This window comes from Marinobacter alkalisoli, assembly GCF_045449795.1.
Taxonomy (GTDB): Bacteria; Pseudomonadota; Gammaproteobacteria; order Pseudomonadales; family Oleiphilaceae; genus Marinobacter.
Map to the genome: position 1 here is coordinate 1 of NZ_JBJJLB010000028.1, position 88,581 is coordinate 88,581.

97 protein-coding genes are annotated in these 88,581 nt (G+C 58.4%); 43 read left to right on the forward strand and 54 right to left on the reverse strand.

Translation table 11 applies throughout. The annotated features are described in order from the left end of the window. The coding region (tssI, locus tag ACJO3M_RS13755; protein ID WP_407001961.1) for a type VI secretion system tip protein TssI/VgrG at positions 1–1,010 on the reverse strand (1,010 nt) is incomplete at its 3' end. Positions 1,011–1,619: 609 nt separating this feature from the next. Between tssI and ACJO3M_RS13760 the strand changes: the two genes are divergently transcribed. Beyond that, positions 1,620–2,540: a formylglycine-generating enzyme family protein gene (locus ACJO3M_RS13760; RefSeq protein WP_407001963.1), complete on the forward strand. Its 921-nt coding sequence runs from the start codon at positions 1,620–1,622 to the stop codon at positions 2,538–2,540. A gap of 367 nt (positions 2,541–2,907) precedes the next feature. On the opposite strand, the gene mmsB is transcribed toward ACJO3M_RS13760, so the two are convergent. The 5 genes from mmsB to ACJO3M_RS13785 all read right to left on the reverse strand — a co-directional run bounded on the left by mmsB (position 2,908) and on the right by ACJO3M_RS13785 (position 8,545). Continuing rightward, entirely contained in the window at positions 2,908–3,795 is an 888-nt protein-coding gene (gene mmsB / locus ACJO3M_RS13765) for a 3-hydroxyisobutyrate dehydrogenase (protein ID WP_407001965.1), read from the reverse strand. A 63-nt stretch (positions 3,796–3,858) separates the two neighbouring features. After that, the gene (locus ACJO3M_RS13770) at positions 3,859–4,944 is read right to left on the reverse strand and encodes an enoyl-CoA hydratase/isomerase family protein (protein WP_407001967.1); all 1,086 of its coding nucleotides are present in this window, start codon (positions 4,942–4,944) and stop codon (positions 3,859–3,861) included. Between the two features lies 1 nt (position 4,945). Further along, the gene (locus ACJO3M_RS13775; protein ID WP_406988605.1) at positions 4,946–5,725 is read right to left on the reverse strand and encodes an enoyl-CoA hydratase; all 780 of its coding nucleotides are present in this window, start codon (positions 5,723–5,725) and stop codon (positions 4,946–4,948) included. 53 nt (positions 5,726–5,778) lie between these two features. Further along, complete coding sequence (locus ACJO3M_RS13780; RefSeq protein WP_407001968.1) at positions 5,779–6,945, reverse strand: acyl-CoA dehydrogenase family protein; 1,167 nt, start codon at positions 6,943–6,945, stop codon at positions 5,779–5,781. Between the two features lie 103 nt (positions 6,946–7,048). After that, positions 7,049–8,545 (reverse strand): CoA-acylating methylmalonate-semialdehyde dehydrogenase, encoded by a 1,497-nt coding sequence (locus tag ACJO3M_RS13785; protein WP_407001969.1) that lies wholly within the window; start codon positions 8,543–8,545, stop codon positions 7,049–7,051. A gap of 164 nt (positions 8,546–8,709) precedes the next feature. Between ACJO3M_RS13785 and ACJO3M_RS13790 the strand changes: the two genes are divergently transcribed. The 4 genes from ACJO3M_RS13790 to ACJO3M_RS13805 all read left to right on the forward strand — a co-directional run bounded on the left by ACJO3M_RS13790 (position 8,710) and on the right by ACJO3M_RS13805 (position 11,628). Beyond that, positions 8,710–9,582 (forward strand): AraC family transcriptional regulator, encoded by an 873-nt coding sequence (locus ACJO3M_RS13790; RefSeq protein ID WP_406988600.1) that lies wholly within the window; start codon positions 8,710–8,712, stop codon positions 9,580–9,582. 167 nt (positions 9,583–9,749) lie between these two features. Beyond that, a complete protein-coding gene (locus tag ACJO3M_RS13795) occupies positions 9,750–10,178 on the forward strand; it encodes an SRPBCC family protein (protein ID WP_407001970.1) in 429 nt (142 codons plus the stop codon). A 207-nt stretch (positions 10,179–10,385) separates the two neighbouring features. After that, positions 10,386–10,754, forward strand: coding sequence for a hypothetical protein (locus tag ACJO3M_RS13800; RefSeq protein WP_407001971.1), 369 nt, complete (start codon positions 10,386–10,388; stop codon positions 10,752–10,754). A 151-nt stretch (positions 10,755–10,905) separates the two neighbouring features. Next, entirely contained in the window at positions 10,906–11,628 is a 723-nt protein-coding gene (locus ACJO3M_RS13805; RefSeq protein ID WP_407001973.1) for a YebC/PmpR family DNA-binding transcriptional regulator, read from the forward strand. Between the two features lie 64 nt (positions 11,629–11,692). Here the strand turns inward: ACJO3M_RS13805 and ACJO3M_RS13810 are convergent, their stop codons facing one another. The 4 genes from ACJO3M_RS13810 to ACJO3M_RS13825 all read right to left on the reverse strand — a co-directional run bounded on the left by ACJO3M_RS13810 (position 11,693) and on the right by ACJO3M_RS13825 (position 15,357). Further along, positions 11,693–12,319, reverse strand: a complete 627-nt coding sequence (locus tag ACJO3M_RS13810; protein ID WP_407001975.1) for a CAP domain-containing protein — start codon at positions 12,317–12,319, stop codon at positions 11,693–11,695. 254 nt (positions 12,320–12,573) lie between these two features. After that, positions 12,574–12,924, reverse strand: coding sequence for an FHA domain-containing protein (locus ACJO3M_RS13815; protein ID WP_407001976.1), 351 nt, complete (start codon positions 12,922–12,924; stop codon positions 12,574–12,576). Positions 12,925–12,940: 16 nt separating this feature from the next. Beyond that, entirely contained in the window at positions 12,941–13,702 is a 762-nt protein-coding gene (locus tag ACJO3M_RS13820) for a PP2C family protein-serine/threonine phosphatase (protein ID WP_407001978.1), read from the reverse strand. Next, positions 13,702–15,357, reverse strand: coding sequence for a serine/threonine-protein kinase (locus ACJO3M_RS13825; protein WP_407001979.1), 1,656 nt, complete (start codon positions 15,355–15,357; stop codon positions 13,702–13,704). Before ACJO3M_RS13825 ends, ACJO3M_RS13820 begins: the two co-directional genes overlap by 1 nt. 213 nt (positions 15,358–15,570) lie before the next feature. On the opposite strand from ACJO3M_RS13825, the gene ACJO3M_RS13830 reads away from it, so the two are divergent. The 3 genes from ACJO3M_RS13830 to ACJO3M_RS13840 all read left to right on the forward strand — a co-directional run bounded on the left by ACJO3M_RS13830 (position 15,571) and on the right by ACJO3M_RS13840 (position 18,631). Further along, a complete protein-coding gene (locus tag ACJO3M_RS13830; protein WP_407001980.1) occupies positions 15,571–17,025 on the forward strand; it encodes a phospholipase D family protein in 1,455 nt (484 codons plus the stop codon). Between the two features lie 182 nt (positions 17,026–17,207). Continuing rightward, on the forward strand, positions 17,208–17,609 hold the full coding sequence (locus tag ACJO3M_RS13835) for a PA2779 family protein (protein ID WP_406988584.1): 402 nt from the start codon (positions 17,208–17,210) through the stop codon (positions 17,607–17,609). 17 nt (positions 17,610–17,626) lie between these two features. After that, entirely contained in the window at positions 17,627–18,631 is a 1,005-nt protein-coding gene (locus tag ACJO3M_RS13840) for a PA2778 family cysteine peptidase (RefSeq protein ID WP_407001981.1), read from the forward strand. A 4-nt stretch (positions 18,632–18,635) separates the two neighbouring features. On the opposite strand, the gene ACJO3M_RS13845 is transcribed toward ACJO3M_RS13840, so the two are convergent. Beyond that, positions 18,636–19,304 (reverse strand): class I SAM-dependent methyltransferase, encoded by a 669-nt coding sequence (locus ACJO3M_RS13845; protein ID WP_407001982.1) that lies wholly within the window; start codon positions 19,302–19,304, stop codon positions 18,636–18,638. A gap of 129 nt (positions 19,305–19,433) precedes the next feature. Here ACJO3M_RS13845 and ACJO3M_RS13850 point away from each other — a divergent pair, with 129 nt between their 5' ends. From ACJO3M_RS13850 to ACJO3M_RS13860, 3 genes are all read left to right on the forward strand, one after another. Continuing rightward, positions 19,434–20,456: a helix-turn-helix domain-containing protein gene (locus ACJO3M_RS13850; protein WP_407001983.1), complete on the forward strand. Its 1,023-nt coding sequence runs from the start codon at positions 19,434–19,436 to the stop codon at positions 20,454–20,456. 258 nt (positions 20,457–20,714) lie between these two features. Then, positions 20,715–22,526: a choice-of-anchor D domain-containing protein gene (locus ACJO3M_RS13855; RefSeq protein WP_407001984.1), complete on the forward strand. Its 1,812-nt coding sequence runs from the start codon at positions 20,715–20,717 to the stop codon at positions 22,524–22,526. An 88-nt stretch (positions 22,527–22,614) separates the two neighbouring features. Further along, positions 22,615–23,439, forward strand: a complete 825-nt coding sequence (locus ACJO3M_RS13860; RefSeq protein ID WP_407001985.1) for a DUF6160 family protein — start codon at positions 22,615–22,617, stop codon at positions 23,437–23,439. A 39-nt stretch (positions 23,440–23,478) separates the two neighbouring features. On the opposite strand, the gene ACJO3M_RS13865 is transcribed toward ACJO3M_RS13860, so the two are convergent. The 5 genes from ACJO3M_RS13865 to ACJO3M_RS13885 all read right to left on the reverse strand — a co-directional run bounded on the left by ACJO3M_RS13865 (position 23,479) and on the right by ACJO3M_RS13885 (position 27,384). Further along, positions 23,479–24,471: a CobW family GTP-binding protein gene (locus ACJO3M_RS13865; RefSeq protein WP_407001986.1), complete on the reverse strand. Its 993-nt coding sequence runs from the start codon at positions 24,469–24,471 to the stop codon at positions 23,479–23,481. A gap of 78 nt (positions 24,472–24,549) precedes the next feature. Beyond that, a complete protein-coding gene (locus ACJO3M_RS13870; RefSeq protein ID WP_407001987.1) occupies positions 24,550–25,344 on the reverse strand; it encodes an ABC transporter permease in 795 nt (264 codons plus the stop codon). Continuing rightward, on the reverse strand, positions 25,344–25,955 hold the full coding sequence (locus tag ACJO3M_RS13875) for an ABC transporter ATP-binding protein (protein ID WP_407001988.1): 612 nt from the start codon (positions 25,953–25,955) through the stop codon (positions 25,344–25,346). Before ACJO3M_RS13875 ends, ACJO3M_RS13870 begins: the two co-directional genes overlap by 1 nt. A 36-nt stretch (positions 25,956–25,991) precedes the next feature. Further along, positions 25,992–26,405, reverse strand: a complete 414-nt coding sequence (arfB, locus tag ACJO3M_RS13880; protein WP_406988570.1) for an alternative ribosome rescue aminoacyl-tRNA hydrolase ArfB — start codon at positions 26,403–26,405, stop codon at positions 25,992–25,994. A 55-nt stretch (positions 26,406–26,460) separates the two neighbouring features. Further along, the gene (locus ACJO3M_RS13885; RefSeq protein ID WP_407001989.1) at positions 26,461–27,384 is read right to left on the reverse strand and encodes a GGDEF domain-containing protein; all 924 of its coding nucleotides are present in this window, start codon (positions 27,382–27,384) and stop codon (positions 26,461–26,463) included. A 206-nt stretch (positions 27,385–27,590) separates the two neighbouring features. Here ACJO3M_RS13885 and rluF point away from each other — a divergent pair, with 206 nt between their 5' ends. Continuing rightward, positions 27,591–28,496 (forward strand): 23S rRNA pseudouridine(2604) synthase RluF, encoded by a 906-nt coding sequence (gene rluF, locus ACJO3M_RS13890; protein WP_407001990.1) that lies wholly within the window; start codon positions 27,591–27,593, stop codon positions 28,494–28,496. A 26-nt stretch (positions 28,497–28,522) separates the two neighbouring features. On the opposite strand, the gene ACJO3M_RS13895 is transcribed toward rluF, so the two are convergent. The 8 genes from ACJO3M_RS13895 to ACJO3M_RS13930 form a co-directional block, all read right to left on the reverse strand. Further along, entirely contained in the window at positions 28,523–28,867 is a 345-nt protein-coding gene (locus tag ACJO3M_RS13895; protein ID WP_407001992.1) for a YdbL family probable chaperone protein, read from the reverse strand. A gap of 29 nt (positions 28,868–28,896) precedes the next feature. Further along, positions 28,897–29,079 (reverse strand): YnbE family lipoprotein, encoded by a 183-nt coding sequence (locus ACJO3M_RS13900; RefSeq protein WP_407002057.1) that lies wholly within the window; start codon positions 29,077–29,079, stop codon positions 28,897–28,899. A 29-nt stretch (positions 29,080–29,108) separates the two neighbouring features. Further along, positions 29,109–30,626 carry an intermembrane phospholipid transport protein YdbH family protein gene (locus ACJO3M_RS13905; RefSeq protein ID WP_407001993.1) on the reverse strand — a complete coding sequence of 506 codons (1,518 nt, stop codon included), beginning with the start codon at positions 30,624–30,626 and terminating at the stop codon, positions 29,109–29,111. A 23-nt stretch (positions 30,627–30,649) separates the two neighbouring features. Beyond that, complete coding sequence (locus tag ACJO3M_RS13910; RefSeq protein WP_407001994.1) at positions 30,650–32,218, reverse strand: carbon-nitrogen hydrolase family protein; 1,569 nt, start codon at positions 32,216–32,218, stop codon at positions 30,650–30,652. A gap of 72 nt (positions 32,219–32,290) precedes the next feature. Continuing rightward, the gene (gene thpR, locus ACJO3M_RS13915) at positions 32,291–32,833 is read right to left on the reverse strand and encodes an RNA 2',3'-cyclic phosphodiesterase (RefSeq protein WP_407001995.1); all 543 of its coding nucleotides are present in this window, start codon (positions 32,831–32,833) and stop codon (positions 32,291–32,293) included. A gap of 10 nt (positions 32,834–32,843) precedes the next feature. Next, positions 32,844–33,272: an organic hydroperoxide resistance protein gene (locus tag ACJO3M_RS13920; protein WP_407001996.1), complete on the reverse strand. Its 429-nt coding sequence runs from the start codon at positions 33,270–33,272 to the stop codon at positions 32,844–32,846. A gap of 58 nt (positions 33,273–33,330) precedes the next feature. Further along, entirely contained in the window at positions 33,331–33,816 is a 486-nt protein-coding gene (locus tag ACJO3M_RS13925; protein ID WP_407001997.1) for a MarR family winged helix-turn-helix transcriptional regulator, read from the reverse strand. A gap of 74 nt (positions 33,817–33,890) precedes the next feature. Beyond that, positions 33,891–34,208, reverse strand: a complete 318-nt coding sequence (locus ACJO3M_RS13930; RefSeq protein ID WP_406988556.1) for a putative signal transducing protein — start codon at positions 34,206–34,208, stop codon at positions 33,891–33,893. Positions 34,209–34,404: 196 nt separating this feature from the next. Here ACJO3M_RS13930 and ACJO3M_RS13935 point away from each other — a divergent pair, with 196 nt between their 5' ends. From ACJO3M_RS13935 to ACJO3M_RS13950, 4 genes are all read left to right on the forward strand, one after another. Beyond that, the gene (locus ACJO3M_RS13935; RefSeq protein WP_407001998.1) at positions 34,405–34,974 is read left to right on the forward strand and encodes a DJ-1/PfpI family protein; all 570 of its coding nucleotides are present in this window, start codon (positions 34,405–34,407) and stop codon (positions 34,972–34,974) included. 51 nt (positions 34,975–35,025) lie between these two features. Then, positions 35,026–35,406: a ribbon-helix-helix domain-containing protein gene (locus ACJO3M_RS13940; protein WP_407001999.1), complete on the forward strand. Its 381-nt coding sequence runs from the start codon at positions 35,026–35,028 to the stop codon at positions 35,404–35,406. Between the two features lie 88 nt (positions 35,407–35,494). Beyond that, a complete protein-coding gene (locus tag ACJO3M_RS13945; protein WP_407002000.1) occupies positions 35,495–35,998 on the forward strand; it encodes a C40 family peptidase in 504 nt (167 codons plus the stop codon). 18 nt (positions 35,999–36,016) lie between these two features. Next, complete coding sequence (locus tag ACJO3M_RS13950; protein ID WP_407002001.1) at positions 36,017–36,643, forward strand: porin family protein; 627 nt, start codon at positions 36,017–36,019, stop codon at positions 36,641–36,643. A 15-nt stretch (positions 36,644–36,658) separates the two neighbouring features. Here the strand turns inward: ACJO3M_RS13950 and ACJO3M_RS13955 are convergent, their stop codons facing one another. Continuing rightward, on the reverse strand, positions 36,659–37,267 hold the full coding sequence (locus ACJO3M_RS13955; RefSeq protein WP_407002002.1) for a LysE/ArgO family amino acid transporter: 609 nt from the start codon (positions 37,265–37,267) through the stop codon (positions 36,659–36,661). Between the two features lie 88 nt (positions 37,268–37,355). Here ACJO3M_RS13955 and ACJO3M_RS13960 point away from each other — a divergent pair, with 88 nt between their 5' ends. Further along, positions 37,356–38,231 (forward strand): LysR family transcriptional regulator ArgP, encoded by an 876-nt coding sequence (locus tag ACJO3M_RS13960; protein WP_407002003.1) that lies wholly within the window; start codon positions 37,356–37,358, stop codon positions 38,229–38,231. Between the two features lie 36 nt (positions 38,232–38,267). On the opposite strand, the gene ACJO3M_RS13965 is transcribed toward ACJO3M_RS13960, so the two are convergent. Further along, positions 38,268–38,747: a cupin domain-containing protein gene (locus tag ACJO3M_RS13965; RefSeq protein WP_407002004.1), complete on the reverse strand. Its 480-nt coding sequence runs from the start codon at positions 38,745–38,747 to the stop codon at positions 38,268–38,270. Between the two features lie 160 nt (positions 38,748–38,907). Here ACJO3M_RS13965 and ACJO3M_RS13970 point away from each other — a divergent pair, with 160 nt between their 5' ends. Genes ACJO3M_RS13970 through ACJO3M_RS13980 form a run of 3 tightly spaced genes read left to right on the forward strand, consistent with a single transcriptional unit; the run spans position 38,908 to position 41,033 of the window. Next, entirely contained in the window at positions 38,908–39,555 is a 648-nt protein-coding gene (locus ACJO3M_RS13970; protein WP_407002005.1) for a sigma-70 family RNA polymerase sigma factor, read from the forward strand. After that, positions 39,552–39,788 carry a mycothiol system anti-sigma-R factor gene (gene rsrA / locus ACJO3M_RS13975; RefSeq protein WP_407002006.1) on the forward strand — a complete coding sequence of 79 codons (237 nt, stop codon included), beginning with the start codon at positions 39,552–39,554 and terminating at the stop codon, positions 39,786–39,788. The genes ACJO3M_RS13970 and rsrA overlap by 4 nt, the downstream gene beginning before the upstream one ends. 24 nt (positions 39,789–39,812) lie before the next feature. Then, the gene (locus tag ACJO3M_RS13980) at positions 39,813–41,033 is read left to right on the forward strand and encodes a MerC family mercury resistance protein (RefSeq protein WP_407002007.1); all 1,221 of its coding nucleotides are present in this window, start codon (positions 39,813–39,815) and stop codon (positions 41,031–41,033) included. On the opposite strand, the gene ACJO3M_RS13985 is transcribed toward ACJO3M_RS13980, so the two are convergent. After that, positions 41,023–43,911: a BACON domain-containing protein gene (locus ACJO3M_RS13985; RefSeq protein WP_407002008.1), complete on the reverse strand. Its 2,889-nt coding sequence runs from the start codon at positions 43,909–43,911 to the stop codon at positions 41,023–41,025. The two genes, ACJO3M_RS13980 and ACJO3M_RS13985, sit on opposite strands and share 11 nt — an antisense overlap. A gap of 302 nt (positions 43,912–44,213) precedes the next feature. On the opposite strand from ACJO3M_RS13985, the gene ACJO3M_RS13990 reads away from it, so the two are divergent. Continuing rightward, a complete protein-coding gene (locus ACJO3M_RS13990) occupies positions 44,214–44,633 on the forward strand; it encodes a DUF2721 domain-containing protein (RefSeq protein ID WP_407002009.1) in 420 nt (139 codons plus the stop codon). Here the strand turns inward: ACJO3M_RS13990 and ACJO3M_RS13995 are convergent. From ACJO3M_RS13995 to ACJO3M_RS14010, 4 genes are all read right to left on the reverse strand, one after another. Beyond that, positions 44,624–45,205: a CPBP family intramembrane glutamic endopeptidase gene (locus tag ACJO3M_RS13995; protein WP_407002010.1), complete on the reverse strand. Its 582-nt coding sequence runs from the start codon at positions 45,203–45,205 to the stop codon at positions 44,624–44,626. The two genes, ACJO3M_RS13990 and ACJO3M_RS13995, sit on opposite strands and share 10 nt — an antisense overlap. Positions 45,206–45,244: 39 nt before the next feature. Then, positions 45,245–46,099 (reverse strand): crotonase/enoyl-CoA hydratase family protein, encoded by an 855-nt coding sequence (locus ACJO3M_RS14000; protein WP_407002011.1) that lies wholly within the window; start codon positions 46,097–46,099, stop codon positions 45,245–45,247. A 106-nt stretch (positions 46,100–46,205) separates the two neighbouring features. Then, positions 46,206–46,604, reverse strand: a complete 399-nt coding sequence (locus tag ACJO3M_RS14005) for a DUF2784 domain-containing protein (protein WP_407002012.1) — start codon at positions 46,602–46,604, stop codon at positions 46,206–46,208. 1 nt (position 46,605) lies between these two features. Then, a complete protein-coding gene (locus ACJO3M_RS14010; RefSeq protein ID WP_407002013.1) occupies positions 46,606–46,932 on the reverse strand; it encodes an antibiotic biosynthesis monooxygenase family protein in 327 nt (108 codons plus the stop codon). Between the two features lie 242 nt (positions 46,933–47,174). On the opposite strand from ACJO3M_RS14010, the gene ACJO3M_RS14015 reads away from it, so the two are divergent. After that, on the forward strand, positions 47,175–47,381 hold the full coding sequence (locus ACJO3M_RS14015; protein WP_406988534.1) for a cold-shock protein: 207 nt from the start codon (positions 47,175–47,177) through the stop codon (positions 47,379–47,381). A 62-nt stretch (positions 47,382–47,443) separates the two neighbouring features. Here the strand turns inward: ACJO3M_RS14015 and ACJO3M_RS14020 are convergent, their stop codons facing one another. Further along, positions 47,444–48,577 (reverse strand): AI-2E family transporter, encoded by a 1,134-nt coding sequence (locus ACJO3M_RS14020; RefSeq protein WP_407002015.1) that lies wholly within the window; start codon positions 48,575–48,577, stop codon positions 47,444–47,446. A gap of 30 nt (positions 48,578–48,607) precedes the next feature. Then, a complete protein-coding gene (locus ACJO3M_RS14025) occupies positions 48,608–49,279 on the reverse strand; it encodes an SDR family oxidoreductase (protein ID WP_407002016.1) in 672 nt (223 codons plus the stop codon). Between the two features lie 127 nt (positions 49,280–49,406). On the opposite strand from ACJO3M_RS14025, the gene ACJO3M_RS14030 reads away from it, so the two are divergent. After that, positions 49,407–50,426 carry a 2-dehydropantoate 2-reductase gene (locus ACJO3M_RS14030; RefSeq protein WP_407002017.1) on the forward strand — a complete coding sequence of 340 codons (1,020 nt, stop codon included), beginning with the start codon at positions 49,407–49,409 and terminating at the stop codon, positions 50,424–50,426. Here the strand turns inward: ACJO3M_RS14030 and ACJO3M_RS14035 are convergent. Continuing rightward, complete coding sequence (locus ACJO3M_RS14035; protein ID WP_407002018.1) at positions 50,397–51,449, reverse strand: GlxA family transcriptional regulator; 1,053 nt, start codon at positions 51,447–51,449, stop codon at positions 50,397–50,399. The genes ACJO3M_RS14030 and ACJO3M_RS14035 overlap by 30 nt on opposite strands. Positions 51,450–51,608: 159 nt before the next feature. Between ACJO3M_RS14035 and ACJO3M_RS14040 the strand changes: the two genes are divergently transcribed. Both ACJO3M_RS14040 and ACJO3M_RS14045 read left to right on the forward strand, forming a co-directional pair. After that, positions 51,609–52,175, forward strand: a complete 567-nt coding sequence (locus tag ACJO3M_RS14040) for an OsmC family protein (protein WP_407002019.1) — start codon at positions 51,609–51,611, stop codon at positions 52,173–52,175. Positions 52,176–52,274: 99 nt separating this feature from the next. Then, entirely contained in the window at positions 52,275–53,144 is an 870-nt protein-coding gene (locus ACJO3M_RS14045; RefSeq protein WP_407002021.1) for a M90 family metallopeptidase, read from the forward strand. On the opposite strand, the gene ACJO3M_RS14050 is transcribed toward ACJO3M_RS14045, so the two are convergent. Beyond that, entirely contained in the window at positions 53,083–54,006 is a 924-nt protein-coding gene (locus tag ACJO3M_RS14050) for a LysR family transcriptional regulator (RefSeq protein ID WP_407002022.1), read from the reverse strand. The two genes, ACJO3M_RS14045 and ACJO3M_RS14050, sit on opposite strands and share 62 nt — an antisense overlap. 111 nt (positions 54,007–54,117) lie before the next feature. Between ACJO3M_RS14050 and ACJO3M_RS14055 the strand changes: the two genes are divergently transcribed. Continuing rightward, on the forward strand, positions 54,118–54,558 hold the full coding sequence (locus ACJO3M_RS14055; protein WP_406988522.1) for a DoxX family protein: 441 nt from the start codon (positions 54,118–54,120) through the stop codon (positions 54,556–54,558). Positions 54,559–54,599: 41 nt separating this feature from the next. After that, positions 54,600–55,412, forward strand: a complete 813-nt coding sequence (locus tag ACJO3M_RS14060; protein ID WP_407002023.1) for a DODA-type extradiol aromatic ring-opening family dioxygenase — start codon at positions 54,600–54,602, stop codon at positions 55,410–55,412. Here ACJO3M_RS14060 and ACJO3M_RS14065 read toward each other — a convergent pair. Beyond that, positions 55,373–55,612, reverse strand: a complete 240-nt coding sequence (locus ACJO3M_RS14065) for a hypothetical protein (RefSeq protein WP_407002024.1) — start codon at positions 55,610–55,612, stop codon at positions 55,373–55,375. The two genes, ACJO3M_RS14060 and ACJO3M_RS14065, sit on opposite strands and share 40 nt — an antisense overlap. 3 nt (positions 55,613–55,615) lie before the next feature. Further along, complete coding sequence (locus tag ACJO3M_RS14070; protein ID WP_407002025.1) at positions 55,616–56,281, reverse strand: DNA-3-methyladenine glycosylase I; 666 nt, start codon at positions 56,279–56,281, stop codon at positions 55,616–55,618. A gap of 89 nt (positions 56,282–56,370) precedes the next feature. Between ACJO3M_RS14070 and ACJO3M_RS14075 the strand changes: the two genes are divergently transcribed. Next, on the forward strand, positions 56,371–56,547 hold the full coding sequence (locus tag ACJO3M_RS14075) for a DUF2897 family protein (RefSeq protein ID WP_407002026.1): 177 nt from the start codon (positions 56,371–56,373) through the stop codon (positions 56,545–56,547). A 17-nt stretch (positions 56,548–56,564) separates the two neighbouring features. Here ACJO3M_RS14075 and ACJO3M_RS14080 read toward each other — a convergent pair whose 3' ends face one another. The 3 genes from ACJO3M_RS14080 to ACJO3M_RS14090 form a co-directional block, all read right to left on the reverse strand. After that, a complete protein-coding gene (locus tag ACJO3M_RS14080) occupies positions 56,565–57,080 on the reverse strand; it encodes a copper chaperone PCu(A)C (protein WP_407002027.1) in 516 nt (171 codons plus the stop codon). Between the two features lie 77 nt (positions 57,081–57,157). After that, positions 57,158–57,496, reverse strand: coding sequence for a zinc ribbon domain-containing protein YjdM (locus ACJO3M_RS14085; protein ID WP_407002028.1), 339 nt, complete (start codon positions 57,494–57,496; stop codon positions 57,158–57,160). Positions 57,497–57,566: 70 nt separating this feature from the next. Beyond that, the gene (locus ACJO3M_RS14090) at positions 57,567–58,082 is read right to left on the reverse strand and encodes a histidine phosphatase family protein (protein WP_407002058.1); all 516 of its coding nucleotides are present in this window, start codon (positions 58,080–58,082) and stop codon (positions 57,567–57,569) included. A gap of 343 nt (positions 58,083–58,425) precedes the next feature. On the opposite strand from ACJO3M_RS14090, the gene ACJO3M_RS14095 reads away from it, so the two are divergent. The 6 genes from ACJO3M_RS14095 to ACJO3M_RS14120 all read left to right on the forward strand — a co-directional run bounded on the left by ACJO3M_RS14095 (position 58,426) and on the right by ACJO3M_RS14120 (position 65,382). Further along, on the forward strand, positions 58,426–58,878 hold the full coding sequence (locus tag ACJO3M_RS14095) for a YaiI/YqxD family protein (protein ID WP_407002029.1): 453 nt from the start codon (positions 58,426–58,428) through the stop codon (positions 58,876–58,878). Positions 58,879–58,977: 99 nt separating this feature from the next. After that, the gene (locus ACJO3M_RS14100) at positions 58,978–60,768 is read left to right on the forward strand and encodes an ABC transporter ATP-binding protein (protein ID WP_407002030.1); all 1,791 of its coding nucleotides are present in this window, start codon (positions 58,978–58,980) and stop codon (positions 60,766–60,768) included. 96 nt (positions 60,769–60,864) lie between these two features. Further along, positions 60,865–61,638: an ABC transporter ATP-binding protein gene (locus tag ACJO3M_RS14105; protein WP_407002031.1), complete on the forward strand. Its 774-nt coding sequence runs from the start codon at positions 60,865–60,867 to the stop codon at positions 61,636–61,638. Beyond that, on the forward strand, positions 61,628–62,560 hold the full coding sequence (locus ACJO3M_RS14110; RefSeq protein ID WP_407002032.1) for an ABC transporter substrate-binding protein: 933 nt from the start codon (positions 61,628–61,630) through the stop codon (positions 62,558–62,560). The genes ACJO3M_RS14105 and ACJO3M_RS14110 overlap by 11 nt, the downstream gene beginning before the upstream one ends. Then, entirely contained in the window at positions 62,550–64,580 is a 2,031-nt protein-coding gene (gene fhuB / locus ACJO3M_RS14115; protein WP_407002033.1) for a Fe(3+)-hydroxamate ABC transporter permease FhuB, read from the forward strand. The genes ACJO3M_RS14110 and fhuB overlap by 11 nt, the downstream gene beginning before the upstream one ends. Next, positions 64,567–65,382 (forward strand): (2Fe-2S)-binding protein, encoded by an 816-nt coding sequence (locus ACJO3M_RS14120; RefSeq protein ID WP_407002034.1) that lies wholly within the window; start codon positions 64,567–64,569, stop codon positions 65,380–65,382. The genes fhuB and ACJO3M_RS14120 overlap by 14 nt, the downstream gene beginning before the upstream one ends. Before the next feature lie 172 nt (positions 65,383–65,554). Here the strand turns inward: ACJO3M_RS14120 and ACJO3M_RS14125 are convergent, their stop codons facing one another. Continuing rightward, positions 65,555–67,732 carry a TonB-dependent siderophore receptor gene (locus tag ACJO3M_RS14125; RefSeq protein ID WP_407002035.1) on the reverse strand — a complete coding sequence of 726 codons (2,178 nt, stop codon included), beginning with the start codon at positions 67,730–67,732 and terminating at the stop codon, positions 65,555–65,557. Positions 67,733–67,961: 229 nt separating this feature from the next. Between ACJO3M_RS14125 and ACJO3M_RS14130 the strand changes: the two genes are divergently transcribed. Further along, entirely contained in the window at positions 67,962–69,050 is a 1,089-nt protein-coding gene (locus ACJO3M_RS14130) for a PQQ-dependent sugar dehydrogenase (protein WP_407002059.1), read from the forward strand. Positions 69,051–69,063: 13 nt separating this feature from the next. On the opposite strand, the gene ACJO3M_RS14135 is transcribed toward ACJO3M_RS14130, so the two are convergent. Further along, positions 69,064–69,477: a GFA family protein gene (locus ACJO3M_RS14135; RefSeq protein ID WP_407002036.1), complete on the reverse strand. Its 414-nt coding sequence runs from the start codon at positions 69,475–69,477 to the stop codon at positions 69,064–69,066. A gap of 132 nt (positions 69,478–69,609) precedes the next feature. Here ACJO3M_RS14135 and dkgB point away from each other — a divergent pair, with 132 nt between their 5' ends. Continuing rightward, positions 69,610–70,419: a 2,5-didehydrogluconate reductase DkgB gene (gene dkgB, locus ACJO3M_RS14140; RefSeq protein WP_407002037.1), complete on the forward strand. Its 810-nt coding sequence runs from the start codon at positions 69,610–69,612 to the stop codon at positions 70,417–70,419. 40 nt (positions 70,420–70,459) lie between these two features. Here dkgB and ACJO3M_RS14145 read toward each other — a convergent pair whose 3' ends face one another. Next, a complete protein-coding gene (locus ACJO3M_RS14145) occupies positions 70,460–71,230 on the reverse strand; it encodes a glutathione S-transferase N-terminal domain-containing protein (RefSeq protein ID WP_407002038.1) in 771 nt (256 codons plus the stop codon). Between the two features lie 263 nt (positions 71,231–71,493). Between ACJO3M_RS14145 and dacB the strand changes: the two genes are divergently transcribed. The 3 genes from dacB (at position 71,494) to ACJO3M_RS14160 (ending at position 74,500) form a co-directional block, all read left to right on the forward strand. After that, complete coding sequence (dacB, locus tag ACJO3M_RS14150; protein WP_407002039.1) at positions 71,494–73,080, forward strand: D-alanyl-D-alanine carboxypeptidase/D-alanyl-D-alanine endopeptidase; 1,587 nt, start codon at positions 71,494–71,496, stop codon at positions 73,078–73,080. Between the two features lie 205 nt (positions 73,081–73,285). Further along, complete coding sequence (locus tag ACJO3M_RS14155; protein WP_406988486.1) at positions 73,286–73,660, forward strand: DUF4398 domain-containing protein; 375 nt, start codon at positions 73,286–73,288, stop codon at positions 73,658–73,660. Positions 73,661–73,687: 27 nt separating this feature from the next. Continuing rightward, positions 73,688–74,500: an OmpA family protein gene (locus tag ACJO3M_RS14160; protein WP_407002040.1), complete on the forward strand. Its 813-nt coding sequence runs from the start codon at positions 73,688–73,690 to the stop codon at positions 74,498–74,500. Positions 74,501–74,568: 68 nt separating this feature from the next. Here ACJO3M_RS14160 and ACJO3M_RS14165 read toward each other — a convergent pair whose 3' ends face one another. From ACJO3M_RS14165 to ACJO3M_RS14185, 5 genes are all read right to left on the reverse strand, one after another. Continuing rightward, positions 74,569–75,336 carry an SDR family oxidoreductase gene (locus tag ACJO3M_RS14165; protein WP_407002042.1) on the reverse strand — a complete coding sequence of 256 codons (768 nt, stop codon included), beginning with the start codon at positions 75,334–75,336 and terminating at the stop codon, positions 74,569–74,571. Positions 75,337–75,353: 17 nt separating this feature from the next. Then, positions 75,354–76,043 (reverse strand): histidine phosphatase family protein, encoded by a 690-nt coding sequence (locus ACJO3M_RS14170; protein ID WP_407002043.1) that lies wholly within the window; start codon positions 76,041–76,043, stop codon positions 75,354–75,356. Beyond that, positions 76,043–77,107: a phosphotransferase family protein gene (locus ACJO3M_RS14175; protein ID WP_407002044.1), complete on the reverse strand. Its 1,065-nt coding sequence runs from the start codon at positions 77,105–77,107 to the stop codon at positions 76,043–76,045. Before ACJO3M_RS14175 ends, ACJO3M_RS14170 begins: the two co-directional genes overlap by 1 nt. Before the next feature lie 61 nt (positions 77,108–77,168). After that, positions 77,169–77,987 (reverse strand): SDR family oxidoreductase, encoded by an 819-nt coding sequence (locus ACJO3M_RS14180; RefSeq protein ID WP_407002045.1) that lies wholly within the window; start codon positions 77,985–77,987, stop codon positions 77,169–77,171. Positions 77,988–78,376: 389 nt separating this feature from the next. After that, positions 78,377–79,588 carry an acyl-CoA dehydrogenase family protein gene (locus ACJO3M_RS14185; protein ID WP_407002046.1) on the reverse strand — a complete coding sequence of 404 codons (1,212 nt, stop codon included), beginning with the start codon at positions 79,586–79,588 and terminating at the stop codon, positions 78,377–78,379. Positions 79,589–79,709: 121 nt separating this feature from the next. Between ACJO3M_RS14185 and ACJO3M_RS14190 the strand changes: the two genes are divergently transcribed. Continuing rightward, a complete protein-coding gene (locus ACJO3M_RS14190; protein WP_407002047.1) occupies positions 79,710–80,603 on the forward strand; it encodes a LysR family transcriptional regulator in 894 nt (297 codons plus the stop codon). Positions 80,604–80,612: 9 nt separating this feature from the next. Here the strand turns inward: ACJO3M_RS14190 and ACJO3M_RS14195 are convergent, their stop codons facing one another. After that, positions 80,613–80,969, reverse strand: coding sequence for a hypothetical protein (locus ACJO3M_RS14195; RefSeq protein WP_407002048.1), 357 nt, complete (start codon positions 80,967–80,969; stop codon positions 80,613–80,615). A gap of 177 nt (positions 80,970–81,146) precedes the next feature. Here ACJO3M_RS14195 and ACJO3M_RS14200 point away from each other — a divergent pair, with 177 nt between their 5' ends. Together ACJO3M_RS14200 and ACJO3M_RS14205 are read left to right on the forward strand one after the other, a co-directional pair. Then, positions 81,147–82,307 carry an isocitrate/isopropylmalate dehydrogenase family protein gene (locus ACJO3M_RS14200; protein WP_407002049.1) on the forward strand — a complete coding sequence of 387 codons (1,161 nt, stop codon included), beginning with the start codon at positions 81,147–81,149 and terminating at the stop codon, positions 82,305–82,307. A 77-nt stretch (positions 82,308–82,384) separates the two neighbouring features. Further along, complete coding sequence (locus ACJO3M_RS14205) at positions 82,385–83,644, forward strand: aspartate aminotransferase family protein (RefSeq protein WP_407002050.1); 1,260 nt, start codon at positions 82,385–82,387, stop codon at positions 83,642–83,644. A 72-nt stretch (positions 83,645–83,716) separates the two neighbouring features. Here the strand turns inward: ACJO3M_RS14205 and ACJO3M_RS14210 are convergent, their stop codons facing one another. From ACJO3M_RS14210 to ACJO3M_RS14220, 3 genes are all read right to left on the reverse strand, one after another. Further along, on the reverse strand, positions 83,717–84,286 hold the full coding sequence (locus ACJO3M_RS14210; protein WP_407002051.1) for a YceB family lipoprotein: 570 nt from the start codon (positions 84,284–84,286) through the stop codon (positions 83,717–83,719). A gap of 87 nt (positions 84,287–84,373) precedes the next feature. Next, positions 84,374–84,565: a CPXCG motif-containing cysteine-rich protein gene (locus ACJO3M_RS14215; RefSeq protein WP_407002052.1), complete on the reverse strand. Its 192-nt coding sequence runs from the start codon at positions 84,563–84,565 to the stop codon at positions 84,374–84,376. A gap of 7 nt (positions 84,566–84,572) precedes the next feature. Further along, positions 84,573–85,799 (reverse strand): pyridoxal phosphate-dependent aminotransferase, encoded by a 1,227-nt coding sequence (locus ACJO3M_RS14220; protein WP_407002053.1) that lies wholly within the window; start codon positions 85,797–85,799, stop codon positions 84,573–84,575. Between the two features lie 259 nt (positions 85,800–86,058). Between ACJO3M_RS14220 and ACJO3M_RS14225 the strand changes: the two genes are divergently transcribed. After that, positions 86,059–87,042, forward strand: coding sequence for a D-2-hydroxyacid dehydrogenase (locus ACJO3M_RS14225; protein ID WP_407002054.1), 984 nt, complete (start codon positions 86,059–86,061; stop codon positions 87,040–87,042). 222 nt (positions 87,043–87,264) lie between these two features. On the opposite strand, the gene ACJO3M_RS14230 is transcribed toward ACJO3M_RS14225, so the two are convergent. Beyond that, the gene (locus tag ACJO3M_RS14230; protein WP_407002055.1) at positions 87,265–88,353 is read right to left on the reverse strand and encodes a fatty acid desaturase family protein; all 1,089 of its coding nucleotides are present in this window, start codon (positions 88,351–88,353) and stop codon (positions 87,265–87,267) included. A 31-nt stretch (positions 88,354–88,384) separates the two neighbouring features. Beyond that, the coding region (locus ACJO3M_RS14235; RefSeq protein ID WP_407002056.1) for a hypothetical protein at positions 88,385–88,581 on the reverse strand (197 nt) is incomplete at its 5' end.

Consider the following 88,581-nt stretch of genomic DNA (forward strand, 5'->3'; position numbering starts at 1 on the left):
TCTTCTTCCAGCGCCTGGGGCTGTTTGCCGGTGTGGGTGATGGCGGTCAGCAGCCATTCCCGGTTCAGGGTCTCGCTGTCGTGGTCGGTCAGGGCCACTTTGGCGCCGGCGGTGAAATCGGCGCGGTTGCTCTTGCCACTGGCGGTGCTGGCGTCGTTTCTCAGGGCGTCCAGCCGGGCTTCGGTGAAGGGCTGGCCGCTGGCGTCCTGTTTGAAGCGGCCGGGGTAGTCGTAGTGCTGGTAATCCTCGCGGTGCTGGACATCACCCGCGGCACTGTCGTGCATCAGGGCATAGGCCGGGTTCCTGAAGGTGTAATCCTTCATGGCCACGGCACTGGCGCGGACCCGCTCCTGATGGGCGAAACGGAACACGCAGGGGGTTTGGGTGCTGCCGCCGGCTTTGCCGTTGTAAGTCACGGACTCGAGCCTGGGGGCGTCGCCGTGGTGATCGGCGATGATCAGGGCCGGCTGTTCTTCGCCGTCGACCGAGCCGTGGTGGTAGCGGTAATGCCAGCCTTCCTCGGCGGCCAGTCGCTCTACAAAATCCAGGTCGCTTTCCCGGTGCTGGACGCAGTATTCCCGTTCTTCCGGGTTACGCTTGAGATCGAACACGGTATCGACGATGCCCCGCTCTTCCAGCAGGGTGCGTACGATGGCGTCGGTGGTCTGGGTCTGGAAGATGCGGCTGTTGTGCATCAGGCCCAGGCGCCACAGCGGGGGCTGGATGATGAGTTCGTAGCGGGTGCGGCGGTGGCCAGAATCACCGCGGGCGAATTCGTTGACCACACCGGTGAAACGTCGCAACGGCGCGCCATCCTGCCAGACCACCAGGTCCACGGCCTGTTCCAGCACATCGACTGCCGCGACCGACGGATCGGTGCTGGCTAGCGCCAGCTTGCCGTGAAACAGCTCGGACAGGTTTTCGGTCAGCTCGAAGCCGACAACGGAAAAGTGATCAGAGGAAAATTCGCCAATGGTGGCGGTGAACTGCAGTCCGCTTGCCTGGGGCATATCTTCAATCCTTGAAGGTATGGTGAAGTCCTGAATCGGACAGCTATCTGGCAACCCACTCCGTGGTTAACCCGTCCGATTTTCGATTGCAGGAAAACTACCAGCACTGGCCCTGAAAATCCAGTAACCAGTGCCGGAATTGAGGAGGATGCCCTCCCCGCACCGGAGTTTACTCCGGCTTGTACCGGCGCTGGATGCTGGAGAAATCCAGCGCGACTGCCAAATACCCCCCACTGTCGGGCGCTCCAGACGTATGGAATGTCATCGCACCAAGCCTGATTGGGCCGATCTACCGTAAACTCACGGGCCAGGTGGCATGGGATATCCGGTTGTTCAATGGTGGCCTGCTAGTATGCGTGATGGCCTGACTGCTTCCTGTTCAAAATCAGGACAACAGGTACGTCCCTTTCTGGTCATCAGACGCCTCGTTTATGGTGGTACCTTACCACCTATGTCGGCGTCAGGAATCATTGAACCACTACGCCAGCCACTGGGCCGGGTGGACAGTTGGGACCGAATCTTTATACACGGCAATTCTGTTAAACATATAGCCTGCTGATAGAATTGCCAATGAAACAAGGATTTTTATCCCCCTTGCACGGAGCAACCATGCGTTACGTACTGCCCCTCATCGTTACCAGCCTGGTAGTAGGCTGCACATCAGTTGCCAGCGAAAGCCTCAGCGAATCGGAAGTGGAAGACATCCAGGCTCGGGTTCAGGAGCGCCATCCTGACCTCTCATCGTCGCAGCGAACGGCTGTTACGGAACTCGTGGTTCGAGCACTGGACAATATGGTCTTTGTTGAAGGTGGTACCTTCATGATGGGGGAATTTGGTGTCCCATGTGAGCCGGGGTCAAATGACATTTGCCATTCAGACCTATTTCCTGACAACGACTACAGTCACGAAGTTACTCTGGACGATTATCATCTTTCAAAGTATGAAACCACTTTAGGCGACTTCGATCTGTACCGGGAAGTTATAGGCAAAGAGCCATACGCTCCAGAGTTGAGGGAACGGGAAGATCGCCAGCACCTGTTTGAACCTGACCTGCCAGCCTGGACAAAGACCTGGCAGGAGGCCAAAGATTATTGCAACTGGATTGGGTTACTTGCCAGTCAGCCAATAGATTTGCCCACTGAAGCCCAGTGGGAGTACGCTGCTCGAAATCGCGGCGAGCAGGTGCTGTTTGCCACCAATAACGGAGAGCTCGTCAGAGGTGTTAACTCTCCGCCAGATGATGGCAAGAGACGTATGCTTCCGGTTGGCAGCTACCCCCCTAACCCTCTAGGTATATACGATCTAACAACCAACTCCGCAGAGTGGATAAATGACTGGTATTCGGAAAGCTACTATGAACATAGCCCCAGTTTAAACCCTACCGGCCCTGAAACCGGTGATACAAAGGTCATCCGATCGGGCGGGTATCGAACGGCCCCAGAGGCCAATACCACGATACTTCGAGATCATCGCCCTCCCGTCGAGCCCCATTATTACGAAGCCCAGGGTTTTAGGTGCGCCCAAGGCTAAGCACTGAGACGGGCATCACCCTGGCCCGGGCAAAACCGCCCACAAAGAGGCCGAATGTAGAGCTGCAGTCTCAAACCGCTTCGGATTCACAAGGCGTTGTTTGACCGCAGGGGGAATCCATGTAGATTGCTTAGTGGGCTTTATTGCCAAGCGGGACATGATCCACTGATGGAACTGCAGTCCGCTTGCCTGGGGCATATCTTCAATGCTTGAAGGTATGGTGAAGTCCTGAATCGGACAGCTATCTGGCAACCCACACCGTGGTTAACCCGTCCGATTTTCGAATGCGGGAAAACCACCAGCACTGGCCCTGAAAATCCAGTAACCAGTGCCGGAATTGAGGAGGATGCCCTCCCCGCACCGGAGTTTACTCCGGCTTGTACAGGCGCTGGATGCTGGAGAAATCCAGCGCGCCGTTGCCCTGCCCGGCGTGAAGCTCGAACAGATTGCGGGCCAGGGAGCCCATGGGGATGGCGGCGTGGTTTTTGACGGCGTTGTCAAAGGCGAGCCCAAGATCCTTGTTCATCAGGTTCACCAGGAAACCACCCTCATAGCCACGGGATGCAGGAACGCCTTCCATCACTCCCGGCCATGGGTTGTACACGTTCAGTGCCCAGTTACCACCGGAGCTCTGCTTCATAATTTCGGACAGAACGGCAGGGTCCAGTCCGTTTTTCACGCCCAAAGCCAGCGCTTCGCTGGTGCCTGCCATCAGGATCGCCAGCATCATGTTGTTGCAGATTTTGGCCACCTGACCGGAGCCGTGCTCACCAGCGAGGAAGATGTTTTTGCCCATGGCCTCGAGAATCGGCTTGGCCTTGTTGAAGGTCTCTTCCGCGCCGCCGCAGATGAATGTCAGGGTGCCGGCCTTGGCGCCACCAACGCCACCGGACACAGGAGCATCGATGAACGGAATGTCGCGGGCTTTGGCTTCTTCGGCCACACCACGGGCGGTTTCTGGCGCAATGGTGGATGAATCAATCACCAGGGTTCCTGCCGGCAGGTTGGCCAGCAGGCCATCGTCACCCAGGTACACCGTTTCCACGTGCTGACCGGCGGGTAGCATGGTAATCACGCATTCGGCGCCCCTGGCCGCTTCGTGGGCGGTGTCTGCGGATTTCGCGCCTTCGGAAACCAGTGTTGCGACGGCGTCCTTCGACAGGTCAAACACGGTGACGTCATGTCCCGCCTTGACCAGGTTGCTGGCCATGGGGCCGCCCATGTTGCCCAGTCCGATGAAGGTAATCGTTGCCATATCTCTTCCCCTTTCTTGTTGTATTCAGTCAAACGGGCCCGCGCTTTATGCCGGCCTGCCTAGCTATCGAGTGAAAAAGTCGTCGATCCAGGCGCTGTCCATTTCCGACACCGAGGCATAGCGCCAGCGGGGCTGCTGATCCTTGTCGATCAACAGCGCGCGGATACCTTCGGCAAACTCGCCCTTTGTCAGGCAGTTGCGGGAGATCGTCAGCTCCTTGTCCAGAACTTCCTTCAGGCTGTCGTGGCGAACGTTGTTCAGGTGTCGCCAGCACAGAGCCAAGGAGGTAGGCGATGCCGTTGCCAGCGACTTGGTCGCCTTGGCCAGCCAGCCGCTGCCACCGGACAACTCGTTCAACTGGGCGATGATCTCTTCGAGGGTGTCGGCATCCGTCACCCGGTTGATGTCATCGAAGTGGTTGCGTACCGGCGATTCCTGTCGAGCATCGGCGCTTTGCTGTTCGAACTGCCTCAGCACGCTGCTGACCACGGCGTAACTGTCCTCGTTCTGCCAGTTCCGCTGTTTCAGGGCGTCCACCACCCCGGCCTTGAGATCGTGCCGGATGAAGCGGTCCGCCAACCCGACAAACAATGCGTCCGCGCCATTCATTCGGGCGCCGGTCAGGCCCAGGAACAGACCCGTGCGGCCCGGTGTGCGGTTGAGAAACCAGCCGGCAGCGACGTCCGGATACAGACCAATGCTGCTCTCGGGCATGGCCAGTTTCGAGCCCTCGGTGACTACCCGGTGGGACGCGCCCGCCATGATCCCCATACCGCCGCCCATGACAATGCCATGGCCCCAGCACACAATGGGCTTGGGAAAGGTATGGATGAGGTAGTCCATTTCGTACTCTTCCTCGAAGAAGGTGGCGCCCTCACTCACTCCTGCCCCGGCACCCTTGGGCTCGGTCATGCTGCGGTACAGGGCCACGATGTCGCCGCCGGCGCAGAATGCCTTGTCGCCCTCGGCTTCCAGCCACACCGCACAAATGCTGCTGTCTTCCGCCCAGCGCTTGAGCTGCGGTGTCAGCAACCGGATCATTTCCAGAGACAGGGAGTTGAGTGCCTTCGGCATGTTCAGCCGGGCCACGGCAATGTGACTGCCGTCGGCGGTGGGCCACTCTTCGAAAACCATTGCTTGATCAGTCATATCAACGGTTCTTCCATTCCGGTTTACGCTTGTCCAGAAAAGCGTTCACGCCTTCTTTCTGGTCCTCGGTGGAGAACAGCTCGATGAACAGTTCCCGTTCCATGCGCCAGCCATCATCATGGCTGCGGCCATCACGAGCACTCATCACCAGTGTCTTGCAGCGGGCAGTCGAGGACGGGCTCTGTTTGCAGGCCATCTCCGCCAGTTCCAGGGCTTTCTCCAGTCCCTGACCGGTGGGCACCACCTCTTCCACCAGTCCGATCTGCAGGGCCTTGTCCGCCTTGACCCGTTCGCCGCACAGAATCATCCGCTTGGCCCAGCCTTCACCCACCAGCCAGGGCAGGTTCTGGGTGCCACCGGCACAGGGCAACAGGCCAACACCGGCTTCCGGCAGCGCCATCTGGGCATGCTCTTCGGCAATGCGGATGTCACAGGCCATGGCGCATTCAAGGCCGCCGCCCATGGCATAACCGTTCACCGCGGCAATGGATACACCACGGAATCCGGACAATGCCGCAAAGGCTTCACCAAACGCCTGGGCCATCTCGTTGGCACGGGCTATGTCGCCGTCAGCGAAGGATTTCAGGTCGGCGCCCGCGGAGAAGAACTTCTCCCCCTGCCCGGTCACCACCAGGGCAAAAATGTCACGGTCTTCGTTCAGTTCACGGATGGTTGCCGTCAGCGCCGCCAGGGACTCTTTGGTCCAGGTATTCGCCGGCGGGTTGTTGATGGTCAGTACCGCAATGTGTCCGCGTTTTTCGAGCTGAATCAGATCGCTCATGGATCTCTCCTTATTAATTGGCTCCGCGCCTTATTGAATAGCTTCCGCAACTCTTATTGGATCGCTTCCGCAACACCGTCATCCAGCAATCGGCGGGCGACAATCAGGCGCATGATTTCGTTGGTGCCTTCCAGAATCTGGTGTACCCGCAGATCCCTCAGGTAACGCTCCAGCGGATATTCACGGATATAGCCGTAGCCGCCGTGCAGTTGCAGGGCATCATTCACCACATCAAAACAGGCGTCGGTGGCGAACCGCTTGGCCATGGCACAGTGCAGCGTCGCTTCGGGGTCACCGCTGTCCAGCTTGAAAGCCCCCAGGCGCACCATCTGCCGTGCCGCCACCAGGTTGGTACCCATATCGGCCAGTTTGAATTGCAGGGCCTGAAACGCCGCCAGGGGTTTGCCGAACTGCTCGCGCTCATGCATGTAGTTGCGAGCCCGCAGAAGTGCCGCCTGGGCGCCGCCCAGCGAGCACGTGGCAATGTTCAGGCGACCGCCATCAAGTCCTTTCATGGCGATGGCAAACCCATCACCTTCGTTCCCGACCCGGTTGCTGGCAGGGATGCGAACGTTCTCAAGGCTGATCATGCGGGTGGGCTGACTGTGCCAGCCCATTTTCTCTTCGTTCTTACCGTAGGAAATGCCGTCGGCATCGGCGGGAATCACAAAGGTGGATATGCCTTTGGAGCCGGAATCCGGGTCACCGGTACGGGCCATCAATACCAGGATATCGGTAGCGCCGGCGCCGGAGATAAACACCTTGCTGCCATTGATAACATAGCTGTCGCCATCCCGGACGGCCTTGGTCCGCAAACTGGCCGCATCGGACCCGGCGCCGGGTTCGGTCAGGCAGTAGGATGCCAGCCACTCACCAGTGGCAAGTTTCGGCACAATTTCCTGTTTAAGGTCGTCCGAGGCAAAGCTGGCAACCATCCAGGTGGCCATGTTATGGATGGTGATAAAGGCTGCAGTGGATGGGCAGGCCGCGGCCAACTCTTCCACGATTACCGAGGTGTCCAGCCGTGAAAGCCCCATTCCGCCGAGGGCTTCCGGTGTGTACAGGCCCATGAAGCCCATTTCGCCAGCTTCTTTCAGTACATCTTTCGGAAAGATGTGCTCGTCGTCCCATTGGGCAGCATGGGGCGCCATGGATTTCTCCGCGAACGCCCGGGCCGCCTCACGAAACGCCAGCTGGTCTTCAGTCAGGTTAAAGTCCATCGTTACGCTCCAGTCTGAGAGGCTTGTTGTCAGTGGGAGAAACTTTCTGTGCCACTACAGGGCCGGAAACGGGGTCCGGCCCAAACACCCACCTTCAACGCTGTTAACGCAGCTGGATCGAGAAGTTCGCTTCGGACGTCGCTGTCGCCTCTTTGGAGAACCAGCGGGAAGTCACGGTCTTGGTCTCGGTATAGAAACGCACCGCCTGCTTGCCGTAGGCATGCTGATCGCCGTAGAACGAGCCTTTCCAGCCGGTGAAGGAGAAGAACGGCAGGGGTACCGGAATGGGAATGTTCACACCCACCTGGCCCACATCGATCTCGTGCTGGAAGCGACGGGCGCACCCGCCGGAATTGGTAAAGATCGACACACCGTTGCCGTACGGGCTGTTGTTGATCAGCTCGATGGCTTCACCCAGGCTGTCCAGTTCCACGCAGGACAGCACCGGCCCGAAGATTTCCTCGTTGTAGATGTCCATGTCCGGGGTCACGCCGGAGAACAGTGTCGGGCCAATCCAGTTACCATCGGGCAGACCGTCAACGCTGCAGCCACGGCCATCCAACTGCAGCTTGGCGCCCTGGGCTTCACCGGTGGCTATCAGGGATTCAATGCGATCCTTGGCCTTGGCGCTGATGACCGGGCCGTAGCTGGCACCGGAATCGTTCCAGGCACCCGGACGAGCCTTCGCCATGGCCTCCTTCAGTTCCGGAATCCACTCCTGTGCTTCGCCCACGAACACCGCCACGGAAATCGCCATGCAACGCTGCCCGGCCGCGCCAACAGAGGCGCCCACCAGGGCATTGATCACCTGCTGCTTGTCGGCATCCGGCAGGATCACCATGTGGTTCTTGGCGCCGGCGAAGCTCTGTACACGCTTCATATTGCGGGTACCGGTTTCGTAGATGTATCGACCGACCGGCACGGAACCGACGAAGGACACTGCCCTGATGGCCGGATCGGTCAGCAGTACGTCGACCTGTTCCTTGCCACCGTGGACCACCTGCAGAACGCCCTTGGGCGCGCCGGCTTCCTCAAACAGTTCAGCCAGGCGCATCGGTGTCATCGGGTCCTGCTCGGACGGCTTCAGGATAAAGGTGTTACCGCAGGCAATGGCCATCGGGAACATCCACAGTGGGATCATCGCGGGGAAGTTGAACGGGGTAATACCGGCACAGACACCCAGCGGCTGGATCCAGGAATGGGTATCCACTTCCCGCGCCACGTTCTCGACCGTCTCGCCCATCATCATGGAAGCCACGTTGGCGGCGTGCTCCACCACTTCAATGCCACGCCAGACATCGCCCTTGGCGTCGTCAAAGGTTTTACCGGTTTCCTTGGACAGAATTTCGGCAATCTCGTCGTGGTGCTCTTTCAGCAGCGCCTGGTAGCGCAGCATGACCCGGGCACGCTCGGATACTGGCACTTCTTTCCAGGTCTTGAACATTTCGCTGGCGCTGTCGATGGCCTTACGCATTTCCGTGTCGGTCGTGCACGGGGCCTTGGCGATCACTTCGTTGGTCGCGGGATCCGTGACATCAATCCATTCACTGGCCTGGCTCTGAACAAATTCACCTGCAAGATACAGTGGTACGTTCTTCATCGTATGTTCCCTGCTTGTTGTTGTACGGGTGGGAGCCGCCCGACCTACAGGTGGACGACCATGTTTTAATTGATGCTAGCACAGGAATTCAGACTGCACCGATTGACTAAATTTCGTTCGTGATGGATTATCTTTCGATCACGCACCAATAAATCGGCACGTCCATGACTCAGACCTCCCAGTGGCCGGTACCGGCAGACAGCATCCGCTATGTGGTTCCCGCGCCAATCATACGACTATTGTCTACCTATCCACTCACTCGGGACCTGTACCCGCTGGCGTTTGGCCACTATCGGCGGGCCACGGGGCATCACATGCACCGGGAGCACCACCACGACAATCTTTTGATTTACTGCACCGAAGGCCAGGCCTTCCTCAATGTCGAGGGAGAAGCTTATACCGTGGAAGCTGGCGACCTGTTGTTACTACCCGCCGGCGCGTCCCACCGCTACACCGCTGACCCGGACAATCCATGGACCATTCACTGGGTGCACTACACCGGGCCACTGGCAGAGGATTTCCGCCATTACATGGGATTCGATAACACCCGGATACGACACCTGGGCCGCCAGCCACGCCTGCTGGTGGACTTCAACGGCTTGCTGTCTGTGCGGCAGACGGGGTTTCGCACCCGGGGTCTGATCCACGCGGCCAACCGACTCCGCCAGTTACTGGCCGCCGTGCCACTGAATGCCGACGAAACCAGCCATGAACGCAAGACGGAGCTGGATACCATTCACAGTTATATGAGGGAGCACCTGGACGAGCGGGTATCACTGGAGCAGCTGGCCGACCTTGCGGGCCTGTCTCCGGCCCACTTTGCCACACGCTATCGGGAACAGACCGGCACCTCCCCCATCCAGCACTTCCTGCACCTGAAAGTGGAGCGGGCCTGCCAGATGCTGGACACCACCAGCCTGAGTTTTGCCGATATCAGCCGGCGCCTGGGGTATGACGATTCCTATTACTTCTCGAGACTGTTCAAAAAAGTCATGGGGCAGTCCCCGAGAGACTACCGGCACACCAGCCGGCACTGAGGGCCGGAGCCCCGGCAACGTGCGATTCAGGCCAAGGTTCGGTCCACCGGCATCTACGACTTTTGTTGTAGCCTCCGGAACGATAGGCTAGTGTCCATTGACAATAGTTTGTCGGATTACGGCTTCATCTAATCCGACAGCAACTTTTTATAAGAAAGAGCGACTCCATGGCCATGTATACCATTGAAATAGATGAAACCTTTGACGTACCCCGAAACCGGGTTTTTGCACTGTTCGCCGACCACGGCCGCTTTGGTAAACTGCTGGGCGCACCGGTCAAGCGCATCCAGGACAGCGACCAGGCCGATCCCAACGGCATTGGCTCTGTGCGCAAAATCGGCATTGGTCCACTGAGCCTGGAAGAGACCGTGATCGGCTTCGAGCCGGACTCTCTGATTGAATACACCATCACCAGCATGAGCCCGATCCGTAACCACATGGGCCGCATCCGCTTTGAGGATGCCGGTGAAGGCGTAACGCGGGTGAACTACACCATCACCTTCGAGGACATTGTTCCCTTTACCGGCAAGGTGGTCAGTGCCGCACTGGAACAGGGTATCCGCAAAGGTATCAAGCGCGTCCCCAAACTGGCGTAACCAGGCGCTCAGGCGGCCGGTCACTGCCGGCCGTAAGTAGTATCCGCATTGTCATATCAGGCCTCCAGATCTATCCCCACTATTCTTTTCCTGCAACACATGTGTACAGTTGTACACACAATAGAGCGCGGCCAGGAAGGCCCGTAACAAAAAAGCACCCATAGGGTTCCATTTTTTGTTTGTTTCTCTGAATAAGGAGGCTCAACTATGAGCATCAACACAAATCGTTTGATTGGTTTGACCCAGGAACGGGCGATTGAACTGAAAACCGGCGTCACTGACCTGCACGTTGGCTGGCAGAATGAATACAGCCAGCAGGAACAGAAGGACCCCATGGGACACAATCACCGGGCGCCAGTCGTAACCTGGAAAAAAGACGACGTGACTTACCAGTTCGTCCCCAGGCTGGTATTCCGGGTCAATGTGACCGAAACACCGTGGATCAGACGGGTTCTCGGAATGACTGACGATCCCGCCTACATCGTCGACAAGGAAGAGCTCACCACGGCCATCGAGCACCAGTTGCTGAGCCGGGGCCGGGAAAACCTCAACCAGAGGGAAGCCGCCGAGGCGTAATCCCAGGTGGCACACTGAGGGGGACAGCAGGGTGATGCTGTCCCCCTTTTCATCACTTCCCGCCGTCCTGACTCCTCTACAAGAAAGCTGTAACCCGATCCGTTTGTTGGGTAGAATCCGACCCTTTCCGAACGATCAATGAGGCAGTGCAATGGGCAGAGCCTATCAAAACCGCAAAGATTCCATGGCCAAGACGGCCGCCGCAAAAACCAAGGTCTATAGCAAATACGGGCGCGAGATCTACATGTCCGCCAAGTCCGGCGGCACCGACCCGGACGGCAACCTGTCCCTGCGTGGACTGATCGACCGTGCCAAGAAAGATCAGGTGCCGTCACACGTCATTGACAAGGCGCTCGAAAAAGCCAAGGGTGGCGCCGGTGAAGACTATTCCCCGGCCCGCTACGAAGGCTACGGCCCCGGCAATTGCATGGTGATTGTGGATTGCCTTACCGACAATCCGAACCGCACCTTCGGTGATGTTCGCCTCGCGTTCACCAAGACCAAATGCAAAATCGGGACCCCTGGCGCCGTTGCCCACATGTTCGACCACTGCGCCATCTTCGCCTTCAAGGGCGACGACGAGGAAGCAGTATTGGAAGCGCTGATGGACGCCGATGTGGACGTCACGGACATCGAAAACGAGAACGGCCTGATTACCGTGTTCACCCCCAACACCGAATACGCCAAGGCCAGACAGGCGCTGGTGGATACCATCGAGGACATTGATTTCGAGGTGGACGAAATCCAGTTCCTGCCCAAGACCTCCACACCGGTGGAAGGTGATGATGTGGCGATGTTCGAGAAGTTCTGCGACATGCTGAATGACCTGGACGATGTCCAGAACATTTATCACAACGCGGAATTGCCCGAGTAAACACAGGGCCACAAAAAAGCCCCGCTGATCTCACGAGCAGCGGGGCTTTTTTATGTCTGACCGGTTATCGCGGCGTTGCGAACACCTGGGTCCAGTAGTTTTCGTAATCGGCGCCGGTGGCGTCCACCCGATCAACCGCGAATTGGCTGAAACGGGAATCCATGATGTTACGACAGTGTCCCGGGCTGTCCAGCCAAGCCTGAACAACGGTATCCACATCGTCATAGCCGGCGGCAATATTCTCACCGACAACCGACCACTCGTATTCCGTTGCCGTCACCCTGGCACCCACACGCAGACCGTCGGAACCTGTGTGGCTGAAGAAATTGTGGTCAGCCATATCATTACTGTGATGAGTGGCCGCGCCTTCAATCGGGCAGTTGTATGTCAGCGGTTCGGCGGCGGCAAATTGCTCTGAACCACAGCTTCGGGCTGAAGCACGGGCGGCATTCACCTTTTTGAGCATGTCAGCCTGATACTGGTCCACCTCGCATCCGGCGATCACTACGGTCTCAGCGTCTCCGGCTTCAGCGCCTCCGGTCTGAGTTTCCTGAGAGATTTCGGAGTCATTGGCCACCGCCGAGGAACGACCGCTGTCCGAGGAGCTGCTGCTTCCGCCGCCCCCTCCGCCACAGGCTGTCAGGAATACCGCAGACATCAAAAGCGCAGAAGCCGCCAAATAACCGTTCATAAATCACCACAATTCGCGTCAATAATGTGGTGAATATACAGAAGAGACTCGACGGTGTGTGTGACATGTGCATAAGAACTACAACACATTACAAAGGCTTACCGCACGGATATAGACACCAGCAGCCTGCTTACACATGACACAATAAGACAAGGGCACGGCGGACACACATCCACGGGAACAGCCATGCAACAACCCGGAGGCCACCGGGCTGATTTCGCGATTCGCGGAACTTGTGGTGAGGGACTGGGCCGTCAGTCCAGTATGTAGGCGGTTTTTTCGAGGGCGTTTTCGTTCTCGTCAACAAAACGGAACTCATTCCAGCCGATACGGACAACGTCGTGACTGTTGAGGCGCTGGCGCTCATCAATGCGGATTTCGTTGACGAATGTGCCGTTAGTGCTGTCGCTGTCGGTGATGTAGTAGTCCACGGTTCCCTCAAGGTAGACATTGGGGACGGACTCAATCACCGCGTGGTGACCACTGACGGAAATTTCGTCGATGCGAATGTCATTGTCGGCCTTGCGGCCGATGCGAATCTCCGGCTGATTCACTTCAAACGTGTTAACCACCACGTTATCAACCAGCTGTGAAAGTGATGCCATACTACAGGCTCCTCGGCTAGATCAGGGTCAATACAACAACGGAAACATTATCAGCAGCCTGGTTATCCAGACTGGCGGCGACCAGCGCTTCCACCGCGCTTTCCGTGCGCTCATGCTTCTCCAGGATGCCCGGCCATTGCTGGTCCGGCAGGGCATTGGTCAGGCCATCGGAACACAGCAGCAGCCTGTCTCCGCAACCTACTTCAAGACACTGGCAACTCGCCTCCACCGACGTCGAAGCGCCCAGCGCCCGGGTCAGTACGTTACGGAAGGGCACGTACGGTGCATCCGCTTCGGTAATACTGCCATCGTCCAGCATGTTCTGGACCACGGTGTCATCGCGGGTGAGACAGTCGACATGACCGTTGCGCAGCAGGTAGCACCGGGAGTCGCCAACGTGGGCAATGTGGGCTTTGCCGTCAATGACCCACGCCATCACCAGGGTTGTCCCCATCTTGTCCAGGCTGTCATTGCCTGCCCGGCCGGCAATGATACTGTCGTTGGCGCGAGTCACGCTGTCCCGGAGCATCATGGCGATGGTGTCGTCCCCCACGTTCGCGTAACTGGAGGCCGGCTCCGCCAGCCTGGGCGCCATCGAACCCAGCACGGTGTCCACCGCCAGCCGGCTGGCAATTTCCCCGCCATAATGTCCGCCCATACCATCAGCGACCAGCAGCAATGCCTGGCGCCCATCGTGACTCAGGCGCCAGGCCACCACGTCCTGATTGGAGCGGCGGGCAGTGCCGATGTCACTGAGACCGGAAATATCGTAGAGCATCAGGATGCTTCCTCTCTTGCTTCCCGTACCGCGAGCCGGCGCACCGCTTCCGCCATGTCAGCGGCACTGGCAAATCGCTTGTCGGGGTCCCGCTGAATGGCCTTGTTGATCAGGCGCACCACACCGTTGGACAACTCCGGATTATACTCCCTCACACTCCGTGGTCGCCTGTTCAGAATCTGGTATGTCAGGCTGGCAAGGGTGTCTCCCTGATACGGCGTCTCACCGCTGACCAACCGGTACAGGGTGACCCCCAGACTATAGATATCAGACGCGCCCGACACCTTCTGCCCCTTCAACTGCTCGGGTGACATGTACAGGGGACTGCCCATCACACTGCCGGTTCGGGTGCGGGAATCATCGGCGATTTTCGCGATACCGAAATCGGTAATCTTCACCTCGCCACTGTCTGGATTGTAAATAATGTTCCCCGGCTTGATATCCCGATGCACGATCTTCCGGGCATGGGCATATTCCAGAGCATCCGCCACCCGGGCCACGATATCCAGCGTGGTGGCCAGCGGCAGCAACCCCCCTGCCCGGCCAAAATCACTTAAGGGACGGCCCTGAGCATAATCCATGGCAATGTAGGCGAGATCCGTTTCCTCGCCCACATCATAGACTGTCACAATGGCAGGGTGATTCAATCGTCCGGCGGCTTCGGCCTCACGGAAAAAGCGTGCTTTGAGGTCGGCCAGTTCTTTTTCCTCGAACGCCTGATAACCGAGGGTTTTGATTGCTACGGTTCGGGCAATACGGGGATCCTTTCCGAGGTAGACCACACCCATGGCACCCCGGCCTATCTCCCGCTCGATCTCATAACGACCAAGGGTTGGACGGCTGACCGCACTCTCCGGCATAACCAGGGTCCGGGTACTGTCAAAGTGGCCGGCAGTGAATCCACCGCCACCCCCTTGCAGACTCTCCAGTGCCGCCAGACGGTCACGCGCGTCCCGGAAAGCTTTCCGGTGCTGCAGTATGTCGCGGTATGACACCACTGCTTTGTCGTAATGACGTTTGCGCTCCTGCTGCAGCGCGATCTCGTATTGCAACTCCAGTCGCTCCACCGAGACAGGACATTCATCAAGCGCTGCCAGCGCCTCGTCCGTATTTCCCTGCTGCAGCAGGACCTTCCCGAGCCGGATTCGTGCGGCCCGCACATTCTCTGTCAATGCCCGCACCTCCCGGTGAGGTTGCAGCCAGAACAACATGATCAGATACCCGCCAAGCAGTAGCGTTACGACTTCGCCCAGCGGCAACCAGGTACTGCGGTAGAACATGAAACCCGCCTGCACGACCACCAGCGCGCCGGCGATCAGCAGCGTCACCGGGAGCGCAACCGACGCACCCATGGCGGGCACGGCCAACACCAGATACAGCGCAGCCGCCATCAATCCAGCCCGCAACGTCATTGCCGACCAGTAGGGCTCCGACAGGCCCCGGTTTTCCAGGGCGGTGACGAAGGCTTCCGGGCGCAGATCCTGCATCAGGACGGGGGCTGCTGCGGACGAGCTACCCAACAGGCTGAAGAGTACCTGGTCCACCCAGGCGAGTATCGGCAGATGATCCCCCGCCACAGCGAAAATCAGCGCCAGCAGTACCACCAGTACTCGGAGGCTGAAACAGCGGGAACCTAGATATGCAATTGCGTTCACAGGCGTTATTGTCGTAACTGATTGATCTGACAAGTGTAGAAATACCTGGCCCAAGGCGATAGAGGCACAGGGGCAGTTTTTTGTAAGTGTTTGTTGGCCTGGGACGACCATCACGTGTGACAGAGCACGGTCACGCAGGGGGAAGAAAGACGAATGGGCACTGAGTGCAGTATAGTTTTCGGGATTTTGTCTCAGGAGCCAGGAAGCTTGTCCATGACAGTGAAGTTAGTAATCGCCGCGTTGTTGTTGCTTGTGGCCGGAACCGGCCTGTACCACACTCTGAAGCCCCTTCCCGCCGGCATCGGCTTTCTCGGATCGGAAGCGCCATTAAGGGACTCGAAACTGCTGACTGACGTCACGGTGCACAATGCCGACGGCAGTACCCGGCTCGAACACAACATTTTCGATGAGGTCCTGCGACAGATCGCCAATGCCGAGCGCTTCATCCTCGTGGACATGTTCCTGTTCAACGACAGCAAACCGGACGGCGCTACCGGATACCGGCCACTCGCCCGCCAGCTCACCGAAGCCCTGATTCAGCGCAAACAGGCGGTCCCTGACATCCGCATTGTGGTGATCTCCGATCCCATCAATACCTTTTACGGTGGTACCCGCTCGCCCTGGTTCGACGCTCTGAACGAAGCAGGTATCACCGTGGTGGAAACCAACCTTGCCAGACTCCGGGACAGCAATCCCGCCTGGTCCGCGATCTGGCGGGTGTGTTGCCAGTGGCTGGGTAATTCACCGGATGGCGGCTGGCTGCCCAACGCCTTGAAAGGCGGCCCGGTCACCCTGCGGAGCTACCTGGCGCTGCCCAATTTCAAGGCCAACCACCGCAAACTGATTGTCACCGATGACGACGACCGCCTACGTGGTCTGGTCACCTCCGCCAACCCTCACGATGGCAGCAGTCGCCACAGCAATATCGGCCTGAGTTTCACCGGGCCGGCGGTGGCGGATTTACTGGAAAGCGAGCAGGCGGTCCTGGCCATGTCAGGCGTTGAAGCCCCCTTCATCCATAACGCCATTGCCGAAATCCGACAGGCTCAGGGCGTTCGTGCCGAACAGGCGCCGGAAGGCTCCATTCAGGTGGTCACCGAATCCGCCATACTGGCGAGCGCACTTGGCATCATCGAATCTGCGAGCGCCGGCGACCGTATCGACCTGGCGATGTTCTATCTCTCCCATCGGCGGATTATCCAGGCGCTGACCGACGCTCACCAGCGCGAGGCCGACATCCGGGTGCTGCTGGACGCCAACAACGATGCCTTTGGTCATGAAAAGAACGGCATTCCCAATCGCCCGGTGGCTGCTGAACTGGTCAGCGCCGGCATACCGGTGCGCTGGTGCCATACCCGGGGGGAGCAATGCCACAGTAAGCTGCTGATCAGGCGTGGCCGTGAAGGCTCGGCGGATATCCTGCTCGGGTCGGCGAACTTCACCCGACGCAACCTGGATGACCTGAATCTGGAAACCAGTGTTCGCCTGCGAACATCCCGCTCCTCGGCAGTGGCCAGCGATGCGGTCCGTTTTTTCGAAAGACACTGGCAGCACGGCCCTGAATCGGACCCCGTACTCAGCCACCCCTATGAAACCTGGGCGGATGAGTCCGGATTCAAATACTGGCGCTATCGCCTGATGGAGGCCACCGGGATGTCCACGTTCTGAGACAGGATTCAGAAGGCGTGTCAGGAGCTTGCTGACAAAATGGTAACCCGCCCTGCAATCCTCGGCAGGCCTGAACGCAGGCCGGATGCGCAAAGTGACGGGCTGTTCATCAAGTTGCTATCAAACAGCGAACTGCTCTATCGTATTTATCAGGTGATTATCTATAAGAGCAGGAGTTAGGGATGCAGACAATTCGCAAGAACCTGAGACATGTGTCGTTCTTTCTGGCCATCCTGATGGCCATGACAACGGTATGGTCATCCGCCGCAACTGCCGACGTGATTGGCACCGGAGAACTCCTGACCGAACAGCGTGCCGACCTGGACCGCGAATCCCTCCTGAACATGCTTGAGCAGCAGGAGGTGAAGGACAAACTGGCAGACATGGGCGTCAGCCAGGACGTGGTGGAAGAACGAATCCAGAACCTGACACCGTCCGAACTGGCGGAATTTGAACAGCAACTGGCACAGGCGGAAGTCGGCGAAGGGGTCGTGGGCGTGATCGTCCTGTTCCTGCTGGTCTTTATCATCACCGACATGCTGTGTGCGACGAACATTTTCTCGTTCATTAACTGTATTCGCTAGGATTGCGCCGACAGCCAGTGACCACCCATCTTTGCCGCTACCTGTCCGCAACCGCCCTCAGCCTGGTGCTGATGGCGGTTCTGGCGGGCTGCGCCAGCAGCCCAAAATGGCCGGATCAAACCGCAGAAGGCAGCAAGGCTGGCCTTCACCAGCGACTCGTCCTCGACTCCGTCCCGTTCTATCCCCAGGAGCGCTACCAGTGTGGCCCTGCCTCCCTGGCGATGATGTTGAATACCCGGGGCCTGCAGACCAACCCCGAAGTATTGAAAGAACTGGTCTACCTGCCGGAGCGCGAGGGCAGTCTTCGAGTAGAGCTCGTGGCGGGGGCCAGAAGTCACGGCATGCTGGTCTACGAACTGGATGGCACGCTGGAAAGCCTGCTCACCGAAGTAGCCGCCGGCAATCCGGTGCTGGTCATGCAGAATCTGGGATTCGACTGGTGGCCGCAATGGCACTTTGCGGTGGTGATCGGCTTTGATCAGCAGGAACGCCAGATCATCCTTCATACCGATACCCGGGCCCGCCACGAGCAAAGCCTGAAGGTGTTTGCCACCACCTGGAGCCGGGCCGACCGATGGTCAGCAGTGGTGATGAAACCGGATCAGCTGCCTGCCACGGCAGAACCCCTGGACTACCTGATGGCCGCCAATGACCTGGAAACCACCGGGCGTACATTTGCGGCCATGTCGGCCTACAAGACAGCGGAAGAAACCTGGCCGGATCAGCCCGCCGCGTTGATGGGACAGGGCAATATCGCCTACGCACAAGCCGACTGGCCAAACGCTGTCCGGCACTATCAGCGAATGACCCGGCGGTTTCCCGAGGTGGCGCCGGGCTGGAACAACCTGTCCGAGGCGCTGAAAAAAACCGGTTGCCCCGGTCAGGCCAGATCAGCCGCGATGTGTGCGGCGGAATTGGCGCCAGAGCGCTTTGACGCGCCATCCGGCCCAGTCAGTAATACAAACAGCGCCGAAAGCCCCCGTTGCCCGGTTATTCGCTGTCCCATCCCGCTGGACCGTTAGTCAGTCACTTTTTACGGAACAGAACCACGTCCTTGACCGGCACCTCCATCGTCCACCCCAGCTTTTCCGCCAGCCAGGCCATGGTCGCTTCACGATAAAACACCACATGGGTGGGATCGCGGCGGTAGTGCCAGTTGGCGAACTTGCTATCCTCGGTCTGGAAACAGGTCATGACACCCAGCCAGCCACCAGTCTTAACCAACCGGTCCAACTGGCGGAACACCGCGCCCGGCTGGTGCAGGTGCTCCACCACTTCGGTACAGGTGACAAAATCGTAGCGCTGTTCCAGGGTCGCCGGTTGCGGATAGAAGAAGGGATCGTAGAGGCTGACCGTCATACCCGCCTCTTCCATCATCCTGGCGAGGGCCGGCCCCGGCCCGCAGCCAAAGTCCAGGCCATGGGCCCCTGCGGGCAAACGATCCAGCAGCGGCGTCGTCAGTTTCGAGAGAAACCGGCGGTAGCCGGGATCGTCGGGATCATTGTCGTGAAGATCATAAACCGCCCGCTCCTGCTCCGGCGTCAGCCAATCGCTGGCATCCATTACCGTGGCCTCACATACCGGACAGCGGTGGTACAGGGTATCCCGCACCTGCTGAAACTGCCGCAGCTCCCCGTTTTCGCATACGGGGCACGTCTGGGAACGGCTATCCGGCTCTGGTATCTTTGAGTTCAAGGAATCTCCCGGCAATGTTAAGAATCTTTCATTGTCATATCCGGCCATGACACGGAAACCGTGATCAACCCGCAAATTCACCGAAATAACCCATGCGTATACTGGTCATTATTTTTCAGGGACAGATCCATGGAAACTTCCAGTCGCGTGGCACTCGAAGTACCCATTATTTCCGCACGCTATGCACGCCGCTTTATTCACTTCATGGAAAGTAAGGGAGTCAAGCGCCAGGCCATCCTGCAGGACACCGATATTACCAGCGAACTGCTGGATAATCCGGACGCCAGCCTGTCCATGCAACAGGTTATGGACCTGCTGGGCACGGCAGAGTGGCTGATGGGGGATGAGCGCGCGCCCTTCCAGTTTGGCCAACAGCTTGATCTGCCCGCCCACGGACTGCTGGGCTTCGCCGTGCTGGGACAGGAAAACCCCCGGCGTCTGATCAGCATGATTGTACAGTACCTGCGTGTGGGTCTGCCGCTGATGGATATGGAACTGAGCTCCACCGGCGCCACCTTCCGAATTCGCCTGATCGACACCTGGGGGCTCGGTGACCTCCGCCCCTGTCTCACCAAGATCTACATGGGCAGCATTCTGCGCATTTCATCGCAGGTTTGCAGCCACTTCAGCGTGGCCTTCGACTTCCCCTCCAGACTCGGCCCCGAGCCCTGGCAACTGCTTACCAACGATTGTGAATTCCGGTTTGAGGCCGGCGACAGCGAAATCATCATGCCGCTCTCGGGTACGCCGATTCGCACCGATGACGCCGGCCTCGAGTTTATTCTTGCCCGTAGCCGCGCTCATCCAATGCAGAACGAAGAGCAGCAGGATGAAACCGTGATGCAGGTGCGCGAGATGATCATGAGTCAACCGGGGCGCCCCTGTACCACCGAGAACATCGCCCGCCGGCTTGGCATCAGCACACGCTCGTTGCGCCAGCACCTGGCGGCAGCAGGCTCGTCCTTCCGCGAACTGCGCAATGACATCCGCGAAAACTTCGCCACGCTGTACCTCAGGGACACCAGTGTTTCTCTGGAATCCATTGCTGAAAAGCTCGGATTCAGTGACCAGGCCAGCTTCACCAGGGCCTACCGCTCCTGGACGGGGCAAACACCGGGTGACGTTCGTCGCCAAAGCCGGGACAGCAGGTAACCCCGCCCCTGATTACACATCTGGTTTGATGGGCGTCACGAATTCAACATTTTTTACACCCATCTTCCGCTTTGAACAAAAACCTCGCCGGCCCTGGCAATGACCCCGCGGCGCCCTCCCCTGCCAAATAGTACCCGCCCCGCCAGCTTCCGCTGCCGGGGCGGGGAATTCATTGCAAGACCGATACAGCAGTCCTCATCGGTGATGTCTGCAACCCACAACAACAACGACGACTTTAGCCTTACAGAGGACGAACTCATGAAACTCAGGAACCACAATTCGATGGTCCGCAAGCTCGGACCGGCCGTTGCGGCGGCTGCACTGATGACAGGTGGTGGCCAGGCGCTGGCCGAACCCGTGTCCCTCGAACTGGAATTCACCTGCCCATTTCCATTGATTGGTGACCAGCCGATCCGCGCGGAAATCAGCGCCGACATTCCGGCCCAGCAAACCGTGGGCGACCCGACCCCGGAGTTCACCATCCAGGCCCTGACCGTGGTCAACGAGGATTCCCGGACCGGCCTAAAGCTGGTTGGCTCCGAAACCATCGAAGGCACGGCGATCAACCAGACCACCGTTGTCACCCCGAACCGGGAAATGGACCTCACGGTGCCGCTGACCATCCCGCCTTCCCCGATTCCCAACGAACCCGGCGAATTCACCATACCGGCCGAAGGGGTATCACCCGCTATCACCTTCAATAATGATGATGTCGGTGAAGCGCTGATTACCGTCGGCACCCTGCAGCTGGACATGATTGCCCGCACCGCCAATGGCGATATTGCGCCGGCGCCGATTGGCGAATTCACCTCCGACTGCACCCAGAATCCCGGGCAGGACAATGTCCTCCAGACGGTCCAGGTGGTGGAAGACGAGGTCGAGACTCCCCGCATCAGCGTTAATCGCGAGGAGATCGCCTTTGGCAACGTCCAGGCAGGTCTGACTGCCGAAGAAACGGTTACAATTGCCAACACCGGCAATGCCGAGTTGGGCATCAACAACATCAGTATCGGCGGTGCCGACAGCAGCGCGTTCATGCAAACCAGCAGCTGCACCACGATTGCGCCGTCATCAAGCTGCGATGTCACCGTGACCTATATCCCCAGTGGTGAGGGCGAACAGAGCGCGGCTCTGACCATCGAGTCCAGCGACGCGGAAAACCCCGCCGTGGACGTCAGCCTGAGCGGCAAGAGTGTGCTTGCGCCGGTGCCGGAGATCTCCGTGACCCCGGAAAGCCTCGATCTTGGCAGTGTTCTGATTGGTGAAACCGCCGCAGCGCAAGTGGTCATCGGCAATGCCGGCAATGAAACCCTGCTGATCAACGGCATCGAAATCGAAGGGGCCGACAGCGGTGAGTTCCAGCAAACCAACAACTGCACCACCGTCGCTCCCGACCAGAGCTGTTCCGTGGAGGTCAGCTTTACCGCCTCCTCCGAGGGCACCCGCAACGCGGTCCTGAGAATCACCTCGGACGACCCGGAGAACCCCGATATCAGCGTGGATCTGAGCGGTTATGGCGATAGCGGCGCCAGCGATATTCTGGAGTTGCTGCTGGACCTTGAAGGTTCCACCTACATCAAGTCATCCGACAGCACCCTGCCCCTGAACGGCAGCATCGCCACTGAACTGGAACTGTCCAGCGGTACCTTTGAGGCCGACCTTGACCTGGAACCCACCAGCGGCCAGTTCGAAATCAAATTGCTGTTCAGCAAGCTGAAAGCCGACGCGGACGTTGAATTCGAGCAGGCCGAGACGACCACCGGCACTCTGATCGACGGCACGCTGACCGCCAACTCCAGGCTGTATGTGAAGGTACCGAAAGTGGAGATGAAGCTCTTCGGCCTGCCCATCCGCGTGGGTGGCGGAAATGACTGCCGCACCATTGAGCCAGTCAACATCAACCTTGAATCCAACGAGGGCACGACGTTCTCACCAGCCACAGGCGGTGATGTCACTGGCGTCTACGACCTGCCGCCACTGGAGAAATGCGGGCTGCTGACCGACGTCCTCAACCAGTTCCTGACCGGTTCCGGGAATACCATTGACCTGTCACTGACCCCGGCGCCCTAAGGAAGAAACGGAGAAACGGTTTTCTCCGGGCCTGCCAGCCGACTCCGGTTGGCAGGCCATAACAACAACAGCAACAAGGAACAACACAATGAAAAGCCTGAAGAAAGCAACACTGGCACTGGCTGTGGCGGCTCTGCCACTGGCCGGCTACGCTGACCTCAAACCCCTGGGAGACTCTCACATGGGCAACATCACCGGCCAGGCCGGTGTGACCATTGAGCTGGAAACCAAGGTCACCATGGATGAGTTTATCTATACCGATGAAGGCTCACTATCGGTCAAGGATATTTTCATCGGCGGTGCTGACCGCACCGACATGTTCGAGGAATTCGACGACCCGGCGATCCGCCCGCTCCTGTTTGGCGAAAGCAGCGACCTGATCGACAACATCAAGATCGAAATCGACATCCTTGATGACGGCGATGCCCAGATCAACGTCTTCCCGTTGGTCGCAGCCCCCATCGATTTCTCCGTTCGCACCGGAGGCTGGACCCTTCAGGGCCATACCGACAGCACACTGATCGCAGACAACCTGTCGATTGACGGCATCCTCACCGAACTGAAGATCAATGTGGACACCGAAACCGACGTGCTGAACCTGCAAACCCTGTTCGCCATTGATGATATGGATATGGACATTCCCTTCCTCGCCATGGGTATCCGTGACTTGCGCCTGACCGGCGCCAACTACGATCCAGACAACCCCATCATCACGCAACTTGGCGCCAAGGTGGACATGGACGTCTACAACGGTAGCAACGCTGCGGGTAACTCATCCCTGGCGGTTGACATCAATACCTTCGAGGCCGACATGCAGATTGGTCAGGTTCTGGTAGGCGGCACATCCATCGGCTCCGTGGCCCTGGATAACCTGTCTGTCCAGAACACGGCCATGCGCATCTACGGCCACTAGGCAATACCGGGCCCCACGAACCTTTTCGGGGGGCCCGAACTAGCGCCCGTCATGCATGCCGGCACACGCCCTGAGTTGCTGATCGAACTCATCTTCATCCAACGCCCGAGAAGCAATCATCTCGATCCGTGACATCTCCCTGGACTCCGCCTCAACCACAGAGAGAGCGCCGTCCGCCATATTCACCGCACGCCAACCGTCGGAGCAGTGAACCACAGCCTTGAAGCGCGACAGCCGATCATCCAGGGCCATTGCCATAAGGCCATTCTCATCCAGCACCAGATCCGGATGAATCCGCCAACCAATACTGAAATAGCCCTGCCCTTCATTGCTCACCCGTTGCCAGGGCTCTTCGCTGACAGGCACCGCAGGATCAGGCTTCGACTGGTGGTTGTGGTGATGGTGGGCCTGTGGCGATGTGACTTCCGGCAGGTCGGTGCAGCCGTCCAGCCATTCCGGTGCCAGACGCCCGAAACTGGTGTGAAAGACCGCGCGCTTGGCCGGTTCCAGCTTCGCTGCCCACTGATCGAAAGCAGACAACTGCTCCGGGGAACAGGCATCAACCTTGTTAGCCACCAGGATATCGGCTGCCGCCACCTGATCGCGGAACTGCACATTCTCCACCACCCGGGGCTCTTCCAGGCGGCGTGGATCCACCAGACTGATCACCGGGCCAAGGGCAAGTACGTCCTGGTAGTGTTCGCTGGTCAGGGTGTCGATAATCTGCGAAGGGTGCCCCAGGCCGGTCGGTTCAATCAGCAGGCGGTCCGGCCTGGCTTTATGGATCAACTGGTTCAGACCAATCTGCATGGGCAGCCCGGCGACACAGCACATGCAGCCTCCGGGTACTTCGCGGATAAACGCCCCCTCGGTTTCCAGCAGGGCACCGTCAATCCCGACTTCACCAAACTCATTGACCAGAACTGCCCAGACTTCGCCTTCCGGCCGGTTCTTCAGCAGATCGAGTATGGCGGTGGTTTTACCAACCCCCAGAAAGCCGAGGATCAGATTGGTAGGGATCGGTGTCTTCATGAAGCGACTCGCAGAGGGTGGCGCGGGAAATTATTGTTATACTATAACACCAACGCCGGGGAAGCGGAATGCACGCCTTTAACCTGAGAGCCGATCCAGACGCAGCCGTTCCCGATCATCAAACAGGCGGCGACTGCCCCATGCCACGGCCATCAGGGCGCCAAAACCGGTGCCAACGGTAATGGTCAGCATCACCAGGATCTGATATTTCACCGCCACTGCCGGCGGGCTGCCCGCCAGGATTTGCCCTGTCATCATCCCGGGCAAACTGACAATACCCGCTGCCGCCATCGCGTTAATCGAAGGCATCATGCCGCTGCGCATGGCATCCCGACGGATATCCCCCACTGCCTGCTGCCAGGGCTGCCCCAGCATCAGGCGGTTCTCAATGACTGCGCGCTGCCGCCACACCGCTTCGGTTAATCGGTCCAGGCTCAGGGCCACGCCGGTCATGGTGTTGCCGAGCATCATGCCCAGCAGCGGAATCGCATATTGCGGCGCATACCAGGGGTCGGGGCCAATCACTACCGTGAGGGTCAGCACGGTTACCGTAAACGAGGACAGAAACATGGCGCCGGTGCCAATGCCGAACGCCCAGCCGCCGGTCAGGCGGCGTTGCTGCCTGGCCATGACCTCCCGGCCGGCTACCAGCAACATAACCAGGGCCATCAGCGCGATCCAGTGTAACCCGGAAGAAGCAAACAACACTTCCAGAACCAGCCCTATCAACGCCAGTTGAATACCGGTGCGGAGGCTGGCAATTAACAGGCTTCTGGTCACGCCCAGGCGGCTCAGATGGGTAAAGATCGCCAGCAGCACAATCATTCCAGCGGCCAGCGCCAGCTTCCACCAAGCCAGGTCGATGACATCCATCAGCATGCCTCCAGGGTGTGGCCGCGAATCGCGAAGTGATGGTGGGCAACCCGGCGGATCTGTTCCCTGTCGTGGGCTACCCAAAGCACCGACAGTTGCCGATGTGCGATCTCCCGCAGCAACCAGCGTTCCGCCAACGCCACCGAGTCTGCATCCAGGTTCGCGGTGGGTTCGTCCAGCAACAACGCGGACGGGTTCATGGCCATCGCCCGCAACAACGCCAGGCGCTGTTTCTCGCCGGAAGACAGGCGGCTCACCGACCACTCCAGGGCGCCGTCATCAAGCCCCAGATCCGCCAGCGGGAGAGCGTTGTGATCGCCTGCGCCGATATCAACGGGAAAATGATCACCCACCCGCTCGGCCCACCACTGGCTCTCTGCAGGAACCATCAATACCTGCCGCCGCCATTGATGAGCCGGGACATCACCCTGCCCTGTATCACCCAGCCAGACAGAGCCACCGTGGGCGTCCAGATCCGCCACCGCTCTCAGCAGGCGGCTCTTACCACTCCCGGAACGACCAGACAGGCACACGACTTCTCCTGCCGGCACGGTTATGGACACACTGTTCAGAGAGCCAATGGAGAGATCTTCGAGCCGGAGGTCGGGCATGAGCAGAGCATCCTTTACACATCAGAAAACCAGGCATCAGAGATCCACTTTTCCCCGGAGCGCCTTGGTTTTTCCTTTCCGGGTTTTGCTGTCAACACGGCGACGCTGGGAAGACTTCGTAGGCCGCGTGGGGCGACGGGCCTTCTGCTGCTTCACGGCTTCCTGAATCAGCTCCTTCAGGCGCTCCAGAGCGTCTTCCTTATTGAGTTCCAGAGTGCGGAACGACTGTGCCTTAATCACAACAATGCCGTCTTTACTGATGCGCTGATCGGATAAAGCCATCAGTCGTTGCTTGTAGAACGGCGGCAAGGTGGAGTGAAGGATGTCAAAACGGAGGTGTACGGCCGACGCCACCTTGTTCACATTCTGGCCGCCGGCGCCCTGGGCGCGTATCTGTGTGATCTCGATTTCCCAGTCAGCCAGTTCAACGGCGTTGGAGATTTTCAGCATAGCTCAGCTCAATGTTTGATGGCTCTGGTATCCCGTCTGGCCATCCAAATGAGCCTTACGTTAAAGAATCCTGGGATATAACACAATTGCGCCCGGCCGCTTTGCCGGCATAGAGGGCGTTGTCCGCCCTCTTCATCAGCGAATCATATGACTTGTCTGTCGATGTGAAGGAAGCCACTCCCACGGTAATGGTGGCATGGAAAGTAACGCCATCCATCTTGAAACAAACGGTTTCTATCAGCCTGCGTACCCGCTCGCCAAACGCGACGGCTTCCTGCAATTGAGCGTTAGGCAAAATGATCGCAAATTCCTCACCCCCGACACGGCAGGCAACGTCAGAAGGCCGTAGGTCTTCCATAATGAGCTTCGCGGCATCGATCAACACCCTATCCCCGCCCGCATGGCCGTATTGATCGTTGATGACTTTGAAGTTATCAAAATCGAACATGACGATGGAAGCCGGTATGCCCGAACGAACAAATGCAGAGAACTGCGCCTTGAGCTGGGCCTTGAAGTGCTTCCTGTTATAGAAACCGGTCATTTCGTCAGTCAGTGACTCCAGGGTCAGCCGGTCTTCCAGCTCTCGCTGGTAGGTGACATCCCTGACCAGAGCCATGGCGACCCTGACCCCATCCAACATGATGGCATTGATCATGATATCGACCGGCACCTGCGTGCCATCGGCGCGCAGCCCGGAAAACCGTCTGCCCTCCCCCATGGGGCGGGCATGGGGCGCCCGAAAATAACCCTTCACGTTCATTCTGTGTGCATTCCGGTGGTGCTCCGGAATGAGCATTTTCAGGTCGGAGCCTGCCAGAGCATCCGCAGGGTAACCAAACATTTCCCCGGCACGGGCATTAACCAGTACGATCTTATGGTCTGCGTTGGTGATGATGACGGCATCAGGCAAGGATTCAATAAACGGCAACAAACCCTGAGAAGTCGTAACGAGCATGTTGACGTTTTTCTGGACGGGCATGGCTGGCAAGGCACCCCTTAGGGGAAAAGTGACGGAACATTCACAATGTTACCTTCCTGACAGTGAAATATCTCACGCATTTATAAGATTTGACCGTTTATGACATATTTGCACATAACGGCCGCCACTGACGCATTCCTGAGACCCTGCTATCATGCGCACTGCAATCCGATAACGATAGTAAGCTCATCCATCACAGGACCCCCATGGCCTCCGGAAATACCACCCGCCTTAACAAATACATCAGTGAGAGCGGCCTGTGCTCGCGCCGGGAGGCTGACCGTTACATCGAGCAGGGTAACGTTTACATCAATGGCAAGCGCGCGACCGTAGGCGACCAGGTACTACCGGGCGATACGGTCAAGGTGAACGGCCAGCTTATCGAGCCACGCTCGGAAGAAGACCTGGTCTTTATCGCCCTGAACAAACCGGTTGGCATTGTCAGCACCACCGACAGCGCAGAAAAACACAACATCCAGCGTTTCGTTGGCCACAGCGAACGGATCTTCCCCATCGGACGACTGGACAAGGATTCCCAGGGCCTGATCTTCATGACCAGCAACGGGGACCTGGTCAACAAGATACTGCGGGCGGGGAACAATCACGAAAAGGAATACCTGGTCACCGTCGACAAACCCATTACCAGGGAATTCATCCAGGGAATGGCCAGCGGTGTTCCGATACTCGGTACCGTGACGAAAAAGTGCAAAGTGAACCAGGAATCCCGCTTTGTCTTTCGCATCACCCTGATCCAGGGGTTGAACCGACAGATTCGCCGGATGTGTGAGCACTTCGGCTACGAAGTTACCAAGCTTGAACGTATCCGCATCATGAACGTCAGCCTGAAAGGGCTTGCGGTGGGGCAATGGCGGGATTTGACCCCTAAAGAACTGGCTGAACTGTTTGATGCCATCAGGGGCTCGTCCTCGGAAGCGCCAGCAGAGGCTCCAAAGGCGGCAAGGAAGAAACCGTCCGGCAAACCGAAATTGTCAAAACCGGGGACTTCGTCCAGGGGGGGCAGCCATAAAGAAAGGCCATCCCCCAGAAAAAATACGAAGCCGGGCAAGCGTCCAAAGCCGGGCAAACCCCGGCAACGAAGCGTGAAGCGCTAAACTTCTCGCATTAGCCATTGGGCGGACTACTTTTTCACCCACTGCCCCTCAATCAACACGAACTGGCCGGAGGGCGTTTTGTCGATCGCCTTCTTTCCCGCCACGGTTTCCACCTGGGTAACCGGAATATCGTGTTTTTCGGCGATGCGGGTGTATTCATCCCTGCGGGCGCTATTGATGGCTTCCACCACCTCGCGGGCTTGGCCGTCGGCACGAACCACATCCAGGTAGCCTGTCGGCGTCTCACCCACCAGACCCTGCTGCTTGACGGATTCCAGTTTCTGCTTGGCTTCATCCAGCCCCATGGCGAGCGCGGGCAGACTCATGCCGATCGCAAGAATGAACGCACCCAGTTGTATCAATCGTTTCATTATCAACCCCTTGGAATATCCGGCTTCGCTCAGAACAACCCTTGCTCACTGAACAGTTCATCCACTTCCTTGTCCACTTTGACGTAGATTTCGTGCTGGATCTTGACGTTCAGGTTTACGGTAATCGGTTCTTTGGGTGCGGCCATCTGCACCGTTGGCGTACAAGCGTACAACGCCAGTGGCAGCATCAGTATCATCAATGCTCTCACCATAAGCGATCGGTGCGACCGCGCTACATTCGTCATGGCACTGCCTCCTGCCCGGATTGTTGCAGTCGTTCCCGAACGCGTTCGGTCACGGCTTCGTTCACCCTGCCACTCAGCTGAAGGCTGGTTAACAGGGCGGGAATGTCTTCTTCAAGACTGATATTGAGCACCACCGGTTGCCCGCCCCTGACCTCCGGATTTTCCCCTTCCAGACTCAGATCAAGCACAAGCTTGCCCTTTTCATCGTAGTCTATCGTGCTCTCCAGCACCGAATAGTGAAAGTTTTGCAAAGCTTCCACCACCAGGTTCATGGCTTCACTGCTGCCAAGCATCGCCTGAAGCCGTTCAGCCGGGAGTTCCAGTACACCACCCGGAGCGCTGGCAGAGATCTTGCCCTGCTCAACCTTGATGCCGGCGTCACTGATCAGAACCGGAATACGGCCACTGAGCTCTCCGGTTCCTTCCAGGCCTTCGGTCGGATACACCTGCAGCAAGCGCGCTAGGGAGAGTTCATAGACATCAACTGGCACCTGCCAGGGCTTCGTGGAGAGATCAATGGCACCAGGCGCCACTCTCAGGCGGCCATCCAGAAACCCGGCGGTTGCCTGCTGCAGATTCAGAACGCCGCCAAGGACATCCGATTGCGGTGCCTCGTAGTCCGCCAGAAAACGAACGGGGCCGATGCCAATGCCGGAGTTGATCTGACCGATAGTCACGTCGCGAAAGCGAGCGGTCAGCAAATCCTGCTCGAGGCTGATCAACAACCGCCCGTTCAGACCGGATATCGCGGTACGATCCATGACCCCGCCAACGCCGTCGAAATTCAACTGGCCATGGAGTGCCAACGGGGTGCCGGGTTCCGTGCGAAATTCCGCTTCGGCCTGCACCTGCCCCGCATGCAGCTCCAGAAGCTCCGGCCAGTCAGCGAGGGTACCGGCCATGGCCTTACTGCCCTTCTCCCCATCAACCTTCGCAGTAGCACGGGCAGCCAAATATTCGCCCGGTACGTTTCTCACCGTCACATCAGCGACCAGACCTGCATCTGACCGTACCTGACCTTCAACGCTAAGATCCGTTAGTGGGCCATTCACGGTACCCTCAAACCGCCAGCCCTGGCGTTTCAGACGCGGATGATTCAGTGCTCCGACCTCGACAACCACATGACCAGCCACGGTGCTTCGATCGGGCAATGGCTCCGTGCCTTTGAGATTCACCGTCAGGGTGACGTCCCTAAGGTCCACACGGACATCTTCCAACTGCAAGGACGAGTCAGCGGATTCCTGAACAACGCCCGCCGCCCGCAACCGGGACCCGGACCTGAAATGGACGGTAGCAGCGCGGTTGTCTGCCTCGACGGCGGTGACCACATCAGCGCGAATTCCGGTCACAGCCCAGCCGCCGGAATGAATGTCCGGCAGTGTCAGTCCGATCTGCCCCTGCTGCAGCATCAGCGACCAGCCTGCTCCGAACGCAGGCTGCGCTGTCAGGGCAAATAGCACCAGGACTGCAAGGTAGATCCATCGCTTCCATGGCATGGGGCCATCAAATGGCAAAACAACGCTCCTGTCGGTTCCGGCTATTCACCACGCCAGGTCACGCTGTAGAGGTCGTGACGGCGATCCTGAAGGTTTTTTACGGTACCACTGTTGCGAGCAGTGAGCAGCACCTCCGGTCTCAAATCAGCAAAGGCCACTGTCTCAACATTGGGTTCGGTGTCTGCCGCGATGCCATCCCGGGCAAACGGGAAATCACAGGGAGTAAGAATACAGCTCTGACCGTACTGGATTTCCATGTTCGGTACCTTCGGCAGGTTGCCAACATTACCGGACATCACCACATACACCTGATTCTCCACGGCCCGCGCCTGACAGCAATAACGCACCCGCAGGTAACTCTGGCGCTCGTCCGTACAGAACGGCACAAAGATGATGTGGACACCCTGATCCACCAGGTGCCGGGTCAGTTCCGGAAATTCCGCGTCGTAGCAGATCAGTACACCTATGGTGCCGCAGTCAGTCTCGATGGCGCTGACCCGATTGCCTCCCTTCACGTTCCACCAAAAGGCCTCGTTGGGAGTGGGGTGAATTTTGGGCTGGGTAAAGACCTGGCCGTCCCTGAGAAACACATGGGCCATGTTCCGAATGGCGCCATCATCTTCGCGCACAGGGGTGGAGCCGGCGACAATATTGATGTTGTGGCGCAGGGACAGATCCCGCATCAGTTCCCGGTAGCGTTCCGCATAGTGGGTGACTGCTGCAAACGCCTCTGCAGGGCTGCCCTTACGGGCTTCAATGGAAAGCAGCTGGAGAGTGAAAAGCTCAGGAAACACCACGAAATCGCCCTTGTAGGTGGATACGACATCCACGAAGTAACGGACAATTTCACTGAATTCATCAAACGAAGCCACCGGCCTTTGCTGGTACTGAACCGTGCCGATACGCACGGTATCCCGCATACGCTGGCCATACCGTTTGCGTTGTTCGTTGTCGCTGTTCCGGGATACTGTCGGATTGCGCCAGACCAGGTGGACGCCATAGCCCATGGAATCATGATCGGCATCCAGATAATGAGGAATGATTCCGTGCACCTCGAAGCCCTGAAGGAGCTGAAAGGATAGCACCGGATCCTTTTGTTCCTTGCTCCTGATGGCTTCAACGTAGTCCTCAACAGTGCCAAACTTTTTCAGCCGCTGCCGCAGGCTGGGCAGGCGACCGGCAAACACCACACCCTGCAGTTTCAGCGTCTGGCATAACTGCTTGCGTTCGTTGTACAGCCGCTCGCCAATACGGTATCCGCGGCACTCAGGATCCACACACACTTCCATGCCGTACAGCCAGTCACCTTCCGGGTCGTGCCGGGAGGCATAGCCATTACCGGTGATGGAAGTCCAGTCATGGGCTGCCAGGGCGACCTCTTCAGCAATGCGGAAAGTCGCGCAGTAACCCACCACGGTATCCCCCAGCATGGCGACAAACTGACCATCCGGGAAGGTGTTGATCTGCCCGGTCAGCGGCCCCTTGGTGTAGCCATACATGCCGGTGCCTTCATAGACACGGCGGCTGAGCTGGATGATGCCGGGAATATCCGCCAGCGTGGCATTACGCACAAACAGACGCAGATCAGGATCGGAAAACGGCGGGCACATAGACACCTCGGAAAAGGCGTTGATATGCCTTCATCTATGGTGTCCAGATGGGTTTTCGTCAAGGGAAATCGGTCAGGGTGGGTCAGCCAATGGAAAGCGTTCGACCACCGAGTATACGGATCCGCTGGGTCCCTGATTGCTTTCAAGCAGAAGAATCTCGGAAACCGCAAACTGCCCGAAAACCGAATCGCGATGATCCTCCAGCAATGCCTCCACCGATCCCCGCTGTTTTTTAAATCTCGCCAGGGTGATATGGGGACGAAACGGTCGGCTCTCCGGCGCAATCCCGAGGCCTGCCATTCTGGTCTTGAGAGCGCCATGCAGCGCCGCTACGGGTTCCGGCGGTTGCACGCCCGCCCATAGGTTTCTCGGGCTACGGGGCTGACCGAAACAGCCGAGACCGGTCACCTCAAGCTCAAAAGCCTCTACCGGGATATCTCGAACGGCATCGCACAGTGATGCAATCCTGCCCTGCTCAACATCTCCCAGGAACAGCAAGGTGATATGCAATTGCTCAGGGCTTTGCCATTTTGCGCCGGAAACCGGCGCAATCACCCCGAGCAAACGCTGTTTGATGCCGGTTGGAATTTCCAACCCGAAAAACAAACGGCTCATGGGAAGTGGCTCAGGCAACCCGGTTGAGGGTCACGTCGATGTTGCCACGTGTGGCATTGGAGTACGGGCACACCTTGTGGGCCTCGTCGATCAGCTTCTTTGCCTCAGCATCGTCCATACCCGGCAGGCTGATACGCAGTTCGACTTCAATACCAAAGCCACCCGGAATCTGGCCAATGCCCACGACACCCTCAATAGAGGCATCCTCTGGCATCTTGAGCTTGTCACGACCGGCCACGAACTTCATGGCTCCGATGAAACAGGCGGAGTAGCCGGCAGCAAACAGCTGCTCCGGGTTGGTGCCCTTGCCGCCGGCGCCACCCAGTTCCTTCGGCGTCGTCAGTTCCACATCCAGGATGCCATCGGATGAAATAGCGCGGCCGTCACGACCACCGGTTGCTTCTGCGCTGGCTCGGTAAGCGACTTGTTCAATTGACATGGTTTTCTCCTTTTCGCTGTGGGCGGACCTCTGACATGCCACTCGGGATGAGCGGCGTTCAGGCTGGCCCGGATTCAAGATGACTGTGCAATCGTTGCCTGAGTGCGTTGAGCTGGTTCTTCAGGTCCTCCAGTTCGGCCAGGGAGCAGCCGGATGCCTCGGCCACATGCTCGGGCACCGGTTGCGCCCTTTCCCTCAGGCTGTGGCCACTGGCCGTGAGATGGATCAGCACCTGCCGCTCGTCTTCCGGCGGCCGGGTACGGGTCAGCAATTCCTGTTTTTCCAGACGTTTGATCAATGGCGTCAAGGTGCCGTAATCCAGGTGAAGACGCTCTTTCAGCGCCGACACCGTGATGCCGTCCTGTTCCCAAAGCACCAGCATCACCAGGTATTGGGGATAAGTCAGGCCAAGGTCAGACAGCACCGGTTTATAAAGTTTGGTCATGGCCAGCGAGGCGGAATACAGGGCAAAGCACATCTGCCTGTCCAACTTCAGCAACTCACTTCCCGGTTCGCATGGCTGTGACGATTTCAGTTCTTGCATAATTAACTCACTCACGATTACCTCGTGTACGAGTTATCATAACCCATGGATCAGTTGTCTGGGAAATTAATCTCCTAGTAAAGGTTGAACAGCAACCATCCGAGAACGGCTAACACCAACAGAAACCAACGCGCGTAAAAGTCCGGGCGGTCGTCATCATCCTCGGTCGCAACGTATCCGTGGCGGGTTGATTCGTATTCGGTGACCAGTTGCCGCGCACGGTAAAGGTCTTCGTCCTCCACATGAACGTTGCTGAAACCGGCAGCGCCGATTTCCCCCATGGCCCCCTGAAGATAGTGGCCACCCACGTAGGTTTCGATGCCGTTGGCCTCAAGCAGGCCGGCCACAATGTGCGCCTCGGTAATATCCCGGGCCCTGTAGGCTATTTGCAACGCCCGCCTCCTTCTGTGACCTGGTCAGTACAGCACCTGCAAACATCGCCGGTCCTATTCCAAGCATAGTCCGCCAAGACAGACAGGACCAACAAACCCCAACAGATATGAGCCTGTAGTATCCCGTTAATACCCGCTCGCCGGGCACCGCTGCTACTGTTTCCTGACCTGGCAGGACAATCACAAGGAGATAGCCATGAGCGGAAAGAAAATTCTGATGATTACCGGTGACTTCACCGAAGACTACGAAACCATGGTGCCTTTCCAGGCGCTGCAGGCAGTCGGTCACACGGTTCATGCCGTCTGCCCGGACAAGAAAGCCGGCGATACCGTCGCCACCGCCATCCACGATTTCGAGGGTGACCAGACCTACACCGAGAAACCCGGCCACCGTTTTGCCCTGAATGCCGATTTCGAGGGAATCAACCCGGCGGATTACGACGCTCTGGTGGTTCCCGGCGGACGCGCCCCGGAATATTTGCGGCTGAACGACGATGTGAAGAATCTGGTACGACACTTTTTCGACACGGAAAAACCGGTTGCCGCCATCTGTCACGGCGCGCAACTGTTAGCGGCCGCAGGCGTCCTGAAAGGCCGCGAGTGCTCGGCCTACCCTGCCTGTCAGCCGGAAGTTGAACTCGCCGGAGGCCGGTTTGCCAGCATTGAGGTTGATCAGGCTGTCACCGATGCTAATCTGGTAACAGCACCCGCCTGGCCCGCCCATCCGGCCTGGCTGGCGCAGTTTTTCAAGTTACTGGACAACTAAGCCAATGGGGCTGGAATTCCGGCCCCATTGGACACAGAACCGGAAACGCCCATGTGCAAGCTCTTCATCAACGCCGACCCCGAGCTGTGGGTCAGCAAGACCCACTCCCTTCGTATCGACGGGATGGTAACCAGCGTTCGCATGGAAAATGCCTTCTGGCATGTCCTCGCCGAACTGGCCGAACGGGACGGCATGAACCTGCCCCAGATGATCACCAGGCTGTATCACGAGTCCATCGATGCAGGGCATGACCTGGGGAATTTCACCTCGTTCCTGCGGGTCTGCGCGATGCGTTATCTGGAGCTGCAGTTAACCGGCGATGTCCCAAGGGACACCCGGGTACCCATTGCCTCCCTGGATGCCGACCGGATCCTGGAGAAGAACCCGGCGTCGGAAGTGCTTGCCGCGCCGGGAGGTAAATCCACCCACTGATCCGGCACGGCATTCCAAACCGTAACCTGACATCCGATCGAAGGAATAATACAGTTGGAACACAGAACAGGCGGGTCTGAGTTTCAATATGCGTGAATCGTTCCGATACATCCTCATCCTGGTCATATCAGCCCTTGCCCTGGGCGGGTGTGCCAGCCATCAGAGCTTGCCCGGAAGCACGGCCGACGCGCCCTTGTCCTCGCCGACGGCTGCGGCACAGGAATCCGGCAAAGCGCAAAAGCTCTGGCAGGTATTCGAGCGCTACCGGGGCACGCCCTATCAGTACGGCGGCACTTCCTCCAATGGCTTCGACTGTTCCGGCTTCATCCTGACGGCCTATCAGGAAGGACTGGGCAAGCAACTACCCAGAACCACCTCACAAATGCTGGCCAGCGGCGATACCGTGCACCCCGGAAATATACAGCCTGGCGATCTCGTCTTTTTCCGCATTGGCGGCAAGGAACAACACGCCGGCATTTACATGGGTGACGACCGATTTATCCATGCCTCCACGTCAATCGGCGTGACCCAGTCGTCCATGAACGGTTATTACTGGAAGGGTCGTTTTACCCAGGCCCGACGCTTTGACTGACGCCGGAGCAATGAGCCCATGACTCTCACCCGATCCCTGTGCTGTTACCTGGCTCTGCTTCCATTGGCCATGCCGGCTGCAGCGGAGGTGGAGCTCACGCCGTTTGTCGGCTTCCGAATGGGGGGTGAATTCGACACCAGAAACGACACCGACGATTCCGAAAGCCGGGTGAAGCTGGATGACACGGTAAGTCAGGGCTTGTTGGTAAACATCGATTTGCAGGAACCGGGCAAGCAGCTGGAACTGTACGTGGGGAGGCAGGACACAACGGCCGACATTCCGCAGGGGTTATTGTCGCGGCCCCGTGACCGGGTGGATATCACCCTCTACCAGCTGCAATTTGGCGGACTGTATTTCCCCGGCGGCACGACCACCGGCGGTTTTATTTCAGGCGTGGCAGGCGTGACCCGGCTCGACCCCAAACCTTCCGGTCTGGACACCCACCATCGGGCATCACTGACACTGGGCGGCGGATACAAGTTCCCGGTGACCGACCAGGTCCTGTTGCGACTGGACCTGCGTGGAATCTACACCGTGCTCGACAGCGGTGGCTCGGTGTTCTGCTCCGGCGGCTGCAACGTCCGGTTTGAAAGCAGCGGGTATTTGCAGGTTGAGGCGGGTGCCGGGCTGGCTATCCGTTTCTGACCGCCCCCATGAATCCTACAGACCACCATTTACGGCAAGGTGCACCGCAATACCCGCCATCATCAGGCCAATAACACCATCAATCACGCGCCAGGCCATCGGCCGAGACAGAACCGGCGCCAGCGCCGATCCGCTCCATGCCAGCAGCCCGAACCAGAGAATCGACGCACTGCTGGCGCCAGCGACAAAAGTGGTGGTGTCTTCCTGCTGCGCACCCACCGCCGGTATCAACACCAGAGTATCGAGATACACCTGAGGGTTCAGCAAAGTAACCGCCAGCGTGGTGAACAGCACGCCCTTCAGGCTTCGTTTTGTCACTTCTCCGACTTCCAGAGCCACCCTGCCCCGACCGGCGCGAACGAAGGCCTGGATAGCCAGCCAACCGAGGAACACCACCCCGAGCCAGCGCAGGATTTCCAGGGCCTGGGGCATGGCCATCAGCGCAGCGCTGACACCGAACATACCCAGGGTAAACAGGGTGACATCCGCCGCCATGCACAAGCTGGCTGACCACCAATGGTGCTCCCTGCGGATCGCCTGGCTCAGCACGTAGGCATTCTGGGCTCCGATGGCGACAATGATGCCACCGCACACAATCAAACCGGTCAGGTAACTCTCCAGCACGTTTAAACCTCCTTATCCAATAGCGCAAGATTACCGGGTTACCGCTATACTGGAAATTCATATTCATAATGCTGCATCAGTTTTTCTTATGATCGATTACAAACTCCTGGAAGCCCTCGCCACAGTGATCGAATGCGGTGGTTTTGAACGTGCCGGCGCGGCCCTGGGACTCAGTCAATCAGCGGTGTCCCAGCGCCTGCGCACATTGGAAATCCGGCTTGGCCAGCCCGTTCTGATTCGTAGCCCGGTTATCAAGGCCACTCCTGCCGGTCAGCGGCTGCTGAACCATGTGCAGCAGGTGCAACTGCTGGAACGGGATCTGGCCGGTTCCATTCCGGCACTTTCGGAGCCAACGGCAAGGCTCCGCATTGCCCTGAACGCGGACAGTCTCGCCACCTGGTGGGCGACGGCTATTGGCGAATTCTGCGCAGAGGAAGCACTGCTACTGGATATGGTGATCGAAGATCAGGACATTGGCCTGCGCCGCATGCGCGAAGGCGATGTTGCCGCCTGCCTGTGCAGCAGCCCGCAACCGGTCGCCGGTGCCCGCTGCGTGCCAGTCGGCACGATGACCTACCTGCCACTGGCCACGCCGGCATATGTTCAGCGGTATTTCTCCAGCGGCTTTACGGCTGGCAATCTCGAATCCGCCCCGGCGATTGTGTTCGGCCCCAATGATCAGCTTCAGCACCGGTTTCTCGCCCAGTGCGGCTACCACGGCCCGGTGCCCCACCATCTCTGCCCGTCCTCGGAAGGCTTCGTGAAGCTGGCCCTGGCGGGGATGGGGTACGGCATGATCCCCCAGGCCCAGGTGCAACAGGAACTGGACACGGGACAACTGGTCAACATCGCCCCCGGCCAATCCCTGGAAGTGCGGCTCTACTGGCATTTCTGGCGCCATAGCGGCGGTGTTATGGACCGCCTGACCACGGCTATCCAGTCGGCCAGCCCCCTTGATCGATAGCCGTTACTCCCTTCCCCGCGTTACTGTTGCCATTCATCATTGGCGAGGATCATCTTCGGGATTCAGGTATTCAATGCCCCAGGGGCCGGTTCCGTGGAGCTGGATAACCACCTCTCCCTCGGTATAGCCGTACATCGGATCCCCGGGAGACATGATCGCCAGACTGCCTTCCGGCAGCTCCCTGGCGCTGTCGCGATTAAACTCCTCACCGTGGGCAAAGTAGAAGGTCCCGGACAACACCGTGACCCGCTCATAAGCCGGGTGAATGTGAGGCGCAATCACATAATCCGCAGGTAGCTTCAACCTCATGGTGAAGGGTTCGCCGGTTCCCAGGTCACCCTCCAGCACCGCAATCTGGGCACCCGGGGCCATGGAGCCCACTGGTCCCCACTTCAGTTCATCCGGTGTAATCATGGTGTGCCCGTCTCCCATGTAGGGTGTTTCCGCCAGCACGGCGGAACTCACGCCCATACAGAGAGCCAGGGCCGTTGCAGTGATCATTGTATTGGTAGCCATTGCATCTATCCTCCATATAAGGGTACCAACCGGGGATAACGCCCGGCTGGCCACAAGGACGCATGGGCATATTGATTTGTTCCCCGGTTTTTATCCGTTGCTGACGGGAACTTTCATTGGACTCCGCACGTCCCTGTGACATCTCCGGAGGGAGAACGTCATGGTAACGGCAACGCACACAGACAACCGCCCAAAGGCAGCGCGACGGGCAATGTTCGAGCAGGAAATCCACAGGCTGATGGATCGCCTGTACGGGACAGCGTTGCGCCTGTCACGAAACCCGGACGATGCCGAGGATATCGTCGCCGAAACGGTGGCAACTGCCTGGAACAAGCTTGACCAGCTGACGGACATCACACGGTTTGAAGGTTGGCTGTTCCGGATACTTAACCATACCTTTATCAACCAGTGGCGACGCCGCCAGTGCCGCCAGGAAAAGGAAGTGGCGCTGGAAACTGAAGGGAACGAAGGTGATTTTTCACTGTTCGCGAAATTGCACCAGCCATTCCTTTTGTGGTGGGGCGCACCGGAGCAATCGTTCCTGAATCAGATTCTGAAAAAGGATATCCAGGAGGCACTGGACCAGTTACCTGACGAGTTTCGGATTGCAATGGTGCTGGTGGAAATTGAAGGTTATAGCTATCACCAGACCGCAGAGCTGCTCGATATTCCCCTGGGCACCGTTCGCTCCCGACTCAACCGGGCCCGAGCCCTACTCCAGCACACCCTGTGGACTCAGGGGCGGGAGGCCGGTCTGACATCAACAGCCTCCGGGAAGGCGGGTCCCGGAAACGGAGGTACGGTATGAGCGAAGACATCATCTCCTGTCAGGAGGTCATAGAACGGCTATTCGCGTACCTCGACAGTGAACTCGATGACACGACCCGGGCAGAAATCGATCGCCACCTTCGTCGCTGCCATGACTGTTTCAGTCGAAAGGAATTCGAAACGCGCCTGAGGGAAAAGGTCGCGGCCAGCGGCACCGAAGAGGCGCCGGATCGGCTAAAGCAACGAGTAGAAGCACTGCTGGCGAATCGCTGAAGGGTAACGAAAGGAGCAGGGGCCATGGTCGCGATCCTCGGGTATTCCAAAAGCCAGATTACCTCCGCCGTCCAGGACATGTATACACAGGTCGCCGAGGCGCCCCAATCTCCCTTCCATTTTCCAGTGGGGCACCAGGCCCTTCGTGCCCTTGATTACCCCCAAAACCGGATCAGATTGCTGCCGGAGGACATTGCCGCCTCCTTTGCGGGGGTTGGTTATCCCTTTAGCGGCAATGCCATCAGGGCCGGGGACACCACTCTGGATCTGGGTGCTGGGGCAGGCAATGACAGTTTTCTTGCACTGGACCTTGTCGGCCCCGATGGTCACGTCATATCGCTGGACCTGACCTCGGCCATGACGCGCAAACTGAAGCAGCGTGCTGAAACACAAGGCGCCAGTATCGATGTGATCCAGGCAACCGCCGAGCATCTTCCCTTTGCCAGCGGCAGTATCGACAGCATCACCAGCAACGGCGCCCTCAACCTTGTGCCCGACAAACGAAGGGCGATCACGGAGATGTTTCGGGTCCTCAAACCTGGCGGCCGCCTACAACTGGCCGACGTGGTCATCAATCGACCGGTTACGGTGGACTGCGATTCCGATCCCAGGTTATGGGTGGAGTGCGTGGTTGGCGCCACCGTCGAGGAAAACCTTCTGGCCATGCTGGGGGATGCCGGTTTTGAAGATATCAGGATCATCCGGCACATCGACTATTTCGACCACAGCCCGAGCCACCAGACCCGGGAGGTGGCGAAGAGCTTTGGCGCCCGTTCAGTGGAAATCGCCGCCCGCAGGGGCGGCCAGGCACCGGGACATCTGCAGCAATGGTTGCGCAGGAGCCATCCCAGGCGCTGGCTGACCGCGCTCAGACAACAGGGATTTCTCGGCGTTACTGCCCTGATGCTGGCCTTGCTGACGTGCTACGGCCTGCTTGCTGCCACTATTCTGTTGGCAACACTGGGCGTTCAGCTGACGCTTGATCTTCAGCTTTGGTCAGGAGGCATCGGGGTCTTTACGGCACTGACCGTGCTCGCCGTCGCGGTGGGGAAACGGCGTCATCACCGCATTACGCCGACCCTGATAGCCTTGGCGGGGGCTGGCCTGGTGTTCTTCGCACTGTTTGTCTCCTACTGGTTTGTTGTAGAACTGGCCGGTTTCATTCTGTTGATAGGTGCGGTATTCCGGGACCTGACACTTCGCCGGAGAGATGAGGCCCGGCGCCTGGGGCTCACTAGGGACTAACGTTAAACACTCCATGCACCACGGTTTCCCCGGAGGAGTCACTGCTCACGGCCGTGATCTGGTGCTGTCCGTCCAGGCCCTGGAGGTCAAATGGATAGGCGTTGCGGGGTGGCGTCAGGATGGTGCCCGCGAAATCCCAAGGTGCGTTGCCCTCCACCTTGATCGGTTTGGCTAGCCGATTGGGGTCGTCAAGGTAGAACGATACCTTCTCAATGCCAGCCGCCTCGGGGACAAAGACATAGACATTGCCGGACAGGGTTGTGCCATCCAGCGGAAACGCTGAGCTACGGTCCGGAGACAGGGATACCAGAAGTCCGGAGCTGGACTGCTGGCCATAGAACAGGTCAACGCTCACGGATTCCTGATCGCCGCTGTCCGCCAATACCGTGACCTGCCCATGATACTGCCCAGGGGACAGGTCGTTGACCTGCGCGGTCACGGTCAGGGTTTCCGGCAGGGTACCGGAGGACGGGCTGACCGTGAGCCAGCTTGCGTTGGTTTGGGCGGTATAGGCCAGCACCTGGCCGTCGGTCATTTGAGCCAGCACGCTGTCCTCCGCCATGGATTGCGGTGCTATCACCTGCAACGAAAGCCTGGGCGGGCTGACCGCCAGTTGAGGCGCATCATTGGCAACCTGGAAACTGGAATCCACTAGCACTTCCAGACCACTGCCCAGGGACAAGCGAGCACCCATTGCATGGCCGCCATCGGCCAGTGTCTCTGTGTCAAACGGGTAGGCACTGTCGTCCGGGGCGGTTCCTCCCAGATCAAACGGGGCCATGCTCTCTGTCTTGGTGACTGTGCCAGTTCCGGTGGGGTCATCCAGGTAGAAGCGCACCTTTTTGACGTCGGTATCCGGGCTGGTGAAGATATAGCGATTACCCTGCAACACGGCGCTTTCCAGGGGCTGGGCCGACAGCCGTTGTGGGTTATCGGCCACCCACAGGCTGTAGTCCGAGGAGCCAACCACCAGCGACACCGGCAACCAGGTAGCATTGTCCGCCCCATCCGAGAACTCCAGAACCCCACTGTACTTGCCCACGGCCAGCCCCTGGGCGTCGGCGGTGAGCTGGAAGTTTGCCGGCGTAGTGCCACTTACGGCGGACACCGACAGCCAACCCGGTATCTGGGTCACCTCGAATGGAATGGTTGTGCCATCGGCCGTCAGTTGCACCTCCAGGCTCTCCACTTCCCCGGGTTCCAGATTGAACGCCACTTGCGTAGGTTGGGCGGCGAATTCCGGGCCGCAGGTCTGGGTGGTATAGCGTACCCGGTCGATTCGCAGGGGCGGCGCCCCGTTACCCGCAACACCATGGATATCGACATCCAGCACCCCCGCCGAAGACACTGTCAAATGCGCGTAATGGTGCAGGGTATTGTCCCGTGTAACCGTCCAGTCAGGTGGCGGCGATGACGACCAGGGGGAAAACCCCTTGGAGATATTACTGAGCTTGCCACCGGGAGCCACCTTCAGCCAGGTAACCCCATCGTCCAGTGTATAGCAATGGCGATCAGTGGATGTCGGAGTATTATCGGCGGGCACGCTCTCCAACGGATAGGTTCGCTCATAGGATTGGTCGTGGGCAGTTAATACAACCTGCACGCCGGCGGCTTCGAACACAGGTCCCAGTTGGCCCCGCAATGTCAAGGCGGATGGATGATTCTTGCCATCGGAGAACGGCGCCGCATGAAAGAAAGGAATCAGCCAGCGCTGTCCCTGCTGGGAGGCAGCGGCCAGATCGGCGGCCAGCCAATCGAGCGCATCCTGGGGCAGGGTCTGGAATTCATCTACCCCGAATACCGCTACGAAATGGATGTCCCCAACATCGAAACTGTACATACGCCGGTTGTTCCAGCCGTCCGGCGTGGGGAAGTACTGCACCCAGGTGTCAAAGCCCTCACCCAGCACCACCTCATGGTTGCCATATACCGGCATCATGGGCGTATTCCCCGCCACTGCCGCCATTTGATCAAACCAGGCGGCAATGGTGCGTTCCAGGGTGCCAAACCGCTTGTCGGTATCAAAATAGACGTAGTCACCGCCCAACAGCACCAACCGGGGCGACAGGGCGGCAATCTCCGCGATCACTTGCTCGGTCCCCGTTGCCAGGCCATCGGTACGGCCAACCAGCCCGGTATCCGCCACGAACACTGCGTCAAAATCCTGGGGCCCCGGAGCAGGCGCGGTCTGGCTTTGATAGACCTTGCTCCACACACTGTCCGCCAACGCCACGCGGAATTCATAGGGGGTATCGGGTATCAGCCCGGAAAGGGCAACCTTGAGATACCTGCCATCCGATGTTTGATGATTGAGCGAACCGCTGGCCTGAGCCCAGTCGGAATCACCGGTCATTCTGTAGCTCACCATGGCCGGCACCGATGCATCCGGGGTGAACCAAACCAGGCTTAACGATGTGGCCGGGTCCGCTTGCCAACCGACATGCAGCTGCTGGGCCTCATCACCAGGCTCGGGGGCTGGCTGGTTCGTCACCTGCATGCCCACATCCAGGTTTTGTACGGTGACTCCGCCCTTGTTCAACTGGGCCCTCAGGGCGTAGGTGCCATCCAGCAGTTCGTGAGTGTCGAAGGGCAAGGCGAGTTCATCCGGGGTTGTACCCTCCAAGTCCCAGGGCACGTTGTTCTCGGTTTTAACCAGTGTGTTATCCAGGTAGAAGCGCACCTGGTCCATATCATCAGCGTCGGCCACAAAGACGTAGACCACGCCCGAGACTGGCCCGGATGCAACAGGTGTGGGAGCGCTGCGATCGGGGGATGTGGAGACCATCAATGAAGTGGCCTGCAGTGCGCTGGAAACCCCCATTATCAGGGAGATTGCAAGCGCCATGATCACCGGTAACCATTGCCGAATGTGGTTCATGACGCCCCTCTCCTTTAGCTTATCCGCAAAGAGACACTCTGGAAATACGGCAGCATATTCAGTGCCAGCGCTGCAACTGGCTGAACGCTATGGGGAAGGTTTTGGCGGGGTCGCCATTAGGCGAGTATTGTGTAAGAAAAACTGACATCGGGTGGTGGCTGAACACGACGCTGTCACAGCATTAGATCAACGGCTTACCTTGAAAGTTACCAACCCTATTTTTCAGTTACCGACTTTATTTCAATCCCATATAATGGCCAGGTATTACCGGCTAACGCACTGATCTCAAAAAGGACGACGAATTGGATCTGACAACGCCCGCCCTGCTGTTTCCTGCTATCTCACTGCTGTTGCTCGCGTACACCAATCGCTTTCTGGTACTGGCGCAGCTGATTCGTCAGCTCAGGCAAATGGATACCGAAGAGGACCATGCATTGATCGCCCGGCAGATCGGTATGTTGCGAAAGCGGATAGTGCTGACCAAGCGCATGCAGGCTTACGGCGTGCTCAGTTTCTTCCTCTGCACTGTCTCCATGTTCCTGCTCTTCCTGGGGGCTGAATTGGCCGGGGTGGTGGCTTTTGGCGCCAGCCTGGTGTTGCTGTCTTTTTCGCTGCTGTATTCCCTGTACGAGATACAGATTTCAACCAACGCCATCAACGTTGAGCTGGCCAGTTTCGAAGCCCGGAAAAGTACCGGCAGGGAAGATATCGACTATTCCTGATGCTCCGGGTGACCGGAACCCGCTTCCCTGACACCAAACCAGCGCGGAAAACGGAGCAGGCAGAACAGGGCAATCATGTCGTAGACCGCGTGCCAGATCATGACCAGCGCAATACTGTCAGACAGAACATAAGCCACACCCAGAATCAGCCCCAGCCCAGTGGCGATCAGGAAATAGGTGAACGACACATAGTGCACCAGACCGAAGAAAACCGAAGCCACCAGTACCGCGACAGTGGCGTTGGTGTGTTCCAGCAACCAGCCCTGCACCGCGCCACGGAACAGCAATTCCTCGCCAATGCCCGCCAGTAACGACAGCACAATCAGCATGGTCCGCGAATAGCTGGACGCAAAGTTATACAGCCCCTGCATCTGCCGCTCCAGATTATCCGGCAGTAATCCGGGAATCTGTGTGAATAAAAGCAGCGTGACATAAGTGAGCAAGGCACCGACCACGCCGTACACAAGGCTGAGCCATAGGCCAGGCCCCAGGAGCGGCACCGTGATATCGAAAATCAGAATGGCAGCCAGGCCGAGCACGCCAATGGCGCCCTGGAACACCAGGGCTGCCATGGGGGAGATTCCGGATGTGCGCCGGTTTCTCATAGGCATTTACTGCTCAAACAGCGGTTTTACCGGGAACAAGGCATCGTACTGGGGGGCCTGCTTCTGCGCTTTGGCCTGGAAGGATTTCATCATGTCGGTGGGACGGAACATGCCGGCCTGCCATGTGGCCATGTACTTCAGGCTGTCTTCCACGCTGTGATCACGGCTGTAGTTCAGCATTTCCTTGCAGCCGGTGACCGCCAGCGGTGAGTTGGCTGCGATTTGCCCTGCCACCTTCATCACGGCCGCCAGCATGGCTTCCTGATCGGCATAGACCGAGTTCACAAACCCAAGGCTCCGGGCTTCTTCCGCCGAGAACTTGCGCCCGGTGTATGCCAGCTCCCGAACCACGCCCTCCGGCATCAGTTTGGGCAGACGCTGAAGGGTGCCGACGTCGGCTGTCATGCCCAGCTCAGTTTCCTTGATGGTGAAATAGGCATCTTCCGTGCAGTAACGGCTATCAGCCGCACAGACAAGATCCAGCGCACCACCGATGCAACCACCGTGTATAGCGGCCAGTACCGGCAGACGGATCTTTTCCAGCGATGTCAGGGTGTCCTGCAACTGCAACACGACCCGGCGCAGATTTTCCGCCATACGGCCGGGATCGCCGCTCATGGGTACGGATTTCGGGTCGCTGAATACACTCAGATCCATCCCCGCGGAGAAATGCTTGCCAGTGGAGGAAATCACGATCACCCGTGCGTCGGTGTTGGCCTCGATATCCTGCATGCACTGTGGCAGTTCCAGCCAGAACGCCTTGTTCATGGTGTTCAGCGCTTCCGGGCGGCTGAACTGCACATGGGCGATGTGGTCGGATACCTCGATGGAAAAACTCTGATAGTTCGCAAGTTCTGGCACGTAGCACTCCTTGTATGGGGATCTGGTTCAGGTCTGGGGCAGATTAAACCATGTTCCCGCGCCATTCACCCATAGGGATTCAATCCGTGACGCTTGTCCCTGCCCTCTAGTGTTTCTTTCTACGGAATCGCGGTGGGCAGTACCACCAGGTCAGCACAACCAGCAGCCCGAACAGCGTATAGGCCAGGATGAACACCCAGGCTGGTGCCTGGTAGTAGAGCAATTCCTGCAACCAGTACTGCACGAAACTCCCGGAATAGCCCGCTTCACCAGCTTGAGAACGCAACCACACCTCCAGTGTGGTCAACGGGCACAGAACCCCCAGCCACGCCTGCAGCACCACTATGGCAATGGCAATCACATGGGCAAGCCGGAACCACAGGTTATTGACCCATACCCAGCCCCGGAGGTTACCGGCAATAATCAAGACCAACCCACCGACAACAAACAGTACGATCACCGCATGAATCGTCAGGACCGTATCGGCCAGGATCTGGTATGGCATGTCATTCCTGGCCCGACTTGCCGTGAGGCATGACCACCCACTCTGGGTCCTCAAACTCGCCCAACGGTTGGATCTCCACAAACGGCGCGGCGCTACGGATAATGTCGGTGATTTCAGGGTTCTTGTCAGACTCCATCGCATCCCGTGCCGCCTTGCTTTCCCAGGTGGCGATGGCAATCAACGTGTCGGGATCACCAATCTTTCGATGCAGCTCTGTTCCCCTGGCCCCGGGGGCCTGCTGGATCAGCTCACTCGCCCGTACCCAGGCATCTGCGTAGTCTTCAGCGGTGTAGCCATCTTTGATACGAACTTCAAAGATATACTTCATACAACCTCCCTTGGTATATGCCTATACGAAATAGCTTTGCATTCCGTTCCCACTGGGGTACAGTGAGTCCCGTTGGAAAGATAGAGCAAAGCATTTCATCAATAAGACGCATCTCTGTTGTAATTAGTAGTGCATCGTCCTGTTTTTGACCACGCCAGTTTTTTGTTTCCGCATTCCGCTGATCAGTCATCACGCCGATGATCTGACGGCAAGTTAAATAATTGAATTCAGGATAGTTAAATATGTCTACTGTTACCGGTACTGTTAAGTTCTTCAACGAAGCAAAAGGCTTTGGCTTTATTACTCGTGAAGGCGGCCCGGACGTTTTTGTTCACTACAGCGCCATCCAGGGCGGCGGCTTCAAGACTCTGGCAGAAGGCCAGCAGGTTGATTTCACCGTAACTGAAGGCCAGAAAGGTCCTCAGGCGGAAAACGTAGTTGGCCTGTAAATAACAGCCAATACGTAGTAAAAAAGGCAGCCTCGGCTGCCTTTTTTTCGTTCAGCGGACGCCTATTTGCCCAGCAACTCCCCCACCGGGCGTAAGTTGACGATATGATCGCAAAGAGACTTGGTGATCATCAGAATGGGAGTGGCAATAATTAACCCGACCGGTCCCCAGATCCACCCCCAGAACAGCAGACCGATAAAGATCGAGACGGTGTTCAGACTGGATACTTTGCTGGTCATCCACGGTGTCATCAGGTTGCCCTGAATACTGGTGATAATCAGGGACGTCACCGCAACAATGATTGCCATATCAGGCGTTCCAAACTGAAGGAAAGCCGCCAACCCGCACCCGATAAACACCAGAAACGGGCCCAGGTAAGGAATTGCACTGGCCACCCCCGCCGCGACACCCCACAAACCTGCTTCTTCAACCCCCAGCGCGAGAAATGCCATCCAGGTAGCCAGGCCGACAAACAGGGCACCGATCAGCATCACGAACAGAAACCGCCGGACCTGATGGTGAAATTCGCTCATGAGGCGAGCTGCATTGCGCATGCGGCGAAGCGAAGGCCCGGACAACCGTATGATTTTCCTGCGGTACAGTTTGCCAACGGACAACTGAAAATACACCAGTAACAGCACGGAAAACAGCTGGGATATGAGCAACAAGGCTGATGATGAGCCCCTCAGCAGGTAGTTCCTGAGGTTAAAGGAGTCGTCGACAATTCGCACGGGTGTGACCCCGGGTTCGGACTCCTCCTCGTCCTCCGCGGTGGATTCTATTTCCTTGACCGCCTTTTCTGCTTTCTCCAGCATATCCTCTTCGCCGGTCACAGCTGCGCTGGCCCGTATCTGTTTTACTTTCTGGGCTGCCAACGGCACCTTGTCCAGCATAGACATGGCCTCACGCTGGAGAGGGATACTGGCGATCGACACCATGGCAACCAGGCTCAAAAGGATAATAGCCGCGCCGATAGCCCGGGGAATCCGAAGCCGCTCCAGGGCAGACACCAGCGGGTCAAGGGTGTAGGAAACCAGCACCGCAACCACCAGCGGCAGCAGAATGGCCTCTGCCCAGTCGATGAAGTAAACCGTCGCGATAGTCGCAATCACGACCAGGGCGGCATCCCTTATATTGATCTTCCCCGTCAAGCCCCGCTGTTCCGGAGCTGAAGGTTCCCTCTCAGTGTCTTTCATGGGGTTCGTCCTTCCCACCCGCCCTAGCTGCTACCAGGGCAACAGCTCCCCATTGCTGTGCCAGAACGAACCGGTGTTTTCCAGGTTCAGTTCCTCAATTCGATCTGCCAGACCTTTCGCGGATTCCGTGGGCGTGATCAGCCCACCGAAATTCACCATGCGGGTTTTGACATAGCCCGGGTGCAACTGGGCAACGGCAATGCCTTTTGGTTGCAGATCCACGGCCAGGGATTTCCCAAAGGCGTTCAACGCCGCCTTTGACGCGCGGTAACCGTAACGACCGCCGGAATCGTTGTCGGCAATCGAGCCCATGCGGCTGGTTATGTTGGCAATCTTGCCGCCGTAGGGAATCTGGCCCACCAGCGCCTCGGCCACACGCAACGGTGCGTAGGCATTGATTTCCATCTGGGTACGGATGGAGTCGAAGTCGATACTGCCCAGCTTCTCATCCTGCAACAGACCGGCATTATTGATCAGCAGGTCAATGGTCTGGCCTTCCAGTTCGCTCACCAGCTTTCGGATACCGTCGTCCGAGGTGACATCCACGCCCTCAATGACCTTCGCAGCCGATTCCCGCAATTCCGCGGAGGCCTCACGGCATATTCCAATCACCTGGCAGCCTTGCCCCGCGTAATGTCGAGCCAGTTCAAGGCCGATACCACGATTGGCACCGGTAATAACCACCGTCGGGTTCTCAGACATATCCCTTTTCCTCCTGCAGACTCATTGATGCGCCAAGACATTAGAGTATGGCATCACTGGGGCAGGCAGGCCAAAATGGCCGTGCTTGCACGAAAACAATAAACGAAACCAGCATAAGGCTTACCCTGTGACGAAGACTACTTTCCGAGTTGTCATTTTTGGTGCCGGTAGCATCGGCTGCTATCTGGGCGGGCGGCTGCTGTCCGCCGGCGTTGATGTGATTATGGTTGGCCGGCCCGGAATGCAGGAGGTGCTTCAGACCAATCCCCTGGTGGTGACCGACTACGAGGGCTTCAGCTTTCGCAGCCAGCTTGCCGAAAACCGGTACGTAAGCTCCGCCGAAGTCGCCAAAGAAGCGGACCTGGTTCTGGTCACGGTGAAATCCGCAGCGACGTCTGAGGCGGGCAAACAGCTCGCCCCCTGGGTGCCAGCAGGCATACCGGTAGTCAGTCTGCAGAACGGAATCTCCAACGCGTCACACCTTCAGGAAGCGATGCCGGAAGCCACCGTGCTGGCCGGCATGGTGCCATTTAATGTGCTACAGCAGCAGCCGGGACATTTCCATCAGGGTACCGAAGGCCACCTGATGGCAGAGCAGCATCCATCCCTCGATCCCGCCCTGCCCTGGTTTGATAAGGCAGGATTACCCCTGGAACCGAGGTCCGACATCGAATCGGTGATGTGGTCCAAGTTGCTGCTGAACCTCAACAACCCGGTAAACGCGCTTTCAGGACTCCCCCTGCTTGAGGAGCTTTCACAGCGGGACTATCGCCGCTGCCTTGCCCTGGCGCAACGTGAAACGCTGCAACTTCTGAAGACCGCCGGAATCCCGACCGTCAAACTGACCGGCCTGCCGATGAACCTGATTCCGCCACTGATGGAGACGCCGGACTGGCTGTTTACCCGGTTGGCGAAACAGATGCTGACCATCGACCCGGTCGCCCGCTCCTCCATGTGGGAAGATCTCCAGGCCGGACGGCCGACGGAGATAGACTGGATCAATGGCGAAGTGGTGAAACTGGCGGAACGACTGGGGAAGGATGCCCCCGTCAACCGGAAGCTGGTGGAATTGATGCACGAACGTGAGCAAAAACCAGCAACCTGGAGCGCCAGGCAACTACTGAATGCGCTGAGAGACGTTCGGTGAGTTCTCCACGGTCAACGGACGGAACATGCGCCGATACTGCCCGGGGGTCAGCCCGGTCAGGCGCTTGAACAGCCGCCTGAAAAAGGAAACATCCTCATACCCGGCCTCCACGCTCACTGCTTCAACCGAAAGGTTGCCCTGTTCCAGCGCCCGTTTCGCCTGTTCAATACGAAGATTCTGGAGGTACTCCATGATCGATACCCCCGTAGCGGCCTTGAAGCGTCGCTTGATCGTTCGCTCCGGCAGACCGGAGGCCTGGACCAGCCGGGTCACGGCCTTCGCATCCCGATAATTCTCTCGCAGCCACTCCTCACAACGGCGGACAGCCGAATCGGCGTGGTGGGTGCGACGTACCAGGCCGGTATACGGTAACTGCCCCTCACCGTGCCACTTCAACAGGTAAACCTTCGCAATGCGCATGGCCTCGCCAATACCGACGTAGCGGGCAATGATATGTAGTGCCAGATCGTGCCACGATGTGGTGCCACCGGCGGTCACCAGACGGCCACCGGGATGGGCGTAGACCAGGTTGGCTTCCGGCCGGAAGCGCACCTTCGGATAACGGGTCCGGAACAGCTCCTGATAGCCCCAATGGGACGTCGCCTCACAGTGGTCCAACAACCCGCTCTCCGCGAGCAGAACCGAGCCTGAACACGCCGAGTATACCGTCGCACCCTCGTGATATTTACGGTTAATCCAGGCCATCAAGACATCGTACCGGCCACCGATATCCTCTTCCGGCCCGAGCCAGATTTCCGGCAGAATCAATACATCCAGCGATGGATCCTCAGTGACGGCGCACTCCGGCTCTACCGGAATACCGTGGCCACAGTGAAACGGCGAGCGGGTTACCGAGACTATACGCACATCGAATGGCCGGAATGGCACGCTGTCGCCCACAAGGGTCTGCCAGAGATTGCCCGTCGCCATCAGCACATCCACCATGCCGTACAACGCCGAACCCGCCGTTTCCGGCAAGGCCAGAATCAGAACCCGGGTTACTTTCGGTTGATTGAGTACCATGGCTTTTGGCCCCTGTGCGAGTTCGTGGCACAAACACCCTCTTTTTGTCAAAAATCCATCTGACCAGTGGCGCTGTCAAGCCTTAATTTATCCATGGGCGCCTGGAAAGACGCCCCCGGAATTCCCGGCAACCAATGACGATGAGAAAGGTGAAGACAGATGAACACCCAGGTAAACATCCACACCCGTAACGGCCTTGACCTGATCCAGATGGGCCAGACCATAGAAGCCCTGAAGAACACTCCCTCCCTCGCCCAGTTCGAATTCCGGGCCAATAACCGGTGGATCAACGGCGGAGAAAACCAATCCACCATCCGCGGATTCTACGGCGCGGGCGCCGAGGATGAATCCCGCTCCGAGGACTTCACATTCACCAATGGCGAGCCTCCGGTATTGTTGGGCAACAACGAAGGCGCCAATCCTGTCGAGTTCCTGCTGCACGCGCTCGCAGGCTGCGTGACTACCACCACGGTGTTGCACGCCGCTGCCCGTGGAATCACCATTCGTAAGCTGTCCACCCGGTTATCCGGCAACATCAACCTGGAGGGACTGTTGGCCCTGAATGACGAAGCGACGGTGGGTTACGAAAGCATTCGGATACTTATGGATATCGAGGCGGACTGCAGCGACGAAGAGCTGGACGATCTGCTGTCGTTCGCCAAGGGCCACTCACCGGTATGCAATACCGTGTGCCGGCCAGTACCGGTGACCCTCGAGCGCGTCTGAAGCCCCATGCGGGGCGGGCACCTCCCGCCCCGCCTCTGGTCGCCCCGGTAGATTTGTGTAAGATGGGTTGTCCCCTTTCACGCCACCGCAGGAACCGGAATGTCATCAGCGCTGATCTATGCCATCTTTGCCGCAACACTGATCGCACTGAGCATTTTCTACCTGTTCTTCTACCGCCAATGGCGCCGCCAACGGGAATTGCAACAAACCTTTCCGGACCGGTGGCGACAACTGCTGAATACCCAGGTGCCCCTGTACCGCAGACTTTCCCCGTCATTGCGACAACAGCTTGAACAACGGGTGCAGCTGTTCCTCTCGGAAAAATCCTTCTACGGGTGCGATGATTTTGATGTGGATGACACGGTCCGGCTCACCATTGCCGGTCACGCCTGCCTGCTGATTCTGGCCCGTGACTATAGCGATTTCGATGAAGTACGCAGCATCCTGGTGTATCCGGACGCCTATCACGTGAGGGATGTGGAAAACGATGGCATGGTGGTGAGCGTCAGTAACCAGATTCGTGCCGGTGAAGCCTCCAGCCGTGGCCAGGTGGTACTGGCCTGGGCGGAATGCGAAGAAGGTGCGGTGAATCCAAACGGCGAACACAACGTGATTCTCCATGAATTCGCACACCAGCTTGATTACCTCGACGGCACCGCGGATGGCGCGCCTCCGCTCAGCGGCGAACAGGCCAGGCAGTGGCAGCAAACCATGACCCGCGCCTATGAACACCTGCGCCACTCGCTCCGGCATCACCAGCACAGCTGGCTGGATCCTTACGGTGCCACTGAGCCGGCTGAGTTCTTTGCCGTGCTGACAGAAGCCTTCTTTCAGCAACCCAAACACCTGAACGACGAACAGCCGGAAGTGTACGAAGCCCTCTGCGGGTTCTACCGCTTTGATCCGCTCACGGATGTGTCCGGTGATCAGGCTGCGCCTGTCGCAGGCCACCCGAAAACTTCTCACTGAGAAAGTCCACCAACGCCCTGACCTTGGGCGCGACAAACTTGCGGGTAGGATAGATGGCGTAGATTCCCAACTCCGTGGAACGGTACTCGGGCATCACTTCCACCAGCGATCCCGCCGCCAGGTCTCCGCCCACCAGAAAATCCGGTTGTAGGATAATACCCTGATGGCTGAGCGCCACGGCACGACAGGTGTCGCCGTTGTTGGTGTTGAGCCAGGGTTGAATGCGAACAGACACCGCACCATTCGGCCCTTCAAAATGCCAGTCGTGACGCGTGGCCAGATTGCTGTAGGCGATGATTCTGTGCTCCGCCAATTCCGACGGGTGCTCCGGCGTTCCGTGGGTTGCCAGGTAGTCCGGCGAAGCACACAACATTATGCGGGTAGAGGCCAGCTTGCGACTGATCAGCGTGGAACTGGGCAGGCTGGCAATGCGGATAGCCAGGTCAAAGCCTTCCTCGACAATATCCACAATCCGGTCAGCCAGACTGACCTCCAGCTGTACATCCGGGTGCCGCTGATGAAACTCCCCCCAAAGCGGCCCGAGATGGCCAATGCCAAAACTCACCGGAACATTGATTCTCAGCAGCCCGCGGGCATTACCGCTGCGGGAATCCAACTCCGCCTCGGCCTCCTCAACAGCTGACAGCAGTTCCTTGCATCGAAAATAGAAGACCTCTCCCTCATCCGTCAGAGACAGCCGACGGGTGGTGCGGTGCAGCAGCCTCACGCCCAACCGCGTCTCCAGGTCATTTACATACCGGGATGCCGCCGCTTTGGAGACCCCCATCACTTCAGCTGCCCGAACAAAGCTCTTGGCATCCACCACAGACACAAAGGTCTGCATCTCCAGCAATTTATCCATTGTTTCATTTACCGAGACAGTTAATATCAGTTCCCCATGTTTATCCCACTTAGCATGACGAGTAAAGTTCACTCCATGGTTTAGCAACGAACCCACACAGGAGAGAACACAATGAGCACTCAATTGATCAATCGCGTTTTTGCAACCAACTCAAGCTGGGCTGCCCTGGCACTGAGAATCCCCGTTGGCATCATCTTTGTGGCGCACGGCGCCCAGAAACTGTTTGGCTGGTTTGGCGGTTACGGCCTGGAGGGTACTGGCCAGTGGATGGACTCCATCGGCCTCAGCCCGGGCTACCTGATGGCCCTGATGGCCGGCGGCGCGGAATTCCTCGGCGGCCTGGCCCTGATCATCGGCCTGCTGGTTCGGCCCGCCAGTGCGGTCCTCGCCTTCGCCATGCTGATCGCGATCTTCAGCGTGCATATCGGCAACGGCCTGTTCATGAGCAACAATGGTTATGAGTTTGGTCTTGCACTGCTGGCCGTGTCTGTATCGCTGGTCTTCAGCGGTGGTGGCCGGGCTTCCGTAGACGCCCTGCTCGCCAGGCAGTAAGACCGAACGAAACCATCAGCCCGCGCCAAAAGGAGAATGACATGAAGACATTACCAAGCCTGTTCGTCTCCCACGGCGCGCCCACCTTTGCACTGGACCCTGGCCTCGCTGGCCGGGGTCTGGCTGAGTTGGGGCGTACGCTGAGTCGGCCAAAGGCAATACTCGTGGTGTCTCCTCACTGGATGACACGTGGAGTAGAGGTGGGTACTGCTATCCGGCCGGAGACCATCCACGATTTTGGCGGATTTGATCCTGCCCTTTACGACATCGTATACCCGGTCACTGGCCAACCTGAGGTCGCCACCCGCGCCCTGGAACTCCTATCAAAGGCAGGCTGGCCGGCAACCGCTAATCAACACCGGGGACTCGACCACGGTGCCTGGGTGCCCTTGCTGCACCTGTTCCCGCAAGCCGATGTACCGGTATTTCAGGTGTCCATGCCATCGGATCTGGATGCGAATTCGGCCTTTCAGTTTGGCCGGACCCTTTCACCACTGGCCGACGAGGGCGTACTGATCGTCGGGTCCGGTAGCCTGACCCACAATATCCATGAGTTCCGAAACAGACACGATGACGGCGAGGCTTATGCCAGCGAGTTCTCCGAATGGATCCGCCGCGCAGTTATGGATGGGGATCTTCACCCGCTCCTGAACGCCCTGGAACTGGCGCCCCATGCCCGGCGTGCACACCCGACCACGGAGCACTTCTTACCGCTGCTGGTCTCACTCGGCGCGGCAAGCGCCCCTTATGAGGCTCGCGTTATTGAAGGCGGCATCCAGCATGGGGTACTGGCAATGGACTCCTTTGTTTTTGATCATTGTCCATTGCCCTTCACGCCCAACCGGTCCAGGTAGACGTGAAGTTCCTGTTCACTGATGTTCACATACTCCAGCACCCGCCCGTACAACATTACGGTGGGCACGTTACGACCGTTCAGTTCACGCTGGGTTTCCTGAAGCACAAACAGGATTGTCCGCTCTGTGCGCGTCAGGCCATCGCGAACATCGGGAATGACTTCACGCACTGCGTTAAATGAGGGCGATGTTTTTGACATCAGTCACCCCACCGAACAAGACAGAATGCGGGACAGATGGCTATACGGCAGCCCGGTCTCCCGATGCCAGTTGGTGAACGCCTGCTGCGCCTGGACCAGGGCTTTCTTGCTTCCAGGTGTCGCGTCCAGCAGTTCCTCCCGCCGCAGCCCGGCGACCACATCCGGTGACAGGATAAAACCGTCCCAACCGATCCTGCGCAAAAAGTACTGAGCCGTGTTGCCGCCCAGACGTGCTCCATTACGCTTGAGCCAAAGCAGCAGGCCCACCTGATCCTCGGATGGCCAGTTGCCCAGAAACGCGCCGAAACTGCCCTGCTCGCGGGCAGCATCGACGATCATACGGGCGTTTTCAGGGACCGTACGGATCTTCTGCATGTTTCGCACAATGCGTTCATCCCGCACCAGATCTTCCAGCACTTCCGGCGGCACCTGCTGCCAATAGAGCGGTACAAAGCCCTGAAACGCCGCCTCGAAGCCCGGCCACTTGTTCTCAATCACTCGCCAGACAAACCCTGCCTTGAAAATGCAACGGGTAACTTCGGACAGGTAGCGGTCATCTCCAATCGCTTCCAGCTCTCCGGCTTCCGCCACACGAGGCAGGAGTGAACGCAACGCCACCTCACCCCCTTTGTGGGCTGCGGCCTGGTCGTAAATTCTGGAGAAGGACATGATGCATTCTTCCGGGTTTCAGGTTGTCGAAACTGACCATTCTGGTCCACTATAAAAGAACAAACCAATCGGATCAGTGAGGCATACATATGCCAGCTATAGGATGGATATTCATCATACTTGCCCTCGGTCTGGTGCTTGGTAGCCTGTTTATGCTGCGCGATAGCGCCAGCAAATTCCGGATCTCTGACGAAAAGATGAAAAAGATCCAGCAGCGCAAAGCGGAGGTCGAGGCCGAGGAAAGTGCCGAGGACAAGGAGAACTAAGCTCCCTGTCCATGCTGTCAGTGGTGCTCATGCCCCTGCATGCCCATCTTGTCTTTCTTCTCTGGAGCCGTGGCGCTGTCCAGTGATTCAACATTCAGTTCAACATCCATTGCCTCTCCGCCGTCAAAGTTTACGGTCAGTGGAATGCTCTCACCTTCTTTCAGCGGCCCCTTCAGTTTTTCCAGCATCAGGTGATAACTGTGGGGTTTGAGTTCCACGGTTTCGCCGGCAGGGATGATCAGACCGTCATCCAGCGGCCGCATGCTCATCACACCATCGGTCATGGTGCTTTCATGAATGGACACATTGCCGGCTCTGGGGGTGTCGGCACGGGTAAAGGTAATATCGCTGTCGCCGTTATTGGTGATTGCCATATAACCCACTCCCATGGGCGTACCCGGAGGTGTGGGCCGGCTCCAGGGGTGATCAATGGTGACATCACCTCGAGTATAGTCGTGTGCCATCGCGGATGTGGTGATCAGGGTGCTAGCAGCCAGCAACAGGGCAGCGGTCAGGCATTTGGTTGTGGTCATGGTGTCTCACGTAAGTTGCGTTTGAATGAAACGGGCAATCTGTTCAAGATTCAGGCAGTCCGGAAGGACTGATCAATTCACGCCTTTTTGACGAACTCCGATTTCAGCTTCATGGCACCAATGCCGTCGATCTTGCAGTCGATATCGTGGTCACCATCCACCAGACGAATGTTCTTCACCTTGGTGCCAACCTTGACCACGGCACTGGAGCCTTTCACTTTCAGATCCTTGATCACAGTCACGGTATCGCCATCCTGCAATTCATTGCCGTTGGCGTCACGGATCAATTGTCCGGCCTCTTCGGCCGCCGTTTCCGCCTCACTCCATTCATGGCCACATTCCGGGCACACCAGTTGAACCCCGTCTTCGTAGGCATACTCGGACTGACACTGCGGGCAAGGCGGAAGCTGGGACATGGAATGGTTCCTGTAGTGATATAAAGAGCGCCAAGTTTACCAGAAACCATGGCCCCTGGTGCGGCAACGACTAACCGCCAGGCGAAACCCGCGCCAGCACGGTCGGGTTCTCCGACAAAGGCAGGGCAATGATCACCCCCTCATTCGACGCCGGATACACATCCGTGAGCCGGGTAATATTGACCTGATGAGACACCAAAACAACAGGCGCCCCTTCTCCCAAGTCATTCACCAGTGCAATGGTCTGCTTCGTTGCCATACCGCCATCCCCGCGATTGCCGAAAAACGAATTCAGAGACGGCCACTCAGTCACTGTCCCCATATTCATTTCCGTAGCCGTCTCCATACACCGACACCACTGGCTGCTGAATACACGGGCCTGCCGGATCCCCTGTTCTTGCAGGAATGGCTTCCAGGCCCAAGCCTGCTCCCGCCCCTGTTCGTTCAGGTTCCGCTGGGTACTGCATTCATCAAGATCAAAATTGCCAGGGTCCCCGGTACCGGGTGCCAGGGCATGACGCAGCATCAGCACCGCACGGCCTTCCCGCAGAGCCTCCCAGGCGTCTTCGTTCTCAGCGTTCACCATTACTGGTGTACCGATGAAAACCGCGAACAAAAATCCGACTACAAATCGTCGCACCATAATAGTCATCTCCCTCGAACTGCTTTGCCGCACAACAAGGCCGCGGAGTTATCTGTTCTGCCGGAGGGCGCTCTTTAAGATCACTGTCCAAAAATGTCGGAGGCCATGGATGGCCGGAGATCAAGCGCACAGGGATGTGCTTGTAGCGTTTTTTGGACAGTGATCTTAAAGGGCGCCTGGCACCCAATTCACAGACCCGGTAAACAACACGCGGAACAAACCTACCAAGCTCACTACAACAAAAGGTAAACTTCATCCCAGAACCATACCGACAAAGGAACCAGCCATGCCAATCTGGGTTGACGCCGACGCCTGCCCCGTTCCCATCCGGGAAATCCTCTGCCGCGCCGCCACCCGCTGGCAGATCGACACCACCTTCATTGCCAACCACGCCATCAGCCTGCCCCCGAGTCCCTACATCAAGCGTATGCAAGTGCCCCAGGGCTTTGATGTCGCGGACAACGAAATCATGGATCAGATGAGCCCCGGAGACCTGGTCATCACCCAGGATATCCCTCTGGCAGCCGAGGCGATCGACAAAGGCGCCGACGTCTTCAACCCCCGGGGGCAGGCCTTCACCAAAGAAAACATCCGCCAACGCCTGGCCATGCGCAACTTCATGGAAGAAATGCGCAACGCCGGCCAGGTGACAGGTGGTCCAGCCCCTTTCAGCCAGACCGATCGCAAGGAATTCGCCGACAAGCTGGACCGCTGGCTGCAACGCCACGCCCACAAGTGATAATGATTCTGTTTTAAAACCCGGACAAATCCGCTACCCTTCCCGGCTTTATGCCTGTAGGTGCCTGTACCTGCGTGTTTCACGGGAGAGAAGCGAAGTATGTCCTCACACAGCCACACAACCACCAGCAGCTTTGCCGCCCTCGCCCGCCTGCTGAAGTACGCCCGGGGCTACCGCCGGCAGATCATTGCAGCCGCCACCTGCTCCGTCATCAACAAGCTCTTCGACATCGCGCCGGAAATTCTCATCGGTGTCGCCATTGATGTGGTGGTCAACAAGGAAGAGAGCTTTGTAGCTGGCCTGGGGTTCGAAACCGCCCAGGAACAGATCACCATTCTGGCCATTCTCACCTTCTTCATCTGGGCCGGCGAATCGCTGTTTGAATACCTGTTCCAGATCCTCTGGCGCAACCTGGCGCAACGACTGCAATCAGACCTTCGGCAGGACGCCTACGAACACGCCCAGCGCCTGGACATGAGTTTCTTCGAAGCCCGCAGTTCCGGTCAATTAGTGGCCACTATGAACGACGACGTGAACCAGCTTGAGCGTTTCCTGGACGGCGGCGCCAACGCCATGATCCAGGTACTGGTCACGGTGGTCGCTGTGGGCGCGGTGTTCTTTGTACTCTCCCCGCTGATCGCGCTGCTGGCGTTCACCCCGATTCCCCTGATCGTCTGGGGCGCTTTCTACTTCCAACGCAAGGCCGGTCCTCTGTACGCCGATGTACGGGAAAAAGTGGGTGATCTGTCCAGCCGCCTGGCCAACAACCTCGGCGGCATTGCCACGATCAAGAGCTTCACCGCCGAGCAACGTGAGGCCCAGCGGCTAAAGGAAAGCAGTGAAGCCTATGTGGAAGCCAACCGTCGGGCTATTCGCATCAGCTCCGCGTTCATCCCTGTGATCCGCATGGCCATTCTGGCCGGCTTCCTCGCCACCTTCACTGTTGGCGGTATGATGGCCCTGAACGGCACCCTGAACGTGGGCGCCTACGGTGTGCTGGTGTTCCTGACCCAACGCCTGCTTTGGCCATTGACTGGCCTTGCGGAAGTCATTGACCTGTTCGAACGGGCCATGGCCAGCACCCGCCGTATCCTCGACCTGTTGTCCGAACCGGTGCATGTACGCGATGAGGCCGGGAAAACTCTCAACGAGCCCGTAAAAGGCGAAGTGGCGCTGGAAAACGTAAGCTTTCACTACCCCACCAGCGGCGCCGGCATCCGCGACATAAACCTGCAAGTGCCAGCAGGCAACACCCTCGCTCTGGTCGGTGCGACCGGCTCAGGGAAATCCACCCTGATCAAGCTGTTACTGCGATTTTACGACCCCAGTCATGGCGAGATTCGCATCGATGGCCAGCCCATTCAGAGCATCAGCCTGAAATCCCTGCGCAGCGCCATCGGCCTGGTGAGCCAGGATGTGTATCTGTTCGAAGGCAGCATTCGCGAAAACCTGGCGTACGGCAAGCCCGATGCATCCGATGCCGAGATCATTGAGGCCGCCAGAACGGCAGAAGCCTGGTCATTCATCGAAGCACTGCCCGACGGCTTGGATACCGCGGTGGGTGAGCGCGGTGTTCGCCTCTCCGGCGGCCAGCGGCAACGCCTGTCCCTCGCCCGCGCGCTGCTGAAGAATCCCCCGATCCTGGTCCTGGACGAGGCCACCAGTGCGGTGGACAACGAAACCGAGGCGGCCATTCAGCGATCCCTGAAACGAATTGGCCATAACCGCACCGTGATCATGATTGCCCATCGCCTTTCCACAATTGTCGATGCGGATTCCATTGCCGTGGTGGACGGCGGCAAGGTCGTGGAAAGCGGTACCCATCAGCAACTGCTTGAGCAGAACGGGGCCTATGCCGCCCAGTGGCGAGTGCAGACCGGCCAGGTTTAAAACCCGGTCGGCTCCCCAACATACATTGATAGTAATTCGCATTTAGATTATTCTGCAGGCCCTCAGCAACCATCCTTCAGACCCAAGAGAGCCTGCATGTCTGCGTTCTTCAAAGTATCCGGCCTGGGTGTGCACATCGGTGACGCCGCCATCCTTCGCAATATCAACCTTGAGTTTCGCGAAGGCGAAGTCACCGCCCTGCTCGGACACAATGGCTCCGGCAAGTCTACATTGCTGAAAATCCTGGCTCGCCAGATGTCTCCGTCGACCGGCGATGTCAGCGTGCTGGGCACGTCGTTCAACGGTACCGGAGCCCGGGAGTTCGCCCGCACGGTGGGTTACCTTCCCCAACACCCACCCGGAACCGACGGCCTGACGGTCAGGGAACTGGTGGCCCTTGGCCGCTACCCGTGGCGGGGTCCGCTGGGCCGTTACAACGATGAGGATTACCGACTGATCGACCAGGCCATCGACGATACCGGGCTCGGCCGTTTTCAGCATCGTTCCGTGGATACCCTGTCGGGTGGTGAACGCCAGCGTGCCTGGATCGCTATGTTGCTGGCCCAGCAGACCCGCTGCCTGCTACTGGATGAGCCGATTTCCGCGCTTGATGTAAAACATCAGGTGGAAACTCTGCGGCTGGTCCACCGCCTGGCCGAAGAGCGGGAGTTGACCGTGATAGTGGTATTGCACGACGTGGACCTCGCCGCCCGTTTCTGTGACCGCCTGGTGGCACTGAAAACCGGCGAACTGGTTGCCGACGGCAGCCCGAGCGAGATTATGGACTCCGGCATTCTCGAATCCATTTACGGTGTGCCCATGGGCGTTATGGAGCGGGCACCGGGACAGTGGGTTTCCTATGTTCACTGACCGCCAGCCAACACGCCTGATCGCGACGCTGCTTCTGATCCTGCTGCCCATGCTGGCCAGCGCCGCAACCTGGCAGCATGAATACGGCACCCTCACCCTTGACGAACCACCGAAACGGGTGATTACCCTGAACTGGGCGGCCACCGAAGCCCTGTTGCTTCTCGGCGTCACCCCCGTCGGGGTGGCGGATCGGGATGGCTACTCGGTCTGGGTCAAGGAACCGGAACTGCCGGATGGCGTAGCCGATATCGGCACCCGGGTGGCGCCAAGCCTGGAAGCCATCGCCGAACTGAAACCGGACCTGATTGTCACCAGTTCCGAAATGGCGCCGGCCGCCGATCTGCTGGAACGGATCGCCCCCACCTACGTGATCAGCGTGTACAGGGAGGGAAGCCAGCCGTTCGACAAGGCCCGGGAAATGCTGCTGACACTGGGCGACATGCTGGATCGCGAGGCACGCGCGGAAGCTATCCTGGCGGATATAGAACGGACCCTGAAGACCCAACGCCAACGCCTGGAAAACGCCGGCATGACTGATAGGCCGGTCGCCCTGGTGAACTTCCTGGACGATCGACATGTGCGGATCTATGCCCCCAACGGCCTGTACCAGAGAGCTCTTGAGGGGCTTGGCCTGACCAACACCTGGTCACGGCAGGGCAACTTCTGGGGTTTTTCAGTGGTCGGGCTTGAGGCGATTGCCCCCTATGAAGACAGCCGTGTCGTGGTGATTTCACCAACCCCGCCCGGACTGTCGGATAATCTCGCCAGCAGCCCGTTCTGGACTTACCTGCCACCAGTAAAGCGTGAGCAGATCTATCAAGTGGACGCCACATGGCCATTTGGCGGCGTGTTTCCGGTTAAACGACTCGCGACGCAGCTTGCCGACAGCTTGTTGGAAGGAGGGGCCGACAATGTACGCTGACACTTCCCCCCTGCCTTCGGCACGCCCGACCATTCCGGCCACACTACCAACGGCAGCGGTGATTCTCTGGCTCGGCGCGCTCATCGCCAGCGCCACGCCCTGGCTGAATCAGCTGGAGCCTGCGGCGCTGCTTTCCGCATTCTGGACATTCGATCCCGATCAGTACGCCTCGGTGCTGGCCCATTACAGCTGGGCGCCCCGCGTATCCATAGCCATTCTGATCGGCTGTGGATTGGGCCTGGCCGGAGCCGTCACCCAGCAGATCCTCGGCAACCCCCTGGCGTCTCCCACGACGCTGGGTGTCGAGGCCGGCGGCCAGTTTGGCGTCACCGTGGCCACCCTGTTTGCGCCCGGCCTGCTGGCATTCAGCCCGGACCTGGCCGCCATGGGAGGTGGTTTGCTGGCTATCGGACTGGTCGTCGCACTGACCTGGCGCCTGGGCTTTTCACCGGTGACGGTCATTCTCGCCGGCCTGGTGATTACCTTTTTCCTGGGCGCCATGAATATGGCCTTCCTGCTGCTTAAAGGGGAGTGGCTCGGCAACCTGTTCATCTGGGGGGCTGGCTCCCTGGTTCAGAGTAACTGGGAGCCGTTCATGGACCTCTGGCCGCGGGTACTGGTGCTCGCATTCCTCATGTTACTGCTGATTCGACCGTTGCAGTTGCTTCAGTTGGGGCAGGCATCCGCCAGCTCACTGGGCGCGCGGGTGGCGTTGATCCGCATGCTGGCGCTGTTCCTGGTGGTATTGATGAGCACCACGGTGGTCGCCCGCGTCGGCGTTGTCGCGTTTATCGGGCTCGCAGCGCCGGTGCTCGCCAGACTCCTGGGCGCACGTACCCTGGGCAGCCGTTTGCTGTGGAGCACGTTAATGGGCGGCGGACTGCTGCTATTGGCCGACACCCTGGCGCACTGGGCTTCCACCTGGGGTGATGGCTCCCTGGTACCCACCGGAACGACCACAGCGCTGATTGGCGGGCCGGTCATCCTCATGGCCCTGCAAAGCTTCCGGAATACCCACCATATGCCTGGCCAGGAATCGAGCCCGGCTGGCTTCCTGCCGAAACGACGCTCGCCCTTCATGGTCAGTGGCGTTGTTGTGGCTCTGCTGCTAATCACCATAGTGGTGTCCATGAGCTGGTCCCCGGGGCTGGAGGGCTGGAACTGGACGGCCATCAGCCAGTGGCACGAAGCCTGGGTCTGGCGCGGCCCCAGGCTGCTTGCGGCAACTCTTGCGGGCGTCGCCCTGGGGCTGGCCGGCACGCTGATCCAACGCATGACCGGCAATCCCATGGGTAGCCCGGAGATGCTGGGCATCAGTGGTGGCGCAGCCCTGGTTATGGTCATGATCGTGCTGTCCGGCCTGGAAGTCGGGCGCGTCGGTCAGGTTGGCTCCGCCACCCTCGGCGCCGCCTCGGCGCTCGGCCTGCTGATCCTGTTGGCACGCAAGCACCGGTTTGCCGGCAACCAACTCCTGCTTGGCGGCCTGGCGTTGTATGTATTCATGGATGCGGGGCTGCGACTGGTGATGGCCTCGGGTGGCACCGTGGCCTCCCAGCTTCTGAACTGGATGTACGGCTCCACCTGGCTGATTTCGGAGAATGAAGCCTTTGGCCTGATGGCATTTGTTGTCCTGATCTGCGGGTTTCTGTGCCTGGTCGTCCGCCCCCTGACCCTTTTGCCACTCGGCGACACCTCCGCATCATCGCTGGGCTTGCCGGTTGCCAAGGCTCGTTTGCTGCTTCTGCTGGTCGCGGCGGTGCTGACCGCTTCCGCCACGGTGGTGATCGGGCCGCTGAGCTTTGTGGGACTGATTGCGCCCCACCTGGCCCGCGTGCTTGGCCAGCAGACGGTTGGCCGCCAGATGGTGGTCGCAGCCCTGGTCGGCGGGCTGCTGCTTGCCGCCGCCGATTACCTGTCCCGCATTGTGGTTTATCCAGGTCAGTTGCCAGCGGGACTACTCGCGGCCCTGGTCGGTGGCGTCTACTTCCTGTGGGGGCTGAGCCGCCATGGTCGGGCCTGAACCGGAACTCCGGCAGTGGCCGGAGCTGTATCGCCAGTTGCTTGTCGAGGCCGGGCTGGATCGGGACACGGAACTGGCCGCAGCCCTGCAACCTCAGGATACCAACCGGCCGGCGCTGTTCTCCCTGTCACAGGCCCTCCACCAGCCAGATTTACTGAGGCAGCAGGTTCGCGCCGATTACCCGGACGCACAAAGCGGCCGAGCCGTCACCGCGCGTTTGTCTGTGCTGCAACAGGAGCTTGTCCTGAACATCATCGCGCCTCTGACCTTACGGCTTTTTCTGCATGGGGAAGCGCCCCTGCCGGATCCCGACCGGATCTTTTTCGGAGCATTGCGCCCTGGGAAGGAGCAGCCATCACGCTGGTTTCAGGCAACCACCTTGGCCCCGGTCAACGTGAGTGATTTTGTCAGTGGCGTGGAAGCACGGGTGAATGCCTGGTACCCGATATTCCGGCAGGCACTCGGCGTGAGTCCTGGCGCTTACTGGAGCAGTATCGGGCTGGGGCTCAGCGCGCCGTTCTCAGTGGTATGGAACCGTGGCGAGCCGGCTGCCGTTTGCCGGCTGGCTCAATCATGGCTGAAACAGTTCGAGTGCGATGCCAACCGTTTTATTGACTGGATTCCCGCAGAGTTCAGCGGCCATTCATGCGCTCTCCCTCAGCGCAAGGGCTGCTGTCTGCAGTATCTGTTACCGGATGGCGGTTATTGCGGGACTTGCGGTATCTATCGAAAGGAACGCATGGCAACGCTCAGCCACCAAAAGCCGAGATCAACACCAGCCCAATGGCAGCCAAACCTATAAGCAGCCCGGAACTTGCGGCTATTTTTAATCCTTCAATCATTTCCTGCTCGGGTGTCATTCCCTGCCCTCCCTTCAGTCTCTGCAGTCGCTGATCAAAAAAGTATGGCCAAGCCGGCTTTCCCTGACTGATTCCATGCCGGAGCAGGAAGAGCGCTCCTGCTCCGGCCCGCGATCAGTACCTCCAGGAAACCGTCAGGTTGGCGTTGGCCGGCTCTCCGTAAAAGCCCTGGGCCGAGGCGCCGAACTTCTTCAGGCTCTCGATGTATTTCTCGTCAGTGACGTTGTTCACATTGAGTGTGGCATTCCAGTTGCGGGCAAAGTCATAGCTGGCCATCAGGTCCAGAACGGCGTAGCTGCTCTGCTCGGTGACAATCGTGGCCCCGGTATTCGGACCAACCGTGGCAACGCCCTGATCCTGGCTGATCCCTGACTGCCAGCGTATCTGACTGCCCAGCTCAAGGCCGGTCACACCAGGCACTGTCCAGGTACCGCGCAGTTGCGCCAGATGCTCCGGAATAAATTCCCGTGTCGAGTGTCCATCCGCGTCTTCGATATTGACCCAGGTATACCCGGCAAACACCTGAATGCGATCAGTCACATCCCCCACAAACTCCAGCTCAACGCCTTCACTGCTGATCCCATCAACGCCACGGTAGAAGGTATCCACACCGTTCTCAAAAGTACCTGCGGCCTCGGCCAGGTTCTCCTGTTTGGTCCGGAAAATGGCCGCAGTTGTGTGAACGCGGTCATCAAGGAACTCGCTCTTCAGCCCCAGCTCATAATTCACGCCGTCAATCGGGTCCAGACGATCCCGGTTGATGTCCTCTTCCGTTTGCGGAGTGAATATTTCGGTGTAGCTGGCGTACACGGAATGATTGCGGTTGAGATCGTAAATCAGCCCGGCATAGGGGGTATCAATTGCGTCATAGCTGGTGTCTTTGCTATTGCCGTAATTGGTACCCTCGGAATCCAGCCAGGTCAGACGCACACCGGTGATGGCCGTCAGGCGATCCGTCAGTGACCAGCGGGAGGCCAGATAGGTGCTGATTTCCTTGTCGGTCCAGTCGGATCCATCCACACCCGCATCGAACGTCGGTTTGGAATAGTTACCGTCCCACTCCTCCAACGGCGGCAGCGGATTCCCGATACCCTGGCCGTAGCGTGATTCATCTTCGGTTTCCGAACGTGACCAGGTTGCCCCCAGAACCAGTTCATGGGTGCGATTGGCCAACTGAAAAGGCCCGGTGGCATAGGCATCCACCACCAGCTGCTCCACGTTCAGGTCATACTGACTGGCGTAAGCCATCAGCCCCTCGCCGGTTTCCCGGTCGGGCACACCAAACTGATAGAACAGCTCGGATTCGCTGTCCTTCTCAAGGCGCAGCACCGAACCCCGGGCTTGCCAGCCGCCACCCAGCTGTTGCTGCAATTCAATAAAGCTGTTGTGATTGGTATTGTCCCAATAGGACCAGTCTGAGGCCGTGCTGGTGGAGCGCTTGAAGTCCGTTGCCGATCCATCGGTGTAAAACAGCGGCAGGGCCCCCCAAAGCGGGCTGTCAGTATCAGAGGTTTGAGTGGCATGCCCCAGAGTCAGTAATGTGGTGTCGGTGATGTCAGCCTCCACCACACCATAAAACATCTGTTTCTCGTTGCTGTAGCGATCGAGATAGGAATCCCGATCCTGGTATCCCGCGACAACACGGCCACGAACCTTGCCAGACTCAGATACTGAACCGGACAGGTCACCGACAATACGCCGATTGTCCCAGGAGCCTCCGGTCACAGCCACGGAAGCCTGTGTATCCGCCGTGGGTCGTTTGCGGATGAAGTTAATCGTGGCTGACGGGTTGCCAGAGCCGGTCATCAGGCCGTTAGCACCGCGGAGCACTTCAATCCGGTCATAAAAAGCGGTATCCAGGTCGCCCTGAACATTGTCATAAACTGCAGGCAGGCCCACGCCGTCGTATTGGAAGTTGTTGATATCAAAACCACGAGCGGTGTAATAGGTGCGGTCCGTTTCTACCGATTCGACAGTTACCCCGGTCGCGCCTTCAAGCACGTCGTTCACATCATCCTGACCAAAATCGTCCATCTGCTCGCGGGTAATGACCGTCACAGCCTGCGGAGTTTCCCTGTGGGACAGGTCCATTTTCATCGCAGTGCTGGTTGTACCGGCTTTGTAGCTACCGGTGGACTCGGAAGACTCCGCTCCCCTGTCTGCGGACACCTGAATGGCATCCAGTGTGGTGGTTTCCTGCTCCTGGGCGACAGAAAAACCGGGCAAGCTGGCCCAGAGGATGGCACTGGCCAGTGCTTTGCGGCGAAAGCCGGTGGTCGGGGACTGCGGCATGACTTCTCTCCTGACTCAGAATGATGACAAACGGCGCATATATTAATGCGAATCATTATTATTTTAAACATCGAACAATAATTAATTCTGAATAGACTGGGCTCGTCTTTACAACTCGCACCTGAGCTTGAGAGTGCTACCCTGAAGAATGGCCCCCGGTAACGCACAGAGGACAGGCATCATGGTCGAATTATTCAGGTCGGCAGCAACATTGACACTGGGCGTGGGTATGCTGGGATGCCTTCCCTATGCCGCCCTTGGCGACACATTTACTTCGAACAAGGCAAACTTCAGGCTGGAGACCATCGCCACTGGCCTGGCGTACCCCTGGAGCCTTGCCTTCCTGCCGGACGGTTCGCAACTGGTGACCGAGCGTGAGGGCCGATTGCGTCGTATTGCGGATGGAGAGCTACTGAACATCCCCATTCAGGGATTGCCGGAGCTTGTAGTGTCTGGCCAGGGCGGTTTGCTGGACATTGCTCTGCACCCGAACTTCGAGAGCAATCAAACGCTGTTCCTCAGTTACGCCCACAAGATAAGCCGGGAGGGCATGACCACCCGCGTTGCCAGGGCGACACTCAACGGAAACCAGCTTGAGGATGTGGACGTCATCTTCGAAGCCATGCCGCGGGGCAACACCGCCCGGCACTTCGCCGGTCGCATGGCATTTGACGCTGACGGCAACCTGTACGTGGCCGTGGGTGATCGGGGCGAGATGGATCGCGCACAGAAAACCGATGACGATGCCGGCGGCGTCCACCGCATCACCACCAACGGCGACCCTGCTCCCGGCAATCCGTTCCTGGACGATTCCGCCGTCAACGATACCTTCTTTACCTACGGCAACCGCAACATTCAGGGCATGACTGTTCACCCGGATACGGGTGAAATCTGGAGCCACGAGCACGGCCCCCGGGGCGGCGATGAGATCAATATCATCCGCGCCGGCCACAATTATGGCTGGCCCAGGGTGACCTACGGAATCGACTATTCTGGTGCAACCATCTCGGGCAAAACCACCATGGAGGGCATGACCGATCCCCTGCACTACTGGGATCCGTCCATTGCCCCGTCCGGCATGGCGTTCTACACCGGGGACCAGTTTCCGGAGTGGAAGGGTGACCTGTTTGTAGGCGCTCTCAAGATGCAGAAACTGGTTCGTCTGGGCATTGAGAACGAGGAAGTGACAGAAGAGGAAGACCTTCTGGAGACTCTCGGTGAACGTATCCGCGATGTGCGTATGGGGCCGGATGGCGCGCTGTGGCTGCTGACCGACTCATCCAAAGGCAAGGTCTACCGGGTGGTGCCGGCCCGGTAACCGCTTACGGTTATCAATGGGGGTCGTTGGTTCTTTCGGTCTTCTCGAACTGGGGAATGTCGTCAGTAATTTCGAACCAGTCGGATTTGGAGCCCACGAAGACGTGTTGCGCCGGTCCCTTGCCAAGCGGTTCGTTGATAACACCGACGCGTAACCGCAGGATGCCGGGTATGGCGTCCACGCGACTGTACAGGTGACTGCCACAACGACCGCAGAATGCGCGATATTTGCCGGGACGCGATTCGTACTCCCGGACCTGGTCTTCGCCACTGACGAAACGAAAGCGAATTTTCTGCACCGGCGCACTGGCGGAGAAGGCACTGCCGTGGGCACGGCGGCACTGGCTGCAATGGCACAGGGCAACCGGTCCCAGGGGACCTTCGTATTCAAAGGTGATGTCGCCGCATAGACACTGGCCGGTCAGCATGATTTGCCCTTTTGCTCCGCGCTGCTGTGATAGCTGATTGGGTTACAGGGCCGCCATGATACCTGCGGGCCACTTGAAGAACCAGTACGCGGACACCACATTAAAGACACAGAATTCGCAAAGGAGGACACCATGTCATTCAGCGCACTTCCAGAGATCGGTATGGGTACTTTTCGCCTGAAAGGCAATGACGCCAGAGACGCCGTCAAGAGCGCCTTATCCCTTGGCTACCGCCATATCGACACCGCCCAGATGTACGAGAACGAGGCGGAAGTGGGCGATGGCATTGTTTCCAGCGGCATTCCCCGCCGGGAGATTTTCCTGACCACCAAGATCTGGCACGACAAGCTCCACGCCAGCGACCTGATCAACAGCCTCCACGACAGCCTGGCGCGGTTAAAGACGGATCACGTGGATCTGGCATTGATTCACTGGCCCTCGCCGGGAGACGAAGTACCGATGTCCGAGTACCTGGGCGCGTTGCGGGATGCCCGGAGAGAGGGGCTGGCCGACCACATCGGTATTTCCAACTTCACCTGCGCCCAGATGGACCAGGCAAAGGATATATTGGGGGATACCCCGATCTTTACGAATCAGGTGGAGGTTCACCCCTTCCTCGGTAATCGCAAGGTCATCGAGCACGCCCGGGCACTGGACATCCCGGTAACAGGCTATATGCCACTGGCGGTGGGCAAGGTCATGGAAAATGACACCCTGATCCGTATCGGTGCCGAGCACAACGCCTCTGCCGCACAGATTGCCATTGCCTGGATAGTCTCGAAAGGAGTGGCTGCCATCCCGTCCTCCACCCGGCCCAGGCACCAGAAGGCCAACCTGGATGCCTTGAATATCAAGCTCAGTGAGGAGGAGATCGCCGCCATCGATCAACTGGACAGGAACGAACGCATCGCCAATCCCGGATTCGCTCCGAACTGGGACTGACAGACGCAAATGTCATGGGGCAAGACAGCCAAGGACAGCATCAACTGGCGTAAGTAGCATCCAGGTATTTCAGGATACGGGACGACTCAAATAACCCCTCGCCAGTATTGGGATCCTCCAGATACGGCACCTGCACGCGCTTGTGAACCTGAAAGAACGCGTCCCGCTTGCCACCCGGAATCGGCGTGTAGGGCCCTGGCTTGATACGCTGCTTTGCCGGCCCGATTTCGGTCCAGTGTTCCTTGCCCAGATTATGGATGGTGTAGGGAATCTCCAACTCACACAACTTCTCACGAACCAGGCGGGAGAAAGGACTGCCCTCAAAGCTCCAGAGGTGCAACGGTTGCTGCGGCGCTTTCGCAGGTGTGGCTCTCAGCCCCCGCAGGGCACTGGCGGCGGATGCCAAAGAACCGAGAGCCGGTTGGTAGGTTTTGCTCCGATAGAAGCCGGGTACTGATCGGTTACCGTACTCACGGAACAGGTAGGCCACGATGGACTCGGACTCATACATCACCGTGTCGGAATTCTCGTCCACCAGCAGAGGAAACTGCTGCTTGCCGCCGACAGCCTCGGCTTCCGGCCGGAACCGCCTTCCCCCTTTCGGGCATGGACGAATCTCAGCATCCAGATTCAGCGCAGTCAGCGCCTCCCTCACCCGGCGGCAGTAGGGGCAGGCCTCGATGTCATAGAGTACAAGCGGTTTCTCCGGTTGCTTCCCCTGCTTCACAACCAGGCAACCACGCCATGCCGCCAGTGATGAAGTGGCGACCGAACCCAGCACGTTGACGTTATGGACGAACAAATTGGACATGGTTGATGTCTCCCTGACGAAATAAGGTTGGCCGCCATTATCACTCAGGCACACAAATTTCCATTGGCTCACGGAACCCGGTGTCGTGTTCATACAGCGCACCTTAACTACCTGATTCCAAAGGGACCTTACAAGCCTTCACAAAAATGCAATATAAACAACGACTCTACTGGCATTTTTTAACGTCATGTAGAGCTTTTCCACATAGTATGATCCGCAAATTTGGGCTATTGTTGTCGAATAACACACGGATGGGTCCGGCCATGTTCACGTCAGCGATATTCCGCTTAAAACAATCTGTCTTCCGTTGCCAGCAAACGTCGCCTGATCGTCGCCCTGGCCTGCGCGCGCCGACAACGTTTGTCGCTGGCGCTGCCGCCTTTGCCCTGGCTTGCAGCCCGGTTGTTCTTGCGCAGGATGAGGCGACCAGATCCGAAACCAGAACCTGGAGCAATCAGGTCCGGGATTACGCCGTTGAGTCGCTGAGTAATGACAATGCCCTGAGCATGGCCGCCATCCCTCTCAATGGACCAGGTATTGACCAGTACATCAATGCCGATGCGCTGATGAGCCCCGGCTCAATCATGAAACTGGTCACAACATACGCAGCCCTGGAAATACTCGGCCCCACCCACCACTGGGATACCGATTTCCTGACGGATGGTCAGCTCACCGGCAATACCCTGGACGGCAACTTCTACGTCAGGTTCGGAGGCGACCCCAAGCTGACCCTGGAGCGGCTTTGGAGCACCCTGCGGGAACTGCGCGGCATGGGCGTCACAACCATCAATGGTGATCTGATCCTGGATGGCGATTACTTCGAAATTGCAGGCGGGCTGCCGACATTCGACGATAACGGTAACAACCCTTACGCTCCCTTCCTGGTGAAGCCGTCCGCAGTACTGACCAACCTGAACCTGATCCACTTCCAGGTTCGTGCCGACGAGCGTGGCACCCAGGCCTGGAGCGCCCCGGCCCTGAGTGAAGTGGTGATAGATAACCGGGTAACGGCCACCGCTGAAGGCCCCTGCCCTTCCCGCCGCGGCTTTACATGGGAGCCGGTGTTCCACACAGATCAGCGGGTGACCGTCCGGGTAACCGGTGAGTTGCCCCAAGGCTGTCGCACCACCGCTTACCTGTCACTGCTGCCTCACGAACAGTACACCGCATCGCTGATCCGCTCCCTGTTATCTGAGATGGGAATCACCCTGGCTGGCGACAACCTCACCGGGACCACCCCTGACGATGCCCGCCTGATGCTCAAAACCACGTCACCCGACCTGGTCACCATGGTGCGGGACATCAACAAGTGGAGCAGCAACGTGATGGCTCGCCAGTTGTTGTTGACGATTGGAGCGGAAAGCCGCGTCGAAGGCGAAGACGATGACCGGGTCACCGGGATTCGCGCAATTTACGAATGGCTGGAAAACAAAGGGGTGTCCACTGCCGGCATGGTGATCGATAATGGCGCGGGATTAACACGCCATGGCCGGATTACTGCCCGCCAGGGCGCCCAGATCCTTCAACACGCCTGGAACAGTCCGTTTTCCGCAGACCTGATGGCGTCCATGCCCCTGATCGCGATGGACGGCACCATGGCCAGGCGCCTGCGGAATGTCGGCATGGATGGCCTGGGCCGGATTAAAACCGGCTACCTGGAAAATGTCCGTTCCATTGCCGGTTTCACCCGCGATGAGAGAAATACCACCTGGGCTGTGGTCGGTATGGTGAACACCGATCCGGCCTGGAATGGCCAGGCCGTACTTGACCGCATTCTCTATTCCCTGCACCACCAGCCTCCGGTAGGAACCACCCTGTCCAAGGCAGAAGGTGGCCCTGAAATCCGCTAAAGGGCCGCCAGTTCCCGCCTTTTCTCACATTTTCTTGCCAACCTTTCATGTCGACAACACAACTGCCTGCTAATCTTATCCGTAGCACCAACAGACACTCTGGATAAGAGCGTCCATGTGCGACTCCGGATCAAGGCTGTACCCGGGAGTGTCGATCGTTCGGGTGGGGTACCTTTCCCCGTCCTTCACTGGAAGGAGATAGTGCATGAACAAGCATACTTCGATGTTAACCGCTACAGGCATCATCGGCATCGCGTTGGTGATGGGTGGTTGTGCCAGTTCCGGCGAACGACCGGATGGGGAGCTTCAGACCGCCGAATCCTCAATTCAGCAAGCCGTGTCATCGGACGCCCGGGATTTCGAACCCGTCCTGCTTAATCAGGCTCAGAACAGGGTTGCCGACGCAGAAGAACTCATTGAACAGGAAAAGTACATTGAAGCCGAACGCCTGCTGGAAAAGGCATCCGTCGATGCACAGCTGGCCGGCGCCAGATCGGACACGGCCAAAGCGGAACAAGCCGTTGAGGAGATTAACCGCAGTATCGAATCTCTTCGTGAGCGAATCGAACAACGCCAGTAAAGGCCTCAGCTGAGTAAGGAGATAGTTATGAACACACGCAACTTGACTCTGGGCATGGCTGTGGGCTTGTCGGTCTTCATGGCTGGGTGCGCCGGTACGCCCCCGGACAATCAAAAGGTCAACGAGGCACGCGCTGCTTACGAGGAAATCCGCAACGACCCCAACGTCGCCCGTAGCGGGGACCAGCAATTAAGGGAAGCCCGAGACCAGCTGGCCCGTGCCGAATCTCTGCTGGAAGATGGCGCTGAAATCGTCGAGATTGAACACGCGGCTTACCTCGCCAACCGGCATGCGCAAATTGCCGGTGAACAGGGTAAGCGGGCTCAATTGCAGAGCGAAATCAATTCCGCCGAGGAACGCCGTAAGGAGCTGGAACTGCGAATGAGTTCCTCCGCGGCAGAGGAGGCCCGGCGTGAAGCCGAACTGCTTCGTGCCCGGATGGCGGAAATGGAAGCCGAGCAGACGGATCGTGGCATGGTGCTGACACTGGGCGATGTGCTGTTCGACCTCAACCGTGCCGATCTCAAACCGGCCGGCGAACAAACCATTTCCCGCCTCGCAGATTTCATGTCGGAGTACGAAGAACGCCGCGTTCGCGTGGAAGGCTACACCGACAGCACCGGGGCTGCCTCGTACAACCAGGGGCTTTCGGAGCGTCGGGCCGAGGCCGTGCGCAATGCTCTGACGGACAGGGGCATCAGCCGGAGCCGGATCGAGACCCGCGGCTATGGCGAGGAGTACCCGGTTGCCAGCAACGACAGTGCAGCGGGCCGGCAACAGAACCGTCGCGTGGAAATCGTGATTTCTGATGAAACAGGTAACATCAAACGACGGGAGTGATGGCAGGATCCGGCCAGCTACCCACAGTACGTAGCTGGCCTTTCCTTTTCAGCCGTCGCTGCATACGTTCAGACAGTCAGGTAGCCACCGTCGGCATTGATGCAGGCGCCAGTGGTGTAACTGGAAGCATCTGAAGCCAGGTACAGTACGGTACCCGCCATCTCGCTCGGATCAGCGACCCGCTTCATCGGGATATGGGCCATGGCCTGTTTCTTGATGGCATCGTTGGAGGTCAGGGCACTGGCGAACTTGGTGTCCGTCAGTCCTGGCAGCAGAGCGTTGACGCGGATCTTCTGCTGTCCCAGCTCCATGGCAAAGGACTTGGTCATGGAAATCACTGCCGCCTTGGTAACGGAGTAAATGCCCTGGAAGTGGCCGGGGTTTACGCCGTTGACGGACGCCACGTTGACGATCGATCCACCGCCATTTTTCTTCATCAGCTGCGCGCCACGGGCACACATGAAGAAGTACCCGCGAATATTCACATCCACGGTTTTATGGTAAGCGCCCAGGTCGGTGTCCTCTACCGGCCCAAAATACGGGTTAGCGGCGGAATTGTTGACCAGGATGTCCAGCCTGCCATGCTCTGCCCCGATATGCGCCCAGATATCCTCAATCTGGTCCATCTCACCAATATGGCAGGCATAAGCTTCCGCACTGCCGCCGGCATCCCGAATACTGCTGGCCACCGCTTCGCAGCCCTCGATTTTACGGCTGCTGCAGATTACGTGGGCCCCGTAGTCCGCCAGTGTCCGCGCAACGCTTTCGCCAATACCACGGCTCGCACCGGTCACCAGCGCGACTTTACCTGTCAGGTCAAACAGCTCTTTACTCATGCATTCACCTCAAATCGTTATCGGAAGGTCACCAGGGCAGGGTCTTCCGCTTCCAGATGACTGTAATTATTGAAAACCGCCAGGCTGCGGCGGGCACCGGAATAGAGAATGCGTGAAACGCTGGTATTGGCGATCACGCTGTTCATCTCCAGCGCCTTGTGGTCGCTCAGGTGCAACAGGTGTTGGGCAATCACGGCAATGGGTCCGCCGGAGGTAGACACCAGGGTATCGCCGCCATCGGCGTACTCGATCAATTCGTTCAGCGCGGTGATGACACGGCTTCGGAAGGCGTCCCAGCTTTCGCTGTACTCGTCATCGTGGTCACCACTGACCCAGCGGGCCATGGCTTCCTCAAACACCTGCTGAAAGGCACGGGCGGGCTTGGGAAAAGCAGCAAGATCCGTGGCCATACGCTGCCGGTCGGCCCATTCCGGACGCAGTCGTTCAACCACCTGCATATGATCAAACTCGTTCAGGCCACCCACCGCCTGCATGTCCGGCAGGGCATCGCCGTAACCGCTGGCAATGGCTTCCACGGTTTCCCGGTGACGTTCCATGTTGCCGCCAAACACCGCATTGGGCTGCACCTTGCCCGCCAGCCAGCGACCGAGCACCCGGCCCTGCTCCCAGCCACGGGGCGAAAGCTGGTCGTAGTTATCCTTGCCAAAACTGGCCTGTCCGTGGCGAATCAGATAGATCGTCGCCATTACAGGTCACTCGCTTCAATCAGTCGCTGACAGCGCTTCTCAAGGTAATTGGCCGCATGACCAAAGGCGGCAAAACGCTTGTCTTTGGTCTGACCGTGGTAGAAGCGGTAATAGATCTGCTGAACAATCACCGCAAGACGGAACAGCCCGTAGATCTCGTAGAAATCGAAGTTATCGACTTTGAAACCGGACTTATCCATGTAGTATTCCACCACTTCCTTACGGGTCAGCATGCCCGGACGATGAGTCGGCTGCCGGCGCAACATCTGGAACGGCCCCTCGTCGTCCGCCTCGATCCAGTAAGCCAGGCTGTTGCCCAGGTCCATCAGCGGATCACCAATGGTGGCCATTTCCCAATCCAGCACGCCGATCACTTCAAACGGGTTATCCGGATTCAGCACCACGTTGTCGAAGCGGAAATCGTTGTGGATCACAACCTGGGCGAGGTCCTCGGGCATCTTGTTATTCAGCCAGCTCATCACGGCTTCAAAATCACCCACATCGTCGGTGCGGGCCTTGCGGAAACGATCGCTCCAGCCACCGATCTGTCGCTGCACATAACCGGCGCCCTTGCCCAACTTGTCCAGGCCCGCGGCTTTGGCATCCACGGTGTGCAGGTCAACCAACTTGTCGATCACATTGAGACAAAGCTTGCGGGTATCCGCCTCGCTCAATTCAAAGTCCTTCGGGAAATCCTGACGCAGGATGATGCCCTTCAGACGTTCCATCACATAGAAGTCACAACCCAGAACGTCATGATCATCACAGATAGCCACGATGTTCGGCACGTAGGGATACACCGGTTTCAGTGCATCCATCACCCTCGCCTCACGCAGCATGTCGTGGGCGGATTTGGCGATCTTGCCAAACGGCGGGCGACGCAATACGTAGGAGCGATCGCCATAATCCACCTGATAGGTCAGGTTGGAGGCGCCACCCGGGTACTGGCGAATGTCGGGATCACCTTGCAGATCCGGAATGGCCTGTTTCATAAAGCGGTCAACGGCGCTGACGTCCAGTTCCTCGCCTTCGCGGATGTCCACGGCCTGGTCGATCTGGGTCATTCAGGGCTCTCCTGTCGGTTCATCAATACAGACTTCATCATTAAAGGGGCAACGGCAACACTTACGCCTTACCACCGCCCATCTTGTTCATCCAGCGCTTGCTCTCCTGGTGCATCAGCCAGTCAAAGGCCCAGGGTGCGTGGCGCTTGAGCATCCACATACGACGCTCCTTGGCGTGGGGAAGCACCCAGAAATCCTTTTCTTTAACGGAACGGAAGATATCTTCAGCCACATCGTCCGCGGTGATACTGGAGCGCTTCATCAGTTTGTTCACATTCTGCTGGATACCGGGAATATCCGATCGCATGCTGCTGGTCAGATTGGTCTGGAAAAACGCCGGACACACGCAACTCACATGAATCCCGGCATCCCTCAACTCCTGGCTCAGCGTCTCGGACAGGGCAATAACCCCGGCCTTGGTGACATTGTAGCTGTCCATCAGCGGCGCCAGCATAAGCCCGGCCATCGAGGCCACGTTCACAAACGCACCAGAGCCCTGCTCTTTGAACTGCGGCGTAAACGCCTTGCAGCCACGAACGACGCCCAGTACGTTAATATCCAGAATCCACTCCCAGTCGGCCATGGTGGTGTCCTCGATGGAGCCCGCAGAGGCAACACCGGCATTGTTCACCACCACATCGACACCGCCCCACTTCTTGACCAGATCATCCCGGACCTTCTCAAAGTCTGTCAGCCTGCGGACATCACACTCGACAAAATAACCTTCGCCCCCGGCGGCGTTGATCTCTTGCTCAACGTCAACGCCCTGCTCCGGGTTGATATCGCCAATACAGACCTTGGCGCCTTCTTTGGCAAAACGCAGTGCAATTGCCCGGCCCAGTCCGCTGGCCCCGCCTGTGATAAATACTCGCTGTGTCATCTGTGTTCCCCGTCTTTTTTATCTGAATCCGTGCAAGAGTCAGCTGCGAGAGCCACTTCTGAAACACGCTGTAAATACATCCATGTACGCTCCGCTCCGCCATCCATGGCTCCGCAGGGTTTCAGAAGTGGCTCTCGCAGCTGACTCCCATAATTTTCAGTTATCCGATCCAAACTCCAAACTTCCCCCAATACCTCAATGACTTCACGCTGAATGCAATCTCCCAGAGCTTGGAGGAGCAGGTGGGATGGGGGTTCTGAAACTGTGCGGAGCCATGGATGGCGGAGCCCAAGCGTCACATGGATGTGCCGAAGGAGCGTGTTTCAGAACCCCCATCCCACCTGCTCCATGCACCAACTCTAGAGGCCTCACCGAACCAGGCACCAAAGTCAGGACTTGTACTTGCGAAGCTCCAGACGAGCCACCATAGCCCGATGAACCTCGTCCGGGCCATCGGCCAACCGCAATACCCGAGCATAGGCGAACAATTGCGTCAGCGGGAAATCATCGTCGCTGACACCCGCACCGCCGTGAATCTGAATCGCCTGATCCACAATGGTCTGCAGCATGGACGGAATCACCGCCTTGATCATGGACACTTCCTGCAGCGCCCCGGCGATACCCTTGGTATCCAGCGCCCAGGCACACTTGAGGGTCAACAAACGGGCCTGCTCAATCGACATGCGCGCATTAGCAATGATGTCCGGATTACCGCCCAGCTTTGCGATCGGGCGTCCAAAAGCTTCACGGCCGGTTGCACGTTTGATCAGTAACTCCAACGTGCGTTCAGCGGCGCCGATGGCCCGCATGCAGTGATGAACACGGCCCGGTCCCAGGCGGCCCTGGGCGATTTCAAAACCACGACCCGGGCCGGCAATGAAGGCGCTCTTCGGCAAACGGACATTCTCAAACGAGACGACACCATGACCGTACGGCTCATCGTATTCGCCAAACACCGGCAGCATGCGCTCAATCTTCACGCCCGGGGTATCCAGCGGCACCAGAACCATGGAGTGGCGGCGGTGCTTCTGGGCTTCCGGGTCGGTCAGGCCCATGAAGATCGCCACCTTGCAATCCGGATGACCAATGCCGGTGCTCCACCATTTGCGGCCATTGAGGACCACTTCATCACCTTCAACAATGGCGGTGGCTTCCATATTGGTTGCGTCCGATGAGGCAACTGCCGGTTCCGTCATACAGAAAGCGGAACGGATTTCGCCGCTTTGCAGCCGTGGTAGCCACTCGGCTTTCTGCTCTTCGGAGCCGTAATGGATCAGCACCTCCATGTTGCCGGTGTCAGGCGCGTTGCAGTTGAAGATTTCCGGAGCAATGAAACTGCGGCCGGTTTCCTCGGCAATCAGGGCGTAGTCGGAGTTAAGCAGGCCGCAACCGTGCTCTTCATCGGGGAAGAACATGTTCCACAGGCCCTGGGCTTTGGCCTTTTCCTTCAGTTCCCTGATGATGGGCAGCACTACCCAGCGGTTATCCAGGGAGGCCAGCTCCCGGTGGTACTGTTCTTCAATCGGAAATATCTCATCTTTCATGAACGCTTTAACGCGTTCGAGATAATCCTGGCCTTTCGCTGAGATGGTAAAGTCCATAGCTGGTTCCTCGCCTCTTGACTGATTGAAGCCAGTCTAGAACCCTGCCAACTATTACGCGACTGAATTTTTCTTATCGTTTATCATTAGCCATACTTATTCACCAAATTGGCAATCAATCATGGCTCTGAACCGACTGGACCTTAACCTTTTGCACGTTTTCGACACCATCTATCGGGAAGGCAGCCTGACCCGCGCCGCCAAGGCGCTGCACCTGACACAACCGGCAGTCAGCCATTCCCTGTCACGGTTGCGAGAGCATTTTGACGATCCACTGTTTACCCGTCAGGGCAACCAGATGATTCCCACCCCCCTGGCCCGTCGATTCCTGGAATCCATGCGCCCCGGGCTTACCCAGATCCAGGGGGCGGTCAACCAGTTCCACGCCTTTGATCCTGCGACCCAGCGTAAGACCTACTCCCTGGCGTTGCGGGATATTCTGGAATCGACTTTCCTGCCACAGCTGATGCAACGGCTCGACCACTACCCGGAACTGGAAATTGTCAGCCAACGTATTCCCCGGCGGGACATGGAAACCCAGCTCGCCGCGGGAAAGCTGGATTTCGCGGTGGACGTGCTGCTGCCGGTGAGCAATCAGACCGCCCATGAGCTGTTGCGGCGGGATCGCCTGGTGGTATTGGCAAGGGCGGGGCATCCGCTGGCTGAAGGTGAGCTTACAATGGACAGGTATATCGCCGCCCAGCACGTGTTGGTGTCCTCACGCACCGAGGGCCCCGGAATCGAGGATTTCGAGCTGTCGCGTCTGGGCGTGCAACGGCATATACGTCTGCGTTGTCAGCATTACTACGCAGCCTGCCGGGTCGTCGAGGGGACGAACCTGCTACTGACCATGCCCGAAACCTACGCCCGGATCATCGCGGAGCGTGCGGATATACACATCCTCACACCGCCCGCAGACCTACCCGGCCTGGATGTACACCTCTACTGGCACAAGGCTTATGAACGGGAACCCGCATTAATCTGGTTCCGCGAACAGCTCAGGCACATTGCGTGAAAGCGCCGGTCAGTAGGCACCAACCAGGCCAAGGAAGCCAAAGAACCCGGCGGCGGTGATACCCATCGACAGGACCACGATCCCAAAGCCCCACCAGATAGCCGCGCCATCGGAAACCGGCACGTCATGGCCCCGCAAGGTTCGGTAGAACGCCCAGGGGCCCAGAATAAACGCCCCCACCACGGCAAACACCAACCCGACACTGATACCGGCGAAGGTCCAGGTGGCCAGCACCGTTGCCCGGTCGGAGGCCTGTTCCTCCACTCCGTGACGCAATAGAAACTGCTTACAGAAAAACCAGATCAGGGCGAACAGGACGATAACAAACACCAGCCCGCCAACAATCGTAACAATGCGATAGAACAAGATATTACCTCTGAGTTGGGCACGCTATCCCAGGATAGCGGGAGATCCCACTCACTATAGCGCCCGCCCTTTCTCACGTAAAACAACGTTCATGTTGATCGGTGGCATCCATCACCGTCGCGACTACACTGACAGGGATAGTTCAATACGCTTTCAAAACCAACAGGAGTTTCCGGAATGGCCCAGAAAACCCGCATCGCCGTCACCCCGGGCGACGGCATTGGCCCTGAAGTTGTCGCCGAGGCTGTGCGTTGCCTGGAGACGCTTCGCTCCAGGCATAACCTGGACCTGGAATGGACCCGCTTTCCCTGGCCCTCCCACGCCTGGCATGAAGAACATGGCGAATCCATGCCGGAAGATGCGCTGACCCAACTCAAGGAATTTGATGCCATCCTGTTGGGCGCCCTGGGCGATCCCGGCCCGGTGGATGACCCACAGCGCTACCTGTTGCCGGACAGTATTTCCCTGGCGCCACTGCTGGATATGCGCAAGGGGTTTGACCAGTGGGTTTGCGAACGGCCCGCCCGGCTGTTGCCCGGAGCCCGCCAGTACCTGGCCGATGAGCGTGCCAAAGACATCGACATGCTGGTCATCCGGGAAAACAGCGAAGGCGAATACGTCAGCCAGGGTGGTCGGCTGCGTAAAGGCACACCCGATGAAGTCGCCACCCAGATGGAAGTGTTCACCCGCCACGCCACTGACCGGATCATTCGCTACGGTTTTGAGCAGGCCCGCCTGCGAGCCAGCGATCGGATCAAAGAGGGGCGCACACGCCACTTCAAAACCCTGGACGGCCGCACCTGCGAAAGCCAGGTCTGCATTGTTACCAAGCGCAATGCCCTGCGCTACTGGGGTGACATGTACTCCGAAGCCTTTGAAGACATCAGCAAGGAATACCCGGACGTAGCCACTCACCACGAACTGGTGGATGCCGCCTGCATGAAGTTCGTGCAGTGCCCCTGGGCCTTTGATGTGGTGGTCGCCAGTAACCTGCAGGGTGACATTCTGACGGACCTGGCCGCTGTTCTTTCAGGAGGCATGGGTGTTGCCCCGTCCTGCAACCTGAACCCCACCGACCCCGATATGCCGTCCATGTTCGAACCCACCCACGGCAGTGCCCCGGATATTGCCGGCCAGGGCCTGGCGGACCCCACGGCCATGCTGTTCACCACCGCACGCATGCTGGAGTGGCTGGGGCGCAATGACCCGGCGCTGGCTGCTGCCGGACAAAAGCTGTTTGACGCCGTGGCGTCGGATCTCGCGGAGAACGCCGGAACCCGACGGGGCACCAATGAAGTCGGCAGCGCGATCTGCCAGCGCCTGGATACGGGCAACTAATCTTTCTCATGCATTTGAAAAGCAGCTTTTTAGGACTAGGCTGCAAAAGGGACTAAATTCACTTCGGGAGGTGCACCGTGACCGATCAAAAAGGCAAGTTATCACCACTGCTGAAACAGGCGACTGGCATAACCGCAGCCAAGGGCGAAGGCGCCTATATCATTGATCCGGATGGCCGACGGTATCTGGATTTCACCTCCGGCATTGGCGTCACCAGTACCGGTCACTGTCACCCGAAAGTTGTGGACGCTGCACAGAAACAGGTGGCGACCATGATTCACGCCCAGGCGACCACGGTGATGAATCCACGGCTCCCGGAACTGGCGGAAAAACTGGGCGAACTCACCCCGGACCCGCTGAATGCATTCTTTTTCTCCAACGCCGGCACCGAGGTGGCTGAAGGCGCCATCCGACTGGTACGCCAGGCCACGGGGCGGCCAAACATCATTGTTTTTCATGGTGGCTTCCATGGGCGCACCATGGGCTCCCTGTCCCTGACTACATCCAGTGTGGGGCTGCGCGCCGGGGTGAGCCCGATGATGGGCGGCGTTGTCGTGGCGCCCTTCCCCCACGCCCACCATTATGGCTGGAACCTGGAAGACACCACCGACTTCTGCCTGCGGGAACTGGATCGCATCTTTGTAACCTACTCCGCGCCCAAAGAAACCGCCGCCATGCTGATTGAACCGATTCAGGGCGAAGGCGGCTATGTGCCCGCCAATGCCCGCTTCCTGGAAGGCCTGCGGGAACGTTGTGACAAGCACGGCATTATGCTGGTGTTCGATGAGGTCCAGGCCGGCTTCGGCCGCAGCGGCAAGTTCTGGGCCCACCAACACTTTGGCGTGACGCCGGATGCCATCATGATAGCCAAGGGCCTGGCCAGCGGCTTCCCGATTTCGGCATTGGCGGCATCGGAAGAAACCATGGCCAAGGGCTGGCCCGGCTCCCAGGGCGGCACCTACGGAGGCAATGCGGTCGCAGCGGCTGCAGCTATTGCCACCATCGACGTCATCCGCGAAGAAGGACTGGTGGAGAATGCGGAAAGGATGGGCAAACGCCTGTCAGACAGTCTTCACAGCCTGAAAAACGATTATCCGGACATGGCGGATGTTCGCGGCAAGGGCTTGATGGTCGGCGTGGAAATGCGGCGGGACGGCTGTCCGGATGGCGAGCGCGCCGGCAAGATCCTCAAGGAATGCGAGCAGCGCGGCTTGCTGATGCTGCGCTGCGGCCCCTACCAGGAGATTGTGCGCTGGCTGCCGCCACTGATCGTCAATGAACAACAGATTGATGAGGCGGTGAATATCTTCGAGGAAGCCCTGAAAGCAACCGCCTGATTTTCCCCATAACGCAGATAACGTAACGTAAAAGGGGCCGCTGATTCCGGCCCCTTTTACGTTCTTCCACGCTTATTCTGACATCACAAACTCAAGCCGACCGGGGGCCACCCGGACATCCATCGGGACCATTCCGAACATGCGCTGGGCAACATCCGTGTCGTCCAGGCGGTAGACTGGCATGGTCTCCAGCATCTGCGCCACAACCCGCATCACGTTGTCGGTCACTGGCTTGAGATCACCCTTGAACAGAGGTGAATCGATACTGCTCTCCAGCAGCTGGAGGCGACGGATATAAACCGCCCTTTCCTCGGCATCATAGACCGGCGCCCCTTCCACTTTCAGCGCAAGGTCCACCGGCAGCTTGGCCATCAGAGCATTGAGTGCCACCTGGCCCTTGAGATCGATAACAGCCACATCCCGGCCGTCGGGCCCCAGGGTGATATCGGCATCACTCAGACTCAGGCTTAATGGCGAGCCACTTTTCAACTGCTCCCGGTCAAAGGTGGTGACAGCATCCTGAAAGTGACGCTCCAGTGTCGCTTCCGAGATCGAATAAGGCGACAGGCTGGCGCAACCGCTGATCAGGCTGACTGCCAGGGCGAGAACAGCCGGCAGGACGGATGAACGCTTGAAAACCATGGAATCTTCTCCGGAATGATCACGAACAGAAGGGGCTAGCCTAAGCCATCCCGAACGCAGAGTAGGTTAAGAATTCGTTAGAGAGGCTCACTCGTTCTCCGCGTGAACCTCAACATGGGGCGTCAGGTCATCATCTACCGCGACCTTCAGCAGGATAGGCTGACAGCATACCTGGCAGTCCTCAACATACTCCTGCTCCTGCACCGAGGGGTCGACGCTGACTTCCAGCGTCTCCCAGCAGTACGGGCATTGAATGAGAACCGAGTCCAGGGCTGCCATATCCACCTCAGAACTGTTGCTTCGCCATCCACGGTATTACCCGGTCAAACGCTTCTTCGAGTTTCTCACACGTGGTCGAGAAACTGATCCTGACTGCATTGGTGCAGTGTTCGCCGAAGGCATCGCCGGGCACCATGCACACGCCGGTTTCTTTCAACATGCGCAGGGCCAGATCAGAACCATCCACATGGGGCGGCAGATCCGGGAAGGCAAAGAATGCACCGCCTGGCTTGTAACCGGTCATATGGGGCGTCTGATCGATCAGCTCAACCACCTTGTCACGGCGCTCCCGGTATATGTCCACCATATCCTTGACGCACTGCTGGTCACCGGTCAATGCCGCGACCCCGGCAAACTGGGACGGGGTGTTGGCCACCGAGGTGGTAAACATGTGATAGCGACGCAGCGACTTGATGGCCGCCTGGCTCGAAATAACCCATCCGATCCGCAGCCCCGCCATGCTGTAAGTCTTGGAAAAACTGCTGATGCACATGATGTTGTCCAGGTCCATCGAACAGTTCAGCACGCTGGCGAAGTCATCGTCGTCGAAAATCAGGTGGTCGTAGACCTCATCCGCATATACCTGAATCCCGCGGTAGGCACACTCTTCCAGAATGGTCTCCACCGTGCTGCGGGGATAGACCGCTCCGGTGGGGTTGTTCGGGTTATTGAGGATAAGGGCGAAGGTGCGCGCGCCCATAGCGCGGATGACCTCGTCCGGATCCAGCTGATGATTGTTCTCCGCCCGGGTGGGAACAAACTTGACCTCGCCACCGTTCATGCGGATCAGCGGGGCATACAGCAGGAACGACGGATCGGTCACAATAAACTGCCGCCCCGGCGCTGATGTGGCGGAGATAGCCAGGTACATCGCTTCGGTGGCGCCACTGGTAATCAGGATGTTGTCCCGCGTCAGCCGCCGGTTGTAACGCTTGCCGTAATAGTCCCGCAGTGCCACCAGCAGCTCCGGCAAACCTGCGTCCATGGTGTAACCGGTCTGCCCGGCATTCAGGGCATCGATGTAGGCATCGATAATGTGCTTGGGCGTTGGCAGATCCGGCTGACCGATGGACAGGTGAATCACATCCTTCATGGTCGCCGCCATATTCACCATGCGACGAATGCCGGGGACCGGAATGGCCTGCATGGCGGGATTCCAACTGGCCTTGCTCTTGCGATACTTCACTTTCCGTGGCTTGGCCTGGCCAGTTTCGTTGTTGGCGGCTCCGACCATAAGAACACCTCCTGCAAACAAGGCAAAATATAAGGTACTCATGCAGGTTAGTCAGTAAACAGGAGAGGAACAAGGCCTGACAACAGAAAGATTCAAGGCTTGGATCAACTGTCATTTTCCGGGCACTGAACGCCTCTGTTTCGGCAACTCAGGTTGACCGCCCGCCACCGGCGAACCAGACTGTACAAGGCTGGATCGTAACGCCTTGCCATGCGTTCCCGGCGCCCTCAAACAGCGTATTCAGGTGAGTGGAGGACAGATGACAAAACACAGCAAACCGGTCGTAACCGTTCTGACTGCCCCGGACGAACAGGAACCGCCTGGAATGGATGCCCTCCGGGCCAGAGCCACCGTACGGTTTGCCTGTGACGAACCTACTCTGAGAGACACCCTCCCCGGCACCGATGTGATGATGGTGACGGACTTTCGCACCGAAGCCCTGGAAGCCGCCTGGCCCGCCGCCGACAAACTTCAGTGGATTCACGCCACCAGCGCCGGCGTGGACGCCCTGATGTTCCCCGCGCTGACCGAAGGCGACGTAACGGTTACCAACGCCCGGGGTATTTTCGACCGCACCATTGCTGAATACGTGCTCTGCACCATTCTGATGTTCGCCAAGGACTTCCCCCGCTCCATCCGCCTGCAGATGGACCACAAGTGGCAGCACCGGGATACCGAACGGGCACAAGGCAATCATGTCCTGGTGGTGGGCGCCGGCTCTATCGGCCGCCAGATCGGTCGCCTGGTCAGCGCCATTGGCATGAATCCCCACGGCATTGCCCGCAAGGCGCGCCATGACGACCCTGACTTTGTCGCCGTGCACAGCAACGACGACCTGTTCGAACAGCTGGCCCTGGCGGATTATGTGGTCATCGCCGCGCCGCTAACGCCCCAGACCGAAGGCCTGTTCGACAGCAAGGCATTCAAGACCATGCGCCCCCACGCTCGGCTGATCAACATCGGCCGCGGCCCCATCGTTAAAACCGATGATCTGGTCGACGCCTTAAAGAACGGTGAGATCGCCGGCGCCGGCCTGGATGTGTTCGAGGAAGAACCGCTACCGGAAGATCACCCACTATGGGACATGGAAAACGTCATCATGACGGCCCACATGGCCGGCGATTTCATCGGCTGGAAACGCGCCCTCACCGACCAGTTTCTGGAGAACTTTGATCGCTGGCATGGTGGCGAGGAGCTGTTTAATCTGGTGAACAAGGAGCTTGGGTACGCTGGGAGCAAGTAGCGCGGGATTATCGGAGTCCGGAGCGGGCGACAGGGACGTGTTCCAAAACACGCTGTGAATACTTCCCTGTACGCTCGGCTCCGCCATCCATGGCTCCGCACGGTTTTGGAACACGTCCCTGTCGCCCGCTCCTCCGAGTATATGACGCAGTTCAGTTCACGGCGTAAACGTAAAAACGTAGGTCGGATTAGCCGCAGGCGTAATCCGACAAAACCAAATCATTTAACGACTATTACTGGCTGCAAACTGCCTCTGCAACGGCAACAAATCAAACACCCGCTCCGGATTATTCGGATCCACCAACTCCGTAGACGACTTATAAACCCTCGGGGTCGTATACAGCAGTTTCAGCGCCGTACTATGGGGCATCGCCATATACCGCTCCCCGTGATTCTCCTCCAGCCACTTCCGCACACGCGGCGCCATGTTGTGCCCCATTTTCGGAAAGAAATGGTGCTCCACATGATGACTGAACCGGAAGTGCAACCGATCCAGCACCGGATGGCTGCGCAGGCTCATGGAGTTGTCCAGTGGATTATTGGTGGCCGTCTGAGGGCGCAGGAAGTGATTGGTGAGGATATACCCCTGCCCCAGGGCGTTAGCCGCCATGAACGGTACAACCACCGTAAACAGCGCCAGAGGACCGGAGATCACCGCAAGTACAGCCCACAGCGCCATGCAGTAAAAGGTCTGGCGAATCGCCTTGCTACGATCGAAGCCCTGAAACTGCTTACGACGCTTCGCCTGGAACCAAAGCACCAGCTGTGCGTGAAAGGTGAACGAATAAGTCAGGAACAGATAGCTGTACCAGGTACCTGAACCCGGCGCCAGCCTGGTGAACTTCTTCTGCTTGGGATCGGTCTTGTAACGGCGCAAGGTACCGAAACTGTCCGGGTCCGTATCCCCGGTATTGGTATTGCCGTGATGCACCACATTGTGCCACTTGCGCCAGAACTCCGGCGGCACAATCATCGGCCCGAACCCCAGCCAACCAAAGAAATTCTGCCAGCGCTTGCTCATGCCCAGCGCCCCGTGCAACACCTCATGGGCCAGCAGCGCCTGAGCACCAATGGTATGCCCGACCACCAGCCCAAGGCCCAGATTCGCATACCACGGCAACCCCGCCAGCAGAATCGTCGCAATCCCGCCCCAGATGATCATCTGCAACGGCAGAAACCAGATCACCCGCCAGGTCTGCGCCTGGAACGTATCCGCCGGCAGCTCCTTCTTCATCCTGTCCCGAAGCTCACGCTCATCGGGTTTTCCAAACACGGCATTTCCCATTGAATCGGGCTTAACAGCAGCGTTCATTCGTCACCTTTCATTCTGAAAACACAATCGTTCAGCACGCCTCTATCACTTTGAGCGTACAAGTGTGAGCCGAATTTACAGAAAGAAAGATCCAATAACAATGGCAGATGAATGAATTTTTGGTGACTACAAAAACATTTGCGTACACGCGTACCTTGTAGAAAGAGAAGCTATCACCATAGTCGGAGGGGCTGGTCGGGTGAGTCTTCCACGGGATCTCTTCGGCCA

Excerpts from the sequence above, each read along its gene's own strand:
- ACJO3M_RS13760 (WP_407001963.1), top strand. The coding sequence starts at position 1,620 with ATGCGTTACGTACTGCCCCTCATCGTTACCAGCCTGGTAGTAGGCTGC.
- mmsB (WP_407001965.1), bottom strand. The coding sequence starts at position 3,795 with ATGGCAACGATTACCTTCATCGGACTGGGCAACATGGGCGGCCCCATG.
- ACJO3M_RS13770 (WP_407001967.1), bottom strand. The coding sequence starts at position 4,944 with ATGACTGATCAAGCAATGGTTTTCGAAGAGTGGCCCACCGCCGACGGC.
- ACJO3M_RS13775 (WP_406988605.1), bottom strand. The coding sequence starts at position 5,725 with ATGAGCGATCTGATTCAGCTCGAAAAACGCGGACACATTGCGGTACTG.
- ACJO3M_RS13780 (WP_407001968.1), bottom strand. The coding sequence starts at position 6,945 with ATGGACTTTAACCTGACTGAAGACCAGCTGGCGTTTCGTGAGGCGGCC.
- ACJO3M_RS13785 (WP_407001969.1), bottom strand. The coding sequence starts at position 8,545 with ATGAAGAACGTACCACTGTATCTTGCAGGTGAATTTGTTCAGAGCCAG.
- ACJO3M_RS13790 (WP_406988600.1), top strand. The coding sequence starts at position 8,710 with ATGACTCAGACCTCCCAGTGGCCGGTACCGGCAGACAGCATCCGCTAT.
- ACJO3M_RS13795 (WP_407001970.1), top strand. The coding sequence starts at position 9,750 with ATGGCCATGTATACCATTGAAATAGATGAAACCTTTGACGTACCCCGA.
- ACJO3M_RS13800 (WP_407001971.1), top strand. The coding sequence starts at position 10,386 with ATGAGCATCAACACAAATCGTTTGATTGGTTTGACCCAGGAACGGGCG.
- ACJO3M_RS13805 (WP_407001973.1), top strand. The coding sequence starts at position 10,906 with ATGGGCAGAGCCTATCAAAACCGCAAAGATTCCATGGCCAAGACGGCC.
- ACJO3M_RS13810 (WP_407001975.1), bottom strand. The coding sequence starts at position 12,319 with ATGAACGGTTATTTGGCGGCTTCTGCGCTTTTGATGTCTGCGGTATTC.
- ACJO3M_RS13815 (WP_407001976.1), bottom strand. The coding sequence starts at position 12,924 with ATGGCATCACTTTCACAGCTGGTTGATAACGTGGTGGTTAACACGTTT.
- ACJO3M_RS13820 (WP_407001978.1), bottom strand. The coding sequence starts at position 13,702 with ATGCTCTACGATATTTCCGGTCTCAGTGACATCGGCACTGCCCGCCGC.
- ACJO3M_RS13830 (WP_407001980.1), top strand. The coding sequence starts at position 15,571 with ATGACAGTGAAGTTAGTAATCGCCGCGTTGTTGTTGCTTGTGGCCGGA.
- ACJO3M_RS13835 (WP_406988584.1), top strand. The coding sequence starts at position 17,208 with ATGCAGACAATTCGCAAGAACCTGAGACATGTGTCGTTCTTTCTGGCC.
- ACJO3M_RS13850 (WP_407001983.1), top strand. The coding sequence starts at position 19,434 with ATGGAAACTTCCAGTCGCGTGGCACTCGAAGTACCCATTATTTCCGCA.
- ACJO3M_RS13855 (WP_407001984.1), top strand. The coding sequence starts at position 20,715 with ATGAAACTCAGGAACCACAATTCGATGGTCCGCAAGCTCGGACCGGCC.
- ACJO3M_RS13860 (WP_407001985.1), top strand. The coding sequence starts at position 22,615 with ATGAAAAGCCTGAAGAAAGCAACACTGGCACTGGCTGTGGCGGCTCTG.
- ACJO3M_RS13865 (WP_407001986.1), bottom strand. The coding sequence starts at position 24,471 with ATGAAGACACCGATCCCTACCAATCTGATCCTCGGCTTTCTGGGGGTT.
- ACJO3M_RS13870 (WP_407001987.1), bottom strand. The coding sequence starts at position 25,344 with ATGGATGTCATCGACCTGGCTTGGTGGAAGCTGGCGCTGGCCGCTGGA.
- ACJO3M_RS13875 (WP_407001988.1), bottom strand. The coding sequence starts at position 25,955 with ATGCCCGACCTCCGGCTCGAAGATCTCTCCATTGGCTCTCTGAACAGT.
- arfB (WP_406988570.1), bottom strand. The coding sequence starts at position 26,405 with ATGCTGAAAATCTCCAACGCCGTTGAACTGGCTGACTGGGAAATCGAG.
- ACJO3M_RS13885 (WP_407001989.1), bottom strand. The coding sequence starts at position 27,384 with ATGCCCGTCCAGAAAAACGTCAACATGCTCGTTACGACTTCTCAGGGT.
- rluF (WP_407001990.1), top strand. The coding sequence starts at position 27,591 with ATGGCCTCCGGAAATACCACCCGCCTTAACAAATACATCAGTGAGAGC.
- ACJO3M_RS13895 (WP_407001992.1), bottom strand. The coding sequence starts at position 28,867 with ATGAAACGATTGATACAACTGGGTGCGTTCATTCTTGCGATCGGCATG.
- ACJO3M_RS13900 (WP_407002057.1), bottom strand. The coding sequence starts at position 29,079 with ATGGTGAGAGCATTGATGATACTGATGCTGCCACTGGCGTTGTACGCT.
- ACJO3M_RS13910 (WP_407001994.1), bottom strand. The coding sequence starts at position 32,218 with ATGTGCCCGCCGTTTTCCGATCCTGATCTGCGTCTGTTTGTGCGTAAT.
- thpR (WP_407001995.1), bottom strand. The coding sequence starts at position 32,833 with ATGAGCCGTTTGTTTTTCGGGTTGGAAATTCCAACCGGCATCAAACAG.
- ACJO3M_RS13920 (WP_407001996.1), bottom strand. The coding sequence starts at position 33,272 with ATGTCAATTGAACAAGTCGCTTACCGAGCCAGCGCAGAAGCAACCGGT.
- ACJO3M_RS13925 (WP_407001997.1), bottom strand. The coding sequence starts at position 33,816 with ATGCAAGAACTGAAATCGTCACAGCCATGCGAACCGGGAAGTGAGTTG.
- ACJO3M_RS13935 (WP_407001998.1), top strand. The coding sequence starts at position 34,405 with ATGAGCGGAAAGAAAATTCTGATGATTACCGGTGACTTCACCGAAGAC.
- ACJO3M_RS13940 (WP_407001999.1), top strand. The coding sequence starts at position 35,026 with ATGTGCAAGCTCTTCATCAACGCCGACCCCGAGCTGTGGGTCAGCAAG.
- ACJO3M_RS13945 (WP_407002000.1), top strand. The coding sequence starts at position 35,495 with ATGCGTGAATCGTTCCGATACATCCTCATCCTGGTCATATCAGCCCTT.
- ACJO3M_RS13950 (WP_407002001.1), top strand. The coding sequence starts at position 36,017 with ATGACTCTCACCCGATCCCTGTGCTGTTACCTGGCTCTGCTTCCATTG.
- ACJO3M_RS13960 (WP_407002003.1), top strand. The coding sequence starts at position 37,356 with ATGATCGATTACAAACTCCTGGAAGCCCTCGCCACAGTGATCGAATGC.
- ACJO3M_RS13965 (WP_407002004.1), bottom strand. The coding sequence starts at position 38,747 with ATGGCTACCAATACAATGATCACTGCAACGGCCCTGGCTCTCTGTATG.
- ACJO3M_RS13970 (WP_407002005.1), top strand. The coding sequence starts at position 38,908 with ATGGTAACGGCAACGCACACAGACAACCGCCCAAAGGCAGCGCGACGG.
- rsrA (WP_407002006.1), top strand. The coding sequence starts at position 39,552 with ATGAGCGAAGACATCATCTCCTGTCAGGAGGTCATAGAACGGCTATTC.
- ACJO3M_RS13980 (WP_407002007.1), top strand. The coding sequence starts at position 39,813 with ATGGTCGCGATCCTCGGGTATTCCAAAAGCCAGATTACCTCCGCCGTC.
- ACJO3M_RS13985 (WP_407002008.1), bottom strand. The coding sequence starts at position 43,911 with ATGAACCACATTCGGCAATGGTTACCGGTGATCATGGCGCTTGCAATC.
- ACJO3M_RS13995 (WP_407002010.1), bottom strand. The coding sequence starts at position 45,205 with ATGGCAGCCCTGGTGTTCCAGGGCGCCATTGGCGTGCTCGGCCTGGCT.
- ACJO3M_RS14005 (WP_407002012.1), bottom strand. The coding sequence starts at position 46,604 with ATGCCATACCAGATCCTGGCCGATACGGTCCTGACGATTCATGCGGTG.
- ACJO3M_RS14010 (WP_407002013.1), bottom strand. The coding sequence starts at position 46,932 with ATGAAGTATATCTTTGAAGTTCGTATCAAAGATGGCTACACCGCTGAA.
- ACJO3M_RS14015 (WP_406988534.1), top strand. The coding sequence starts at position 47,175 with ATGTCTACTGTTACCGGTACTGTTAAGTTCTTCAACGAAGCAAAAGGC.
- ACJO3M_RS14020 (WP_407002015.1), bottom strand. The coding sequence starts at position 48,577 with ATGAAAGACACTGAGAGGGAACCTTCAGCTCCGGAACAGCGGGGCTTG.
- ACJO3M_RS14025 (WP_407002016.1), bottom strand. The coding sequence starts at position 49,279 with ATGTCTGAGAACCCGACGGTGGTTATTACCGGTGCCAATCGTGGTATC.
- ACJO3M_RS14035 (WP_407002018.1), bottom strand. The coding sequence starts at position 51,449 with ATGGTACTCAATCAACCGAAAGTAACCCGGGTTCTGATTCTGGCCTTG.
- ACJO3M_RS14040 (WP_407002019.1), top strand. The coding sequence starts at position 51,609 with ATGAACACCCAGGTAAACATCCACACCCGTAACGGCCTTGACCTGATC.
- ACJO3M_RS14045 (WP_407002021.1), top strand. The coding sequence starts at position 52,275 with ATGTCATCAGCGCTGATCTATGCCATCTTTGCCGCAACACTGATCGCA.
- ACJO3M_RS14050 (WP_407002022.1), bottom strand. The coding sequence starts at position 54,006 with ATGGATAAATTGCTGGAGATGCAGACCTTTGTGTCTGTGGTGGATGCC.
- ACJO3M_RS14055 (WP_406988522.1), top strand. The coding sequence starts at position 54,118 with ATGAGCACTCAATTGATCAATCGCGTTTTTGCAACCAACTCAAGCTGG.
- ACJO3M_RS14060 (WP_407002023.1), top strand. The coding sequence starts at position 54,600 with ATGAAGACATTACCAAGCCTGTTCGTCTCCCACGGCGCGCCCACCTTT.
- ACJO3M_RS14065 (WP_407002024.1), bottom strand. The coding sequence starts at position 55,612 with ATGTCAAAAACATCGCCCTCATTTAACGCAGTGCGTGAAGTCATTCCC.
- ACJO3M_RS14070 (WP_407002025.1), bottom strand. The coding sequence starts at position 56,281 with ATGTCCTTCTCCAGAATTTACGACCAGGCCGCAGCCCACAAAGGGGGT.
- ACJO3M_RS14075 (WP_407002026.1), top strand. The coding sequence starts at position 56,371 with ATGCCAGCTATAGGATGGATATTCATCATACTTGCCCTCGGTCTGGTG.
- ACJO3M_RS14080 (WP_407002027.1), bottom strand. The coding sequence starts at position 57,080 with ATGACCACAACCAAATGCCTGACCGCTGCCCTGTTGCTGGCTGCTAGC.
- ACJO3M_RS14085 (WP_407002028.1), bottom strand. The coding sequence starts at position 57,496 with ATGTCCCAGCTTCCGCCTTGCCCGCAGTGTCAGTCCGAGTATGCCTAC.
- ACJO3M_RS14090 (WP_407002058.1), bottom strand. The coding sequence starts at position 58,082 with ATGGTGAACGCTGAGAACGAAGACGCCTGGGAGGCTCTGCGGGAAGGC.
- ACJO3M_RS14095 (WP_407002029.1), top strand. The coding sequence starts at position 58,426 with ATGCCAATCTGGGTTGACGCCGACGCCTGCCCCGTTCCCATCCGGGAA.
- ACJO3M_RS14100 (WP_407002030.1), top strand. The coding sequence starts at position 58,978 with ATGTCCTCACACAGCCACACAACCACCAGCAGCTTTGCCGCCCTCGCC.
- ACJO3M_RS14105 (WP_407002031.1), top strand. The coding sequence starts at position 60,865 with ATGTCTGCGTTCTTCAAAGTATCCGGCCTGGGTGTGCACATCGGTGAC.
- ACJO3M_RS14110 (WP_407002032.1), top strand. The coding sequence starts at position 61,628 with ATGTTCACTGACCGCCAGCCAACACGCCTGATCGCGACGCTGCTTCTG.
- fhuB (WP_407002033.1), top strand. The coding sequence starts at position 62,550 with ATGTACGCTGACACTTCCCCCCTGCCTTCGGCACGCCCGACCATTCCG.
- ACJO3M_RS14120 (WP_407002034.1), top strand. The coding sequence starts at position 64,567 with ATGGTCGGGCCTGAACCGGAACTCCGGCAGTGGCCGGAGCTGTATCGC.
- ACJO3M_RS14125 (WP_407002035.1), bottom strand. The coding sequence starts at position 67,732 with ATGCCGCAGTCCCCGACCACCGGCTTTCGCCGCAAAGCACTGGCCAGT.
- ACJO3M_RS14130 (WP_407002059.1), top strand. The coding sequence starts at position 67,962 with ATGCTGGGATGCCTTCCCTATGCCGCCCTTGGCGACACATTTACTTCG.
- ACJO3M_RS14135 (WP_407002036.1), bottom strand. The coding sequence starts at position 69,477 with ATGCTGACCGGCCAGTGTCTATGCGGCGACATCACCTTTGAATACGAA.
- dkgB (WP_407002037.1), top strand. The coding sequence starts at position 69,610 with ATGTCATTCAGCGCACTTCCAGAGATCGGTATGGGTACTTTTCGCCTG.
- ACJO3M_RS14145 (WP_407002038.1), bottom strand. The coding sequence starts at position 71,230 with ATGTCCAATTTGTTCGTCCATAACGTCAACGTGCTGGGTTCGGTCGCC.
- dacB (WP_407002039.1), top strand. The coding sequence starts at position 71,494 with ATGTTCACGTCAGCGATATTCCGCTTAAAACAATCTGTCTTCCGTTGC.
- ACJO3M_RS14155 (WP_406988486.1), top strand. The coding sequence starts at position 73,286 with ATGAACAAGCATACTTCGATGTTAACCGCTACAGGCATCATCGGCATC.
- ACJO3M_RS14160 (WP_407002040.1), top strand. The coding sequence starts at position 73,688 with ATGAACACACGCAACTTGACTCTGGGCATGGCTGTGGGCTTGTCGGTC.
- ACJO3M_RS14165 (WP_407002042.1), bottom strand. The coding sequence starts at position 75,336 with ATGAGTAAAGAGCTGTTTGACCTGACAGGTAAAGTCGCGCTGGTGACC.
- ACJO3M_RS14170 (WP_407002043.1), bottom strand. The coding sequence starts at position 76,043 with ATGGCGACGATCTATCTGATTCGCCACGGACAGGCCAGTTTTGGCAAG.
- ACJO3M_RS14175 (WP_407002044.1), bottom strand. The coding sequence starts at position 77,107 with ATGACCCAGATCGACCAGGCCGTGGACATCCGCGAAGGCGAGGAACTG.
- ACJO3M_RS14180 (WP_407002045.1), bottom strand. The coding sequence starts at position 77,987 with ATGACACAGCGAGTATTTATCACAGGCGGGGCCAGCGGACTGGGCCGG.
- ACJO3M_RS14185 (WP_407002046.1), bottom strand. The coding sequence starts at position 79,588 with ATGGACTTTACCATCTCAGCGAAAGGCCAGGATTATCTCGAACGCGTT.
- ACJO3M_RS14190 (WP_407002047.1), top strand. The coding sequence starts at position 79,710 with ATGGCTCTGAACCGACTGGACCTTAACCTTTTGCACGTTTTCGACACC.
- ACJO3M_RS14200 (WP_407002049.1), top strand. The coding sequence starts at position 81,147 with ATGGCCCAGAAAACCCGCATCGCCGTCACCCCGGGCGACGGCATTGGC.
- ACJO3M_RS14210 (WP_407002051.1), bottom strand. The coding sequence starts at position 84,286 with ATGGTTTTCAAGCGTTCATCCGTCCTGCCGGCTGTTCTCGCCCTGGCA.
- ACJO3M_RS14215 (WP_407002052.1), bottom strand. The coding sequence starts at position 84,565 with ATGGCAGCCCTGGACTCGGTTCTCATTCAATGCCCGTACTGCTGGGAG.
- ACJO3M_RS14220 (WP_407002053.1), bottom strand. The coding sequence starts at position 85,799 with ATGGTCGGAGCCGCCAACAACGAAACTGGCCAGGCCAAGCCACGGAAA.
- ACJO3M_RS14225 (WP_407002054.1), top strand. The coding sequence starts at position 86,059 with ATGACAAAACACAGCAAACCGGTCGTAACCGTTCTGACTGCCCCGGAC.
- ACJO3M_RS14230 (WP_407002055.1), bottom strand. The coding sequence starts at position 88,353 with ATGAACGCTGCTGTTAAGCCCGATTCAATGGGAAATGCCGTGTTTGGA.